Genomic DNA, 113,132 nt, shown 5'->3' on the forward strand with positions numbered 1-113,132 from the left:
CTGGGCGCGGTTGCCGTCCCGCATCTCACAGGGAACAACGGCCGCGGCCGATGCGCGCGCTGTCACCCCGCCGGCCACCCGTGTGCCCCGTCCGGCGCGCGGGGTGGCCGGCCGGATGGCAGCGTGGCGGCACCGGGCGGTGCGGGCGGCAGGCAGGGAGCGGACGGCGATGGCGCGGGCGATCTGGACGGGCGTGATCACCTTCGGACTGGTCTCGGTGCCCGTCGGCCTGTTCACGGCCACCCAGGACCACACGGTCCACTTCCACCAGCTGCAGCGCGGCACCTCGGACCGCATTCGCAACCGGCGGGTCAACGAGCGCACCGGCAAGGAGGTCGGCCCCGACGACATCGTCAAGGGCTACGAGGTGAGCGAGGGCGAGTACGTCGTCGTGGAACCCGAGGAACTCGACGAGATCGCGCCGGGACGCTCCCGCACCCTCGACATCACCGACTTCGTGGACCTGGACCGGATCGAGCCGGCCTACTTCGGCCGCACCTACTACCTCGCCCCGCGCGGCAAGGAGTACCTCAAGGTCTACGAACTGCTGCGCACCGCCCTCGCCCAGTCCGGCAAGGTGGGGGTCGCCACCTTCGTCATGGGCAACCGGCAGTACCTGACCGCCCTGCGCGCCGAGGAAAGGGTCCTGCTGCTCCAGACGCTGCACTGGGCCGACGAGGTCCGCGACCCCGTCGAGGAGCTGCCGGAACTGCCGTCGGACCGGGTGGGGCGCGGCAAGGAGCTGGACATGGCGCTGCGGCTCGTCGACGCCCTCAGCGGCGACTGGGAGCCCGCCCGCTATCGCGACACCTACCAGGAGAAGGTCCGCGAGCTGGTCCGGGCCAAGGCCGAGGGCGAGGAGGTGGCGGTCGCCGAGGAGGCGCCCGCGGCCACCAACGTCGTCGACCTGATGGAGGTCCTGCGCGGCAGCCTGGAGCAGGCCGACGACACCGGCGGCAAGCGCTCCTCCACCTCGCGGAGGAAGGCCGCCGCGCCCTCCCGCCGGGCCCGGCCGAAGCCGTCGGAGCGGGAAGAGCTGCGGGAACTGAGCAAGGCCGAGCTGTACCAGCGGGCCGGCGAACAGAACATCGCCGGCCGGTCGAAGATGAGCCACCGGCAACTCGTGGACGCGCTCGGCGGCGGCGCCGGCGGCAGCGGCCGCGGCACCGGCGGTCGCCGGAAGAAGAAGACGACCGCCGCCTGAGCCGGGACGGACGGCGCCTCGGGAGGCGCCTGAGCCGTCCGAGCCTCAGGACTCGGTGAGCATGCCCTCCCGCAGGCGGGTCAGCAGCCGCGAGATCAGCCGGGAGACGTGCATCTGGGAGACGCCGAGACGCTCGCCGATGTCCTTCTGGGTCAGCTCCTCGACGAACCGCCAGTGGATGATCTGGCGGTCGCGTTCGTCCAGCTCGGCGATCATCGGAGCCAGCGCGTGGAAGTCGTCGACCAGGGCCAGGGAGGCGTCGTCGGTGCCGATGAAGTCGGCCAGTGCCGACTCGCCGTCCTCGCTGCCGTTGATGGTGGCGTCCAGGGACGCGGAGTTGTAGCCGTTGGCCGCCAGCCGGGCCTCGACGACCTCGTCCTCCGGCAGGCTCATCAGCTCCGACAGCTCCCGCGTGGTGGGATTGCGGCCGAGCCGGCTGCGCAGCTCCTCGGTGGCCCGCGCGAGCTGGACGCGCGCCTCCTGCAGACGCCGGGGCACGTGCACGGCCCACGAGGTGTCCCGGAAGAACCGCTTGATCTCGCCGACGATGTAGGGCACGGCGAAGGAGGTGAACTCCACCTCACGTGTCAGCTCGAACCGGTCGATGGCCTTGATCAGGCCGATCATGCCGACCTGGACGATGTCCTCCATCTCCTCCGGCCCGCGGCTGCGGAAGCGGCCGGCCGCGAAGCGGACCAGGGACATGTTCATCTCGATCAGCGTGTTGCGCGCGTACTGGAACTCCGGCGTGCCTTCTTCCAGCACGGTCAGCTGCTCGAAGAACAGCTTCGACAACTCCCGCGCGTCCCGGGGCGCCACCTTGGACGGGTCCGCGATCTCCGGCATGCCCGTCGTGGCGTGCTCGGTGGCCTCTGCGGTCGTCGTCGTCATGATGTGCCCTCCCAGTGGATCGGTCGTCGTTGTCACCTTGTCGGCCGACGACCGGTCGCCTACCCCGTGTCAGGCCACGCACACCTGGCGGAGTGCCGGCCGGTCGGTCAGGGACCCGGGAAGGTACCCCGGACGCCCGGTCGGAGGTGCCTCAGACGCCCAGGTAGAAGCGGATCGCGGTGCCCCCGTCGGTCGTGTGCGTCCGCACCAGATCGGCGACGTAGTGGACGAGCAGCAGTCCGCGGCCACCGATCTGCCCGCGCTCCGGAGGCCGGCGGCCGGCGAGCGGGTCCGTCAGCCGCCCGGCGTCGCGGACCTCGCACACCACCTGCCCCTCCTCGGCCCAGAGCGCCAGCGTTCCGCTGCCGCCGCCGTGGAGCACGCTGTTGGTGGTCAGCTCGGCCACCGCCAGTTCCGCGTCCTGCAGCCGCTGTCCGGCAAGTCCGAGCGCGGCGGCCCGGTCGACCGCGAAGCGGCGTGCCCCGGGCAGCTCCCCGGCCCCGAAACCGAGGACACAGGCGTCCGGCGGGCAGACCAGCGCCTCGTTGTAACGGGCGACGACCGCGGGCCAGTCGTACGCCTCGCTGACCCGCTCACGTCCCCGGGCGATGACCGTCGGGTGGGTGACCAGGGCGTCGGCCAGGACGTCCGCGGCCAGCCGGGTCTCGTCGTACGGACACAGGATCGTCGCCGGACGGCCGGCGAAGGCCGCGTTGATCAACGCCTCGTGCTGGGCGCACGCCGGGTACTCCGCGGCGCTGCGCCCGGCCCAGACCGGCTCGCCGACGATCCGCACCCGTTCCCGTGCGTGCGCGTCGGCGAAGGCCCTCAGCACGCCCGGGATGATCCGGCCCGGATTGCGTCCGGCCTCGGACATGTCCAGGAAGGTGACGTCCCGCGCGTCCCCGCCCAGCCCGGCCCTGATCAGCTCCAGGTGGGGGCCGGGCACGGCCACCGCCACCGGCTCGCCCGCGGCCAGCCCCTCCCGTACGAACGCCGTCGTCCGGTCGGCGTACTCGTCCCGCGAGCGGTAGAACAGCGCCGGATGGGTGAATGTCCGGCCGGTGGTCACCGTGCTCATCGTGGCGCCACCTCGATGCGGCGCAGGGACGGCCAGAAGAGGTCCAGCAGCCGCGGCAGCTGCGGGGGAGGCCGCTCCACCACCACCCGGCCCGCCGGCAGGTTCATGGCCGTGACGGCCAGCGCCGTCACTCCGGCCACGTCGACGAAGCGCACGCCGGAAAGTTCCACGTAGGACACGTCGGTGTGCCGCCGGGACAGCTCGGTCAGGGCGTTCTCCCAGGACAGCCGGGTGCTCACGCCGATCTCACCGCTGGCGCGGATACCGGGGCGGCCGGACAGGGGGCCCACGTCCAGCACCGCACCGGTCCGCACACGGGCCGGTCCGCCTGCGCCGTCCACACTCGGGTCCCCCTCCGGAATCCCACCGGGCACCCGTCCGCCGGCCGGGCGCTCCTTCCGGCCAGGCAGCCTATCCCGGACCGGGCTCCGTACGCCGGTGAGGGGACAAACGGGCGACAGCGGGGCGAAGTGGGGAACTAGACAGTGAGCGCGTTCTCGGAAGGGAAGACTGGGCATGTTTGAAGCCGAAAACATTCGTGACTGGCGCGGCCTCGACGTCGTGGACTACGACGGCCGCAAGATCGGGACCCTGGAGTCCATCTACTTCGACACCCTCACCGACCGGCCCGCGTTCGCCACGGTCACGATCGGCCTGCCGACCCGTCGGCGGCTCGTCTTCGTGCCGGTGGACAAGGCCACCGTGGGGCCGTCGTACCTGAAGGTGACCTACGACAAGTCGCTGGTCAAGGACGCCCCCGGAATCGACCCGGACGGTGAGCTCGCCGCCGAGGACGAGGGCGCGGTCTTCACCCACTACCACCTGCCCCACGAACCGGGCAGCCGCGGCGAACGCCGCCTCGGCCGGCGCTGAACGGTCCCGGGGCCCGTGTTCCGGCCGCGCGGCGAGAACACGGGCCCCGGGAACCCGGGACGACCCTCTACGAGACGTCCGCCCCGCGTGCCGCCCCCTCCGTCTCGGACGTCGCACTGCCCGTCGCGAGGGTGCCGCCCGCGCTCTCGAGGTGCGCCCGCACGAACCACTGGAACTGCTCCAGGTCCCTGAGCTGGCCGATCAGGAGGTCCTCTGTGGCGGTGTCGATCTTGCCGGCCTCCTCGACCGCCGCCCGCATGTCCTCGACCACGCCGGTGTACACGATGTCGAGCGCGCCGAGGTGGGCGATGGCGTCGGCCCGTCCGATGGAGTAGTCGTCCCACTTGCGCTCGGCCACCAGCGCCCCGGGCGTGCCCTGGGCCACCCCGCCGAGCGCGGCGATGCGCTCCGCGACGTCGTCGGCCATGTCGCGCACCTGGTCGACCTGGGGATCGATCATCTCGTGCACGGCGATGAAGTGCGGACCCACGACGTTCCAGTGCACGTGCTTGAGGGTCAGGTGCAGGTCGTTGAGGGCGTGCAGGCGCAGCCGCAGCACACCGATCAGCCGTCCGGCGGCCTCGCGCTCGATGCCGGGGACCGTGTACTTCGGGGTCAGGTCGTGCGTCATGGCGGACCTCAGCTCCTCATGCGTTTCGTACGTCGTTGCTCGTGCACGACTGCCCCGTATCGGCCCCGGCAGACATGCCGGACGGCGCCGCGGTCAGGACGGGGGAGCCGGCAGCGGCATCGCACCGAGCGCGCGCGCCGCGTGCACGAGGTTGGACGCCATGGCCCGGCCGGTGGACACCGACCAGTCGTGGCCGCGCTCGTCGTCGAGGAAGTCCGGACCGGGGCCGGGGCCGAGATGCCAGTAGGTCCAGGCCTGTCCGGGGATGGTGTAGCCGATGTCCGCGAGCCCGCCGCTGATCTCGCTGATGACGTGGTGGGCGCCGTCCTCGTTCCCGGTGACCAGGACGCCGGCGACCCGGTTGTACGCGACCGGGCGGTCCTCGTCGTCGGTCTCACCGAGCATGGCGTCCATGCGTTCCAGGACCCGCTGGGCGACGGAGGAGGGGCGGCCGAGCCAGGTCGGCGACGCGATGACGAGGATCTGCGAGGCCAGCAGCTTCTCGTGCACGTCCGGCCAGTCGTCCCCCTCGCCCATGTCGGTCTCGACCCCCGGTTTCAGGTTCAGGTCGACGGCCCGCACGACGTCCACCTCCGCCCCGTGGCCTTTGAGCGCCGCGATGACCGTGGCGGCGAGCGCCTCCGTGTTCGACGGCTGGGGGGAGGGCTTGAGGGTGCAGTTGATGACGAGTGCGCGCATGCCTACCCTGTTCCCCGGCGGGGTCGGCGCTGTCGTCGGCCGTATGGCTGACGAGTGCTTCCGGCATCCGCGGCTCGCCGCGCTCCACGACGTGCTCGACACCGACCGCGGCGACCTCGGCCCGTACCTGCGCATGGCCGGCGAGTTCGGCACCCGGAGCGTGCTGGACATCGGCTGCGGAACCGGGGTGTTCGCCCTGCTGCCGGCCTGCCGGGGCCTGGAGGTCGTCGGCGTCGACCCCGCCGGGGCCGGTCTCGACGTGGCCCGGGGCAAGGCGGGCGCCGCCCGGGTGCGCCGGATCGAGGGCGACGCCATCTCGCTGCCCGCACTGCGCGTCGATCTGGCGACCACGACGGAGAACGCCGCGCAGGAGATCACCGGCCGGGCCCCGCGGCGGGGGACGCTGCGCGGCGCGTACGAGGCCCTGCGTCCCGGCGGGCACCTGGTGTTCGAGACGAGGGACCCGGCCCGGCGCGCCTGGGAGGAGTGGACCCGCGAGCACACCCACCGGGTGACGGAGGTCCCCGGCACGGGCACCGTCGAGAACTGGTGCCGACTCCTGGACGTCAGCGGGCCGCTGGTCGCCTTCCGGTGGACCTGCGTCTTCGGCGCCGACGGCGCGGTGCCGACCTCCGACTCGACGCTGGGCTTCCGAGAGCGGGACGAGGTGGCGGCCGACCTCACCGAGCAGGGGTAGGTGGTGCGGGAAGTGCGCGACGCCCCGGACCGCGCGGGCCGGGAGTTCGTGTTCGTCGCCCGGCGCCCGGAGGCGACAGCCGGGGGCTGACGCCGCCCACGGCTCGGCGGCGTCCGGGAACCGGCAGCCAACGCCGTCCCCTCGCTGCCCGGCCGCCCTCGTGACGCGCAGCCGCGCCGGCGTCCATCCTCGCCGCATGGCCCGTTTCCAGCACACCGTGACCCTCGCCCCGTACCGCGCCGCTGGTTCGAGTCGTGCCCGGCCGCGCTGCACGACCTCGCGGAGGGCACGGACGTCGGGGGAGCGCGCCTGCGGCTGCCCGACGGCCCGGCTGGTGCCCGGCCCGGTGCCGGCCCGGGGGCGGCACCTGCGGGACGGCGCGCGGAGGGCGCACACGAGAAGTGAGTGAGCCCTGTACGCGCCCCCTGCGCGGTACGGACAATCCCAGTGGCCGTGATCGCCCGGCGGGAGACGCGGTGCCGTCCGACCACCGACTCCCGGGAAGCAGGTCGATCGCCATGCTGCTGCGTCAGCCCACCTCCGTGTCCGAAGCACAGGAGTGCCTGGCGCAGGGGGCGGTGCCCATAGGCGGGGCCACGCTCGTGTGGGCCACCTGGCAGCGCGACGGCTTCCCGGACCTGGCCATGTCGCTGCGCCGGCTGCCCGAGGCGGCCACCGTCCAACCCGAGTCGCTGGGCGCTGCCGTGGTGCTGCACCGCATAGACGACCGGGTGCCGGAGGTACTGCGCCGGGCGGCGGGCTCGGTGGGCACCGGAGCGGTACGCCGGACGGCCACCGTCGGCGGCAACCTCGTCGGCAGCAGCCTGCGCTGCCTGCTGCCCGCGGCCCTCGTGCTGGACGCCCGCGCCAGGGTGCTCGGACCCGACCGTCCCTACGAGACCGATCTGGCCGAGGTGATGGCGAAGCGTCACCTGCTGCTCGGACTGCGCTGGCGCACACCGCTGGCCAGCGGCTACCGCAAGCAGCCCGCCGAAGCCGGCGGCCCGCCACCCCTGGTGGTCGCCACCGCCGTGCACGCCGACGGCGAGGGCCGGCACCGGCTGCGCGTCGCCGTGCGCGACGGCTACGACGTGCTCAGCGAGGCCACCGCGTGCGACGCGGGGGCCGACGGAGTCCTGGACGCCCTGGAGCGGACGGACATCGGCTCCCTGCCCGCCGGCGCCCGGGACGTGGTGCGCGAGCAGGTGGCCGACATCCTGAAGAGCCTCGCCGGCCGCTGAACCGGCGGCCGGCGCTCCACCGGTCCGCGTCAGCCGTTGGCCAGGGCCTTGACGCGGTCCAGCGCCCCGTTGAACTTGTCGTGGTCCCCGACGGTGGGCCCGGACGAGGTGTACTGCCACATCGTGTGGAAGTCCCAGCCGGCCGGGAGCGTCCCCACGGTCGAGGCGTACCGGGCGATCCACAACGGATTGCTCGCGCCGAAGCCGCTGTAGTTCCCGGTGCACTGCGTCCACCAGTTGGTGGAGGTGTAGACGGCGGCGTGGCGGCCGGTGCGTTCCTTGTAACGGTCCAGGAAGGCCTTGATCCAGCTCACCATCTGACTGTGCGTCCGTCCGTAACAGGTGGCCCCGTACGGGTTGTACTCGATGTCGAGGACGCCCGGCAGCGTCTTTCCGTCCTTGGACCAGGCCCCGCCGTGGTCGACGAAGTAGTCGGCCTGCGCGGCGCCGCCGGCGGTGTCCGGGGTCGCGAAGTGGTACGCGCCGCGGATCATGCCGGCGTCGTACGAACCGCCGTACTGCTGGGCGAAGTACGGGTTCCGGTAGGAGGTGCCCTCGGTGGCCTTCACATAGGCCCACTTCACGCCGCTGTTCCAGAGGGTCGACCAGGCGACGTTGCCCTGGTGGCTGGAGACGTCCACCCCCTCGGTCTGGGCGACGCGGGTGCCGACGGGACGGCCCTGGACCCCTTCGTGGGCGAGGACGCCCGTGCCCATGTGGGCGGTGCCGCGAGCGGGCGTCCGGGTGTCGTCGGCCGAGGCCGGGGCCGGGACCACGGAGACGGTCAGGAGGAGCGACTGGGCGGCGAGGATGACGCCTGAGGTGAGCAGGCGTGAGTGGCGTTTCGCCACGGCTATGGGTCTGCGCATGGCACCCATCCGAACCGGAGTCGGGCCCCGCCGCATCCCGCACTCGTCCAGACGGAGCTGCCGGAGGTCCCGAGGCGGAACATCCGCCTCGGGAAGAACGCCAGTACCACATCGCTGCGTTCGATTGACGGGATGTCGGGAAAGTTCGCTCCTCGGTGGGGTCTGTCGCCGGTCCGGCATGTGCGGCCAACGCGGTGACTAGCATGAACCGCAAGCCCGCCGGAGTGATCACCACTCGCCCGGTGGCACGGCTCCGGCCCGCGACCGCCCCAGGTCGACCGGCCGTTTCCCCGCTCTCAAGGACCCGAGGGACCGCGGAATGTCAGTGTCTGCACCCCCCACCCCGCCCCGGACGCAGAAGGCCCGCCGCTCCACCCCGGCCGTCCCGCTGCTCGTGCTGCCGGCCGCCGCCGCGGCCGCGGGCGCCGCCTGGGCCGCCGCTCCCGGCGCCGCCCGGAGCTGGACCGCGACCCTCGCCGTCACGTCCTGGCTGTGCCTCGCCGTGTCCGTCTGCCTCGGCTCCTGTCTGGTCGGCCGGGCACGCCGGACGGCGGCGGCCCGGCGGACGGAGATCAGCGCCCTCAAGGCCCAGCTCGCACAGGAGAACGCCGGACTCGTACACCTGGTCAACGTCGCGCTGCCGGGCATCGCACAGCAAGTGCGCGACGGCACGGGCGCGGACGAGGCCGTCGCCGGCACCGCCCCCGCCTCCGGCCCTCACCTGCGTCAGGTCGCACAGAGCTTCGCCGTGCTGGTGGAGGACGCCGTACGGCACGCCGCGGACGCCGAGTCCCGGTGGCAGCAGACGCTGCGGGAGGCGCGCAGGGGCACCGCCGAGCTGGAACGGCTGACCGACAGCACCCTGCCCGCCGCCGTGGAGAAGCTGCGGGACGGCACCTCGGCCGAGATCGTCCTCGCCGAGCTGGAATGGCCGCGCGGAGCCGGGGCGCGAGCCTGCGCCGAGCTGTTCGTCCGGGAGCTGGCCCACAGCGAACGGCGCACCGCCGCCGCGCAGGCCGCCTCCGCCAAGTCGCTGAGCCGCGTCCAGGCCAAGGCCGTCAGCATGCTCGCCGACCTGAGGGACATGCAGGATCGTCACGGCGAGGAGGTTCTCGGCGACCTGCTGCGCCTGGACCACAGCACCTCGCAGCTCGGCCTCATCACCGACCGCCTGGCCCTCCTGATGGGCGGGCGCTCCAGCCGGGCCTGGAACAGGCCCATCGTGATGGAGAGCATCCTGCGCGGTGCCGTCGGCCGGATCGCCGCCTACCAGCGAGTCCGCATGCACTGCTCCACCAACGCCGCGATCTCGGGCCACGCGGCCGAGGGCGTCATGCACCTCCTGGCCGAACTCATGGACAACGCCGCCAACTTCTCGCCGCCCATCGACGAGGTCCACGTCTACGTGGAGGAACGTACCGCCGGAATCGTCGTCACCATCGAGGACAGCGGGCTGAAGATGGCCGACGCCGCCATGCGCCACGCCGAACAGGCGGTGTCGGGACGGATGAACGACCTGGCCTCGCTCCAGGGCACGCGCCTCGGCCTCGCCGTGGTGGGCCGGCTCGCCGCCAAGTACGGCGTCGGCGTGAGCTACCGGCCGTCCTCGCGCGGCGGCACGGGCGTCGTCGTCCTGGTACCGCCCCAACTGCTCGCACAGCAACGGGAACCGGGGCCCGCCCTGACGGGGCGCACCTTCGGGGGCGGTGGCGTCTCCACCGTCCCCGGTCCCGCCCCCGCAGCGGAAGCCCCGGCACCGACCCGGCGGGTTCCGGACGTCCGGCCGGTGGAGCGGGCCGCCCTGCCCGAACAGGCGGCGCGATCCGCTCCCGCGGCCGCCACGCCGGGCGGTCTGCCGATGCGTGCCCCCGGCCGCACGATGGCCGAGGCGGAGGCCGAGCGGGAACGCCGCGACCAGCACCGGCCGCCCGCCGACCCGGCGGTGGCGTCCTCCCGCGACGCCGGAGCCAGCTTCGGCGCCTTCCACCGCGGGCGCCGGTCCGGTGCGACCGGCGGCACGTCGGATTCCGAACCGTCGGCTCCGGGATAGGCGCACCGGACCGCGTCCCCTCGCACCTCATCCGCGGCGCGCCGCCCGGCGCGCACCGGTGCCCCCTCGCTCCCACCGCTCGTGTCGCTCGTGAGATTGGAGGAACGGGCCGGTGACCCCAGCACCAGCAACCACCGTCCCCGCACCCATCATGCAGACCACCGACAACAGCCTCACCTGGCTCCTGCAGAACCTCCTGGACCGCACCCCCGGCACCCGCCACGCCCTCGTCCTGTCCCGCGACGGCCTCAGGCTCTGCTGGACCGAACACCTCACCCTGGACCGGGCCGACCAGCTCGCCGCGATCTGCTCGGGCATCCAGGCCCTCGCCCAGGGCGCCTCCGTCGAGTTCGGCAACGGAACCGGCGGCGTCCGCCACTCCATGACCGAGTTCCACGGCGGCCTGCTGTTCATCGTGGAGGCGGGCGAAGGCGCACACCTGGCCGTCGTCGCGGTGGAGGACGCCGATCCCGGCGTGGTCGGCCACCAGATGACCGAGATGGTCGACCAGATCGGCGACCACCTGAGGGCCGAGCCGCGCCACGCCGTCCCCGGGGGCAGCTCGTCGTGACGCGCAGGCCCGTCGACACCGGCGCACCCGACCGGCTCTACACGGTCACGGGCGGGCGCAGCCGTGCCGACGACTCGTTCGACCTCGTCACCCTGGTGGTCGCCGAGTGCGGGCCGTCGGCCGGCATGCAGTCGGAACACGTCCGCATCCTCGACCTGTGCCGGCACCCCACGGCCGTGGTCGAGATCGCCGCCGAACTGACCCTGCCCATCACGGTGGTCCGCATCCTGCTCGGCGACCTGCTCGCCATCGGAACCATCACGGCCCGCCACCCGCGCCTGGGGCAGACCGTCGCGTCGCACCCCGATACCGCCCTGCTCCAGGAGGTGCTCCATGGGCTCCGCAACCTCTAGTGGCCGCAAGCCCCTCACCGACGCCGCGGAGACCGGACTCAAGATCGTCGTCGTGGGCGGCTTCGGAGTCGGCAAGACGACCCTCGTCCGGTCCGTCAGCGAGATCCGGCCGCTCAACACCGAAGAGGTCATGACCCAGGCCGGAGTCGGCGTCGACGAGACCGGCGGCGTCACGTCCAAGACCACCACGACCGTGGCCTTCGACTTCGGCCGGATCAGCCTCAACGACCGCATGGTGCTGTACCTGTTCGGCGCCCCCGGCCAGGAACGCTTCTGGTTCCTGTGGGACCGGTTGTTCTCCGGCACGCTCGGCGCGGTCGTCCTCGTCGACACCCGCCGGATGGACGACTCCTGGTACGCGATAGACCGGCTGGAACACCACCGCACCCCGTTCGTGGTGGCCGTGAACCGCTTCGACGACGACACCGCCCGGCACTCGCTGGACGAGATCCGGCTGGCCCTCGCGCTGCCCGACCACGTGCCACTCATCGACTGCGACGCGCGGGTGCGGACGTCGGGCAAGAACGTACTGGTCACCCTTGTGGACCACCTCTACCAACTGGCCCTGGCCCAGGAGAGCGCCTCGTGACCGACCTCGACCCCGCACCCCGCCCCGTCGCCGCACCGGGCTGCCCCGCGCACCCGGACGCCGTACCGCTGGCCGGGCTCGAGTACCAGCAGACACCGTCGGAGCTGTACCGCGGACTGCGCGGCGAACACGGTGCCGTCGCGCCCGTGCTCCTCGACGGCGGCATCCCCGCCTGGCTGGTCCTCGGCTACCCGGAGGTCAGCTATGTGACCAGCCACGACGACCTCTTCGCCCGGGACTCGCGCCGCTGGAACCAGTGGGGCAGCATCCCGCCCGACTGGCCCCTGCTGCCCTACGTCGGGCATCAGCCGTCCGTCCTGTTCACCGAGGGCGAGGAACACCGGCGGCGGGCCGGCGTCATCACCCAGGCCCTGGCCGGCATCGACCAGTTCGAGCTGGCCCGGGACTGCCGGCAACTCGCCGGCCGGCTCATCGCCGCCTTCGCAGGCAGCGGCCGGGCCGAGCTGATGAGCGGCTACGCGCACCCCCTGCCCATGCTCGCCGCCGTGCGCATGTGCGGGATGCCGCACAACGGCGCCGAGACCCAGCAGCTCGTCGAGGACCTGCGCATCTCCCTCGACGCGGCCGAGGGCGACGACCCGGTCGCCGCGTACATGCGCGTGGGGGAGCGCATCCACCGCCTGGTCCGCCACAAGCGCGAGCGCCCCGGACCCGACGTCACCTCCCGGATGCTGACCCACCCGGCCGGGCTGACCGACGAAGAGACGGTCCAGGACCTGATCTCCGTCATCGCCGCCGCCCAGCAGCCCACCGCCAACTGGATCGGCAACACGCTCCGGCTGCTGCTCACCGACGAGCGCTTCGCCCTCAACGTCTCCGGCGGCCGCCTCAGCGTGGGGGAGGCCCTCAACGAGGTGCTGTGGCTGGACACCCCCACGCAGAACTTCATCGGCCGCTGGGCGGTGGGCGACACCCAGTTGGGCGGCCGGCACATCCGGGCCGGCGACTGCCTCGTCCTCGGCCTCGCCGCGGCCAACACCGACCCGCAGCTGTGGCCCGAGGCCCACGTCGGTGCCGAGAACTCCGCGCACCTGTCCTTCAGCAACGGCGAGCACCGGTGCCCCTACCCGGCGCCCCTGCTCGCCGACGTCATCGCCCGCACCGCGGTCGAGACCCTGCTGGAACGCCTTCCCGACCTCGTACTCGCGGTCGAACCGGAGGAGTTGACCTGGCGCCCGTCCATCTGGATGCGCGGTCTGACGGCGCTGCCCGCCGTCTTCACACCCGTCGTGGCCTGACGGGTGCGGTCCGTCGGCCCACGGGGGTGAAGCGCACCGGAAGCGACTGCGGGCCACGGGTGAACACGCCCCGCTCCACCACCTCGAACCCGTCCTCCGTCCGCAGGTCGGGCAGGGCGTCCAGGAGCTGCCCGACCCCGGTCTCGACCTCGGCCTTCGCCAGCAGCGCCCCGACGCAGAAGTGCCGGCCGAGCGCGAAGGCGAGGTGGTCGGCGGCGGCCGAGAAGGCGGTCGTCGTGGTCAGGTCGTCGCGCATGATGTCGAAGCGGTCCGGGTCGCGGTAGCGGCTCTCGTCCCGGTTGGCCGCGCCTATCAGACAGGTGACGGTGGCGCCGGCGGGTATCGTGCCGCCGCTGAGCGTGACGTCCGTCGCCGTCTGACGCATGATCATGTGGACCGGCGGGGTGTAGCGCAGCGTCTCGGCGAAGGCCCGCGGAATCAGGCTCCGGTCCTCGCGCACGGCCGCCAACTGCTCCGGGTGGGCGAGCAGGTTGGCGAAGATGCCGGCGATCGCCTTGTCGGTGGTCTCGCCGCCCGCCGCGAGCAGCAGACTGCAGAACGCCTTGATGTCCTCGTCGCTCATCCGCACCCCGTCCACCTCCGCCGCGCACAGCGTGGACAGCAGGTCGTCGCCCGGCCTCTCGCGGCGCTCCCGGATGATCGGGAACATGTACTCGGCGAACTCCACCCGGGTGCGCGCACCGGCGGCGGCGACCTCCTGGTCCCCCGAGAGGTTGCCCAGGAACGCGATGACCGACGTGTACCAGCCGTGGAACCGGTCGTGGTCGGCCTTGTCGAGGCCCAGCATGTCCGCGATGACGTTGACGGGGAACCGGGTCGCGTAGTCGGCCACCAGATCGGCGCGGCCGGTGTGCCGGAAGCCGTCGATCAGCTCACGGGAGTTGCGCTCGATCACCGGCAGGAACCGCTGCTGGAGGTCGGCCCCGCGGAAGGCCGGGGCGACCAGCGCACGCCGGACCGCGTGCTCCCGGCCGCTCAGCTGGAGGATCGTCCTGCCGTGCACGGGCTCGATCTGCCAGTCGTAGTTCTCCGTCGTGAACTGACCGGCGCGGTCCTTGAAGACACGCTCCACGTCCTCGTAGCGCGAGACGATCCAGCTCTGGGTGGCCTCGTGCCGGATGAGGGGAGCGCTGTCCCGCATGGTCCGGTAGACCGGATACGGGTTCGCCGCGAACTCGGGGGAGAGGATGTCGGGTACCTGCTGCGCGGTGGACATGGGACTCCTCGGTCGACAACGGCCTTACCGCACCAGGCTATTGACGACGCGGTGACTTCGACAGACCGCGCGGCGGGGCGGTTCGGACCGGGTCAGGCCTCACCGTCCACCGAGGCGCGCAACCGTGCGCTCGCCATCCGCATGTGCTCGGCCATGGCGCGGTCCGCGGCCTCGGGATCGCGGGCACGGATGGCCTGGAGCACCGCGTCGTGCTCGCACAGCGTGCCGCTGACCGTCCCCTCGATGTCGCTGACCCGCTCCATCCAGACCTGGAGCAGCGCCCGGATGCTGTGCAGGATGTCGCTGAGCACGGTGTTGCGGGCGATGCGGGCCGTCTCCAGGTGGAAGGCGATGTCGGCGTCGATGAACGCCGTGACGTCCCCGCCCGCGTCGCGCATGTGCCGCAGGTGCTCCTCCAGCCGGGCCACGTCCTCGTCGCTCGCACGTTCCGCCGCCAGCCGGGCCGAGACCCCCTCCATGTAGGTGCGCACCTCGACCAGGTCCTGGGTGCGCCGCTGGCCCAGCATCAGGCCCCAGTTGATCGCGCGCGGCAGGAACTCCGAGGTGCCCTCGCGCACGTAGGACCCGGAGCCGGGGCGGATCTCGATGATCCCGAGGACGTCCAGGGCGGAGAGGGCGCCGCGCACACTGGAGCGGGCGACCCCCAGGGCCTCGGCCAGCTGCCGCTCGGCGGGCAGCCGGGTGCCGGGCCGGATGTCGCCGGCCGAGAGGTGGTCGAGGAGCCGCTTGGCGACCTCGCTGACGGACGACTCGCGCACCACGGGACGCAGCAGCTGCGCGAGGTCGGGCGCGGCGGCGGAGCTGTGCTGATCAGGCTGACTGGTCACGGTCACCAGTCAACCAGATGCCGCGCGTACACGGCTGACCAGGCAGTTCATCACGTTTTCGGGTGTGGTTTGTCAAGGGTTGGGTCATGGGAAGATCTATGACCCTCGCCACACTGGTAAATTGGTGACCAATTTGGTCCCGGAGGCTTAGCGTGAACACGAACCGGTCGGCCGCCCCCGTGGCGGACCACCCGGAGTGACCCACCCCGGACGGAGTTGTCCGGGCGAGCCGAGGAGTCGCCCATGGGTGCCCAAGCGCCATCCGCGGCAGTCGAGAGAACTGCCATCAAGAAGGTCTCAGTCCGCCTCGTGCCGTTCGTGGCGCTGATGTTCTTCGTGAACTACCTGGACCGCACGGCCGTCTCGTTCGCCGAACCGAACGGCATGGGCCAGGACCTCGCCCTGACCGCCGCCCAGTTCGGCTTCGCGTCCGGGATCTTCTTCCTCGGCTACATCGTGCTGGAGGTCCCCAGCAACATGGCCCTGCACCGATTCGGAGCCCGCCGCTGGCTGGCCCGGATCATGGTGACCTGGGGCATCGTCTCCCTGCTCTTCACCTGGGTCGACAGCAGCGGCCAGCTCTACACGCTGCGCTTCCTGCTCGGCGTCGCCGAGGCCGGGTTCTTCCCCGGCGCCATCCTCTTCCTCAGCCAGTGGGTCCCCTCCCGCCACCGCACCAAGATCCTCGGCCTGTTCTACCTCGCCCAGCCGCTGACCACGGTCTTCGGCGCCCCGCTGGCGGGCTGGCTGATCGGCCGGCACGGACTGTTCGGCCTCGAGGGCTGGCGGGTGATGTTCCTGTTCGTCTCGCTGCCCGCGATCGTCCTGGGCGTCGTCGCCTGGTTCTACCTGATCGACAGGCCCGCCGACGCCAAGTGGCTCACCCCCGCCGAGCGCGACTGGCTGACCACCGAACTCGCCGCCGAGAACGCCCACAAGACCGGCCACGAGAGCAAGCACGCCAAGGGTGACCTCAAGAAGGCCTTCGGCAGCGGACGCGTGTGGGTCCTCGCCGCCGTCTACTTCGGCTTCGTCTACGGCCTGTACGCCCTCGCCTTCTTCCTGCCGACGATCATCAACGGCTTCCAGGACCAGTACGACACCACGTTCAGCGTCATGGACAAGGCCTGGATCACCGCCATCCCGTACCTGCCCGCGGCCGTCGTCCTGTTCTTCTGGACCCGGCACGCCACCCGCCACGGCACCCGCACCTGGCACGTGGCCGGACCGGCCGTCGTCGGCGGCGTGTCCATCCCGCTCGCCCTCTACATGGGCTCCCCGACCGCCACGGTCGCCGTCATCACCGTGACCGCGTGCGCCGTCTTCGCCGCGCTCCCGGTGTTCTGGTCGGTGCCCTCCCGCTTCCTGACCGGAGCCGCCGCCGCGGCCGGCATCGCCCTGATCAACACCGCGGGCAACATCGCCGGGTTCGCCTCCAGCTACATCACCGGCTGGCTCAAGGACTGGACCGGCGCCTACTACGTACCGCTCTACCTCGTCGGCTTCTTCATGCTGCTCTCGGCCGCACTGATGATCCTGCTCGCCGCCCGCAACGGCACCGGCGAACCGGCCGCCGCCGAGCACAAGGCCAAGGAGGCCATAGGATGACCCGCCTGTTCAACGACCCCGCGGCCTTCGCCGACGAGGCGCTCGAAGGGTTCGCCGCCGCGCACCGGCGCTGGGTGCGGCCGGTCCCCGGCGGAGTCGTGCGGGCCGCGGCCACCCCGGCCGGCCAGGTCGCCGTGGTCATCGGCGGCGGCTCCGGCCACTACCCCGCCTTCTCCGGCCTGGTCGGCCGCGGACTCGCCCACGGCGCGGCCGTCGGCAACGTCTTCGCCTCGCCCTCCGCCCGGCAGATCCACTCGGTGGCCGAGGCCGCGCACGGCGGCGCCGGAGTCCTGCTGATGTACGGCAACTACGCCGGTGACGTCCTGCACTTCGGACAGGCCGCCGAGCGACTGGCCGCCGACGGCGTCGAGACCCGGACGTTCGCCGTCGCCGACGACATCTCCAGCGCGGCCCCCGACGAGTCCGCCAAGCGGCGCGGCATAGCCGGCGACCTGCCCGTCTTCAAGGCAGCCGCCGCAGCGGCCGAACAGGGACTGCCCCTTGAGCAGGTACTGCGCGTCGCCGAACGGGCCGGCGCCCGCACCCGCTCCTTCGGCATCGCCTTCTCCGGCTGCACCCTGCCCGGCGCCGACCGCCCCCTGTTCACCGTCCCCGAGGCCCGCATGGCCGTCGGCCTCGGCATCCACGGCGAGCCGGGCATCGGCGAGGAGGCCCTGCCCACCGCCGACGAGGCGGCCGGGCTGCTGGTCGGGACCCTGCTGAAGGAACTCCCCGAGGACGTCACGGGCCCGGAGGGACAGCGCGCCGCCGTGATCCTCAACGGCCTCGGCTCGGTCAAGTACGAGGAACTGTTCGTCGTCTACCGCAGGGTCGCGGCGCTCCTCGGCGAGGCCGGAGTGGAGATCGTCGACCCCGAGGTCGGCGAACTGGTCACCAGCTTCGACATGGCCGGCGTCTCGCTCACCCTGACCTGGCTGGACGACCGGCTGGAGGAGCTGTGGCGGGCCCCGGCCGACACACCCGCCTACCGCAAGGGCGCCCTCGGCGTCCCGCGGCCGGACCAGGACCGGGACCCGGCCCCCGTAACGGCCGCCGTCCAGGACGACGCCGTACCCCCCGCCTCCGACGCCTCCCGCGAGGCCGCCGCCACCGTCCTGGCCGCGCTGGACGCGGTGGCCCGCGTCGTCGACACCCACGCCGGCGAACTCGGCCGCATCGACGCGGTGGCCGGCGACGGCGACCACGGCATCGGCATGCGGCGCGGCTCCACCGCCGCCCGGCGGGCCGCCACCGACGCCCACGGGCTCGGCGCGGGCGCCGGCACCGTCCTCACCCGGGCCGCCGACGCCTGGGCCGACAAGGCGGGCGGCACCTCCGGCGCCCTGTGGGGCACGATCCTGCGCTCGCTCGGCACGGCCCTCGGCGACCGGGACGCCCCGGACGCCCGACGGATCGCCGAGGGCGTCGCGGAGGCCTCCGCCGCCGTACGCAGGCTGGGCGGGGCCGAGGTCGGCGACAAGACCATGGTCGACGTCCTGGTCCCCTTCGCCGACGCGCTCAGGGCCGCCACGGCCGACGGCCTGCCGCTGACCGACGCCTGGGACCGCGCCGCGGCCACCGCCACCGGGGCCGCCGCCGCGACCGCGGAGCTGCTGCCCCGCCGCGGCCGGGCCCGACCGCACGCCGAGAAGTCCCTCGGCACCCCCGACGCGGGCGCCCACTCACTCGCCCTGATCACCCGCGCCGTCCACGGCGCACTGCTCAACCACTGAGGAAAGCCGCCATGACCGACAAGCTCCGCATCGTCGTCGGCTCCGACGACGCCGGCCACCAGTACAAGGAAGCCCTCAAGCAGGACCTGCGCGCCAGCGCCCTGGTCGCCGAGGTCACCGACGTCGGCGTCGACGCCGACGGCCACACCGCCTACCCCAAGGTGGCCATCGCCGCCGCCGAGATGGTCGCCCGGGGCGAGGCCGACCGCGCCCTGCTGGTGTGCGGCACCGGCCTGGGCGTCGCCATCGCCGCCAACAAGGTCAAGGGCATCAGGGCCGTCACCGCCCACGACTCCTTCTCCGTCGAGCGGGCGGTCCTCTCCAACAACGCGCAGGTCCTCACCTTCGGCCAGCGCGTCGTCGGCCTGGAACTCGCCCGCCGCCTGGCCGGCGAGTGGCTCACCTACCGCTTCGACGAGAGCTCGGCGTCGGCCGCCAAGGTCCAGCTGATGAGCGACTACGAGACCGCCGACGACGGGCGCGCCCACGAGGAGGACGCCGCCGGCGAGAGCGCGGCCGGCGACGGGGCGGCCGCCTGATGCCCGCCGCCGCACCGTCACCCGTGCTGCTGGGGGTGAGCCTCAAGATGTACTTCGGCCACCACCAGACGCTCAACTGGTCCCGCAGGATCGCGGCCCTCGCCGAACGCCACCCCGCCGTCACCACCGGCGCCGCCCGCCTCTTCGTCCTGCCCGCCTTCCCCGCCCTCGTCCCCGCCACCGGCATCCTCGCCCCCTACGGCGTCGCCCTCGGCGCCCAGGACATCGCCACCGAGGACAGCGGCCCCTACACCGGCGAGGTCGGCGGCCCCCTCCTCAAGGAGATCGGCTGCCGCTACGCCGAGGTCGGCCACGCCGAACGCCGCCGCCTGTACGGCGAGGGCGACACCGTCGTCGCCGCCAAGACCGCCGCGGCCCTGCGCAACGGCCTCACCCCCGTCCTGTGCGTGGGCGAACGCGACGAGGCCGACCCGGCCGACGCCGCGGCCCGCACGGTCGCCGAGGCGGAGCGGCTGCTCGCCGGCCTGGAGGGCGCGGTCGTCCTCGCCTACGAGCCGCAGTGGGCCATCGGTGCCCCCGGGCCCGCCTCCGCCGCCCACATCGCGACCGTCTGCACCGCACTGCGCGGCTGGCTCGACTCCCGGCCCCGGCACGCCGGTTCCACCGTCATCTACGGCGGCAGCGCGGGCCCCGGCCTGCTCACCCGCCTGGGCGGCACCGCCGGGGGCCTCTTCCTCGGCCGCTTCGCCCACGACCCGGCGAACGTCGAGGAGATCCTCGACGAGATCCGCTCCCCGGCCACGACCCCGGCGGCGGTGGCGTGATGGCGTACGGCATCAGCACCTACGCGTACTTCTGGCGCCTCTCCTCCCGCGCACCCGAGCCGATGTCCCTGCCCGACATGCTCCGCGACACGGCGGAGCTGGGCGGCGAGGTCTTCCAGATCTGCGACTACGCGCCGATCGAGTCCTACGACCGCGCACGCCTCGCCGACCTCCGCGCCACCGCCGACGGCCTCGGCCTGACCCTGGAACTCGGCACCCGCGGCGTCCGCCCCGAGCACCTGCTGAAGTACCTCGGCATCGCGGGCGAACTCGGCGTGAGCCTGGTCCGCTCCATGCTCAACACGGGCGACCACCGGCCGGACCCTGCCGAGGCGGTGACCCTCCTGAAGGAGGCCGTGCCCCGCTGCGCCGACGCGGGCGTCACCCTCGGTCTGGAGACCTACGAACAGGTCGCCACCGACGACCTCGTGAACGTCGTACGCGCCGTCGACGACCCGCACCTCGGCATCGTCCTCGACCCCGGCAACAGCGTCGCCCGGCTCGAACGGCCCGCCGACGTCGTGGCCGCCACCGCGCCCCACGTGGTCAACATCCACGTCAAGGACTTCGCCTTCACCCGCCGCGACGGCTGGGTCGGCTTCACCTACGCCGGCTGCCCGCTGGGCGAGGGCCTTCTCGACTACGACGCGATGATCGCCGCCGTACGTCCCGAGGAGCGCGGCGTCAACCAGATCGTGGAGCACTGGCTCCCGTGGCAGGACGAGGGCTACGACGCCACCGCCCGGCTCGAACACCAGTGGACGCGACACAGCATCAACACCCTCCTGAGGAGCGAGTAATGGCCACCGAGATCCAGACCCGGGCCGACGTCAAGACCGTCGCCGTCATCGGGGCCGCCGGCAAGATGGGCCAGCGTGTCTCCGACAACCTGGTCGAGAGCGACTTCCGGGTGCTCTTCAGCGAGGCGTCGCCCAGGGGGCAGGAGCTGATCCGCGGCCTGGGCCGCGAACTGACCGAGTCCGAGGACGCCGCCGCCGAGGCCGACGTCGTGATCCTCGCCGTGCCCGACGTGGTCCTCGGCAGGGTCTCCGAGGAACTGGTGCCGCTCATGAAGCCGGGCACCGTCGTCCTCACCCTCGACCCGGCCGCCGCCTACGCCGGTCTGCTCTTCGCCCGCGACGACATCCACTACGCCTGCGCCCACCCCTGCCACCCCTCGGTGTTCCTGGAGCGCACCACCAAGGAGGAGTGGCAGGACACCTTCGGCGGCATCGCCGCCCCGCAGGAGGTCGTCGCCGCCTACGAGGGCGGGGACGCCGCCAAGCGGGAACTCGCCGACTCCGTCGTCCGCGTCATGTACGCCCCGGTCGTCGACGTCCACTGGGTCACCGTCAAGCAGCTCGCCGTGCTGGAGCCGACCCTCGTGGAGACCATCGCGTGCATGGTCGGCGCCCTGCTGACCGAGGCCCTGCACGAGACCGTCCACACCGTCGGCGTCCCCGAGAAGGCCGCTCGCGCGATGCTGCTCGGCCACACCCAGGTGGCCCTCGCCAACACGCTGAAGGGCTCGAACCCGTTCTCGGACGCCTGCCTGATCGCCATGGACTACGGCCGTGAGTCCATCGTCCGCGAGGACTGGAAGAAGGTCTTCGACGACGAGGAGCTGGACAAGGTCATCACGCGCATGCTGAAGATCAAGGAGATCAAGCGCTGAACCACCCCACGGGCGACGCCGGAGACCGCACGGGCCTCCGGCGTCGTCGCGTGCGCTCAGGCGCGGGTGTCGAACTCGCCCCGCACACCGAGCAGTTCGGACAGGTCCGAGCCGACCGCCAGCTCGCGCGGCGCCGCGCCCCGCCGGAACAGCCGCGCGTCGCGCTCACCGCCGAGCACGGCCCGTACGCCCTCGACCCGCAGCCAGGAACCCTCCCGCAGCCCCAGCACGGGCACGTCGTTCTCCTCCAGGAACTCCCCGAGCCGCTCCTCGCGGGTCTCGCCCTTGTGCGTCGAGCCGGGGTCCGGGTCGAGGTAGTGCGGATTGATCTGGAACGGGACAAGACCCAGCGTCTCGAAGGACGGCGGCTCGACGATCGGCATGTCGTTGGTGGTGCGCAGCGAGGGCGCCGCCATGTTGGTCCCGGCGCTGGCACCCATGTACGGCAGCCCCCCGGTCACGGCCTTGACCAGCGCCTCCCGCAGCCCCGTGCGGTACAGCGCGGCAAGCAGCCGGAAGGAGTTGCCGCCGCCGACGAACACCGCGTCCGCCTCGCCGAGCCGCGCGAGCGGGTCACCGCCCTCGTGCACGCCCCGCACCTCGATCCCGGCGCCGGTGAGCGCGCCCCGGACCCGGGCGGTGTAGGCGTCGTGGTCGGCGAGCGCGTACGGCACGAAGGCGAGCCGGGCCCCGGCGGGCAGGAAGCCGGTCACGGTGTCGAGCGCGTGTTCCAGGTAGCCGCGGCCGTGCTGGGTGGAGTTGGACAGGAGCAGGAGATTCACGGGGGCGGTCCTCGCAGACGGTGGATCGTGGATCAGTGGGTCAGGCGGTGGGCGACGTGCGCGGCGAACGCGGCCGCCGGTGGTGCTGGGGCGGATGCGTCAGGCGCTGCTCCAGCAGCCGGACGGCGCGGCGCAGCACATCGAGGCGGTCCTCGGGCCCCTCGGGGAAGCGCTCCTTGGCGGCGCCGAGACTGAGGCTGCCGTAGGGCTCCGCGCCGAGGAACACCGGCATCGCGACCGTGCCGATGCCGGCGTCGTACTCGCCGACCGTCCAGGCGTGGCCCTGCGCGCGGACGGTGCGGAACTCGCGCTCCAGCTGGTCGGGGTCGGTGACCGTGCGCTCGGTGAAGCGCGCCATCGGGCGGCCACGGAAGAGCCGGTGGCGCTGCTCGTCGGGCAGGAAGGCGTAGAACGACTTGCTGGTGGCGCCCGCGTGCGCCGGGTACAGCTCGCCGACCAGCGGGTAGTAGCGCAGCGGCCCCTCCTCGCCCTCGACGGCCGCGACACAGCGCATGTGGAAGCTGTCGGGCAGGCAGAAGAGCACCGTGTCGCCGGTCGCGGCCCGCAGCTCCTGCAGCACCGGTTCCGCGAGCAGCTCCAGCGAGCCCGACCGCTCCCACAGGCGGCCCAGGCGCAGCGCGGCGGGGCCGATCCGGTAGCGGCGGGTCGCGGGGTCGGAGACCAGGAAGCCGCGGCCCGCGAGGGTGGACAGCAGGCGCTGGGCGACCGAGGTGTCCCAGTCGAACTCTGCGGCGATCTCGGTGACGCCCCAGTCCGGCCGGGTGCGCTCGAACGCCAGCAGCACCAGCAGGGCGCGGTCGACGGTCTGCAGCGCCCCGGCCGGCGTCCTGCGGTCCACGGGCTCAGCGGGGCGACCGGCCATGACGGCTCCTCTCACTCACGCGCATCTCACCATTCAGACCCGTATTGCAGATAACGGGAAACAGTTGCGGACAACGCTAGCCGATCCCGAACCTGCTGTGAGCACCGCCCCCGGTGCGGATCAGGAGAACTGCCCATGTTGAAGTACGTCCTGGACCTCGTGGATCTGCTCGACGATCCCGACGTCGACGGCAAGCGCGTCGCCGCCCACCTGGACTCCGTGGCGGGCCCCGAGGGCTCCGGCGCCGAGGTCACCACCGTCACCGGCGAGCGCGGCTCGACGGACTTCGTGCTCGTGCGGATACCGGGCCGGGCGGGCCGTACCAGCGGTGGCTCCGCGCGGACGCTCGGCGTGGTGGGGCGGCTCGGCGGCGTCGGGGCGCGCCCGGAGGCCGTCGGCCTGGTCTCCGACGCGGACGGCGCGGTCGCGGCGCTCGCCACCGCCGCCAAGCTGCTCGACATGCGCCGCCGGGGCGACGTGCTCGACGGCGACGTGATCGTGGCCACGCACATCTGCCCGAACGCCCCGACCGCGCCGCACGACCCGGTGCCGTTCATGGACTCGCCCGTCGACATCGCGACCATGAACCGGCACGAGGTCACCGGCGAGATGGAGGCCGTGCTCTCCGTCGACACCACCAAGGGCAACCGGATCATCAACCACAAGGGCCTCGCCCTGTCACCCACCGTCAAGGAGGGCTGGGTGCTCAAGGTGAGCGAGCGGCTCGGCGAGCTGCTGGCAGTGGTCACCGGTGAGCCCTTGGTCACGTACCCGGTGACCACCCAGGACATCACCCCGTACGGTAACGGTGTACACCACATCAATTCGATCCTGCAGCCGGCCACGGCGACGGCCGCACCGGTGGTCGGACTCGCGATCACCTCCGCGGCGGCGGTGCCCGGCTGTCAGACGGGTGCGAGCCACGAGACCGACATCGCGGCCGCCGCCCGGTTCGCCGTCGAGACCGCGAAGGCCTACGGCGGCGGACTGCTCGACTTCCACGACGACCAGGAGTTCGACGCCCTCGTGTCCCGCTACGGCTCGCTGACCCGGCTGCAGACCCTCGGCCGCGAACCCGGAGGGTCGTGATCATGACCACGCACAAGAACCCCGCCGGAGAGGCCGCCACCCGGGAAGCGGCCACCGGAGCCGTGGGCAGCGACGACTACGCGCTCTCCCGCGTCCCGCGCGACAAGCGGCTCGGCTTCTGGACCATGCTGCTGCAGTGGCTCGCGCAGTCCGGCTCCATCTCGCAGTTCACCCTCGGCGCCACCATCGGCGTCGGCATGACCTTCGGCGACGCGTTCCTCGCGTTCACCCTCGGCGCGGTGATCCTGGAGGTCGTGATCTTCGCGATCGGCCTCGCCGGCATGCGCGAGGGCCTGGCCACCCCGCTGCTCACCCGCTGGGCGGGCTTCGGGCGCAACGGCTCGGCGCTGGTCAGCCTGGTCATCTCGGTCAGCCTCGTCGGCTGGTTCGGGGTGCAGAACACCATCTTCGGCGACAGCGTGTCCGCGCTCGTCGGCGGTCCGTCCTGGCTGTGGTGCACGGCCGCCGGTGTCGGCATCACCGTGCTGGTCATCTTCGGCTTCAAGTACATGGCCGTCTTCGCGAAGATCGTCACGCCGCTGTTCTTCGCCATGGTCGCCTGGTCGGTCACCGACGCGCTGAGCGACCACTCCTTCTCCGAGCTGATCCACTCCCCGGCACCCGGCGAGACCATCCCGCTCGCCGTCGCCGCGACCGCCATCGCGGGCGGCTTCATGACCGGCGCGATCGTCTCCCCGGAGATGACCCGCTACAACCGCAGGGGCAGCCACGTCTTCCTGCAGAGCGCCTCGTCGATGATCCTCTCCGAGTACATCGTCGGCCTGACCGGCGTCCTGCTCGGCCACATGGTCGGCAGCGGCCAGGTCTCCCAGATCGTCCTCTCCACCTCCGGCGTCTTCGGTGTGCTCGTCGTCCTGATGTCCACCGCGAAGATCAACGACTGGAACCTGTACGGCTCCTCGCTCGGCGTCGTCAACTTCTTCCAGGTCGTCTTCGGCAAGCGCGTGCACCGCGGCGCGGTCACCATCGTCCTCGGCATCGCGGGCACCCTGCTCTCCGCGATCGGCATGATGACCCACTTCACCGACTTCCTGTCCGTGCTGGGCGTCGCCATCCCGCCGGTGGGCGGCATCATCGTCGCCGAGTACTGGGTGGTGCGCCGCATGCGGGCGCCGCTCGACGCCACCCGCGACGCGGAGACCCTGCCGGCCACCTCGCCGACCTGGGTGCCGATGTCCCTGGTCATCTGGGCGGTCGCCTTCTGCGTCGGCAAGTTCTACGACGGCGGCATCCCCGCCCTGAACTCCCTGCTGACCGCCTTCGTCCTCTACTGCGCCCTCGGCCTCGCCGGCTGGATCAGGACGTACGGCACCACCGCCCTGGACGACACCACCGAACCCACCCCGGCCGCCTCCGGCACGGCCACCGTAGGAGCACCGTGAGCACCACCGTCCCCGCCCTCGTCCCGGCCTCCGAACAGGCACAGCGGGAGGTCGGCGACCTCTGCGCGGAGCTGATCCGCTTCGACACCTCCAACCCCACCAGCGACGAGCGCGCCTGCGCCGACTGGGTCGTGGCCCGCCTCGCCGAGGCCGGCATCGCCTCCGAACTGGTGGAGAGCGCCCCGGGCCGTGCCAACGTCGTCGCGCGCATCCCGGGCGCCGATCCGGCCCGCGGCGCCCTGCTGGTCCACGGCCACCTGGACGTCGTACCGGCCGACGCCGCCGAGTGGCGGGTGCCGCCGTTCTCCGGGGAGATCCACGACGGCTACCTGTGGGGCCGCGGCGCCATCGACATGAAGGACACGGTGGCCGTGATGCTCGCCACCGCCCGGCACTTCGCCCGCACCGGCACCCGGCCCGCCCGCGAGATCGTCCTCGCCTTCCTCGCCGACGAGGAGGCCGGCGGCAAGTTCGGCGCCCACTGGCTGGTCGAGCACCGGCCCGACCTGTTCGCCGGCGTCACCGAGGCGATCGGCGAGGGCGGCGGCTTCAGCTACGCCCTCGACGACACCCGGCGCCTCTACCCGATCGAGAACGCCCAGCGCGGCATGGCCTGGATGGAACTGACGGCCGCCGGACGCGCCGGGCACGGCTCCTCCCCGAACGACGAGAACGCCGTCACCGACCTCGCCGAGTCCCTCACCCGCATCGGACGCCACACCTTCCCCGTCCGGCTGATCGAACCGGTGCGCGCCCTGCTCGCCGAGGCCGCCCGCCTCCAGGGCGTCGACCTCGACCTCGACGCCGAGGACCTGGACGCGGAGCTGGCCAAGCTGGGCCATGTGGCCGACTTCATGCAGGTCGTGCTGCGCAACTCGGCCAACCCCACCATGTTCACGGCCGGCTACCAGACCAACGTCATCCCCGGCCGGGCCACCGCCCGCGTCGACGGCCGCTTCCTGCCGGGCCACGAGCAGGAGCTGATCGACACCGTCGACGCCCTGCTGCTGCCCTCGGTGTCCCGGGAGTGGGTCAACCACGACATCGCGATGGAGACCTCCTTCGACGGCCCGCTCGTCGACGCCATGTGCGCCGCCGTGCGCGCCGAGGACCCCGACGGCCACCCGGTGCCGTACTGCAACCCGGGCGGCACCGACGCCAAGGCCTTCACCAAGCTGGACATCCGCTGCTTCGGCTTCAAGGGGCTGAAGCTGCCCCACGACCTGGACTACGGCCGGCTCTTCCACGGCGTCGACGAGCGGGTGCCGCTGGAGGGCCTGCGCTTCGGCGTACGGGTGATGACCCGGCTGTGGCAGGAGTGCTGACCGGCACGGCCGCGGGAATGCCCCGGCCGCCGTCCGTGTTGTGCGGCGTGACTGACATGCGCGGGACAGAACGGCAGCCCGCGCCGCGGTCGGAAGGAGCACCATGGCACGCAGCACCGCACGCCCGGTCGTCAGGCTGAAGTCGACCGCCGGGACCGGCGTCACCTACGTCACCCGCAAGAACCGCCTCAACGATCCCGACCGGCTCGTCCTGCGCAAGTACGACCCGGTGGCGGGGGAGCACGTGCCGTTCCGCGAGGAACGCTGAACGGCGCCGAGGAGCAGGAGGAGGCAGTCGTGAAGGTCCGCAACTCACTGCGCGCCCTCAAGGCCAGGCCCGGCGCCCAGGTGGTGCGCCGCCGGGGCGTGACCTACGTGATCAACAAGAAGGACCCGCGCTTCAAGGCCCGTCAGGGCTGAGGGGGTGCGCGCTTCCCGGCCCGGCCCCTGCCCGACAGGGGGGCCGGGCCGAGGCGTGTCCGTGCGCGTACGCAGGCGGGCCGGGATCAGTCCGTCACGTCGACGCCGTACCCCCGGGCGAGGGCGCCGAGGTCGTGGTCGTAGCCCTGGCCGACGGCGCGCAGCCGCCAGCTCTCCCCGCGCCGGTAGAGCTCCGCCAGGAGCATCGTGCGCTCGGTGGTGGCGGCGTCCAGGGTGGCCTGGGCGAGGGCGGCCGCGCTGGTGCCGGGCCCCGAGACGATGTGCAGGGCGCCCACGTCGCCGAAGGCCGGGGAGCCGTCGATCGCGGCGGCGACGACGACCTTGCGGGCCGAGGGCGGCAGCGAGGCGAGGTCCACGCTGACGGTCTGCTCGGTCGGGCCGTCGCTCAGCAGCCGCACCGTGCCGCCCGGGTTCTCCGGGGCGCCGTAGAAGACGAAGTCCTCGTCGAAGGAGACCTGCTCGTCCTCGTCCAGCACGAACGCCACCACGTCGATCTCGCACGCCGTCTGCTGGGCCCAGGAGGCGGTGACGGTCCAGCGATCCGCCGGGCCCCGCCCCTTCGGCAGGGGGAGGTCGACGACGCCGCCGCGCGGCAGCACATGGGCGGCCGCGCGGTTGCCGCCCGCCCCGGACGCCTCCGTGACCACCGGTGCGGCCAGCCACGGGGCGTCGTGGACGGGCAGGAGCAGCGCGGTGATCCGGGCCAGCCGGCGGTCGGCGTGGCCGCCGTCGAGGACGACCACGTCGGTGACGCCCGCGGACAGGTTGACGGCGGCGGCCCCGCCGAGTGCGACGACGCGGGTGCGGGCGGCGACCGCCTCGGGGTGGGTGCCGCCGAGCACCAGGACCCGGCGCCCGGAGAGCGGCCCGCGCGGCTTGGCGGCACGCTTCCCGCCGGGATGCGGACCGGCGGCGGCCGCGCCCGGCACCGGTGTGCGCGGCGTCGGTACGGCCGGCAGCGCGGGGGAGGGCGCGGACCCCGGGACCGGCCCGCGACCGGGGGCCGGGGTCCCTACGGGGTCCGGGGTCCGTACGGGGTCCGGTGCCGGACCGGCCTCCGGCACCGGTACGGAATGCGGGACCTGCGCGGGTCCGGGGGCCGCCGTCCCCTCGTGCGAGGTGCCGGGGCGGACATCGTCCAGCAGCCGCAGGAAGGCCGGCTCGTCGATCACCGGGACGCCCTCGGCGCGTGCCCGGCGCGCCTTGGCCGAGTCCGCGGCGGAGTCGTTGGTCACCAGGGCGCTGGTGTGTCTGCTGACCGAGCCCACCATGTTGAGCCCCGCCGCGGCACCCCGCAGCACCAGGTCCGTCCGTTCGGTCCGGGTCTCCCCGGTGACGGCGACCTTCATGCCCTGCACCAGCGGACCGCCCGGGGCGAGCCGCCCCGGGTTGCGGAAGGCGCACGGTGTCTTGGGCGGCTTCGGCGCGAACTGCGGGTCCTGCCGCGGCGGGCAGGCCACCAGGGGCAGCGGCAGGTCCAGTCGCGCCGCCTGACGCAGCGAGGCGCGCAGCACCCCCGCCAGGACCCGCGTGTCGTCCAGCGCGTCGTGCGCCTTGAGCTGCGGCACACCGTAGTGAGCGGCGAGCGTGCCGAGCCTCAGGTCGTCCGTCGGCGGGTCGACGCGCCGGTTCAGGGCCAGGGTGCACAGCCGCCTGGCCACCGGCAGCCGCAGCCGGGCCCGCGCGAACTCGTGGGCGAGGAAGTCGTAGTCGAACTGGGCGTTGTGGGCGACCAGCACTCGGCCGTCCAGCAGAGCGCCGATCCGCCCGGCCACCTGGCCGAAGGCCGGTGCCCCGCGCAGCCGTTCGGCCGTCAGACCGTGCACATGCACCGGCCCCGGGTCGCAGCCCGGGTCCAGCAGGGTCGAGAACTCCCCGGTCTGCTCGCCGTCCGGGCCCAGTGTCACCACGGCAACGGACAGCACCCGGTCGCGGCGCGGTACGAGACCGGAGGTCTCCACGTCGACCAGCGCCCATTCGAAGGCGTAGTCACGCAGGTCGGACGGATCGGAGGGGGCGGGCGCGAGAGACATGGAGGAAGGATGGAGGTATATCCACATCTCCTTCAACTCGAACGACCATTGATCCCGTTTTGCGGCGTCCCCGACCCGCGTCGCTCGACGCTCCGGGCCTCCTGACACACTGCTGGGCGAGCCACCCGCCCAGGCACCAGGAGGAGTTCGTCGTGACCGAGCAGCCGCTGGACCGCGTCGCCCGGATCGAGCGCCGGTTCAACACGCTCTTCGCGGAGTACTTCGACACGCTGGGCCGGACCCTGGACGCCCCGTCCTTCAGCCGCTTCACCCCGGAGTGCGTCGGGTTGCTGCGCGACCTGTCGCTGCGCGGCGGCAAGCGGATGCGGGTGGTGCTGCTGCACGAGGCCGCGCGCCTGGTGACCGCCGACCCGGTCGAGGGGCTGGACGCCGCGGCGCTGAGCGTCGAACTCCTGCAGACCCACGGCCTGGTGCACGACGACCTCATCGACGACAGCGCCACCCGCCGGGGCGGCCCCACCACGTACTACGCCTACCGGGAGCGCTTCCCCGAGCACCCGCGGGCGGCGCTCGGCCTCACCGTGCTCGCGGGCGACCTCGCGCTCGCCCTGAGCCTGCGGGTGCTGCTGGACGCCGGACTGCCGGCCGGGATGCGGCAGGCGATGGTCGAGGTCCAGACGCGGGCGGCGGCCGACACCTTCGTGGGCCAGATCGTCGACCTGGAACGGGACTTCGCCGGCACGGTGCCGGACGCGGACGTGCTGCACGACGTCGCCGACCACAAGACGGCCCGTTACTCGGTGCTGGCGCCGATGCGTCTGGGCCTCCTGGCGGCAGGCGTCGAACCGGGTGCCCACGAGGACGAGCTGCGCCGGTACGCGAGGCTGGTCGGCATCTGCGGGCAGATGCGCGACGACTGGCTGGACCTGTTCGGCGACGAGGAGACCCTGGGCAAGCCGACGGGCGGCGACGTCCGCGAGGGAAGGCGCAGTTACGCCGTGGCCCGGCTGCTGACCACGGCCACGGGCCCGGAGCGGGCCACGCTGGAGGCCGTCCTCGGGGACCCCGCCTGCACCCCGGAGGCCGTCGCAGAGATCCGGAGGATCGGCGAACGCAACGGTGTGGCGGACCTGTTGCAGGCCGACATGCGGCGGCACGCGGACCGGGCCCGCCTGGTGGCCGAGGGCTGGCGCGGCCGGTGGCGGGCGGAGGCCGTCGACTTCTTCGCCCGGGTGCCGGTGTGGAGCGTCGAACGGTCCCGCTGAACCGGCGTGTCAAGGGCGCGGCACCGGGCCGGCCCGCCCGCCCCGCCCGTTGTCAGTGGCTGCCCCTACGGTTTCAGGCAGTGGGACCCGCGGACACGCCGCGGGACCGACCGGGGAGAGGTCTGCCATGTCGAGGACGTACCTGGAGCTGTCGCAGGACGACGGGAGCGCGCACAAGTTCTACGAAGTCACCGTCCAGGGACAGACCGTGTCGGTGCGCTACGGCCGGATCGGCGCCGCCGGGCAGACCCAGACGTCGGCCTTCCCCACCGTCCAGAAGGCCGAGGCCGCCGCGGCCAGGAAGATAGGCGAGAAGATCCGCAAGGGCTACGAACCCGCCGTGCAGGGACAGCGCGCGCCCCGCGCCGTCACCCGCCGGCAGGTGGCCTCGGCACCCTCCACGGCCCGCGCGGTCGCACCGGTCCTGTGGCGGTTCCGCACCGGCTCCGCGGCGTTCGGCATCCACATCGACGAGGACCAGTGCTGGGTGGGCAACCAGGCGGGCGACGTCTACACCCTCGCCCACGGCGGCGAGGTCCTCGCCCGCTACCAGCTGCCGGACGGCGTCAAGTGCCTGGTCGCCGACGACTTCTGGATCTACGCGGGCTGCGACGACGGCCGGGTCTACGACCTGTCGTCCAAACTGCCCTTCGCCGCCTACGACATCGCCGCCGACGTGGACATCTTCTGGCTCGACATCCACGAGGGAGTGCTCAACGTCGCGGACCGCGCCGGGCGGCTGACCGTCATCGACCACGAGGACGAGCACCAGTGGTCGCGCGGCGGGCGCGGTGAGCACGCCTGGATGGTGCGCGCCGACGACCGCGCGGTCTACCACGGCCACACCCGCGGTGTGACGGCCCACGCCCCCGACGGCGGCACCGAGTTGTGGCACACGCCCACCCAGGGGGCCGTGCTCTTCGGCTGGCAGGAGGACGACGCGGTCTACGCGGGGACCTCGCGCCACACCGTTCAGCGGATGTCCAAGGCGACCGGTGCCGCCGAGGCGACGTACCACTGCGACAGCCCGGTCTACTCGTGCGCCACCTCGCCCGGCGGCCGGTTCGTCTTCGCCGGGGACTCGGCGTCCTCGGTGTACTGCTTCGACCGGGACGGCACCCGCCTGTGGAAGCTCGGCACGGGCGGCGGCTCCGCACTGTCCATGCAGTACCGCGACGAGCGGCTCTTCCTCGTCACCACGGACGGTTCCCTGGTGTGCGTGGACGCGAGCGAGACGGCGGTCGCCGCGGCCCAGCAGGGCTCGGTGCCCGTCGCCCGCGACGTCAAGCTCGCGGCCACCCTGCCGACGTACGCGCCGGCCACCGCGGCCGCCGCCGTCGCGACCGTGACTGCGGCGCCCGCGGGCTCGGTGGTGGTCGAGTGCGTCCAGGAGCACGGCCGCACCCGGATCCACGTGGTGTCGCAGGGGTACGACCACTCGTGGAACGTCCAGTTCCCGAGGGCGATCAGGGAGCCCGGCGCGCGGTACGTGGTCGACTCGCTGCACGCCGCGTCGGGCGGCTTCTACCGGGTGCGCGGGGACATCAGGCGCCTGCGGTGAACGCCGCCGGCGGTGTCAGGCGATGGAGGCCGCGACGACGGCGGACACCGCGAGGTTGCAGGACGCCGTCACCCACACGGCCGGGTGCGGCTCCGGCTCGACCAGCGTCGCGCCCAGCCGCCCCGGCGTGATCAGGTCGACCACCAGGAAGGCCACGGCCATCATCACGAGACCCAGCAGCCCGAACACGGCCGTGGACACCAGGCCCTTGCCGAAGTCCTCGTACGTCGTCCATATGGAGGTGAAGACGATGCCGCCGATGCCGAGCAGCGCGGAACTGAGCACCAGGGCGGCGTTGCGGTTGCGCTGCTCCCAGATCTGCCGGCCGAGCTTCCCGGGCGTCAGCACGTCCACGAGGACGATGCCGAGGACCAGGAGGACCAGACCCAGGCCGCCGTAGGCGGCGGCCCGGCCGAGTCCGTTGACGATGTCGCTCATGGCGTTGCCGGCTCCGTAGCGTGAGAGATCACGAGCGTGGGGAGCGCGAGTGATCGTGGTCAAGGCGCTGCAAAATGTAGCGCACCCGCCGGCTCGCTCAAGAGGCGGTCCGCAGCGCGCGGTTGCGGCGCACGGACGACCAGAACGAGGCACCGATCAGGACCACGCCGACGAGGCCGGTGATGATCTCGTTGATCTGGTACTGGATGGTGACCAGCAGGATGACGGACAGGGCGCCGATGGCGTAGTGGGCGCCGTGCTCCAGGTAGACGTAGTCGTCGAGGGTGCCCTGGCGGACCAGGTAGACCGTGAGGGACCGGACGTACATGGCGCCGATGCCGAGGCCCAGCGCCATCAGGACGATGTCGTTCGTGATGGCGAAGGCGCCGATGACCCCGTCGAAGGAGAAGGAGGCGTCCAGGACCTCCAGGTAGAGGAACATGAAGAACGCGGCCTTGCCCGCCAGCTTGACCGGTGTGTCCCGTCGCCCCGACCGCTGTGCCGCCTCCTGCGCCTCGTGCTCGCGTTCCTCCTCGTTCTCCAGCCGCTGCTCGAAGAAGCCGGAGAGACCGCCGACCACCATGTAGGTGATCAGACCGGCGATGCCCGCGAGCAGTACGGTCTCCGCCTTGTCGGCGTGCGTGCCGCCGTGCTGATGGGCGTGGGCGCCGAAGGTGGTCGCGGAGACCAGCAGCACGACCAGGGCGATGCAGACCGACAGCATGTCGACGCTGCCCAGCTTGGCCAGCGGACGCTCCAGCCACCCCAGCCACTTGATGTCCCGGTCCTCGAAGACGAAGTCGAGGAAGATCATCAGAAGGAACATGCCACCGAAGGCCGCGATCGACGGATGCGCGTCCGTCACCAGCTCCTGATAGCGGTCCTTGTCGGTGAGCGCCAGGTGCACCGCGTTCCACGGACCCAGCCGGGCACTGATCGCCACGATCAGCACCGGGAAGACCAGCCGCATCCCGAACACCGCGATCACGATGCCGACGGTGAGGAAGATCCCCTGCCAGAAGGCGTTCATCTTCTTCAGGATCCCGGCGTTGATCACCGCGTTGTCGAAGGACAGCGAGATCTCCAGGACGGAGAGGATGGCCACGATGCCGAGGGCGGTCCAGCCGTCGTAGAGCACGCCCGCGGCCAGACCGAGGGCGGTGACGACAAAGGCCCAGCGGAACGTCTTCAAGAGCACCGGCAACTCATTCCTGTCGTCGCACTGTACGGGGTGGCATCCCATGCCAGTGCCCGCCACACACGTTGTCTACCACGTTCGTCCCGAGGCACCCGGACGGGCGTTCCGGACGACGCCGGGAGCGGGAACCCTCCCGAGTGGAGTGGCTCGTTTCCTTGAGTCGTTCGTGTTCCAGGGAGTAGGTTCCCCGCCATGACGGCATCCCGGAACTCCCGGAATCCGGCCACCGCCGACGAGCTGCGCCGGGCGGGACTGCGGGTGACCGCCGCCCGCCTCGCGCTGCTCGAGACCGTCCGGGAGGGCGGCCATCTGGACGCCGGGGCCCTGGCCTCCACAGTCCGCCGACGCGTGGGGCACGTCTCCCTCCAGGCCGTGTACGACGCCCTGCACGCCCTCACCGCGGCCCGGCTCGTGCGCCGTGTCGAACCGCCCGGCGGCCCTGCGCGGTTCGAGGGCCGGGTCGGTGACAACCACCACCACGTCCTGTGCCGGTCCTGCGGCGCCCTCGCCGACGTCGACTGCGCCGTCGGCGACGCGCCCTGCCTGACCGCCTGTGACGACCACGGCTTCGTGATAGACGAGGCCGAGGTCATCTACCGGGGCCTGTGCCCCGGCTGCTCCATCCCCGGCAGTTCCCCAGCACCGTGATCCGCCCCGTTCGGAAGGATTCCCATGTCCGAGAACCACGATGCCATCGTGACCGACGCGAAGGCCGAGGAGACGGGTGGTTGCCCGGTCGCCCACGGACGCGCCCCGCACCCCACGCAGGGCGGCGGAAACCGTCAGTGGTGGCCGGAGCGGCTCAACCTGAAGATCCTCGCCAAGAACCCCGCCGTCGCCAACCCGCTGGGTGAGGAGTTCGACTACGCGGAGGCCTTCAACGCCCTCGACCTGGCGGCCGTGAAACGGGACATCGCCGAGGTGCTGACCACCTCGCAGGACTGGTGGCCCGCCGACTTCGGCAACTACGGCCCGCTGATGATCCGCATGGCCTGGCACAGCGCCGGTACCTACCGCATCAGCGACGGCCGCGGCGGCGCCGGCGCCGGCCAGCAGCGCTTCGCCCCGCTCAACAGCTGGCCCGACAACGGCAACCTCGACAAGGCCCGCCGCCTGCTGTGGCCGGTCAAGAAGAAGTACGGCCAGAACCTCTCCTGGGCCGACCTGCTCGTCCTCACCGGGAACGTGGCGCTGGAGACGATGGGCTTGGAGACCTTCGGCTTCGCCGGCGGCCGCGCCGACGTGTGGGAGGCCGAGGAGGACGTCTACTGGGGCCCCGAGACCACCTGGCTCGACGACCGGCGCTACACCGGCGACCGCGAGCTGGAGAACCCGCTCGGCGCCGTCCAGATGGGCCTGATCTACGTCAACCCGGAGGGCCCGAACGGCAATCCGGACCCGATCGCCGCCGCCCGCGACATCCGCGAGACCTTCCGCCGCATGGCGATGAACGACGAGGAGACCGTCGCGCTGATCGCCGGCGGACACACCTTCGGCAAGACCCACGGCGCCGGTCCGGCCGACGCGGTCGGCGACGACCCCGAGGCAGCCGGCATGGAGCAGCAGGGCCTCGGCTGGAAGAGCAGCCACGGCACGGGCAAGGGCGGCGACGCCATCACCTCCGGCCTGGAGGTCACCTGGACCAGCACGCCGACCCAGTGGGGCAACGGCTTCTTCAAGAACCTCTTCGAGTACGAGTACGAGCTGGAGCAGAGCCCGGCCGGCGCCAACCAGTGGGTGGCCAAGGACGCCCCCGAGATCATCCCCGACGCGCACGACCCGGCGAAGAAGCACCGCCCCAGGATGCTCACCACCGACCTGTCGCTGCGCCTCGACCCGATCTACGGGCCGATCTCCCGCCGGTTCTACGAGAACCCGGAGGAATTCGCGGACGCCTTCGCACGCGCCTGGTTCAAGCTGACCCACCGCGACATGGGCCCCAAGTCCCTGTACCTCGGCCCGGAGGTCCCCGAGGAGACCCTCATCTGGCAGGACCCGCTGCCCGAGCCCGAGGGCGAGGCCATCGACGCCGAGGACATCGCGACCCTCAAGACCAAGCTCCTCGAGTCCGGCCTGTCGGTGTCACAGCTGGTCACCACCGCGTGGGCCTCGGCGTCCACCTTCCGCGGCAGCGACAAGCGCGGCGGCGCCAACGGCGCCCGCATCCGCCTGGAGCCCCAGCGCGGCTGGGAGGTCAACGAGCCCGACGAACTGGCCCAGGTGCTGCGCGTGCTGGAAGGCGTCCAGCGGGAGTTCAACTCCGGCTCCGGCGCCAGGAAGGTCTCCCTGGCCGACCTGATCGTCCTCGGCGGCTCGGCCGCGGTCGAGAAGGCCGCCAAGGAAGCCGGCTTCCCGGTGGAGGTCCCCTTCGCCGCGGGCCGTGTGGACGCGACCGAGGAGCACACCGACGCCGAGTCCTTCGAGGCCCTCGAGCCGACCGCCGACGGCTTCCGCAACTACCTCGGCAAGGGCAACCGGCTGCCGGCCGAGTTCCTCCTCCTCGACCGGGCCAACCTGCTCACCCTGAGCGCGCCCGAGATGACCGTCCTGGTCGGTGGCCTGCGCGTGCTGGGCGCGGGCCACCGGCAGTCCCAGCTCGGCTTGTTCACCCGGACGCCCGGCTCGCTGACCAACGACTTCTTCGTCAACCTGCTCGACCTCGGCACCACGTGGAAGGCGACGTCCGAGGACCAGACCACGTTCGAGGGCCGCGACGCCGCCACGGGCGAGGTCAAGTGGGCCGGCAGCCGTGCCGACCTGGTCTTCGGCTCGAACGCCGAACTGCGGGCGCTCGCCGAGGTCTACGCGAGCGACGACGCCAAGGAGAAGTTCGTGCACGACTTCGTCGCCGCCTGGGTCAAGGTCATGAACCTCGACCTCTTCGACCTGGCCTGATCCGCCTCGTCCGTCCCACGGCCGCAGGGCCGGCCGGAACCGGCACCAGCCGCCGGTTCCGGCCGGCCCCGCGGCGGGTGCGGGGCGAATTCGGGTGGCCCCGGGCGGCACACGGTGCTGGGATGGCCCGATGCTCAGTGATGCGCCGACGGCCGTCGACCGCGGGCGGTACCAGGACACCGTCACCCCCTGGGAGGAACCGGCCTGGCGCGCCGGGGCACTCGACTGGGTGCGGGCCGGGCTCACCTCCCACGGCCTGCGGCCCACGGGAAGGTGGCGGGTGCGGCTGCGCCCCTGGTCCGTGCTGCTGCGGCTGGACGTGGAAGGACGGGAAGCGGTCTGGTTCAAGGCGAACCCGCCGGCCAGTGCCTTCGAGGGCGCGTTGACTGCGGCCCTGGCCCGCTGGGTCCCCGGGCACGTGCTGCGGCCGTTGGCGGTGGACACCGACCGGGGCTGGTCGCTGCTGCCCGACGGGGGACCGCTCTTCCGGGACGTCCTCGCACGGGAGACGGCCGCTCTGGGCGTCTGGGAGGAACTCGTGCGCCAGTACGGGGCCGTGCAGCACGCCCTGACCCCGCACGCGAGCGACGTCGAAGGCCTGGGCGTGCCCGCCGTGCCCGTGGGCGCGCTGCCCGGCCTCCTCGACCGGCTCGACGACACGCCGCTGCCGCCGCACGACCGGAACGCGCTGCGGGAACTGCGCCCCCGCCTGCTCGACTGGTGCGCGGAACTCGCCGCCCTGGGCGTCCCCGACTCCCTCGACCACGCGGACCTGCACGACGGCCAGGTGTTCCACCCCGCGCCCGGCAGATTCACCTTCTTCGACTGGGGCGACGCCGTCGTGGCCCATCCCTTCGCCGGCCTCGTCGTCCCCGCCCGCCGGGCCGTCGAGCACCACGGACCGCAGGTGCTGCCGCGCCTGCGCGACGCCTACCTCGAGCCCTGGACGGGCGCCGGCCGTTCGACGGCCCAACTGCGGCGCGCGGTGAGCCTCGCCTGGCGGCTCAGCGCCCTGAACCGCGCCGCCGCCTACCGCAGGCTCTTCCCCACCGCGTCCGGCGCCGCCGGTGCCGAGACGGCCGCGGCGGGCGCCCGCTGCCTCCTCGAACTGCTGGAGGAACCGCCGTTCTGACCGAGGCCCCGCTCCTCGGCGCGCGGACCGTTGTCAGTGGCGGATGCGAGGCTTCACCTCATGGATGAGGTGGAGTTCATGCGCGGCAGGGTCTACGGCGCCGACCACGACAACCCCGGCCCGCGCGCCGGACGCGTCTACGCGCATCTGGTGGGCGGCCCCCTGGACGGCCTGCTGCTGGACGTCACGGACCTCACGGAACGCGAGCGCGGGCGCGGGGTGGCACTGGCGACCGAGATAGGCCGCTACGGCCCGGGCGGCCGGGCCTCCTACACCCCGAGGCCGGGCGACGCGCGCCGCTTCGACTGGCGGGGCGACGTGCCCTGATCCGGCACCACTCCCGGCCCGGCGCCCGGCCGTGCGCGTACCCGGTACCGCGTCCCGTCGCCGCCGGTCACCAATCCGGGGTGCCCCGCGGCCCCGGATTACCGGCGTGAGCGACGAAGACAAGACCCCACGCAAAGCGTCGGCCGGGACCTGGATCCGCCTCGGGCTGGGAGCGTTGAGCGGTCTCCTGGCAGGGGGCGCCGCGCTGACCGTCGCCGAGCTCGCGGCGGCGGCCGTACGCCCGCAGGCCGGCCCGGTCGTCGCAGTCGGCGGAGCCGCGATCGACCGTACGCCGACCGCCGTGAAGGACTGGGCGATCCGCACCTTCGGCGCCGACGACAAGCTGGTGCTCCAGCTCGGCATCCTCGCCGTACTGACCCTGTTCGCCCTGGCCCTGGGCGCGTTCGCCGTCCACCGCCGGCGCACCGGCGCCGCGGGAGTCCTCGTCTTCGGAGCCGTCGGCGCCGCGGCGGCTCTCGGCAGGCCCGACTCCGTCGGCGTCACGGACGCCCTGCCCTCCGTCCTGGGGGCCGTCGCCGGGGCGGTGCTCCTGTACTTCCTCGTCGGTCTCCTGCCGCCACCGCCCCGCGGGGCACCGGAGGAGCGGGGCGAGGGCTGGGACCGGCGCCGCTTCGTGATCGCGGCGACCGCCGCGGCCGCCGCCTCGGCCGGGGCCGGCGTCCTGGGCCGGGCGCTCAGCGGCGCGGGCGGCCGGGAAGCGGTCGCCTCCCGCCAGAACGTCACCCTCCCGCCGCCCGGCTCACCGGCCCCGCCGGTGCCGCGGGGCGCACGGGTCAGGGTGGCCGGGATCAGCCCCTTCACCACCCCGAACAGCGACTTCTACCGGGTCGACACCGCCCTGGTGGTCCCCAAGGTGGACGCCACGGCCTGGCGGCTGCGGATCCACGGCGAGGGGGTGGCCCGGGAGAGGACGCTGACCTTCGACGACCTCCTGCGGCGGGAGCTGATCGAGCGGGACATCACCCTCACCTGTGTGTCGAACGAAGTCGGCGGCCCGTACGTCGGCAACGCCCGCTGGATCGGCGTCCGCCTCGCCGACCTGCTGGAGGAGTGCGGCGTGCGGCGGCCGTCGAAAGGCGGCCCGGCGGATCAGCTCGTGGCCCGCTCCGTGGACGGCATGACCATCGGCAGCCCCGTGGAGGACGTCATGGACGGCCGCGACGCGATGCTGGCCGTCGGCATGAACGGCGAGCCCCTGCCCTTCGACCACGGATTTCCCGTCCGCATGCTGGTGCCCGGCCTCTACGGCTATGTCTCGGCCTGCAAATGGATCGAGGAGATCGAGCTGACCACGTTCGACGCCTACGACTCGTACTGGGTCGAGCGCGACTGGGCCCGGCAGGCACCGATCAAGACCCAGTCCCGGATCGACACCCCGAAGCCGTTCGCCCGGCCGAAGGCGGGCACGGTGATGGTCGCCGGGGTCGCCTGGGCCCAGCACCGCGGCATCGACAAGGTCGAGATCCGCGTCGACGACGGTCCCTGGCAGGAGGCCACCCTGGCGGCCGAGGACTCGCGGGACACCTGGCGGCAGTGGTCGTACGCCTGGCGGGCCACCAAGGGCGGCCACAACCTCACCGTGCGGGCGACCGACCGGACCGGCGAGGTGCAGACCGAGAAGCGCACCCGCACCGTCCCCGACGGCGCGAGTGGATGGCACTCGGTGGTGGTCACGGTGGACTGACGGCACGGGCCCGGCCCGGACGGCCGGGCCCGCGGTCCCGTCAGCCGAACTGGCCGGGCTGGTAGCTGCCGGCGGGCTGCTGGTTGATCACGTTGATGCGGTTGTAGGCGTTGATGATGGCGATGAGCGAGAGGAGGGCGATCAGCTGGTCCTCGTCGTAGTACTTGGCCGCGTTCGCCCAGGCCTCGTCCGTGACACCGCCCGCCGCGTCCGCGATGCGGGTGCCCTGTTCGGACAGCTCCAGCGCGGCACGCTCGGCGTCGGTGAAGACCGTGGCCTCCCGCCACGCGGCGACCAGGTTGAGCCGCTGCTGGGTCTCACCGGCGGCGGTGGCGTCCTTGGTGTGCATGTCGGTGCAGAAGCCGCAGCCGTTGATCTGGCTGGCGCGGATCTTCACGAGCTCCTGGGTCGCCGTGGGCACCCCCGACTCGGAGGCGACCTTGGCCGCCGAGTTGATGTGCTTGAGCACCTTGCCCGCGAAGGGGTTGCCGAAGAAGTTGAGACGCGGTTCCATCAGGTTCTCCCGGTCGAGTGGTCGTTACGCCCTACTGACAGCGCAGCCCGGGGATGTGTGACAACGGCCTTCCCCGCCTGCCGGGTCGCGGGGTCGGCGGAGGACCTGCCACCGGGGGTCCGGGCCCGTTCCACCGCTCGCTCACCTTCACACCCGAGGACGGGCGCGGGAGGCCACCGGCCGGGCAGCGTCTGCCGGGCCGGCCGCACCGGCCGGCCCCCGGCAAGCGTTTTCTGTCCGACGCCTTGACGTGTACGCGGCGTAGTGAGTTTCATGGGGCCCGATGTGGGAGCGCTCCCACGCGCCTTTCCGTGCCGTCGCCCGTGTCCGCACTACCCCTCCTGGAGTCGCCGTGCGCACAGCAAGACGCGATACACCAGCACCGAAGACCCTCTCCGCCCGCCTGCTGACCGGCCTGGCCGCGCTGATCGGGCTGGTCGTCGTCGGCGCCCTCTTCCCGGGGGCGGCCGCGGCACAGTCGTCCGGCGCCCAGGCGGCCGGCCTGCACATCGACGGGGGCCGGCTGCTGGAGGCCAACGGCGACGACTTCGTCATGCGCGGGGTCAACCACGCCCACACCTGGTACCCCGGCGAGACGCAGTCGCTGGCGGACGTCAAGGCGCTGGGCGCCAACAGCGTCCGGGTCGTCCTCTCCGACGGGTACCGCTGGAGCGAGAACGGCCCCGAGGACGTCGCCGCCGTCATCGAGCAGTGCAAGGCCAACCGGCTGATCTGCGTCCTGGAGGTGCACGACACCACCGGATACGGCGAGGACGCCGCGGCCGGCACCCTCGACCACGCCGCCGACTACTGGATCGGCCTCAAGGACGTGCTGGCCGGCCAGGAGGACTACGTCGTCGTCAACATCGGCAACGAGCCCTGGGGCAACACCGACCCCGCCGGCTGGACCGAGCCGACCGTGGCGGCCGTCAAGAAGCTGCGCGACGCCGGACTCCGGCACACGATCATGGTGGACGCGCCCAACTGGGGCCAGGACTGGCAGGGCGTCATGCGCGCCAACGCGCAGACCGTCCACGACGCCGACCCGACCGGCAACCTGATCTTCTCCATCCACATGTACAGCGTCTTCGACACGGCCCAGGAGATCACCGACTACCTGAACGCCTTCGTCGACGCCGGACTGCCCCTGCTCATCGGTGAGTTCGGCGGACCGGCGGACCAGTACGGCGACCCCGACGAGGACACCATGATGGCCACCGCCGAGCAGCTCGGGCTCGGCTACCTGGCCTGGTCGTGGAGCGGCAACACCGACCCGGTCCTCGACCTGGCGACCGACTTCGACCCGAGCAGGCTGAGCGACTGGGGCGAACGCATCTTCCGCGGCGCCAACGGCATCGCCCAGACCTCGAAGGAGGCCACCGTCTACACCGACGGCGCCCCGGACGACACGCAGGCCCCGACGGCTCCCGGCACCCCCCGAGCCACCTCGGTCACGGACACCTCCGTCACGCTCGGCTGGCCCGCGGCCACCGACGACACCGCGGTCACCGGCTACGACGTGGTCCGGGTCGGCGACGGCACCGAGACCCGGGTCGCCGCATCGACGACCACCACGGCCACCGTGACCGGCCTCACCGCCGGCACCCCGTACACCTTCGCCGTCTACGCCCGTGACGCGGCGGGCAACCGGTCCGTCCGCTCCGCCACCGTGGAGGTCACCACCGACGAGGGCGGCGGCACCCCGGGCGGCGCCTGCTCCGTCGGATACCGCGTCGTGGGCGAGTGGCCGGGCGGCTTCCAGGGCGAGATCGCCGTCCGCAACACCGGGAGCGCCGCCATCGGTCCGTGGACGCTGGCCTTCACCTTCGCCGACGGCCAGACCGTCACCAACATGTGGGGAGGCACCGCCACCCAGAACGCCGGAGCGGTGAGCGTCGCCCCGGCCTCCTACACGGCCACCATCCCGGCCGGCGGCACGGTCACCCTCGGCTTCACCGGCCAGAAGGGCGGCACCAACGCCGCCCCGACCGAGTTCAGCCTGAACGGATCGGCCTGCGCCACCACGTGACCGCACGTCCCGGCCGGCCGGCGGTGGGCAGGCCCCGACGCGGCCGACCGGCGACGGGAGGGGACGAAAGTGAGAGACGTCACCACGACACCTCGCGGACATCGGCCCGGCTCTGCGGCTGTGTCGTCGCGGTGATCTCCGAACGGTGCCGGCTCGCCGCGAACGTCACCTTCAGCGTCTGCGGCGCGCTCTGCTCCGTACTCACCGTGAAACCCTGGTTCGGCACCGCCGAGACCAGGCACACCCCGCTGCCGCCGAACCGTACGGTCGCCTTGCCGCCCTCGGACGGCACCGTGTACACGCCGGCTCCGCCCTCCTCGCACCCCGGGTCGCCCCCGCCCGCGGGAGGCCGCGCAGGAGTGGTGCGGGGGCTCGGCGTCGGCGTGGGCGTGACGGTCGGCTCCGGCGGCGCCTCGCTGGTGCGCGACGGCGTCGGGCGGGGCTTCCGGCTGGTCGGCGACGGAGTCGGAGAGGGCTTCACGCTCTTGGAGACGGTCGGCCGGGGCGTGGCCGGGAGCTCCTTCGGCGCCGTCTGTGCGACCGGCGCCGTCGGCCGGGTCGAGCCCACCACGAAGTGGATCGTGATGATGACAGCCGTGACACTGGCCGCCGTGCAGGACAGCCAGATGATCAGGTAGCGCAGGAGGCGGGACACGACACCATAGTGACGGACCGGCTAACGTGCCTGCCCATGGCCTCCGTACTTGTCGTCGAGGACGACCCTGTGATCCGGGCCGCGCTGATCGAGGTCCTCACCGGACACGGCTACGCGGTGAAGACCGCACACCAGGGTTTCGAGGCGCTGCGCGACATCACCCAGAGCCCGCCGGACATCGTGGTGCTCGACCTCGGGCTGCCCGACCTCGACGGCCTCGACGTACTGCGGATGATCCGGGGCATATCCCGCGTCCCGGTGCTGGTCGCCACCGCCCGGGACGAGGAGTCCGAGATCATCCGGCTGCTCAACGCCGGTGCCGACGACTACATGGTCAAGCCGTTCTCCGGCGGCCAGCTCGCGGCGCGGCTCGCCGCGGTGCTGCGCCGCTCGGCGCCCGACGACCTCCGGGCCGTACGCCGGCCCGTCCTCCAGGTCGCCGACCTGCGCATTGACCCGACCGCGCGCACCGCCCACCTCGCCGGGCGGGCACTCGCCCTCACCCGGCGCGAGTTCGACCTGCTCGCCTACCTGGCCGCCAACGCCGACCAGGTCATCTCGCGACAGCGGATACTCGCCGAGGTGTGGCAGCAGCCGTACGTGGAGGACCAGACGGTGGACGTCCACCTCTCCGCGCTCCGCCGCAAGATGGGGGAGAAGGCGCGAAAGCCCCGCTACCTCCACACGGTGCGCGGCATCGGAATCAAGCTGGTCAGCGCGCCATGAGACGTGCGCTCGCCGGGATCGCCCTGGCGGTCACCTCGATGGTGGCCCTCTCGTTCCTCATCCCGCTCGCCCTCCTCGTCCGCGAACAGGCCCGCGACCGCGTCACCACCGCCGCCGAGCAGCGTGCCGCGGCCCTCTCGCCGGTGCTCGCCCTGACCACCCGGCGCGCCGACGTGCAGCAGGCCGTCGCGGAACTCGGCTCCTCGGACCAGCTGGTCGTGCGGCTGCCCGACGGCGGTTTCGTCGGGACCCCGCACGCCCCCGAGGAGGCGCTGGACCGGGCCGTACGGGGGCGCGAGACCCTCGCCGTCGACACCCCGGACGGCTGGGCGTACCTCCAGCCCGTCGTCCTGAGGGGCGACAGGGTCGCGGTCGTCGAGGCCCATGTGCCGGCCGCGGACCTCACCCGGGGCGTGACGGCCTCCTGGGGCGTGATGGCGCTGCTCGCCCTCGGCCTGGTGGGCGGCTCGGTACTGGTGGCGGACCGGCTCGGCGCCCGCGTGGTCCGCTCCTCCCGGGGCCTCAAGCGGGCCTCGCTGGCCCTCGGCTCCGGCGACCTCGGCGTACGGGTGCGACCGGACGGCCCGCCCGAACTCCAGGAGGCGGGGGCGGCGTTCAACACCATGGCCGACCGGGTCGTCGACCTGCTCGCCGTCGAACGCGAACTGGTCGCCGACCTCTCGCACCGGCTGCGCACCCCGCTGACCGCTCTCTACCTGGAGGCCGACCGGATGGGCGCGACGCCGAGCGCGCGGCGGGTCACGGACGCGGCGGGGCAGCTGGAGCGCGAGCTGGACTCGATCATCGCGGCGGCGCGCACCCCGCTGGCGTCGGCGCAGCTCGCCGGGGCCGGGGCGGGTGCGGCGAAACCGTGCGACGTCGCCGAGGTGGTCGCCATGCGCCTGGACTTCTGGTCGGTCCTCGCCACCCAGCAGGAGCGGCCGTTCGAGCGCTCCCTCACCCCGCGGCCGACGCCCGTGGCCTTTCCCGAGGACGACCTCGCCGCCGTCGTCGACGCCCTGATCGGCAACGTCTTCCGGCACACCCCGCAGGGCACCCGCTTCCTCGTGCGCGTGGAACGGCACGACCGCCACGTGCACCTCACGGTCGACGACGCCGGACCGGGCGTGGCGGATCCCGGGGCGGCACTCACCCGGGGCGTCAGCGTCGGCGGTTCCACCGGGCTCGGCCTGGACATCGTGGCCCGGGCGGCCCGTACGGCGGACGGCGAACTCACGATCACCCGCGCGCCGCTCGGGGGCGCGCGGGTGCGGGTGTCGTTCGCGCTGGCGGACGCGGCCGCGGGCGGCAGCGGGGCAGGCTGAGGGTGCCGGTGGGGAGGCGGCGGGGCGGGGGCCTCGGCGGGCTGTGGTGAGCGGCGTCAGCGGCCGGTGCCGAAGTCCTGGGTCCACCAGGGGCCGCCGTCGCCGAAGTGGACGCCGACGCCGAGCTCCTTGAAGGAGCAGTTGAGTATGTTCGCGCGGTGGCCGGAGCTGTTCATCCAGGAGTCCATCACCGAGGCGGCGTCCGCCTGGCCCCGGGCTATGTTCTCGCCCAGCGTCGACCACTGGTAGCCGGCGGCCTCGACCCTGCTCGTCATGGTGGAGCCGTCGGGGCCCGTGTGCGACATCACACCGCTGCTCGCCATGACGTCGCTGTAGTCGTCGGCAGCCCGGGTCAGCCGGTCGTTCGCCGTGACCGGCGAGCAGCCCGCCGCGGCCCGCTCCTCGTTCACCAGCGCGAGGACCTGGGCCTCGGCTCCACCGGTCGCGCCGGAGCCGGAACCCGAGCCGGACCCGGAGCCAGAGGCGCCGCCCGTCCCCGAGCCGCTGCCACCTCCGGACGACGCGTTGCCGCCGGATCCGGCGCCGCCGCTCTCCGTGGTGGCCTTGAGAGGAGTCCTGGAAACGGGTGCGGGAGCCTCGGCGGCGCCGGTCGTCGGGCTCGCCGTCTTCTTCGGCTTCTTCTTCGGCTCGGCGCTCTCGCTCGGGGGAGCGCTCGCCGTTGCGCTCGGGCTCGCCGACGCGGACGCGGACGCGAGCGGTGCGGCGCCGCCCGCCGGGTCCTCGGCGTTGGACGCCTGGTCGGCGGCGCTCGTGGTGACCCGGTCCGAGGCCCCGCCGTCGTCGCCGTCGGTGACGGCCAGCGTGATCCCGACGCCCGCCGTGAGGGTGACGGCGCCGAGCGCCAGCGCGGTACCGCGGGTCCTGAGCCCGCCCCGAGGACGGGCGTGGGAACGGGACGGGCGAGCGGCTCGGCGGGAACCCATACGAAGGACACCTCGGCTTGTCGGTCGGCTGACGGAGCCCCCGTACCCGGTGGACGCGACCGCGCCCACCGGGACTGTGGGGGGTGTTCGAGAGCCTAGGACCCGACCGGCGTGGAAATGGCCGTTCGAAGGTCATCTTCAGAAAGCCTTAAAAGAGCCGCCAAAGTCCGCTGAGGAACTGACGGCGTCGGAAGTGGCCCGGCTCACATGGCGTACCGGGGGCGGCGCCGACACCATGGTCTGGTCACCCGGCAGGCTGAAGGGATCAAGAATGTTCCGCAAGGTGCTGGTCGCCAACCGCGGTGAGATCGCGATCCGTGCGTTTCGGGCGGGCTACGAGCTCGGCGCGCGCACCGTCGCCGTCTTCCCGCACGAGGACCGCAACTCGCTGCACCGGCTCAAGGCCGACGAGGCCTACGAGATCGGGGAGCAGGGGCATCCGGTGCGCGCGTACCTCTCCGTGGAGGAGATCGTCCGCGCCGCCCGCCGGGCGGGGGCCGACGCCGTCTACCCGGGCTACGGGTTCCTGTCCGAGAACCCCGAACTCGCCCGCGCCTGCGAGGAGGCCGGGATCACCTTCGTCGGACCCGGCGCGCAGATCCTCGAACTGACCGGCAACAAAGCCCGCGCCGTGGCCGCCGCCCGCGAGGCCGGCGTACCGGTGCTCGGCTCCAGCGCACCCTCGAACGACGTGGACGAACTCGTGGGCGCCGCCGACCGGGTCGGCTTCCCCGTGTTCGTCAAGGCGGTCGCGGGCGGCGGCGGGCGCGGCATGCGCCGCGTCGAGGAACCCGCCCAGCTGCGCGAGGCCATCGAGGCCGCCTCCCGCGAGGCCGCCTCCGCCTTCGGCGACCCCACCGTCTTCCTGGAGAAGGCGGTCGTCGAACCCCGCCACATCGAGGTGCAGATCCTCGCCGACGGCGAGGGGAACGTCATCCACCTCTTCGAGCGGGACTGCTCGGTGCAGCGCCGCCACCAGAAGGTCATCGAGCTGGCGCCCGCGCCGAACCTCGCCCCGGAACTGCGGGAGCGGATCTGCGCCGACGCCGTGAACTTCGCCCGGCAGATCGGCTACCGCAACGCCGGCACCGTCGAGTTCCTCGTCGACCGGGACGGCAACCACGTCTTCATCGAGATGAACCCGCGCATCCAGGTCGAGCACACGGTCACCGAGGAGGTCACCGACGTCGACCTGGTCCAGGCCCAGCTGCGCATCGCCGCCGGCGAGACGCTGGCCGACCTCGGCCTCGCCCAGGAGAACATCACCCTGCGCGGTGCCGCCCTCCAGTGCCGGATCACCACCGAGGACCCGGCCAACGGCTTCCGCCCGGACACCGGGCAGATCAGCGCCTACCGCTCGCCCGGCGGCTCCGGCATCCGCCTCGACGGCGGCACCACCCACGCCGGTACGGAGATCAGCGCCCACTTCGACTCGATGCTGGTCAAGCTCTCCTGCCGGGGACGGGACTTCACCACCGCCGTGAACCGGGCCCGGCGCGCGGTCGCCGAGTTCCGCATCCGCGGCGTCGCCACCAACATCCCCTTCCTCCAGGCGGTCCTGGACGACCCCGACTTCCAGGCCGGCCGGGTCACCACCTCGTTCATCGAGCAGCGCCCGCACCTGCTCACCGCCCGGCACTCCGCCGACCGCGGCACCAAGCTGCTGACCTACCTCGCCGACGTCACCGTGAACAAGCCGCACGGCGAGCGCCCCGAGCTGATCGACCCGCTGACCAAGCTGCCCGCCGTGCCCGCCGGTGAACCTCCGGCCGGTTCCCGCCAGTTGCTGGCCGAGCTGGGCCCCGAGGGCTTCGCCCGCCGGCTGCGGGAGTCGTCCACCATCGGCGTCACCGACACCACCTTCCGCGACGCCCACCAGTCGCTGCTCGCCACCCGGGTGCGCACCAAGGACATGCTCGCCGTGGCACCGGTCGTCGCCCACACCCTGCCCCAGCTGCTGTCCCTGGAGTGCTGGGGCGGCGCCACCTACGACGTGGCCCTGCGCTTCCTCGCCGAGGACCCGTGGGAGCGGCTGGCGGCGCTGCGCGAGGCGGTGCCCAACATCTGTCTCCAGATGCTGCTGCGCGGCCGCAACACCGTGGGCTACACCCCCTACCCGACCGAGGTGACCGACGCCTTCGTGCAGGAGGCCGCCGCCACCGGCATCGACGTCTTCCGCATCTTCGACGCCCTCAACGACGTCGAGCAGATGCGGCCCGCCATCGAGGCCGTACGCCAGACCGGCACCGCCGTCGCCGAGGTCGCGCTGTGCTACACGGCCGACCTGTCCGACCCCTCCGAGCGGCTCTACACCCTCGACTACTATCTGCGGCTCGCCGAGCAGATCGTGAACGCCGGCGCCCATGTGCTGGCGGTCAAGGACATGGCCGGTCTGCTGCGCGCCCCGGCCGCCGCGACCCTGGTCTCCGCGCTGCGCCGGGAGTTCGACCTGCCGGTGCACCTGCACACCCACGACACCACCGGCGGTCAGCTCGCCACCTACCTGGCCGCGGTCCAGGCCGGTGCGGACGCCGTCGACGGGGCCGTGGCGTCCATGGCGGGCACCACCTCGCAGCCCTCGTTGTCGGCGATCGTGGCCGCCACCGACCACACCGAGCGCCCCACCGGCCTCGACCTCCAGGCCGTCGGCGACCTGGAGCCGTACTGGGAGGGCGTCCGCAAGGTCTACGCCCCCTTCGAGGCGGGCCTCGCCTCCCCGACCGGCCGCGTCTACCACCACGAGATCCCCGGCGGCCAGCTCTCCAACCTGCGCACCCAGGCCATCGCGCTCGGCCTCGGCGACCGCTTCGAGGACATCGAGGCCATGTACGCCGCCGCCGACCGGATGCTGGGCCGCCTGGTGAAGGTGACCCCGTCCTCGAAGGTGGTCGGCGACCTCGCCCTGCACCTGGTCGGTGCCGGTGTCTCCCCGGCCGACTTCGAGCAGGACCCCGACCGGTTCGACATCCCCGACTCGGTCGTCGGCTTCCTGCGCGGCGAGCTGGGCACCCCGCCCGGCGGCTGGCCCGAGCCGTTCCGGACCAAGGCGCTGCGGGGCCGTGCCGGAGCCGGGCCGCTCGCCGAGCTGTCCGGGGACGACCGCGGCGGGCTGGAGAAGGACCGCCGGGCGACGCTCAACCGGCTGCTGTTCCCCGGCCCGGCCCGGGAGTTCGACGCCCACCGCGCGTCGTTCGGCGACACCAGCGTCCTCGACAGCAAGGACTTCTTCTACGGACTGCGCCCGGGCAAGGAGTACACGGTCGACCTCGACCCCGGTGTCCGGCTGCTCATCGAACTGCAGGCGGTCGGCGACGCCGACGAGCGCGGCATGCGCACCGTGATGTCCTCCCTGAACGGACAGCTCCGCCCGATCCAGGTCCGCGACCGGTCGGCCGCCACCGACGTCCCGGTGACGGAGAAGGCCGACCGGGCCAACCCCGGCCATGTGGCGGCGCCGTTCGCCGGTGTGGTGACCCTCGCCGTCGCCGAGGGAGACGAGGTGGAGGCCGGAGCCACCGTGGCCACCATCGAGGCGATGAAGATGGAGGCGTCCATCACCGCGCCGAAGTCCGGCAAGGTGACCAGGCTCGCCATCAACCGCATCCAGCAGGTCGAGGGCGGCGACCTCCTCGTCCAACTCGCCTGAGGGACGAGGACTTCCGGCCCGGACGGGTGACGCGCCCCGCACCACTGCGGGGCGCGTCGTCCCTCACGGGAACTGGACGACCTTGGACGGCACGGTGTCCGTCCCCGACGTGGCCGCGCCGGTGTCGTTGACGACATGGCGGTACTGGCCCATGCCGCCCAGCGAGATCACCTGGAGGTTGCGCATCCTGACGCCCGGCTTGACCGGCACCTGGAACCCGTGGTGCTGGACGATGCCCGGGTCGGACGTGAAGTTGCAGTAACTGCCGAGCGCCACCGCGTCGTGCACGTTCACCGAGTCGGCGACCTTGTAGGCCGCGTAGCCGACGATGCCGTCGTGGGTGATGGCGGCCTCGTTCGGGGCGTCGTAGGCCTTCTCGTTCTGGAAGAAGACGGTCCGGCCGCGCTCGCCGCTCCAGTAGACGTCGTACTTGTTGAAGTGCTCGACGAACAGCCCCGTCGCGAGGACGTCGTCGCCGTTGACGCGCAGGCCGTAGTCGGCGCGGTTGGTCTCCCAGCCGACGCCCTCGCCGTGGTCGGCCCGCCAGATCCAGGTGTGGTCGACGACCACGTCGTCGCTCTCGATCACGACCGAGTCGGTGGCCTTGCCCGGTCCCGCGCCGCCGACGCGGATGAACACGTCCTGCATGGTGGTGGGGTTGGCGGAGTGGTCGGCGTTGCCGCCCGGCGTCCCGATCCGCAGCAGCGTGTCGGAGTTCACCGGGCCCGCGTCGATGAGGAAGCCCGCGAGGCGCACGCCGTCGACGTCCGCCACGTGCATGGCGTCGACCCCGCCGTCGGGAATGATGGTGGCCAGCCCGAGCCCCAGCACGACCGTGTTCGCCCGGTCGACCTCGATGGTCTGGTCGATGTGGTAAACGCCCGGCGTGAACAGCAGGTGGAGGCCCTGGTCGAGCGCGGCGTTGATGGTCGCCGCCGTCGCGCCCGGCTTGACCACGTAGAACTGGCTCAGCGGCAGGGAGGTGCCGCCTGCGTTGGCGGGCCAGGAGACGCCGCGCGCGTTGGTGCGCTTGGCGGGCACGCGCACCTTGTACTCGTTGCCGTCCAGGTAGAGGAAGGGCTTCTCGCGGGAGACCGGCGTGGTGTCGAGCGTGGTGTACGGGCCGGTCTCGAAGTTGCTCGCCGGCGCGCCCTCGACGCCCGTGAACGTCATGTTCCAGACACCGTTGGTCCAGCCGCCGACCGAGCTGTCGCGGGTGTACCACTGCTGCTGGGAGTAGGGGCCGACGGTGCCGTCGATCTTCGAGTCGGCGATGTAGCCGCCGGAGGCCCAGCCGTAGCCGTTGGGGGCGAGATTGAGGCCGCCCTTGACGTGGATCCGGCGGAACGGGGCCGCCTGGGCGACGGCCCAGCGGTCGGTGCCGTTGGACGGCGTGATGGCGAGGTTCTCGGCCGAACGCCAGAAGTTCTGCGTCGCGTTGCCGTTGAACCAGCCCGCGTCCACGGTGATGTCACCGTTGATCTGCGTGTCGTCCGGGTTGAGGCCCAGACCGGAGACGGAGGTGTAGAAGCCGATCTGCGCGTTGATCCCGTTGTACGTGCCCGGCTTCATCAGGAACTGGTAGCGCCCGCTGCCGAACTGGTTGGACTCCTGCTGGGCGAAGACCTGGTCGAACTTCTGCTGGAGGTTCGGCGTGGAGGGGTCCACGACGATGACGTTCGGCCCGAGGTCGCCGCCGCCCTCGACCGGGGGAGTGCCGGTGGTGCCGGTGTGCACGGCGACCTCCCACAGCGAGTAGCCGTAGCCGGTGGCGCGCGCCGTACCGTGGACGCGGACGTAGCGGCCCGAACCGCTGACGTCGTAGGAGGACTTGCCCCCGGTGGCGCCCGTGACGCTCTTCAGCGTCTGCCAGTTCTGCCCGTCCGTGGAGGCCTCGATCCGGAAGTCCTTGGCGTAGGCCGCCTCCCAGTTCAGGTCCACCTTGCACAGGTCGCGCACGGAGCCGAGGTCGACCCGCACCCACTGCGGGTCGGCGGCCTGGCTGGACCAGCGGGTGCCGGTGTCGCCGTCGAAGGCCGCGGCGGCCGGTGTACCGGCGTTCTCGACGGACGAGGCGGAGGCGGGCCTGCCCTGCGCGGCGTTGGCGGTGTCGCACGAGCCGCCCGGCGCGGTGCCGCCGGTGGTGCCGAAGACCTGGAACTCCCACAGGGAGTAGCCCCAGGGGGTGGCCCGGTGCACGCCCTGCATGCGGACGTAGCGGGCCTGGCCCGAGACGTCGAGCGTGTCGGTGCCGCCGTCGCCGTCCGTGACCGTCTTCGCGTCGCTCCAGGTGCTCCCGTCCTGGGAGAGCTGGATCTTGTAGTCCTTGCCGTAGGCAGCCTCCCAGTCGAGCACGACCCGGGTGACGGAGGCGGTGGCGCCGAGGTCGACCTGGAGCCACTGGTCGTCGCTCGCGGCGGACGACCACCGGGTGCCGGTGTCGCCGTCGACGGCGTACCGGGACGGTGTTCCGGCGTTCTCGGCCGACGACGACGTGGCCGTCCGGCCCTGGGAGAGCGGGGTGTCGGCCGCGGTGGCCGCCATCGGGGCGGGGAGGGTGACGAGCGCCGCCGTGGCGACGAGCGCGACACCCAAGGATCTGAGTCTCATGCGAGAGCCTTCCGGGGATGCGGACAGGACCGGCCAACCGCTCGACGCGGAGGCTTAGTTCAAGGTGTGATTTAAGTGGTGAGTCATCGATCCGGCAAGACTCCGGACAGGAGTTGTCAGTGCCGTGCTGAAGAATGCGGCCCATCGAGATCAACTCCGGCCGGACCGGGTAGGTGTTCTCGAGTCACTGACCTGGAAAGGCCACAGCCGATGCCGCTCACCGCCGCCCGACCGCAGACCGCCGACCTCCGTGGGGCCCGGCGCCCCGACCGGCTCGGTGCCGCCGAGGCCGAGGTCCTGCGCATCGTCAGCGACGCGCGCACCCCCGTCTTCGTCACCGTGAGGGCGGACGGGCGGCGCAGATACAGCTACTGGCGTCCCCTGGACTCCGCCACCGGCCGGGGCGGCTGCTACGTCGCGCTGCCGACCGCCGAGTGCGACGCACTGCACGCCGCGGGCCGGATAGCACTCGGCGAGCCGCTCGCCGACCCGAACCGGATCATCCACCGGGTCAGCGCCGCCCGCACCCCGGCGGTGCCGCTGCGCGCGCTGCCCGAGCGCGTACGCGCGGCGTGAGGGCGGACCACCGCGTCGAGTTCCTCCGGCCCGGTCGCGGTGACCGAGGCGACGGGGCCGGCGCCGGTGAGGTCGGGCAGCCCGGCGACGCCGCCCGGGGGGCGGCTCGTACTTCCGCTCTGTCTCGCGCTTCGACTGGGTCGTGCTGAGTCCATCGACACGAAACGCCGGATCAAACCCCGTCCGGCACGACCCAGGGGCGCGGATCGGTGTAGTACCCGTCGAGGACGACCTCGAAATGCAGGTGGGGGCCGGTGGACAGGCCGGTGGAGCCGACCCGTCCGATCGGCGCCCCGGCCTCCACGGTCTGTCCGACCGCCGTCCCCAGCGAGGAGAGGTGACTGTAGGTCGTCTCCACCCGCTTGCCCTGGATGGTCCCGTGGTCGATCACGACGCGGTTGCCGTACGCACTGGTGAGCGCGGCGAACACGACGCGGCCCCGCCGTGCCGCCACGACCTGCGCGCCCTGCGGCGCGGCGAAGTCCACGCCGGTGTGCAGCTTGGTCACCCCGGTCAGCGGGTGCTCCCGGGACCCGAAGGGCGAGGTGACGGTGAGCGGGCTCACCGGAGCCGTCAGCAGGGCGCCGGCCGCTCCGCCCGCGCTGCCGGACTCCTCCCGGTCGAGTGCCTCGTAGCGGGGGAGCAGGGCCGTGACCTCGCCGAGGTACGTCTTGGCCGCCGACGGCACGCGTCCCGCCTCGGTCACGGCGTCCGGCCCCACGGCGTAAGCGGCGAGGGTCAGCTCCACCAGGTCGCCGTTGATCCGTCCCTCGGTGCGCAGTTCGGTCACCTTCGAGGCCAGCGAGCAGTCCCGCCGGCCCAGCGCCATGATGGCGTCCGCCGGATCGCGGGGCGAGGACCGGCCGTTGCCGTCGTCGTCCTTGCCCCAGGTCCGCCACTCGTCGTCGGTGAAGGCGGCGATGCCCTTCTGGCCGGACAGTTCGTCCGAGTCGTCGCTCCAGCCCGAGAGCTGGTCGATCTGCGCGGCGAGCACGGACGGTTCGAGGACGGTGCAGGCCGAGGCCGCCTTGCGCAGCCAGGGGATGTACGAGGGGTCGATGTCCACCGCGGCGGACGGATCGGCGGCGGAGTCGTCGTCGGGCCACGGACTGGGCAGTCCGCCCAGCGCGAGGAACGCGGCCACGCCGGTGACGGTCAAGAGAGCCGGCAGCAGCAACAGGGTGACCGGGCCCGGCCCGCGGCGCTTGCGTTCGCGGCGCCGCTCCAAGGGCTCCGGCTGTGTCAGCTGGTCCGGCTGGTCCGGTTCGGGCCGGGGGCCGTTCGTGTCGTCGACCGTCCGCGCCACGGTCGGCCGCTCGTCGTTCATCTGGCCGCTCGCCGGGACGTGATGCTCACGCGGGGACGCTATCGCCGCCCCCGCGCCGGTGTCAGGAGCCGCCGAGGCAGAAGGAGCTGCCCGAACGGGCAGGGCCGACGGTGTCCGGCGCCCCGATCGCCACTCCTCGGACGGAGCGTCACTGTCCGGGCGGCCCGTGCCGCCCGGACGAGAGCGGCACGGGGCGGACGGCGAGGACCGCGATGTCGTCCTCGCCGTCCGCCCCCAGGCCGATCAGCAGCTCGTCGCAGAACGTGTCCAGGGGCTCGTGGGCCAGGTCGGCGGCGTGCCGGCGCAACCGTTCCAGGGCGTCGTCGAGGGGCTCGTCGCGGCGCTCGACGAGGCCGTCGGTGTACAGCAGGAGCGTCGAGTGGGCCGGCAGCGCGTCACCGGCCGTGCTCCGGGATGCCTCGGGGTCCATGCCGAGCAGCAGGCCGGCGCCGCCGTCGAGGTAGCGGGAGCGGCCGTCCCGGGTGGTGAGCAGGGGCGGCAGATGCCCGGCGGAGGAGTGGGCCAGCTCCCAGGGGCCGTGCGCCGGCCCTTTGATCAGCCCGTAGACACAGGTGGCGGTCGCCACCCGGTGCAGACTGTGGTTGGCCAGGTCGAGCCGGCGCAGCACCTCGGCGGGCGGCTCCTGACGGTCCATGGCGATGCCCCGCAGCATGCTGCGCAACTGGCTCATCTCGATGGCCGCCTCCAGGTCGTGCCCCGTCACGTCCCCGATGACGACCGCGGTGTCGCCGCCCGGCAGGACGAAGCTGTCGTACCAGTCGCCGCCGACCTGCGCGGTGGTCGAGGAGGCGGCGTAGCGGGCGGCCATCCGCAGGCCCGCCACGTCCGGCAGCACCGGCAGCAGGGAGCGCTGGAGCCGCTCGGCGATGGAGCGGGTGTCCTGGTACAGACGGGCGTTGTCCACCCCCAGGGTGAGACTGTGGACCAGGTCGTCGACCAGGTCCAGGTCCTCTTCCGCGAAGGGACGCCCGCCCGGCGCGCGGGCCAGGGTCAGGGCCCCGAAGATCCTGCGGCGGGCCCGCAGCGGAGCGACGACGGCGCTGCCGGCCCCCAGCTCCCGGAACAGCGCCACGTACGCCCGGTCCAGCGCACTCTCGGTCTGCCCCGGCTGCGGGGCGTCCGTGAGCAGGAGCGGCCCGGCGCCGCGCAGCACCCGGGCCAGCGGGCCGCGAGACTCCTCGGAGAGTGCCGGGAGCCTTCCCTCGTAGGCCCCAGGGCGCAGGGCACGGGGGTCCCGGTGGACGACGCAGGCCCGCTCCACCCGTGCGTCGTCGGTGAACAGGTCCACCGCGCACCAGTCGGCCAGCCGCCGCGTCAGCAGCCGGCCGGCGCGCTGCAGCCCCTCGTCCAGGTCGAGCGTGTTGTTGAGCTGCGCCGCCAACTCGGCCAGGAGGCCGAGCCGGTCCAGTGCCGACAAGCCCCGTCGGGCATCGGCCGTCCGGGGGCCGGTCTCCGGGACGCCCGGTGATCCGCCACCGTCGGGCTCCCCGGTGGCCGCCTCCTTGATCCGGCCGGGAGTCCTCGGCACGTCGAGGAACGTGGTCGCCCGCGGGACGAGCTGGGCGACGAAGACGGTGCGGCCGTCGGCCGTCTCCTGGGTCTGGACGAACAGCCGGACCGGCACCAGTCGGCCGTCGCGATGCAGTGCGGGCAGCGGCACGGACCGTCCCACGATGCGGGTGCGACCGGTGAGCAGCATGGAGGAGAACGCGGAGGTGTGCCGTTCGCGCAGGTGCTCGGGGACGAGCGTGGTCAGGCGGCGTCCCACGAGGTCGTCCGGGCCCCAGCCCAGCAGGTCCGCCGCCGCCCCGTTGGCCGCGACGATGCGATTGCCCTCGTCGGCGGCGACGGTCGGCATCCTGCTGGCCCGTACCTGGCCGACGTCCCACGGCACGAGTTCGGTGGAGCTGATCTCCGGATCGCGCGGGACCACGGTCCAGGCGGTGGGCGGGTCCCCGGTCAGCTGTCCGGCCATCTCGTCGAAGAGCCACTCCTGGAAGGCGCGGCCCCGGGGCAGGGTCGGCAGAGTGAGCAGCCGCTCCTGGCGCGCACGCTCCTCGGCCAGGTCGAGCACGCGGCGCAGCACCCTCAGCGCCGGCACGGCGCCGGCCGGCAGCGGCAGCCGCAGGGTGTTCAGACCGGACTCCGCGACCGCCCCCTCCAGAGCGGCTGTCACACCGGCACTGATCAGGTTGTTGGCGTCGTTGGCCACCACGAGGTCCTCGGGAGACACCCCGAGAGGGTCTCCCGCCGCCGCGGCCAGCGTCAGCTCGCGCAGCACGACGTGCCGGTGCTGGCGGCCCGCCCGTTCCAGGGCGGCCGGCACGTCGACGAGCGTCACCGTCCGCTCGTCGGGCCGCGGCGGCCCGGCCGCCTCCCACCCGGACGACGGCGGCGGCGGACCGTCGTGCCACAGCTCGAACCACACCGTCTTGCCCGCCCCGCCGCTCTCGGTCCCGTACCGCGAGGCCAGCTGCTCCACCAGCGCCAGGCCCTGGCCGGTGCCGGCGTACGGCGAGCAGTGCTGCGGTACGGGTCCACGGCCGGGCCGCCGGTCGCCGACCCGTACGCGCACCCGCCCGTCGAGCCGTGCCACGTCAACCTCGACCTCGGTGCGGGCGTGCAGCACCGCGTTGGTGACCAGCTCGCCGGCCAGGAGCCGTGCCGTGTCCACCAGGTCCCGGGCGGCGCCGTCCAGTGCGCTGCGCACGAACCCACGGGCCGCCGCCACGCTCTGCGGCCCGTAGGGAAAGCGCCGTGACACCGCCGCCGGCGGATCGGGACAACCCATGACCTCAGTGTGTGCCCCACCCGGCCCGCTCCGCAGCGCGCGCCGCCCGGGCACTCCGCGTTCCGGGGGCGTTCCCGTCCGCCGGCCGGGTGACGCACCGGGTGAAACGCGGGGTGGGAGCACGGCGGTGGGGCGGGGGTGAAAGGTGCGCGCCGGTCGCCGCGCACCGGGTCTGGCAGGCGGCCGGTTACTCCGATAGCTTGCTGGTGCGGCCCCGCGTTCTCCCCCGTACGCGGGGCCGCACCAGCGCGGCCCGGCTCCGGCCGCGCCGGCCGGCTCAGAAGGCGAGTGCGCCCCGCAGCCCCGGCTGCAGCCGGTCCCGGTGGGCGCGGACCATGTCGTCGCACAGCCGCCAGATCTCCTCGACCCCGAGGGTCGCCGCCGTCGCCGGATCGGCCATCGCCGCGTGCCTGATGTGCCGCGGGTCGTCCTCGGTGGCCGCCCGCACCACCAGGTCGGTGGTGCTCAGGTAGGCCCGGTTGAGGGCCGCGAGCTGCGGGGGCAGCTCGCCGACCCGGGTGGGCTGGATGCCCGCGGAGTCGACCAGGCACGGCACCTCGACGGCACCCCGGGCGGGCAGGTTCTCGATCAGACCGTGGTTCGGCACGTTGCCGTAGACCGTGCGGGGCGTGCCGGTCACGATGCTGTGGATGATCTGCGGCGCGTACTCCATGGTGCCCTCGACGGTGAGCGGCGCCCCGCACGCCAGCGCGTCGCGGGTGCGCTCGTACTCGGCCACGTTCTCGTCCACGATGCCCAGGTAGGCGCCGACGGGCAGCCGCAGCCGGTCGATCTCGCTGTCGTGGTGCAGGTACCAGGGCACGTACTCGGACGAGTGCTCGCTGGTCTCCGTCGGGTAGTGGCCCAGGCGCCGGTACATGTCCATGCGGACCCGGCGGCGCAGCTGGGGGTCCTCGGCGATCAGGGCGTCCAGGCGCGGGTGGAGATCCTCGCCCCCGTGCTCCAGGCGCAGCACCCAGGCCTGGTGGTTGACGCCCGCGGCCCGGTAGGTGACCTCCTCGTACGGCACCTTCAGCAGCTCGCACAGGCCCTGGACCGTCCAGTAGACGGAGTGGCACAGCCCCACCACCCGCGTCAGGCCGGTCGCCTCGGCGAGGTACTGGACGTTCATCGCCATCGGGTTGGTGTAGTTGAGCAGCCAGGCGTCCGGACAGACCTCGGCGATGTCCTGCCCGAGCGCCCTGAGCAGAGGGAAGGTGCGCAGCGCGCGGAAGATGCCGCCGACGCCGAGGGTGTCGCCGATGGTCTGGCGCAGCCCGTACCGGGCCGGCACCTCGAAGTCGGTACGGGTCGCCTCGCCCATGCCGACCTGCACGATGTTGATGACGAAGTCGGCACCGTCCAGGGCCTCGCGGCGGTCGGCGTGCGCGGTGACGCGGGGCCGGGCGCCGCGTTCGGCGGCGATGTACTCGGCGGCCGCCCGGGCGGTGGCCAGGCGCTCCGCGTCGATGTCGTGCAGCGCGATGTGCGCGGACTTCAGCTCGTCGAACGCGAAGAGGTCGGCGAGCAGACCCTGGGTGAAGACGACGCTGCCGGCTCCGACGAAGGTGATCTTGGGCGCGGTCGGGTGGGCGGTGCTCATGCGGGGTTCTTTCCGTTGCGGGTGACCTGGGCGAACGCTTCGTCCCAGGTGGGCTGGGCGGTGGTGCCGCCGTGCGCGCGGGTGGACAGCGCGCCGCAGACGGCGGCGAGTTCCAGGGCCTCGGGCAGGGCGAGCCCGGCGAGCAGCGCGGCGACGAATCCGGCGTCGAAGCTGTCGCCGGCGCCCACCGTGTCGACCGGCCGGGCCGGGATGCCGGGCGTGGTGAGCAGAGTGTGCCCGTCGTGGCACAGGGCTCCCTCGGCGCCGTTCTTGACGACGACCGTGGGCCCCCGGCCGGCGAGCGCGGCGGCGCACTTCCCGAGGTCCGGACCGTCGAACCCGGCGAGCCGCCGGGCCTCGGCCGCGTTGGGCAGCAGATAGTCGGTGTGCGGGAGTACGGCGTCCGGCCCGGCCGGGTCCCAGCGGCCGGAGGGGTCGTCGTTGGTGTCGAGGGACGTCGTGGCGCCGTGCGAGCGTGCCGTGCGCAGCAGTTCGGGCAGACCGGTGGCGAGAGCGGGCAGCAGGAAGTACGACGCGGCGTGCACGTGCCGGGCGGAGGCGAGCAGCGCGGCCGGGACGTCCGCGGCCGTCGTGGCCGGCAGCGTGCCCGGGGCGGTGACGATGGCTCGGTCGTCGCCACGGGTGAGCACGACGGTGAGCGGGGTCGGCAGCCGGGGATCGACGAGCAGGGCACCGGTGTCGACCCCGTGCGCGTCGAGGGTGTCGCGGACGTAGCGTCCCGCGTCGTCGTCGCCCACCCGGCCGGCGAACGCCACCCGCAGGCCGAGGCGGGCCGCTCCGCACGCCATGATCGCGGCGGAGCCGCCGAGCGTGAGGGCGCCGTCCGGGACGAGTTGTTCGCGCTGTCCGAAGGCGAGGGGCGCGTCCAGCGGCCCCACGACGACGTCCGGATTGGCGTCGCCGACGACGAGCAGGTCGAAGCTGTGCGGCATGGGTCTTCCCTGGAGTGACGGCGGACGGAGGGCGGGCGGTCAGCCCTTGAGCCCGCTGGAGGTGATCGACTGGATGAAGGTCTTCTGCGCGCCGAGGAAGGCGAGCAGGACCGGCAGCACGGTGATGACGTTGCCCGCCATCACGGCCGCCCACTGGGTGTGGTGCTGCCCCTGGAACGTGGTCAGGCCCAACTGCAGCGTGTACTGCGTGTCGTGGTTGATGGCGATCAGCGGCCAGGTCAGGTCGTTCCACGTGGTCAGGAAGGTGAGCACGGCCACCGTGGCCAGCGCCGGACGGGACAGCGGCAGCACGATCCGCCACAGCACCCGCAGCCGTGAACAGCCGTCGATCCAGGCGGCCTCCTCCAGCTCCCTGGGCAGCGAGAGGAAGAACTGCCGCAGCAGGAACACCGCGAACGGCGTGACCAGCGACGGCACGATCAGCGCGCCCAGGGTGTCGATGAGGCCGAGCTTCTTCATCACCAGGAACGTCGGGATCATCGTCAGCTGGAACGGCACCGCCATGGTGGCCAGCATCAGCCCCAGCAGCACCCGGGAGCCGGCGAACCGCATCCGGGCGAACGCGTACCCGGCGAGCGAGCCGAAGACCAGGTTCGCGGCGACCGTGACGGCGGAGACGACCAGGGAGTTGACGAACCAGCGCGGGAACATCGCGTTGCCCAGCACGTACCGGTAGCCGCCGAGGTCGATGCCGGACGGCCACAGAGCCGGTGGGAACCGGTTGATCTCCGCGTTGCTCATCACCGAGCTGAGCACCAGCCACACCAGGGGCACGGCGAAGACCAGGGCGAGCGGTGCGAGCAGCAGGTGCCAGGGGCTGAACGGGAGCCGCGGGCGGCGCCGTGCGGTGGTGGCGGGCGGCGTCGCCAGGGCGTTCGCGGTGTCCGGCCGGGTGGAGGTCGCCGTCATGACCGGGCCCCTTCGAGACGGTGGCGTCCCCGACGCCGGACGAGACGGACGGCACCCGCGACCAGCGCGAGGGCGACGGCCAGGACGTACGCGGCCGACGCCCCGTACCCGGCGGTGGCGTTCTTGAAGGCCTGCTCCCAGATGAAGTAGACGATCACCGTGGTCGAGCCGAGCGGGCCGCCCTTGGTGGTGACGTAGACGAGGTCGAAGACCTGGAGGGACTGGATGGCCTGCCACAGCACCAGGAAGACGGTGACCGGGGTGAGCGTGGGCAGGGTGACGTGGCGCAGCAGGTGCCGGCGTCCGGCGCCGTCGAGGCGGGCGGCCTCGATCAGGGACTGCGGCACGTCCTGGAGGGCGGCGAGGTAGACGACGACACAGAACCCGGTGCCGCTCCACAGGGTGATCGCCACCAGCACGAGCAGCGCCTGCGAGGGATCGGACAGGAAGCCCTGCGACGAGACGCCGAGGCGGTGCAGCACCGAGTTGGCCGCGCCGAACTCCGGGTCCAGGATGAACGAGAACAGCACGCCCTGCGCGGTCGCCGACAGTACGAACGGGACGAAGATCAGGGTGCGGTAGAGGCCGACCAGGCGGATGCGCCGGTTCAGGACCAGGGCGAGGGCCAGGCCGAACAGCAGGCTCAGCGGTACGTACAGGACCGTGTAGAGCAGGGTGTTGCGGACCGCTTGGCTGAAGTTCGGGTCCTGGGCGAGGGCACGGTAGTTGTCCAGGCCGACCCAGCGGCTTGGCGTCACCAGGTCGCTGGCCTGGAAGGACAGCAGCAGCGACCAGACGACCGGGACAATGCTCAGGCCGAGGACGATCAGGACCGCCGGCGAGACGAACGCCCAGGCGGCGGTGGTCTCGCGGCGGCGCTTGCGGCGCAACGGGCGGGGGTCCGGCGGCGGGCCCTCGACGGTGATGGGGCGGGGGAGGCGCGGCATGGCGGTGTGGCTCCTCAACGCGGTATGAGCAGGGCGGCGTTGGCGTCGTCGGCGCAGGCCCGCAGCGCCTTCTCGGGCGTGCTGCGCCCCAGGAGCACGGCGACGACCGCCTGCCCCAGCGCCTGCGAGACCTCCGGGTACGCCGGGTGGACGGGACGCACCCGCGCCGTCTCCAGTGCTTTGGTGAACACGTCCAGGCCCTCGGTGCGGGCGACCTTGTCCCGCCACTGGGGCAGGGCCTCGGTGCGGCGGCTGAGCGGGAGACTGCCCGCCCGGATGTCCCAGCGCACGTCCTGCTCCGGCCGGGCCAGCCAGCTCAGGAAGGTACGGGCGGCCCCGGAGCGTGCCTCGCCGTTGTCGAACATCGTCCAGGTGTCGGGCCCCGAGATGGTGACCGGGCGCCCGCTGAAGGAGGGCAGGGGAACGACGTGGTAGTCGATCCGGGCGGTCTCGATGTCGGGCAGCTGCCAGGGGCCGGTGACCACCATGCCCATGCGGCCGGACTGGAACACCTGGTACATCTGTTCGCTGCCGGGCTTGGGATCGATGTACACGCTCTTGTCCCGCGCCAGGTCGGCCACCACCTCCAGCGCCCGGGCGCCGGTGCCGGCGAAGCCGATGCCCTTGCCGCCCTCGTCGACGACGTCGCCGCCCAGGTCCCAGATCAGCGGCCACAGACGCCACACGGTGTCCTCGTCGCCGGTGCCCGGCCAGCCCGTGCCGAACCGGCCCCGGCCCGACTCGGTGAGCGTGCGGGCGCAGGAGACGAAGTCCCGCCAGGTCCAGCCGGCCTTCGGCAGCGGCAGACCGGCCTCGCGGAACAGCTTCCTGTTGCAGACCACGGCGAGCGAGTCGAGCACCGCGGGGGCGGCCCTGACCCTGCCGTTGAGCGTGACGGCGTCCCTGGAGGCCGCCCAGTAGTTCTTCCACGGCACGGGCCCGGACCCGACCATGTCGGTGAGGTCCACGACCTGCGGGCCGCGGGCCACCCGGGCCAGGTCCGACCCGAAGATGTACGCGATGTCCGGGTAGGAACCGGCGGCGAGGGCGGCCGTCACCTTCTGCAGCATCACGTCCGACAGCACGCCGCCGCCCAGCTTCACCCTGATCTTCGGGTGCGACCGTTCGAAGTCGGCGACGAGGCCTTCCAGGACCTTCTTCGCCGTGTCCGCCTGGCCGTGCCACATCTCGACGGTGACCGTGCCGTCGGCCGCGACGCCGTCGTCCGTACCGGCCCCGCAGCCGGTCACCGCGGTGCCCGCGACCGCCGCGAGCGCGGCACCACCGCCGGCCCGCAGCACACCCCTGCGTGAGGGGCGCGCGGCACGTCGGACCGCATCCATCTGTACCTCCAAGGACTGGACTGGCCGTCGGGCGGTGTCAGCAGGTCTCACGGACGTAGCCGCTGCTGCCCTTCGGTGACACGTCCAGGTCGCGCCGGACGACGCTCAGTTCGTCGCCGAAACCCGCGCACGCCTTCGACAGGCCCTTGGCGGTGTACTCGACGACGATCACCCGGTCGCCGAACTCGGCCGTGTAGTCGCCGCACTCGTCCCACTCGCCGCACTCCTCGGCGACCGCGAAGTCCAGCCCGTTCTCCTCGCGGTTCGGGGCCAGTTCGACGGTGTTCTTCTGCCCGATGGCAAGTCCGTCGGAGTGCGCGCGCTGCGCGAGGAGCCTGATCAGCCCCTGCGCGTCGGCGGCGTCCAGCAGGTCGTCCGCGCGGGTGTAGCTGTCGTAGTTGTCCGGCTCGACGGCCTGGAAGCCCTTGTCCGCGCAGCCGTCGATCCAGGTGCCGACCTTCTCGGCGATGCGCTCGCGCTTGCCGGCGGTGCGGATGTCGAGGAAGGCCTCGCCCCAGTCGGTGTCGTAGACGACCTCGCCGTTCGCGTCGCGCAGCAGCAGGTCGTCGTCCCAGTCGCCCTCGGCGCCGGGCTGGGCCTGGAAGGCGTTGACGTAGCAGATGTTGTACAGGCCCGCCGCGGGGGAGGCCGAGTGGTCGCGGCTGACCACCTCCACGCCGGCCGGCGGGGTGTAGGCGCCGCCGATCTGGTAGTCGAAGCCCGCGTGCGCGGGGGGCGGGGTGTAGGCGGCCGCCTCGGCCCGGGCACCGCCCGGGACGAGGGCGGCGGCGGTGACGAGGACGGCGGTGGCGCCGAGGCCGGCCAGCACCGGCTTCCTTCGGGTGTGCGCCTGCGTACGGCTCATGGTTCGAGCTCCGGAGGATGGTGGGCACGTCCCCGCCTCGGAGGCGCGTGGCCGTCCTGGCGACTCAGTCCGGGCTCCTGGCGCGAAGCCAGCTACCGGCTGGGCGTACCTCTGCCGCCGATCACACGGCATCGGCGTTGACCGGGAGTAAATCGACCGGATCCAGGCCCTGTCAAGAGTCCGAAGCGAGAGAGCGGGTGCGTGAATGTGATCGGAAAGCGCTCGGTTGTTGCAGAATCGATCACAATGTATCGGCCCGCGGTTGTCCGGGAACGATGCACGCGTACCAGGTGGGAGCCGTGATCGCACCGCCCCCACGGGGCTGGTAGCGTCGCGTGGTCGCGGCGGGCGGCGCGAGAGAGGTGTCGGTGCGTGGGAGAGCGGCAGGACCGTGAGTGGGTGGCGATGACGCCCGGCGACTTCGACCGGGACGCCCCACTGGTCCTCAACGTGAACACCGGGCCCGCCACCGTCCCGGCCGAGCCCGACGAGTACGGCACCGCCCCCCTGTTCGGGGAGACGGCACCGACACCCGGTACCCGGCCGCGCACCCGGCGGGGACGGCCCGCGGCCGGTCAGGAACGCTTGTTCTGACCGCCCCCGCTCGGGGTCACGAGGCGGGCACCTCGTCCACGAACCCGGTCCCGGCGGCGCGGTACCCGGCGACCCTCGCGGCGACCTCGGCCGGGGTGAGCACCCGGTCCTTGACGTGCAGGACGTAGTCGACCTGCTGGTCGTAGGCGCGCGGCGCCGCCGACGTCTGGCCGTCCAGGTCGATCAGCCACTGGTTGAAGTTGATCGACATCGGCCGCTCCGGCAGGTACTGCGCGTCGTGCGTGCCGAACAACTGCCCGTCCACGTAGTACGTGATGGCGCTGTCGTCGATCGTCACCACCAGATCGTGCCAGCCGGCGTAGCTGCCGCGCCGCTCGGAGTGCTGGTTGACGGCCTGCCAGGGATCCGGGTTGTAGGTCTCCCAGGAGGTCGTGTACAGGATGTCCGACGGTTCGCCCCACCCTCCGTTCGGCAGGTACTCGAAGTCGTACTCGGCGTAGTCGTCGGCCATCGGCGCCTTGAGGTCGTTGATGGTGAAGAAGGTCTGCACCAGGTGGTCCCCGTCGGGCCCGGACTTCGGTGTGTCGGCGAACTTGACCCGCGCCGCGTAGGTGCCGTCCTTGAACTTCATGGACTTGGTCAGCACCTCGGTCTGCGTGGTGGACGCGCCGGTGCCGGCCGTGGACGTCTCCAGGTTCATCACCGAGTTGCCGCCGGCGGAGACGAACGTGACCTTCGACGGGTCCCAGGTCGCGCCGGGGACGCCGGGCCCGCCGGAGTTGGAGCGCACGCTCCAGCCGTGCGCCGGGAGCGCCGGATCGGTGTGGGAGGCGTAGTCGAAGTCGTCGAACAGGGTCTGACCTCCACCGGGCGGGTCGGTCGGGTCCGTCGGGTCGGTGGGATCGGTCGGGTCCGTGGGGTCGTTGCCCTCCGGGGCCGCGCCCCAGAGGGTGGCGCCGGCCAGCTGGGCGGTGACCTTGTCCCAGTTCCCGTACGAGGTCTGGGCGCCGTTGAACGAGTAGTCGTCGGACTGCCGCAGCGTCTGCCAGTTGCTCTGGTAGAAGCGCAGCTGCAGGTCACCGGTGTCCGCCCCGGGCGCCAGGGTGCCGGCCGCCGAGGTGAAGCCGATCTCCAGGTAGCGGTCGGCCGTCGCCGTCGGGTTGCCCAGGGTGCCGAACGTGCCGGTGACGGCCGCGCAGCCGCGCACCGCCCAGGAGCAGGCGAAGCGGTAGGAGGCGTTCGGGGAGTCCGCCTTGAAGTAGTAGCGGATCTTCACCTGGCTCAGCTGCACCGTGGACGAGCCGGTGTTGCGGACCTTGAACCAGGGTTCCGACTGGTCGGCGGTGGCCCCGCTCGCGCTGGTGCGGTACTGGACGGCGAGCCCGTCGGCGGCGGGAGCGGCCTGGGCGGGAAGGGCGGTCAGGGCACCGCCGCCCAGGAGCACGGACAGGGCCAGCGCCAGGCGGGCACGGCCCGCGGTGGGTCGGTTCCTCATGCGGGATCCTTTCGGCACGGCTCCCGCCTGCGCGGGAGCGTCGATGGGTGGTGCGTGGCGTGGGGGAACGACTTGGGGAGGCCGGGCGGCGCGGCGGCGTGCGGGACGCCGAGGGCGTCCAGGCGGGCCCGGTGCCCGGCCAGCCGGGCGCTGAAGCCCGGCCAGTCCGGCGTGCCGCCCCAGACCCGGTCGGCGAGCGCGCACAGCCGCGGGTAGGTCAGGTACTCGATGTGCTCGGCAGTCCGTACGAACTCCGTCCACAACTGCCCCTGGGCGCCCAGCACCAGGGACGCTGCCTCCGGCGTCGGCGGCGCGAGGTCCACGTCGTGGACGGCGCGCAGGTCCACGATCCCGCCGGGCTGGGCGGGCGGTTCGCCCGGACCGGGGCCGCGCGCGTAGTCGAAGTAGGCCGCGCGGTGGTCGGCGTGGACGACCTGGTGCCCGCGCAGTGCCGCGGCCCGGGCGTGCGCGGGTTCCCGCCAGCTCATCACCGTGCAGTCCACGGGCAGGGTGACGCCGCTCTCGGCCCAGACGACCGGCCTGCGCCCCGCCCGCACCAGGTGCTCGGCGAAACGCGCGATGAACCAGGGATGCAGCGCGCGCGGCCCCGCCAGCCCCTCACGGGCGGCACGGGCCCGGGCCCGCGGGCTCCGCTCCCACTCCGTGGTGGGAACCTCGTCCCCGCCGATGTGGACGTACGGCGAGGGGAAGACGTCCATCACCTCGTCCAGCACGCTGCGGAAGAAGTCCAGGACGTGGTCGCCGGTGCCGAGGACGTTCTCGCACACGCCCCAGCGCGTCCACACGTCCAGCCGGCGTGCGGGGTCGGTGCCCAGCTCGGGGTAGGCGGCCAGGGCGGCGCGGACGTGTCCCGGCACACCGGTCTCCGGCAGTACGCTCACGCCGCGTTCGGCCGCGTAGCCGACCAGGTCCCGCAGCTCCGCCCGGGTGTAGGAGCCCCCGTGCGGCACGCCGTCGAAGCGTGCGCTGCCCGCGGGGCCCACCATCGACTCCGCGCGCCGGCCGCCGACCTCGGTGAGCCGGGGGTACGCGGCCACCGGCATCCGCCAGCCCTGGTCGTCGGTGAGGTGCAGGTGGAAGACGTTCAGCTTGTGCAGCGCCAGCAGGTCGACGTAGCGCCGCAGGAACGACACCGGCTGGAAGTGCCGGGCCACGTCGAGCATGGAGCCGCGCCAGGCGTGGCCCGGCACGTCGGTGATCTCCACGGCCGGCAGCTCCCACGGCACCCCGCGCACCGGCCGCGCGGACAGGGCGTCGTAGGGCAGGAGTTGCCGCACCGTCTGCACCCCGTGCAGGAGACCTGCCGGGCGGGCGGCCCGCAGCAGGACGCCCTTGGGGCTCACGGTCAGGCCGTACCCCTCGTCGCCGAGGCCGGTCAGGGCGGGGTCGAGGGCGAGGACGAATGCACCGTCGGCCGCGGAGTCCAGGCGCAGTCCGGTGGCCGGGGCGAGGAGGGTGCGCAGCAGGGTCGCGGCCGGACCTGCCCCCGGCGTGACCCGCAGCCGGGTCGTGCCGTCGAGACGGAAGCGGCCGGAGCGGGTGGACAGGCGGGTCGGGCGGGGCAGGAGGGCCAGTTCGGGGCGTGGCAGGTCCACGGGACGGCTCCGGTGTTCGGCGGTGCACGACGGTGGGGGAGAAGGACGCGGGGCGAAGGCGGGGACGGCGGACGCGGTCAGCCCTTGACGCCCCCCGAGGCGAGCCCGGCCGTCACATGCCGTTGCAGGGCGAGGAAGATGACCAGCGCGGGGAGGGCGAAGAGCGTGGCGGCCGCCATGGTGGCCCCCCAGTCGGTGCCGAAGGTCGACTGGAACGAGGAGAGCCACACGGGGAGCGTGCGGCTGTCCTGCTGCTTGATGATGAGGAAGTTGGCGTAAGTGAACTCGTTCCAGGCGGTGATGAAGCCGAACAGCGAGGTGGCCATGAGACCGGGAGCGAGCAGCGGGAACGCCACCCGGCGGAAGGCGCCGGCCCGGGTACAGCCGTCGACCTGCGCGGCCTCCTCCAGCTCCGGCGGGATGCCGGCGATGAATCCCCGCAGCACCACCACCGTGAACGGCAGCGTGATCATGAAGTAGATCAGCGTCAGCGTCGGCAGCCGGTCGAGCATCCCGGTGTCGCGGGAGATGATGTAGATCGGGATGATCAGCGACTCCCAGGGCGCCATCTGCGCGACGAACACCGCCAGCATGAACTGCCGGCGCCCGCGCCAGCGCATGCGGGCCACGGCGTAGGCGGCACCCAGGGCGACCAGCAGGGCGAGCAGGACGGCGCTGAGGGTGACCAGGACGCTGTTGCGCCAGAAGAGCGCGAAGCCGTCGGCACCCACCGCGTCGTGGAAGTGGTCCAGAGTCCAGGCGCGGGGCACCAGCCGGGGATCGTAGGACTGGATGTCCGTGGAGGGCTTGAAGGCCGTCGTGACCATCCAGTACACGGGGAACAGGCAGATGACGACGGTGAGCGCGGCGGCGGCGTTGAGCGGGAGGCGGCGCAGCACGCGGCGCAGCGGGGGACGCGGGGTGCTCACAGCTGCTCGCCCTCCTGACGGAACAGTTGACGGAAGTAGAGGACCAGGACGCCGCTCATCAGCAGGACCGTGAGCATCGAGGCGGCGGAGCCCAGGTCGTAGCGCTGGCCCGCCAGCGCGGTCTGCACGGCGTACACCGGCAGGATGGTGGTGGCCTCGCCCGGCCCGCCGCGGGTCATCACCCAGATCTGCACGAACGCCTTGAACGTCCAGATCACTTCGAGCGACAGGACCAGCATGAAGATCGGCCGGATCAGCGGGAACGTGACCGAACGGAAGACGCGCGCCGCCCCCGCCCCGTCCATCCGCGCCGACTCGTACAGCTCGGCCGGCACCGTGACCAGCGCCGAGTAAAGCGTGATCGCGGCGAACGGGACCGACTGCCAGACGATCAGCCCCACCACGATGCCGAAGGCGGCCCCGCCGTGCGCGAACCAGGGGTAGCCCTCGTACGAGTGGAACCCGAGGCCGGTGAGGGTCTCGTTGACGATGCCGAACTCGGAGTGGAACAGCCACTGGAAGACGGTGGTGGCCGCGACCACCGGCACCGCCCAGACCAGCACCAGGGAGCTGAGGACCACGGTCCTGGCCGCCCGGCCCAGCCGCTCGGTCATCAGCGCCACCAGGGTGGACAGCACCATGACGGCCACGACACCGACCGCCATGAAGACGAAGGTGCGGCGCACCACCTCCCAGAACTCCGGATCGCCGAGCAGGGTGCGGTAGTTGCGCAGCCCGACGAAGTCGGCGTCGCCCAGGATGAGCTGGCGCAGCCGGAAGTCCTGGAAGGAGATGAGGACGGCGCGGGCCAGCGGATAGAGCAGCAGGTACAGCATGCCCAGCACCGCGGGGGCGATCAGAAGGTACGGCCAGAGGGCGCCCCGTCCGGTCCCGCCGCGTGTGCCGGTGTGCCCGGCTGCTGCGGGCGGGCGCCGGCCGGCATCACGCGGCACGCTCCGCTCACGGACACTCGACACGTCGCCTCCTGGTTCTCGTGCTCGTCGTGGTGTGGGGGCGGCCGCGGTTCAGGAGTCGCCGCCCAGCGTCTCGGTGATGGTCCGGGACGCCCTCGCCGCCTCCGACTCGGCGTCCTTGCCGGTGAGTACGGCCGTCATGTACTCCTTGACCGGGTTCTTGGCCTCGACCGCCGCCCACTGGGGCGTGTTGGGCGTGGCGTGTCCGTTCGCGGCGCCGGCCGCCATGGCGGCGGTGCCCGGGTCGTCGGCGACGGCACCCGCCAGGGTGGTCTTGTTCGGCACGTAGCTCATGGCGACGGCGAGCTTCTTCTGCCACGCGTCACCCGTCAGTTCGCGGATGAGGGTGAACGCCTGGTCCTGGTGGGCGGCGACGGCCGGGACGACCAGGTCGGACCCGCCGGTGAAGACGGCTCCCGGACGGTCGGCGGTCTTGCCGGGGACGGGGAAGAAGCCCAGCTTTCCCTTGAGTTCCGGGTTCTTCTCCTCGATGACCCTGGCCCCGCCCGGTACCGCGATGATCTGGGCGACCTGCCCCTTCGCCATCACCTCCGCCTGCGGCGGCTGGGCCTCGTCCGAGTCCTTCGGGCCCTTTCCGAGGGCCTGGAGGCGCCGGTAGAAGTCCATCGCCCTCAGTGCCCCGGGGCTGTCGAGGCCGCCCTTCCACTCGCCGCCGGCCTTCACGGCCAGGTCGCCGCCCTCGTCCCAGACGAAGCCGGACAGGACGTACCAGTTCTGGCCCGGCAGGTAGATCCCCTGCGTGCCGTCCCTGTCGAGTCGGCGGGTGGCGGCGATCCACTGGTCCCGGGTCCTGATCCGCGAGGCGTCGACGCCGGCCTTCTCGAACAGGTCGGTTCGGTGGATGACGACCCGGTTGGCCGCGTAGTACGGGATGCCGTACTGCTTGCCGTCGTACGACCCGGGCTCCGCGAGCCCCTTCAGCCAGGCACCGCCGACCAATTCCCCGACGCGGTCCGAGAAGTCGGTGAGGCCGCCGCTCTGGGCGTACTGGGCGACCTGGGTGTTGCCGACCTCGATGACGTCGGGGGCGTCGTTGCTGGCCAGTGCGGCGGTCACCTTCTCGCCGATGCCCTCCCACTCCTGGATCTGGATTCTCAGGTCGATGTCGGGGTGGGCCTTCTCGAAGCCCGTCTCGAACTCCTTCTGGAACTCGGCCGAGACACTGTCGCGCATGAGCCACACGTCGAGAGCGGTCCTGCCGCCGTCGCCGTCCGAGGCGGCGTCGCCGGACGAGGAACAGGCGGTGAGCCCGGCGCCGAGCACCAGCGCGGAGAGCAGGGCGAGCGAACGGTACTTCACGGTTCACCTCTGGGAGAGCTGGAAGGGACGATGCACCCACACTTGACCAGTAAGGGGCACATGATTTACCAGTCGGCGTTGCACGAAGGTGGCATGGACCAATGAGGGCGTCAACCCCTCACGTACGCACGGGTTTTCGGCCCGTCGGACGACGGGAGTGGCTGGATCGTGACCGATCTGGACAGGTAAGCTCGGCTGACCAGTAGACCAGTCAGGGGAGTACTGCATGGAGATCGACGCCGCCGCCTCCGGTGCGGTGCTCAAGCGGGAGCGCGTCCGCGACGCCGTCCTGGAACTCATCGAGGAGAGGCGCCCGGGAGACGCGATCCCCTCGGAGCGCACCCTGTGCGCCGAACTCGGCGTCTCCCGGCCCACGTTGCGTGCCGCGGTCGACGAACTGGTGGTCGCCGGGCTGCTGGTGCGCGAACACGGACGGGGCATGTTCGTCGCCGCCGAGAAGATCACCCAGGAACTGGTCTCCGGCCGGCAGGCGTTCAGCCTCCCGCAGGCCTCCGGCGCCTGGACCAGCAGGCTCCTGGAGGTCAGCACCCTGCCCGCGGGCGCCCGGGTGGGCCGCAAGCTGCGCATGTCACCGGCGGCCCGGATCCACTACGTGGCCCGACTGCGTCTGGTCGACGGCTCGCCCATGGCCATCGAGTACCTGCACGTCCCCGCCGACCTGGTCTCTGACCTGACCAGTGAGGAACTGGAGCAGGGCGACCTGTACCAGCACCTGGGCGAGCGGCACGACGTCCTGGTCAGCGAGGCCGTGCAGTCCATCGAGCCCACCGTGGTCACCCGTGCGGAGGCCGACCTGCTCGACGTGCCCGAACTCTCCCCGGCGCTGCTCTTCGAGCGCCTGACCACCGACACCCGGGGCCGGCCCGTGGAGTACGTGCACTCCCTCTACCGGGGGGACCGCTACCGCATCGTCTCCCGGCTCACCCTGGGCCCGCGCGAGCCGGGACCACCCCTCGGCGAGGGGCACCATCCGGGCATTCCGCCGGGGGACTTCACCACCAAGGACCCCGTCACGCTCTCCACACGCGGGGTGGTGCAGGACGGGATGTAGCGGCGCTCCGGGCCCCCTGGAGCCTCCTTCGATCGGCACCCTCGGTGCGTGGAAGTGCTCGGAACTGCTTTGTATCGAGCATGTATTGACATGTCATGGCGGACCCCGCAGAGTCATGCCCCGACAGTGTTCGACAGCTCGACAGCTCGCCGTTGCCCGACACCGCCCCCACCGTGATGCGAACCGCCACGAGGAGTGTTGCCGTCATGTCCGAAACGCCCGCTGTCTCCCGCCGCCTGCTCCTGGGCTCCGCCGCCGCCACCGGCGCACTGGCGGCCGGAATCGGGGCCGCCGCCCCCTCCGCCTCGGCGGCCGGACAGGCGCCCCGCCGCAGGCCCGGCCAGAAGTCGATGATCGGCGTGCCCTTCGCCGCCCACCGAACCGTCCGCGTCGGGATCATCGGCCTCGGCAACCGGGGCGGGGGCATGATCACCGGCTGGGCGGCCGTGCCCGGCTGCACCGTGACCGCCGTCTGCGACATCCGCGCCGACCGGGCGAAGAGCGCCGCCGACCGCCTTGAGAGCAAGGGCAACCCGCGCCCCGCCGAGTACGGCGGCTCCGCCGACTCCTACGCCCGGATGCTCCGCCGCGACGACATCGACCTCGTGTACGTCGCCACGCCCTGGGAGTTCCACTACGAGCACGGCCGGGCCGCGCTGCTCAGCGGCAGGCACGCCGTCGTGGAACTTCCCGTCGCGACGGAACTGCGCCAGCTGTGGGACCTCGTGGACACCTCGGAACGCACCCGGAGGCATCTGCTCCTGTCCGAGAACTGCAGCTACGGCCGCAACGAGCTGGCCATGCTGAGGGCGGCGCACGACGGCCTGTTCGGAGACATCACCAACGGCCACGGCGGCTACCTGCACGACCTGCGCGAACTCCTGTTCTCCGACACCTACTACACCGACTCCTGGCGGCGCCTGTGGCACACCCGCAGCACCGCCTCCTTCTACCCCATGCACGGCCTGGCCCCGATCGCCGCCGCCATGGACGTCAACCGCGGCGACCGCATGACCACCCTGCGCGCCACCACGACGGCCCCGAGGGGACTGGCCGACTACCGGGCCCGCTTCGTCCCTCGCGACCATCCCTCCTGGAAGGAGACCTACATCAACGGTGACCTGGTCACCTGCATGATCGAAACGGCGAAGGGCAGGACGATCCGGGCGGAGCACGACGTGAGTTCGCCCCGGCCCTACAGCCGGATCAACACCCTCGCCGGCAGCCGCGGCATCGTCGAGGACTACGCGGGCCCCGCCCCGACCGGCGCCCGCATCTACATCGAACCGGACCACAGCGGAGACACCTGGCGCGACTTCGAGACCTACCGCAAGGAGTACGACCACTGGCTGTGGCGGCGGGTCGGCGACGACGCCGCGAACAACGGCGGCCACGGCGGCATGGACTACGTCCTGCAGTGGCGCACCGTCCAGCTGATGCGCGCGGGTCTGGTGCCGGACATCGACATCTACGACTCGGCCGCCTGGTGCTCTGCCGTACCCCTCAGCGTCACCTCGCTGGCCAGGGGCGGCCGCCCCGTCGAGATCCCCGACTTCACCCGGGGCGCCTGGCGGGAGCACAGGGCCGGCCTCGACTCCGCTCCCACCGACATGCCGCCCGTCGGCTGAGCGCGGCACACCGGCCATCGCGCCCGCAGGGCGCGCTACCGCGCCAGGACCTCCTCCGGGCCCATGACGACGACCGGTTGCTTGTCCGGGTCCAGGGCGGTCAGCAACGCGCGCATGTGCTCCTCGCTCAGGGACACGCAGGCGTTGGTCGGCCCGTCGTGGTCCACATGGATCCACACCCCGCCGCCCTTGTCCTCGCCCATGGGGCGGGTCTTGTCCAGCGGGGTGGTGCCGGGCACCCGGTTGTAGTCGATGGCGACCACGTAGTCGAACGACCCCTCCAGGGGCTCGCCCAGATAGCCGGTGCCCGACACGGAGAAGTCCGGATCCTCGTCGTAGGGGAGCAGGGTGCCCGGGTCGGGCAGCCGGCCCCCCGCGTCGCTGAGGCCGAAGACACCGATGGGCGTGTGCAGGTCGCCCGCCTCGTGGTCGTCGGTCCAGCCGCGCAGGCCGTTGTGGGCGGGCCACGGACCGGCGACCGCACGCCAGCCCTCGGCCGGATACTGCTCGTAGAGCACCACCCGGGCCTGCGACGAACTCCCGGTCTCGCCGGTGACTACGAGGGCCTGCCGGGTCCCGGCCGGGAGACGCTCCCGCATGACCGCCCCGACCCCGGGCAGCGGACGGGGGAAGGAGCGCGGGGGTGCGGGGCGCGGGGCCGGGGGCGGCGAGGCGGAACTCCCGGGTGCGTGCGCGTCCTGCGAGGAGGCGCCCGCGTGCTCCCGGGCGCAGCCGGTGGCCAGCACGCCGGTGCACATGACAGCGCCGATCACCAGGGCCAGCGCTTTCCTGACGGTCATATCGATCTCCGACTCCGTGAGTGGACTCTTCATAGCTAGACCACTTGTGGAACCGGGTTGTGCGGCCGCCTCGCCGTCTCCCCCGTATGGCGCAGCGGGGACCCGCACGGCGGTCGCCGAGGGCCCTGTTCGGCAACATGGTTCCCGCTCACCCCTCTTACTCACTGGTGAGGCTCGGACATGCCGTGTAGCGTCAGCAGCAGATGTCGTGGTTCGCCCAGACCGCCCGCGCCGGAGTGCGGGCGGTTTGCTGTGCAATGCCGGAGGACCAGGACGACCACCTCCGGGTTCGCGCGGTGCGGATCCGATAACGGCTGAAAGGCAAAAAGGCATGGCCAGCGGAACTGTCAAGTGGTTCAACTCTGAAAAGGGCTTCGGCTTCATCGCGCAGGACGGCGGCGGCCCCGACGTCTTCGCGCACTACTCCAACATCAACGCCCAGGGCTACCGCGAGCTGCAGGAAGGCCAGGCCGTGACCTTCGACATCACCCAGGGCCAGAAGGGCCCGCAGGCGGAGAACATCACCCCCGCCTGACCGGGAGACCGTCCAGCGGGGCGGGCCCCCGGGAAACGCTGGTTTCCCGGGGGCCCGCCCTGTGGCACACCGCCGCCCCGCGGGACGCGCTCGGGCGCGTCAGGGAACGCGGCCGAAGAAGTCGAGCAGAGCGGCCGTCAGCTCGGCGGGAGCGTCCTCCTGCACCAGATGGCCCGCTCGGGCGATCGGCTCCCATCGGGCACCGGGGACGAGACCGGCGAGTTCGCGTCCCTTGGCCACGGGGATCCAGGCATCGTCCTCACCCCAGCAGACCAGCGTCGGGACCTCGATACCGGCGTACCGGTCCTGTACCTCGTCGGTGTACCGCTGGTCCGCCTGGGCGATCTGCCGATAGAAGGCCGGCCGACCCGTTTCGCCCAGCCAGGGCTCGACCAGCCGGTCCAGGACCGCCGGGTGCAGCCCCGGACCGCCGGTGGAACCCACGTACTCGCGCACCAGCGCCCGGTGCAGCGCCTCGGGCAGCTGCCCGAAGACCTCGGCGTTCTCGCGGACCAGCCGGAAGAACGGCGACCCCCAGGGCGCGAGCGCGACCGGGTCGACCAGGGCGAGCGCCGCGTAGCGGGCGTCGTGCAGCAGATGCGCCCGCAGCGCGACGGCACCGCCGAAGTCGTGGGCGGCCACGAGCGGCCGCTCCAGCCCCCAGTGGTCCAGCAGCTCGGCGAAGACCCGGCCCTGCGCGGCCAGGGACACGTCCTGTCCGGCGGCCTTCTCCGACAGCCCGTAGCCGGGCATGTCCCAGACGAACACCTGGTGGCCGCGCGCCAGCGAGCGGGCCACCGCGCGCCAGACGTACGAGGAGAAGGGCGTGCCGTGCAGCAGAACCAGCGGACGCCCGCCGGGGTCGCCCAGCCGGTTCCAGCGGACGGTGCCCGAACGGCCGGCGAACGACTCGGGCAGCGGCCATGCGGACATGGTGCGGTTTCCTCTCGGTACGGCGCCGGTCGGACCGACGTCACGGCTTGCGGGCGAGTCCGCCGTGTTCACCGATGGGCCTCGGGGCCTCGGCGCCCGCCTCGGGACGCCACTGGGTCACCGGGACCACACCGGGCTCCACCAGCTCCAGACCGTCGAAGAACGCCGTGATCCGGTCGACGGTGCGCAGGATGTACGGTGCGGCACCGCTCTCGTTGTAGCCGTCCTGGGCCCGCTCGAACTCCGGGTCGATCCCCCGCGAACCGTCGTTGATCGAGAGGTAGCTGCCGGACGGCAGGGCGCCGACGAGCCGGGTGACGACGGAGCGCGCCCGGTCGTAGTCGGGGATGTGGCCCAGGATGTTGCTGAGGATCAGGGCGACGGGCTCGTCGAAGTCCAGCGTCTCGGCGGCGGCCGCCAGGACGGCGTCGGGGTCGAGCACGTCGGAGTCGATGTACGAGGTCGCGCCCTCCGGGGTCGAGTAGAGCAGCGCACGGGCGTGGGCGAGGACCATCGGGTCGTTGTCGACGTAGACGATGCGCGTCTCGGGAGCGATGCGCTGGGCGACCTCGTGGGTGTTGTCGGCGGTCGGCAGTCCGGTCCCGATGTCGAGGAACTGCCGGATCCCCGCCTCGGCGACCAGGTGGGTGATGTTGCGGCGCAGGAAGGCGCGGCTGCTGCGGGCGATGGTGACGATGCCGGGGAAGACGGCGGTGTAGGCGTCGCCGGCCTGCTCGTCGACCGGGTAGTTGTCCTTCCCGCCCAGCCAGTAGTTCCAGATCCGGGCCGAGTGCGGCACGGACGTGTCGATCTTCTGCTGCGTGGCGTTGCCGGGGGTCGTCGAGGGGTCGCTCATGGGTGCGGTCCGTCTTTCAGCCGAGGCGTGGGTGCTTGACCACAACCTACGTCGCAACGGCCCCTTTCTGTACGCCTGTTCACACTCCACGTCGGCACAGCAGCCCAGGCGCCACCGGGCCTCGCGCGGCGCCCGGTCCGCACGGCTAACCGGCGCCCACCGCACCCCGCGCGGCTGCCGTGCGGAGCACGTCGAAGCACTCGGTGAGCAGGGGCCGCAGCGGTCGCCGCCGGCCCTCGTCGATCCAGCGGCGGAAAGCGACCTTGAGCACGGCGATCGCCGCCTCGGCGGTCAGCTCCGCGCCCAGTTCGTCCACACCGCGCTCGCGCAGCGCCTCGGCGAGCGCGCCGGAGAGGGAAGCGAGCTTGATCAGTTCCCTCTCCCGCAGTTCCGCGTTCGCGTCGATGACGCTCTGCCGCAGGCCGACCAGATCGCCGCGCTCCTCGAAGACGCCCGCCGCGGCGTCGAGGGCGGCGGCCACCGCCTCCATCGGAGCCGCCGTCGCGGGCGCCGCCGCGACGGCGCCCACGCACAGCTCCTCCAGGCTGCCGGAGCCGGCGAAGAGGACCTCCCGCTTGTCGGCGAAGTGCCGGAAGAAGGTCCGCTCCGTCAGCCCCGCGCGCTTGGTGATCTCGGCCACCGGGGTCTGCTCGTAGCCACGCTCCACGTACAGCTCCAGCGCAGCCTGCTCCAGGCGGCCGCGCGCGTTCGGCTCCCATCGACCCATGCCGCGGAGTCTACGCGAGGACAGGGACTGTCATCCGGGCCGCGACGCCACCGCACGGGCCTACAGCCTGCTCTTCGACCGGGCCCGCGGCACCGGTTCCGGGGTGCCGCGCCGCCGGTAGACCAGATAGGGCCGGACCAGGTAACCGACCGGCGCGCTCCAGACGTGCACCAGCCGGGTGAACGGCCAGGCGGCGAAGAGCAGGCAGGCGCTCAGCGCGTGCAGCCTGAAGAGCAGCGGGGCACCGGCGATCGCCTCCGGCCGTGGTCCGAGGACGAACAGGCCGCGGAACCAGACCGAGACCGTGCCCCGGTAGTCGTACCCGGCGCCGAGGACGTTGTGCGCGGCGGTGGCGGAGATGCCCAGCAGCACGGTGAGGGCCAGCAGCGGGAACAGCACCTTGTCGCTGCGGTCGGTGCCCAGCCGGATCCGCCTGGACAGCAGCCGCCGGGCGCACAGCATGCCCAGCCCCGCGACCATCGCCACGCCCGCCACCGAACCGGCCCACACCGCCCCCGCGTGGTACAGGTGCTCGTCGACGCCCACGGCCTCGGTCCAGGAAGCGGGCACGGCCAGCCCCACCACGTGCCCGGCGATCACCATGAACGCGCCCAGGTGGAACAGCGGGCTGCCCCAGCGCAGCCACCGGTGCTCGAGGAGCTGACTGGTGCGCGACGTCCAGCCGAACTGGTCCTGCCGGTAGCGCCACACGTGCCCGGTCACGAACACGGCGAGACAGATGTAGGGGACGGCGACCCACAGGACGAGATCGGCGCCGTTCGCCGACGCGGCGACGAGGGACGGGGAGGTGGTGCTCATGAGCGGCCTTCGGTGCGGGGGCCGTCCGCCGTGCGCGGGGCCCGGGTCGGCGGAGCGGCCGTCGGCGGTACGAAGGCGGACGGCGGGGCGAACTCGCCCTGCCCGTAGGCCGGGTGGCCGAGACCGTCTCCGTAGGGGCCTCCGTGCGGGCCTGCGTAGGGATCTCTGTGGGGATCCCCGTAGGGATCGAGGCCCACCTCCTCCTCGGGCGGGCCCTCGGCGGCGAGCTTCGCCACGGCCGCCCGGTCCGCGTCGGTCGTCGGCGGCAGCAGACCGAGCAGCGCCGACAGCACGTGCCGGTACGGGGAGCCGGACTCGGTCAGCGCGTGCCGGATCAGCTCCAGCCCACGCCGGTGCATCCGCAGCGGCGCCTCGCCCGTGCCTGGCCCGGCGAGCGCGGCGAACTCCAGTACGACCGGCAGGTGGTCCGGCAGTTCCCCGCCGTCGGTGTCCCACCCGGCGGCCCGGTAGCGCCGGGCCAGGGTGAGCAGGGCCATGCCCCGGCGCCGGGTGTCGCCGTGCAGGTAGTACGTGAGGTACAGGCTGCTCCGGCGGCGCAGGTCGAAGGTCTCGACGTAGTGCCGGGCGAGCGCGTCGGGCTCCTCGGCGGCGAACCAGTCCATGAAGGCGCTCAGTTCCGAGGCGGCCGGCGACGCCGGCAGAGCCGCGACGGCGGACGCCAACCGCGGTCGCTGCGAGGCCAGTTCCTCGTCCGGGTACTGCGACAGCAGCGAGAGCAGACGTAGCAGCAGCGCACGGCCCTCCGCCTCCCGGGGGGACATCGGCGCCCGGCGCCGGACGGCCGCGCGGACCCGGGTGCGGACGATGGCGGGGACGGTGGTGGGCAGCGGGCTCATGCGGGGCCTTCCGACGAGGTACGGCGCAGGGTGGGCATGCCGAGGGAGACCGTGCCGCCGGACGGGGGACCGGCGGACTCCACGGGGCAGCCGCTCTCCATGGCACTCAGCGCGGCCGCGTCCTCCTTGTGCGCGGCCGGAACGACGTAGCGGTCGGCGTACTTCGCCACCGCCAGCAGCCGGTGCAGGTCACGGGCCTCGCCGGCGTCCAGCCCGACCGCTTTGAGGGCCGCCTCGTCCCCCTCCTCGCCGAGGGACACGGCGCGCATGTACGAGCGCAGGGCGGTCAGTTTCATCAGCACCCCGCCCACGACGTCCGTGTCCCCGGCCGTGAACAGGCTCGCCAGGTACTCCAGCGGGATCCGCAGCCGGGTGACCGCCGCGAACACGTGGTCCGGGTCGTCCTGGTCGCCGCCCGCCACCGTGACCGCGTCCAGGACGGGGGATAGCGGCGGCACGTACCAGACCATCGGCAGGGTGCGGTACTCCGGATGCAGGGGCAGCGCCACCTTGTACCGGGCGACCAGGTCGTACACCGGCGAGCGGCGGGCCGCCTCCAGCCAGTCCTCCGGGATGCCCGACTCCCGCGCCGCCGCGATCACCTCGGGATCGCGCGGGTCCAGGAAGACACCGCGCTGGGCGTCGAGCAGGTCCTGCTCGTCCGGGGTCGCCGCCGCCTCGCCCACCCGGTCGGCGTCGTACAGCAGCAGGCCCAGGTAGCGCAGCCGGCCGACGCAGGTCTCCGAGCAGACGGTGGGCTGTCCCGCCTCGATGCGCGGGAAGCAGAACGTGCACTTCTCGGCCTTGCCGGTGGCGTGGTTGACGTACACCTTCTTGTACGGGCACGCCGTCACGCACATCCGCCAGCCCCGGCAGCGGTCCTGGTCGACCAGGACGATGCCGTCCTCCACCCGCTTGTACATCGCGCCGGACGGGCAGGCCGACACGCAGGCCGGGTTGAGGCAGTGCTCGCACAGCCTCGGGAGGTGGAAGAGGAAGGTCTGCTCGAACTCGAAGCGGACCTTCTCGGCCCACTCCCCGCTCAGGTTGGGATCGCCGCCCGCGTGTTCGGGCGCACCGCCCAGACCGTCCTCCCAGTTGGCGCCCCAGGTGATGTCGGCGGGCCGGCCGGTCAGCACCGAGCGCGTACGGGCGACCGGCATGTCGGGACCGGCGGGGGCGCTCACCAGGTTGTCGTAGTCGTAGGTCACCGGCTCGTAGTAGTCCTCGATGACCGGCAGGTCCGGGTTGGAGAACAGGGACAGCAGCCGCCTGACCCGGCCGCCCGAGCGCAGCACCAGCCGCCCCCTGCGGTCCAGGGTCCAGCCGCCCTTCCACTTCTCCTGGTCCTCGTAGCGGCGCGGATAGCCGATGCCCGGCTTGGTCTCCACGTTGTTGAACCAGGCGTACTCGACGCCGGTCCGGTTGGTCCAGGTCTGCTTGCAGGTCACCGAACAGGTGTGGCACCCGATGCACTTGTCGAGGTTCATCACCATGGCGATCTGGGCCATCACCCGTCCGACAGTGGCTTCGCCACGGGGCATGTCAGTACTCCACTCGCTGGCTGCGACGGCGGATCACGGTGACCTCGTCGCGCTGGTTGCCGGTCGGCCCGTAGTAGTTGAAGGCGTAGGTGAGTTGGGCGTAGCCGCCCGCCAGATGCGTGGGTTTGACCAGCAGCCGGGTGAGCGAGTTGTGCATGCCGCCGCGCCTGCCGCTGATCTCGGTCTTCGGCACGTTCACGTTCCGGTCCTGTGCGTGGTACATGTACACCGTGCCCTCGGGCATCCGGTGGGTGACCACCGCACGGGCCGCCACCACGCCGTTGCGGTTGTAGGCCTCGACCCACTCGTTGTCCCGGACGCCGATCTTCTCCGCGTCGGCCGTGGACATCCAGATCGCCGGGCCGCCCCGGGACAGGTCGAGCATGTACTTGTTGTCCTGGTAGTTCGAGTGGATGGACCACTTCGAGTGCGGGGTCAGGTAGCGGACCGTGACCTCCGCCCGGCCGTCCTCGTGCAGGTGCTCGTCGCCGTAGTGCCCGATCGCGTTCAGCGGAGGCCGGTAGACGGGCAGTTGCTCACCCAGCTCGGCCATCCAGTCGTGCTGGACGAAGAAGTGCTGGCGGCCGGTGAGGGTGTGCCAGGGCTTCTTGTGCTCGACGTTGATGACGAACGGCGAGTAGCGGCGCCCGCCCGTCTCCGAGCCGGACCACTCGTACGACGTGATCACCGAGCGGGGCTGGGTGCGGGTGTCGGCGAAGGTGATCCGCTCGGCCTCGCGCTCGGCGGACAGCTCCACCAGGCCCTCGCTGCCGGTCTGCCGCTCCAGCTCCCGGAACCCCTCGGTCGCCAGGCGCCCGTTGGTGGTGCCGGACAGCGCGAGGATCGCCTCGCACATGTCGGTCGCCGTGGCCAGCGAGGGGCGGCCGGCGCCCACCCCCTCGCGCACCGTGCCGCAGCGGTGCCGCAACTCCTCCACCTCGCGGTCCGGATGGACGGTGACGCCCTTCGTGGTCGTGCCGAGGGTGTCCAGGAGCGGGCCGACGGCGCGGATCTTCTGCGCGACGGCCGCGTAGTCCCGCTCGACCACGACCAGCTTCGGCATCGTCCGCCCCGGCACCGGCTCGCACTCACCGGCGCGCCAGTCCCGCACCGCCCCGCCCGGCTGGGCGAGTTCGTCCGGCGTGTCGTGCTGCAACGGCACCGCGAGCACGTCGGTGCGGGTGCCCAGGTGCTCGGCCGCCAGCTCGCTGAACCGGTCGGCCATGCCGAGGAAGGTGTCGTAGTCGGTGCGCGACTGCCAGGGCGGTGCGATGGCCGGGGTGAAGGCGTGCACGAAAGGGTGCATGTCGGTACTGGACAGGTCGTCCTTCTCGTACCAGGTGGCCGCCGGCAGCACCACGTCGGACAGCAGTCCCGTCGAGGTCATCCGGAAGTCCATGGTGACCAGCAGGTCGAGCTTCCCCTCCGGCGCCTGCTCGTGCCACACCACCTCCTCGGGCCGCTGCTCCGGCGGGGTCTCGGCCGAACGGACGGCCGCGTCGGTGCCCAGGAGGTGCCGCAGGAAGTACTCGTTCCCCTTGCCCGACGAACCCAGCAGGTTCGCCCGCCACACGGTCAGCACCCGCGGGAAGTTGGCCGGATCGTCCGGGTCCTCGACCGCGAACCGCAGCCGCCCGGCCTTCAGCTCGTCCACCACGTGATCGGCGACCGTTCGCCCCGCGGCGGCCGCCTCGTCGGCCAGGTCGAGCGGATTGCGGTCGAAGCCCGGGTGACCCGGCGACCAGCCCAGGCGCACCGCCTGTGCCAGGCAGTCCGCGAACGCCTTGCCCCGGAACCGGCCCTCCCCGAGCGGGGACGCCAACTCCTCGGGTCCGAACGCCTCGTAGCGCCACTGGTCGGTGTTGAGGTACCAGTACGAGGTACCCGCCATGTGCCGGGCCGGCCGCTGCCAGTCGAAGGCGAACGCCAGGTGCTGGAAACCGGTCAGCGGGCGGACCTTCTCCTGGCCGACGTAGTGGGCCCAGCCGCCGCCGTTCACGCCCTGGCAGCCGGTCATGGTGGTCAGGGCCAGGAACGCACGGTAGATGGTGTCGGAGTGGAACCAGTGGTTGGTACCCGCGCCCATGGCGATCATCGAACGTCCGTTGGTGCGCTCGGCGTTGCGCGCGAACTCGCGGGCGATGCGGGCCGCCTGGGCGGCCGGCACGGAGGTGATCGTCTCCTGCCAGGCGGGCGTGTACGGCTGGTCCGCGTCGTCGTACGAGGTGGGCCAGCTGCCCGGCAGGCCGGGACGGGCCACCCCGTACTGGGCCAGCATCAGGTCGAAGACCGTGGTGACCTTCCGGCCGCCGATCCGCCGCGCCGGCACCCCGCGCACCATGACCGAGCCGCCCTCGGTGGCGCCCTCGTCGAACCGGGGCAGCGCCACCTCGGCCATCTCCTCGGCCGTCTCCAGCAGGCTCAGCTCCGGCTCGACGCCTTCGAGGTCGAGGTTCCAGCGGCCCCGCCCGGCCTCCCCCCACCGGAAGCCGAGCGAGCCGCCCGGGACCACCGTCTCGCCGGTGGCCCCGTCGAGCAGCACCGTCTTGAACCGCGCGTGCTCCTCCTCGCTGCCGAGGTCGGCCGCGGTGAGGAAGCCGTCCGGGACCAGCCCGTGACCGCTCTCGCGCAGGGTCACCAGGAACGGTGCGTCCGTGTAGGTGCTCAGGTGGTCCCAGAAGTACGGCACCTCGCGGTCGACGAGGAACTCCCGCAGGATCACGTGCCCCATGGCCATCGCCAGCGCCCCGTCCGTGCCCGGGTGCGGAGCCAGCCACTCGTCCGCGAACTTCACGTTGTCCGCGTAGTCGGGGGAGACCGCGACGACCTTGGTGCCGTTGTAACGGGTCTCGGTGAGGAAGTGCGCGTCCGGGGTGCGGGTCACCGGGATGTTGGAGCCCCACATCACCAGATAGCCCGCGTTCCACCAGTCCGCCGCCTCCGGCACGTCCGTCTGGTCGCCGAAGACCTGCGGCGAGGCGACCGGCAGGTCCGCGTACCAGTCGTAGAACGACAGCAGCGTGCCGCCGATCAGCGACATGAACCGGGACCCGGCCGCGAAGGACGCCATCGACATCGCGGGGATGGGTGAGAAGCCCGCCACCCGGTCGGGACCGTACGCCTTGACGGTGTGCACGTGCGCGGCGGCCACCAGCTCGTTGACCTCGTCCCAGTCCGCGCGGACCAGACCGCCCCTTCCGCGGGCCCGCTTGTACGCGCGCGCCTTCGCCGGGTCGCCGGTGATCTCCGCCCAGGCCGCCACCGGGTCGCCCAGGCGCCGCCGTGCCTCGCGCCACAGCTTCAGCAGCGCGCCCCGGACATACGGGTAACGGACCCGGCTGGGGGAGTAGGTGTACCAGGAGAACGACGCCCCGCGCGGGCAGCCGCGCGGCTCGTACTCGGGGCAGTCGGCGCCGATGGAGGGGTAGTCCGTGGCCTGGTGCTCCCAGGTGATGATGCCGTCCTTGACGTACACCATCCACGAGCAGGACCCGGTGCAGTTGACGCCGTGGGTGGAGCGCACCACCTTGTCGTGCGACCAGCGGTCGCGGTAGAAGCCCTCCCAGTGTTCGTCGCCCTCGCCGAACACGGCGCGGCCGTCGGCCGACACCTCCCGGCGGGTCAGCAGCCTGCGGGCGGCCAGCGGCCAGTTCTCCGCGACGCCCGACTGCCGGCGCCGCCCCTCGCGATCGTTCTCCATGGTCCGGAACGCTAGGCCGCGCCCGCCGGGCACACCCGGGGTCGCGCGGCCCCCGCCCGCCGGGCGACCGGCCCCCTTCCCCAGCCCGGGGCAGGGACCAACGGCCCTGCGAACAGGGCCGGTCGGCGCAGGGCCCGGCGCGCCCCGGGGTGCATGCTGACGGTGATCGATCGGGCGGCGCCCATCGGTCCGACGCACCCGCAGGCCGCCGGCCGCTGAAATCCCCCGTCCCCGGCCGACGGCACCCGGGACGCGTCGGGGCGCCCGCCCGGGCGGTCACCGCGTCCGGCCGTCCACCACGGCCGGACGCGATCAGCACGACGGGGCTCACCACTCAGGAGGGGCGCGCGATGAGCACCGCCCGTGCGATCCGCCACCAACGGCACGATGCGGCACAGCGGCCGTTCATCGTCATCTGGGAGTCCACCCGGGCCTGCCCGCTGGCCTGCCTGCACTGCCGTGCCGAGGCCGTCCCGGACCGCGACCCGCGGGAGCTCGACACCGCGGCCGCGCGGGAACTGCTCGGCCAGGTCGCCGACTTCGGCCGGCCCGCGCCGTTGTTCGTCATCACCGGCGGAGACCCGTTCCAGCGCCCCGACCTGACGGAACTCATCGCCCACGGCCGCAGCGTCGGCGTCCGGGTCGCCGTCTCGCCGTCCGGCACCCCCACCCTCACCGACGAGCGGCTGCGGGCCGTGCACGCCGCCGGCGCGGTCGGCATCTCGCTCAGCCTGGACGGCTCCACACCCGGACTCCACGACACCTTCCGCGGAGTGCCCGGCGTGTACGACTGGACCCTCGACGCCTGGGACACGGCGCGGGCCCTCGGCATGAAGGTCCAGATCAACACCACCGTCACCCGGCACAACCTGCACGACCTGCCCGACACGGTCCGCCTGGTCGCCGACCACGGCGCGATGCTGTGGAGCGCCTTCTTCCTCGTCCCCACCGGCCGCGGACGCGCCCTCGGGGCGCTGACCGCCGACGAGGTGGAGGACGTTCTCAACTTCGTGTACGACATGGGCAGCACCGTCCCCGCCAAAACCACGGAGGCCCACCACTTCCGCCGGGTCGCCGTGCAGCGCCGGATCCTCGCGCGCACCGGCGACGATCACGTGGCCGTGCTCGGACTCGGTCCCCTGTACCGGGAGTTGAGCGGGCGGGCCGCGGAACTGGGGCTGGTGCGGGGCGAGCGGCGGGTGCGCCGTCCGCCGCTGGACGTCAACGCCGGCCGGGGCTTCGTCTTCGTCTCCCACACCGGCACCGTGCACCCCAGCGGCTTCCTCCCGCTGGGCGCGGGCAACGTCCGCCGGACACCGCTGACCGAGATCTACCGCGCCTCGGAACTCTTCACCGCACTGCGCGACCCCGACCGGCTGGGCGGCCGCTGCGGGCGGTGCGAGTTCCGCCGGGTCTGCGGCGGATCGCGCTCCCGCGCCTACGGCACGACCGGCGACCCGTACGCCGAGGAACCGTGGTGCGGCTACGTTCCCGGCTCCTTCCCCCACCAGCGGGAACTGGCCCAGCTGCCGGCCGGAGCCGGAGAGGACGCGAGCGGCGAGGAGCGACGTGCCGAACACGCATGACATCCCGGTCGGCAGGCCCGGGACGTCCCGCCCACGCGGTCGCCACCTGGCCGCCCACACCCTGGTCGCGGCATGGCTGCTGCTGGCCGCGGCGGCGGCCGGGGCCCAGCAGAACCTGCCAGTGGCGCGCTGGCTGGCGATCCACCTCTTCCTCCTGGGGGCGGCCACCACCGCCGTCATCGTGTGGAGCGAGCACTTCGCCGTGGCCCTGCTGCACGCCCGTCCCCCCGGACGCCGGGGCAGCGACGCCCGCCTGGCCGGCGTCAACGTCGCCGTCGTCGGGATCCTGACCGGGGTGTGGGCGGACCTGCCCGCCCTCACCGGCGCCGCGTGCGTCCTGCTCGTCACCGCGACCGGCGCACACCTGGTGACGCTGGTCGCGCTGGGGCGGGGCGCGCTCGGCGGACGGCTCGCCCCCGTCGTCGGCTACTACCGCGCGGCCGCCGGGGCGCTGATCGCGGGCGCGGCACTGGGCTGGCTGCTGGCCACCGGCGGCGCCGGGCCCCAGTGGTACACCGGGCTCCGGCTGGCCCACGTGCACGTGACCCTGCTCGGCTGGATCGGACTGCCCGTGCTGGGCACGCTGTTCATGCTCTGGCCCACCGTCCTGGGCGTCCGCATGGGCGAGCGCACCACCCCGGACGCCAAACGAGTGCTGGTGCTGACCGGGTCCGGCCTGCTCGTCGCGGTCACGGCGCTGGCGGGCGGGTGGCGTCCGGCCGCCGTCGTCGGTGTCGCGGGGTACGCCGCCGGTACGGCGCTCGCCGTCGTGCTGTTCGCCCGGACGGTACGCGCACGGCGCCCGGTCTCCCCGACCGCCGCGTGGATGCTCGCCGCCGCCGTGGGGTGGCTGTGCGCCGCCGTACTGACCGACCTGGTTCTCCTCGCCGTCCGGCCCCTGGACCGGGTGGGCGACGAGGTGGCGGCGCTGGTGCCGGTGCTGCTCGTCGGGTTCGTGGCCCAGGTCCTCGTGGGCGCCCTGACGTACCTGCTGCCGGTCGTGCTGGCCACGGGCCCCGGTGAGCGCACCGCGCTGCGGACCTTCCTGGAGCGTGGCGGGCCGTGGCGGACGGCGGCCCTGAACGCGGGCGTCGCGGCCCGGGCGCTGCCACTGCCCGCCTCCGTGCGTACGGCGGGTCTGGTGGCGGCCGTCGCGGCGGGCGCCGCCTTCCTGGCCCTCGTCCTGCCGGTCCTCGTCCGCGCGGGCCGTACCAGGCTGTCCGAACGCCGTGCGCAGGATCCGCGGGACCGGGAACGGGCGTCCGCGCGGCGGCCGGTCCTGTGGGGCACCGCCGCGGGCACGGCCCTCGTCCTGCTGGGCGTCCTCCTGGCCAACAGCGGCGGCAGCCCCGGCCCACCCGCGGCAGGCACCGGCACCGGGGCCGGCCGGGCGGACTCCGCCGCCACCCGCACGGTCGCCGTGACCCTCGGGGACCTGCGGGTCCGCCCGAGCCGTATCGAGGTCGCCGCCGACACCACCCTGCGGCTGAAGGTCACCAACACCGACACCCGGCGCCACGACCTCAAGGTGGACGGCGGTCCGGCCACCCCCATGCTCGCCACCGGCGAGAGCCACACCCTCGACCTCGGCACGGTCACCGGCCACCGCACGGCGTACTGCACACTGCCGGGGCACCGGGCCGCCGGAATGACCCTGGACATCGACGTGGGCGCGGCCACCGGCGCGCAGGACGAAACGGTGGAGGCCACCGGACACGACGGGCACACGGCGGCCCCGTCCGGCGGCGGCCTCGACCCGTCCACCGACTTCTCCGCCGGCTGGAGCCCCCGCTCCGCCGCCCTCGCCCCGGCACCCGGCGGCACGGTCCACCGGATCGAACTGCGCGCCGGCCGCACCCGGGTGGAGGTGGCGCCCGGGGTCACCCAGGAGATGTGGACCTTCGGCGGCAGCGCACCGGGCCCCACCCTGCGCGGGAGGGTCGGCGACGTCTTCGAGATCACCCTGGTCGACGACGACACCATGGGCCACGGCATCGACTTCCACGCCGGCTCGCTCGCACCCGACCGCGCCATGCGCACCCTCGAGCCCGGCGAACGCCTGCGGTACCGCTTCCGCGCCGAGCGGGCCGGGGCGTGGCTCTACCACTGCAGCACCGCGCCGATGCTCCAGCACATCGCCAACGGCATGTACGGCGCGGTCGTCGTGGACCCGCCCGGCCTCGCGGAGGTGGACCACGAGTACGTCCTGGTCTCCTCGGAGCTGTACCTCGGTACGCCCGGCAGCGCGGCGCAGGTCGCCAAGCTGCGCCGTCACGAACCGGACGCCTGGGTGTTCAACGGCGTCGCCGGCCAGTACGCGGAGCGGCCCCTGCGGGTGCGGGCCGGCGACCGGGCCCGGTTCTGGGTGGTCGCCGCGGGGCCCGGTGACGGAATCGCCTTCCACGTCGTCGGCACCGTCTTCGACACGGTCTACAAGGAGGGCACGCACCTGCTGGAACCCGAGGACCCGGGCGGCGCCCAGGTGCTCGACCTGGCCCCGGCGCAGGGCGGTTACGTCGAGACGGTGTTCCCGGAGGCGGGGCACTACTCCTTCGTCGACCACGACATGCGCCACGCCGAGTCCGGTGCCCTGGGCACCGTGGAGGTGAGCCGGTAGTGGACCCCGTCGGCTGGTGGTCCGTGGTGCGGTTCGTGCACGTCGCCGGGGCCGCCCTGTGGGTCGGCGGCCAACTGTCCCTGACGCTCGTGGTCCTGCCGCTGGCCCGCCGCCTGCTCCCGCCCGAAGCCAAGGACCGCTTCGGCGCCCGGGTCGGCCGCAGCTTCGGACTGCTCACCGGAGCGGTGTTCCTGCCCGCCCAGGTGAGTACCGGCTGGGCCCTCGCCTGGCACAAGGGCGTCACCTGGGCCTCCCTGGCCGAACCCGGGTACGGGCGCACCCTGGCGGCCAAGCTGTGCCTGTTCGCCCTGGTGATGCTGGCCGCGGCGGGCCACGGCGTCGCCCACGCCAAGGGCCGTGCCGCCCCGGCCCGGGCGCTGGCCGTCGTCTCCCTCGTCGCCTCGCTCGGCGTCGTCCTGCTCGCCACCGCGCTGCCCGCGACCTGACCCGCGCCGCGCCGCCCCGAGCCCCGGCCGGTGGGGCCACCCGGCCCGCCGGCGGAGGCCGTTCAACCCTCCCTCCGGACGCGGCGCCGGCGCAGGGTGGGTGCGAACGGGCAGAGCTTTCGCGAAGGAGCCGCCATGCAGACCCGGGAAGTCGACGCCACCGCCGTCCAGACCTGCTCGCCGCGGCCGTGGCGGCACCGTCCGTGCACAACACGCAGCCCTGGCGGTTCGGCCTCGACGCGGACAGCCGGACCGTCGAGGTACGCGCCGACCACGCGCGGTGGCTCACGACCGCCGACCCCCAACGGCGGGCCCAGCACCTGTCCGTGGGCGCGGCCGTCCTCAACCTCCGCGTGGCCGCCGACCACCTGGGCTGGGACCCGGTCGTCGAGCTGCTGCCCCCGGCCGGTGACCCGAGCCTGCTGGCGACCGTACGGCTGGCCGAGCGAGCGCCGAACGGCGCGGAGCGGTGGCCGGGCGGGTCACGGTGGCCGGGCGAGCTGTACGAAGCCGTCGAGCGCCGGCACACCAGCCGGATGCCCTTCACCGGCCGCCCGGTGCCCGACCCCGTCGTCGCCGAGATGCTCGCCGCCGCCCGCGCCGAGGGGGCGCACCTGGACGTCCCCGACATCGTCGCGACCCGCCGCCTGCTGCGGCTGACCGCGGCCGCCGAGGCCCGCAACGCCGCCGACGCCGAGCGCGTCGCCGAGACCCGCGCCTGGCTCACCGCGCCGGGAGCGGCCACCCCGTACGGCATCCCCGCGACCGCCCTGGGACCCCGCGACGGATCGGGGCATGTGCCGATGCGGGACTTCGCCGCCCCGCTGCCCGCCCTCGGCCGCCCGGCCGCGCGCTTCGAACGCCACGTCCAGGTGGCCCTGTTGTGGACCTCGCACGACCGGCGCCAGGACTGGCTGCGTGCCGGACAGGCCCTGCAGCGCGTGCTGCTCACCGCGACCGCGCACGGGGTGCGCACCTCGATGCTGCACCAGGCCATGGAATGGCCCGACCTCCGGGAGGCGATGAGCGGCTCACGGCGACGCCACCACCCGCACCTGCTGATCCGCTTCGGCTACGGGCCGGAGGGCGGCCGCACCCCGCGCGCCACCGGGACCCCCGGCCCTCCCGCCGGGGACCCTCCGACCGCCGGCCGGGACCCCCGGCCCATGCCGCCGGACCGCCGAACGCCGCGAGAGTGATCAAGAACGATCTCCGCGACGGAAGACGGAAACGAGGACGGACGCCATGGTCCAGCAGGTGAGCGAGCAGAGGGACACGTCACCACCGGAACGCACGAGCGAGCCGGGTCATGTTCCCGGCCGGGCCTGGCAGATGCTGGCCCTGGCCACCGCCGGGTTCGCGGTGAACTTCTGGGCCTGGGCACTGCTGAGCCCGCTCGGCCCCCGCTTCAAGGAGAGCCTCGGGCTCACCTCGTTCGAGCAGTCGCTGCTGGTGGCGGTGCCCGTCGTGGTCGGCTCGCTCGGCCGGATCCCGGTCGGCGCGCTGACGGACCGGTTCGGCGGGCGCGTCATGTTCCCGCTCGTGTCGGCGGCCACCGTCGTACCGGTGCTGTACGTGGGCCTGGCCGGCCACTCGTCGTTGGCCGCGCTGCTGGTCGGCGGCTTCCTCCTCGGGATCGGCGGCACCTCCTTCGCCGTCGGCGTGCCCTTCGTCAACGCCTGGTTCCCGCCCGAGCGGCGCGGCCTGGCCATCGGCGTCTTCGGCATGGGCATGGGCGGCACCGCGATCAGCGCCCTGTCGACGGTGAAGCTCGTGGACGCGTACGGCACGCCCGCCCCGTTCCTGATCACCGCGGCGGTGCTGGCGCTCTACGCGGTCGCGGCGGCCCTGCTCCTGAGGGACGCGCCCGGACGCGCCGTCCCCACCGCGCCGCTCGCCCGCAGGCTGGCCGCGACCCTGCGCCTGGGCACCACGTGGCAGGCGTCCGCGCTGTACGCGGTGGCCTTCGGCGGCTACGTCGCCTTCTCCGTCTACCTCCCCACCTACCTGAAGACCGGGTACGGGCTCACCCAGGCCGACGCGGCGAACCGCATGGCAGGGTTCGTGCTGCTCGCCGTGGCGATGCGCCCGGTCGGCGGCTGGCTGTCCGACCGGATCGGACCGGTGCGGGTGGTGACCGGCACGCTGGTGGTGGTGCTGGCCGCGGCGCTCGTCCAGTCCGCGACGCCCGCACTGACGCCGGTCGGCACCGCCGCGTTCCTTTCCCTGGCCGCCGCACTCGGCGCGGGCAGCGGCGCGGTGTTCGCCCTGGTGGCGCTGCTGGCCCCGGCCAACAGGCTCGGGTCGGTCACCGGCGTCGTGGGCGCCGCCGGCGGCCTAGGCGGCTTCGTGCCGCCCCTGGTGATGGGCTCCCTCTACGGCACCTACGGCTCGTACGCCCTCGGCCTGCTCCTGCTCGGGGCCGTCGCGGCGGCGGCACTCACGTACACCGCCACCCGCCTGCGCCGCACGGCCACGGACCAGCCGTCCGTCGTCCCCGCCGACTGAGCCGCCGGGCCCTCGGGCCCGGCGTCCCTCCCGCTCCCACCCTCTGCGAGACAACCAGGAGGCTCCGATGTGCGAGTACTGCGGCTGCCAGTCGCTGGCCTCGATCGACGAACTCACCCGCGAACACGACGAGGTGGTGGCCCTGATCAGCCGGGTGCGCACGGCCCGCGGCGCGGGCGACACCGTCGCCGCCGCCGATCTCGCCCGGCGCATCGCGGCCGTCCTGACGCCCCACACCCGGGTGGAGGAGCACGGGCTGTTCCCCGCCATGGCCGCCGAGTTCCCCGGCCGGATCGCCGCCCTGGAGGCCGAGCACCGCCGGATCGAGGCCGTGCTGGCCGAGGCCGCCGACGGGGTCCCGGCCGACCCGGCCTGGCCCGACCGGCTGCTGGACGTCCTCGGCCTGCTGCGCGAGCACATCCTCAAGGAGCAGGACGGCGTCTTCCCCGCCGCGCTGGCGACCCTCACCACCGAGCAGTGGGAGGACGTCGAGGCCGTGCGGGCGCGGGCGGGCAGCGCCCTGCCCCCTCCGGCCGAGTGACTGGGGGAGCAGGGCGCCGTCGTCAGGCCTGCCCCTCCGCCGTGTCCGCGGTGTCCGCCAGCCACAGGTCGGGGCCGAACACCTCGTAGCGGATACGGCGGGCCGGGACACCCGCGGCCAGCAGCCGGGCCCGCACCCCGCGCATGAAAGGCAGCGAGCCGCACATGAACACCGCTGCCCCCTCCGGCAGTTCCAGGTCGGACAGATCCATCAGGCCGACGCGCGCCTCGGGTTCCTCCGGGCCGGGGCGCTCGTACCAGAACACGGCACGGGCGTCCGGCAGCCGCTCGACCAGCTCCCGCGTCTCGGCGCGCAGGGCGTGCTCGGCGGGAGAGCGGTCGGCGTGCAGGACCAGCACCGGACGGGTGGATCCCAGCGCCGCGAGGTGGGACAGCATCCCGTTCAGGGGAGTGCAGCCGATTCCCGCCGAGACCAGCACGACGGGAGCGGTGTCCTCGGCGTCGTCGAGGACGATGTCGCCGGACGGCGTCGGCAGGGTCAGTTCGTCACCGCGGCACACGTCGCCGAAGAGCAGGTTGGAGACCTCGCCGGCCGGCGCCCCGTCCGTGCCGGCGACCCGTTTGACGGTGATCCGGCGCAGTTCGCCGCCGGGCTCCGAGGACAGGCTGTACTGGCGCAACTGCTGCACCCCGTCGGGCATCGGCACCCGCACACTGACGTACTGGCCCGCCCGGGCACGCGGGGCGGGCTCGCCGTCGGCCGGGCGGATCACGAAGGACACCACGTCCGGAGTCTCCTCGCGGCGCTCGACCACCGTCCACCGGCGCCAGACGTGGCCGGGCCGCAGCCCCGCCTCGTGGTAGAGACGCGCCTCCATGGCGATCAGCGCACCGGCCATCAGCCAGTACACCTCGTCCCAGGCGGCCGCCACCTCCGCGGTGACCGCGTCGCCCAGGACGTCGGCTATCGCGGCGAACAGGTACTTGTGCACGATCGTGTACTGGTCGTCGGTGATGCCGACGGAGACGTGCTTGTGCGCGATGCGCTCCAGCAGCGCGTCCGGACGGGTGTCCGGGTGTTCGAGCAGCGCGCCCGCGAACGCGGCGATCGAACCGGCCAGCGCCCTGCGCTGGGCGCCGCTCGCCTGGTTGCCCCGGTTGAACAGCCCGTCGAGCAGTTCCGGCCGGTCGTGGAACATGGTGCCGTAGAAGCGCGACGCGATCTCGTCGAGCGCTCCGGTCACGGCGGGCAGTGTGGCCCGGACCACGGACGCGGACTCTGCGGACAGCATGGAACCTCCCGTAAGGTGATGGGGGGGGAGACGGTGACCGCGGCACTGGGTGCGGCGGCGAGTCCCTGTGTATCAGCGGGCGGCCCCCATTTCGGCTCCGTTCCGCCCCCGACGGCGCACACGGGACCAACGGAGGCCGCAACAGGGCCGTTGGTCCCCATGTCGCCTCGCCGCGCCGGGGCTCAAGGTCCCTGGGACGGACCTCCCTGCGGCCCTGCCTTCGCGGCGCGGACCGTGTCACACCTTCGTGGACGGCTGTGCTTCGGCGAGCCGGACACCGGTGACGAGGTCGGGCACGATCCGGATCGCGTAGTCCATCGTCCGGTCCACCCAGGGACGCAACAGGGCCCGATAGCGGGACAGTTCCCCGGGGTCGGTCACGGGCCGGGCATAGCCGGTCACCACGACGCTCCACCCCAGGTGAGTGTCCGGGTCGATCGAGTCGGCCTCGTAGGCGACCACGACCCCCGGATCACCGGCCTGCTGCGTACGGGAGGTCAGGGCCGCCCCCTCGTGGGTGCGGATGACGATGTCGCCGTGGTCCAGGACGTGGTTGACCGGCCGGATCGTCGGCAGCGCCTGCCGCGTGAAGACGACGCGCCCCAGGGAAACGCTGCCCAGCAGAGCGAGGGCCTCCTCGGCGCCCAGCTCGATGCTGCGACGCGGCGCCACCGGGGTCGGGGGGACGTGCTCGCAGGTCATGGCATGCTTTCGTCGGGGTCACAGGTACGGTCGCTTCATTGGAGCTCCGTCGGCGAGCCGTGTGCTAGGGCCGTTCGGCCCCCAGAAACGTCTCCGCCCGGCCCGTCGGGGGTCCCGCGTGCGAGACGGGGCCGACCGGCCCTGGCCCTTCGGACCCGGGCGCTGGAGGATCTCCGCAACAGGAGCCGCCGTCCCCACGGCCGGCGGCTCGCCACGAGAGCGCAGACGAGGAGCATGTCGATGGCGGACACCGAGCGGCCCGGCCCCGCGGACCCGGTCCGGGTCTTCCTGCTGGACGACCACGAGGTCGTACGGCGCGGAGTGCGCGACCTGCTCGACGACGAGCCGGACATCACCGTCGTGGGGGAGGCGGGCACCGTGGAGCAGGCACTCGTCCGGGTCCCCGCGCTCCGCCCCGACGTGGCGGTGCTCGACGTCCGGCTGCCCGACGGGGACGGGGTGGGCGTGTGCCGGGAGCTGCGGTCCCGCATGCCGGAGCTGGCCTGTCTGATGCTGACCTCCTTCGACGACGAGGAGGCCCTGCTCGACTCGATCATGGCGGGTGCCGCCGGGTACGTGCTCAAGCAGATCCAGGGCTCGGACCTCGTCACCGCCGTGCGCACCGTCGCCGCGGGCCAGTCCCTGCTCGACCCGAGCGCCGCGACCAGGCTGATGGCGCGGCTGCGCGGCGAACAGGCCAAGGAGGAGGAGCCGGACGCCCTGCCGGGCCTGACCGACCGCGAACGGGAGATCCTCGCCCTGATCGGCGAGGGCCTGACCAACCGTCAGATCGGACAGCGCCTCTACCTCGCCGAGAAGACGGTGAAGAACCACATCTCCCGGCTGCTGGCCAAGCTGGGCGTCGAGCGCCGCATCCAGGCCGCGGTGATCGCCACTCAGGCGCAGGACCGGCTCCGCCAGGAAGGACACTGATCCGCAGCGGAAGGCACCGGCCGGGACGGGGCGGGCGCCCGGGCACCCGGTGACGCCCCTCCCGCGCGCTGCCCGGGCGGGGCCCGATACCGTGGGACGTGACCGGGGCGGCCGGCTGCCGGCGCGTCGGAACGACCTGGAGGATCACCCGTGGACAGCCCTGACCAGGCGGAAGCCCGGGTACGCCTGCCGCAGCTGCGGCTCGACGAACTGCTGGAGGAACTCCAGGCCCGGCTCGACGCCGCGAGGGGCACGCGCGACCGGGTGCACAGCCTGCTCGAAGCGGTGCTCTCGGTGGGCCGGGAGCTGGATCTCGAGCACGTCCTGCACAGCATCGTGGAGGCCGCGGCCGCCCTCGTCGACGCGCGGTACGCCGCCCTCGGCGTGATCGGCCCGGACGGGAAGCGGCTCTCGGCCTTCCACACCGTCGGCGTCAGCGAGGAGCAGATCGCCCGGATCGGCCCCTACCCCGAGGGCCACGGCATCCTGGGCGAACTCATCCGCCACCCCGAGCCCCTGCGGCTGCCCGACCTCTCCGAGCACGCATCCTCGTACGGCTTCCCGGCGCACCACCCGCCGATGAACACCTTCCTCGGCGTCCCCATCCGGGTCCGCGACCAGATCTTCGGCAACCTCTACCTGACCGAGAAGCGGGGCGGGGCGCAGTTCGACGAGGAGGACGAGTCGGTCCTGTCGACGCTGGCCGTGGCGGCGGGCGTCGCCATCGACAACGCCCGCCTGTACGAGCAGTCGCGGCTGCGGGAGCGCTGGCTGCGGGCGAACGCGGAGATCACCCACAGCCTGATGTCGGGCAGCGAGCGCGGCGCGGCACTCGGCCTGATCGCCGAGCGGGCCAGGGAGATCACCGGCGCCGCGCTGGCCGTGCTCACGATGCCCATGCCGGACACGCACTCCCTGGTGGTGGAGCTGGCCACCGGACAGGGCGCCGAGGAGCACCGCGGTCTGGTGCTGTCCATCGACGACAGTCTCACCGGCCTGGCCTTCTCCACCGCCGAGCCCGTCCGCAGCCCGGACATCACCCGCGACGAGCGGGTGTCCGCCGCGGCCCCCCGGTTCACCGGGCTCGGACCCGCGGTGGCCGTGCCCTTCGGCGCCGCGGAAGAAGGCGTGCGGGGTGTGGTGCTGCTGGTGCGGGAGGCGGGCAAGGCGGTGTTCTCCGCGAAGGAGACCGAACCGCTGCAGGGCTTCGCCGCGCAGGCCGCCCTCGCGATGGAGCTGGCGGAGCGGCGCCGGGACGCCGAGCAGATCGCCGTGCTCCAGGACCGGGACCGGATCGCCCGGGACCTGCACGACCTGGCGATCCAGCGCCTGTTCGCCACCGGGATGACCCTCCAGAGCGCCGGCCGCCTGATCGACAACGGCGCCGCCTCGGAGCGGGTGCTGCGGGCCGTGGACGACCTGGACGAGACCATCAAGATCATCAGGTCGACGATCTTCGGGCTCCGGGCGCGCGGCGGCACCGCCGCGGCCGGACTGCGGGGCCGCACGGTGCGGGTCGCCGGCGAGGCGGCCCCGGTCCTGGGCTTCGCCCCCAGCCTCCGCATGGAGGGACTGCTGGACACGGATGTGCCCGGCCCGATCGCCGAGCACGTGGTGGCGGTGCTCTCCGAGGCGCTGACCAACGTGGCCAGGCACGCACGGGCCGACCGGGTCGCCGTGGCCCTGGAGACCGACGGCCGCGAGGTGCGGCTGACGGTCACGGACAACGGCGTGGGCATACCGGCCGCCGGCCGCCGCAGCGGGCTGCGCAACATGGCGGAACGCGCCGCCCAGCTGGGCGGCGAGCTACGGCTCACCAGCCCCGCGGACGGCGGCACCACCCTGGAGTGGTGGGCACCCGTGCCGGACGGGGGCTGACCGGGAGGGGCCGCCGGTCAGAGCAGTCCGCCGCTGCCGTACGGCGCGTACAGGTCGAGCAGCCGGATCCGGGCCGCCTGCAGCCGGTGGGCGACGACCTTGCCGACCCAGACGGCGACCGTGCGGCCGAACTCGGCGTCGCGGGCGCACATCTCCCGCATGGCGTCCGCGTCGAACTCCCAGGCCCGCACCGGGGTCGTGGCCTCGCCGCCCAGCTGCCACAGGTACGGCGGGAAGTGCCAGGACCAGCCGACGAGTTCGCCGTGACCCAGGGTCTCGATGACGGGGGCGCGGCGGCCGGGGACGTGCAGGTCGAGGCTGACGGTGCCGGTCCGCACGATCCAGAACCGGTCGGCGCGCCGGCCTTCCTCGAAGAGACGGGTGCCCTGCGCGAGGGAGACCTCCCGCGCGATGCGCATGAGTCGCTCGCGGTGGTCGACGGGGAGGGCCGCGGTCAGGGTGGTGGCAGAGGTCATCGCTCCGGCTCCTTTCGTGCGGTCACCGCGGACGGACGGCGAGGGAACCGCTCGGCGGGGCGACCGGCCCGACGGTCCGGGACCGCCGTTCGTCCGGCCGCCGCTCGCCGTTTTCTTCGGGTGCACGCCGGGGGCTGTCCACTCGAGCGTCCCGCCGGCCGGCACGGGACACCAGGGGCCGCTCGGTCCCCGGCCTGGGCCGTTCGGCCCCGGTCCTGCCCCGGCCCCTCAGGCGCCGTCCGGACGGCATCGGCGTCGCCGCGGCGAACGGCCTGCGACAGGGCGAGGTCGGCGGGGGTGGGTGGCTCCGCGGTGTCGAAGACGGATGCCTTCAGCTTGGACCCGCGGGGTTTCGGCCGAGGTCGTCGTTCCGGCTCGTGCGCGCCTGCCGGACGGACGACGGCCCTGCCGTCCGATCGGACGACCCGCCGAACTCCCCGCTGGCCCACCGGAGCGCAGGCCCGCCGCCTGACGGCCCACCCCGGACCGCCGCCGAACGGGACCACCGGACCGCCGGCACCCGGGTCCACCGGGCCTCGGCGCGTCCGACGCGTGCCGGTCAGCCGACCGGGAAGGGGAGCCGCGCCGCCAGCGCGCCCAGCGCCGCAGCCTCCGTCGCGGTCGGCGCCCGCCGTCCGGTGCCGACCAGCAGGGCGTCCCGGTCGGTGAACGACGCGGGGAACGCCGCACCGACGACCCCTTCGAGCAGCTCCCGCGAGCGCCCGAGGCCCTCCGCGGTCGGTGGTGCCGCCTCGGGGAGGTGCGCGACGAGGTCGAGGTGGTGCAGGGTCCACTCCAGTACGTACGCGCAGAGGTAGTCGCCCGCCGTGAGCACCTGGCCCTGGGTGCCGACCCGGCCCGCGGGATCGGCCAGCGCGGCGGCGCGCCCGGCGGCGGAGCCGACGTCGTCCAGGTGGAACTTGAGCAGCTCAGGCTGCTCGTAGGCGGCGGCCAGGCGGACGATCAGCGCGTCGAGCGGGTCGTCCCCGGTCGGCGGCTCGACGACCTGCCAGTAGGTCACCGCGTCCCGGGTCGGCTCCTCGGCGGACGGGGTGGCCAGGGTGATCAGGACGTCCTGGGCGTCGATGACCAGGTGACACACCAGGTCACGGACGAGCCAGCCGGCGCAGCCGGACGGCCGGGCGAAGTCGTCGTCGGAGAGGCCGGCGACCGCGGCGAGCAGGTCCGACCAGGAGCGGGAGAACAGATCCACGCCCCACAGCCAACACCACCGCCCGTCCGGCCGCGACCGAATTCGCGCGAGGAGGCTCCGTCCTTCACGTGCCGGGGACTCGTCCGCCGCCTCAGCCGTCGGAGATCGCGGCGACGCCCCTACGATGGACCCACCAGTCCGATCACAGTCGAGGTGTGCGGCGTGCGCGGTGAGTTGACGGCCAAGGGCAGGGCGACGCGGCGCCGCATCGTCGAGGGTGCCGCGGCGGTGTTGCGGGAGACGGGCGTCGCGTCGACGACCCTGGACGACGTCATGGCGCGGACCGCCACCAGCAAGAGCCAGCTGTTCCACTACTTCCCCGGGGGCAAGGACGAACTGCTCGTCGAAGTGGCCCGGTTCGAGGCGGACCAGGTGCTGGAGGACCAGCAGCCCCAGCTCGGCCGCCTCGACTCGTGGGAGGCCTGGCAGCAGTGGCGGGACGTCGTGGTCGAGCGCTACGAGTCCCAGGGCGACCAGTGCCCGCTCGGGTCGCTGTTCCTGCAGATCGGCCGCTCCACTCCGGGCACGCGCGCGATCGTGGTCGAGCTGCTGCGCCAGTGGCAGGAGAGTCTCGCGGCGGGCATCAGGTCGCTCCAGGCGTCCGGCAGGCTCCCCGCCGACCTCGATGTGGAGACCAGGGCGGCCGCGTTGCTGACGGCCATTCAGGGCGGGGTGTCGATCCTGCTCTCGACGGGGCGGTCGACCCACCTGCGGGCCGCCCTCGACCAGGGGATCGCGGACCTCCGGCGCGCGGGCGCCGCCGGGCGGTGACGCGGCACCGGCCGGGCCGGACGCGCCCCGGTCCGGCCGGTGCCGCGGGTCAGGCGGCGATGACGGCGGCCGCGGTGCGCCCGCCGTCGACGTCGAGCACGGTGCCGTGCACGAACGAGGACTCGTCGCCGGCCAGGTACACGGCCGCGCTCGCGATGGCCTCGGGCGTTCCCATCCGTCCCGCCGGCGTGCCCTTCATCATGACCTCGGCGGGGTGGACCTCGCCGGGCGGCGGCGTCAGCACCACACCCGGCGAGATGGCGTTCACCCGTACCCCTCGCGGCCCGAACTCCGCCGCCCACGCCCGCGTCAGGGTCTCCACGGCGCCCTTGGTGGAGCTGTAGAGGGCGCCGACCGGGACGCCCAGGCGCGCGATCCAGGAGCCCAGGTTGACGACCGCCCCGCCCCCGGCCTCCGCCATGGCGGGTGCGAGGGCCGCGGTGAGGAAGAACGGGGCCTTGACGTTCACGGCGTAGACGCGGTCGAAGGTCTCCTCGTCGGTGTCGGTCGTGGTGCCGGGCGGATAGATGCCGGCGTTGTTGACCAGCACGTCCACGTGCCCGCCGAGAACGCGCGTCGCCTCGCGGGCCAGCGCCCGGGAGGCGGCCGCGCTGCCGTCCAGGTCGGCGTGGACGAAGTCGGCCCGGCCGCCCCCTCGGCCGCGAAGGCCTCCGCGATGGCCCGTCCGATGTTGCTGGTCGCCCCGGTCACCAGCGCGGTCCTGTCCGCAAGCCGCATCGACATGTCCCACTCCTTGCCTGCCGTATCACCCGTGTGCTGCTCCGTCGCCCCCGGACCGGCCGGCCGGCGGCCGGGCGCGGATGCCACTGTGCGGCGAATAAAATGGACTGGCAAGTCCAGAAAACGAGGTGTCCGGTCAGGCTGCCCGGTGCCGGTTGCGGTACGTGCGGGGGGAGGCGCCGGTGACCCGCTTGAAGGCGGAGCTGAGCGCGCTCTCCGAGCCGTAGCCGACGGCGCCTGCGATCGTCGCGAGCGTGTCGGTCCCCCTGCGCAGACGCTCGGAGGCCAGTTCGATGCGCCAGTGGGTGAGGTAGTCCAGCGGCCCCTGGCCGACGGTGTCCTTGAACCGCGCCGCGAGGGTCGAGCGGGAGACGGCGCAGACCTGTGCCAGCTCGGCCACCGTCCAGGGGTGTTCGGGCGCGGTGTGCATCGAGGTCAGGGCGGTGGCCACGACGGGGTCGGCGAGGCCGGCCGCCCACCCCGACCCGGCGCGCGGCTCGCGGGCGAAGTGCAGGCGCAGTACGTGGACCAGCATGACGACCGCGAGGTGCCGCGCCACCAGCGACGACCCCATGGGGCGCTGCCGCAGCTCCTGGTCGATCTGGCCGAGCGCCCAGTGCAGGGTGTCGGCCTCCCCGGAGCCCGCCGGTACGTGGACGATTGGGGGCAGGGAGTCCAGCAGCAACGCGCGGGCCCGGTCGCCGAACGAGAAGCGCCCTCCGACGAGGAGGACCTCGTCACCCACTCCGGTGCGCGCCACCCCGTTCTCGGCGCCCGCGTAGACCGTGGCGGCCTCCACCGGAACGGCGTCGGCGTCGCTGGACAGCGTGAACTCCAGCGGCCGGGTGAGCAGGTAGCAGTCGCCCTCGGCCAACCGGATCGGCTCGCCGCCTCCCGCGACGGCGAGCCGGCAGCCGCCGCGCCGGACGGCGTTGAACTTCACGCCGTCCGGTGCCTCGAAGCGCACCGCCCAGCTGCCCCCGGCGACGAGGGCCGAGGACAGATGGCTCCTCGTGTCGAGCAGGGCGAGCACGTCCTCCAGCGGGTCCATTGTGATCCCTCCCCCGAGTTGATTTGGAGTGTGAAGCAAGTTTGCTGGACGTGTCAGTATAGCCAGTCCGAAATCCTCTTCGTACCTTGGTGAAGTGAGCACAGTACGCAACGGAAGAGACCGATCGTGAACGACACCCACCGCCTCACCACCCCCTTCCACTCGCACGCCACCACCACCGAAGTCCTCGACGGCGTGGACCTCACCGGCCGGCGCGTGATCGTCACCGGCGGCGCGTCCGGCATCGGGACCGAGACCACGCGTGCGCTGGCCGCGGCCGGAGCGGAGGTCACCGTCGCCGTCCGGAACCCGGCCACGGCCGAGCCGCTCGTCCGTGACCTCGCCGCCGCGCCCGGCCCGGGATCGGTACGGGCGGCGGCGATCGACCTCGCCGACCTCTCCTCGGTGGCCTCCTTCGTACGGGGGTGGCAGGGGCCGCTCGACGTCCTGGTGGCCAACGCCGGCGTGATGGCGCTGCCGGAGCGCCGGGTCACCGCCGAGGGCTGGGAACTCCAGCTGGCCACCAACCACCTGGGCCACTTCGCCCTCGCCCTCGGGCTCCACGACCACCTGCGCGCGGCCGGCTCCGCCCGCATCGTCGTCGTCAGCTCGGGCGCGCACCGCAACGCGGCCTTCGACTTCGACGACCCGCACTTCGCCCGCCGCCCCTACGACCGCTGGGCCGCCTACGCGCAGTCCAAGACCGCCGACGTCCTGTTCGCCGTGGGCGCCCGCCGCTGGAGCGCCGACGGCATCACCGCCAACGCGCTCAACCCGGGCTGGATCAGCACCAACCTCCAGCGCCACGTCGACGACGCGACGATGCGTGCCATGGGAGCGATGGACGACGACGGGAACATCATCGAGCAGCCCTACTACAAGACACCCGTCCAGGGCGCCGCGACCTCCGTACTGCTGGCGGCGTCCCCCCTGGTGAACGGCGTCACGGGGCGCTACTTCGAGGACAACCAGGAAGCGCCCACGGTCGCCGACGGGGACGAGGAACAGGTCGGCGGCGCGGCCGCCCACGCGCTCGACCCGCACGCCGCGGACCGCCTGTGGGAGTACGCCGCCGAGACCGTCGGCAGGTGACGAGCCCCGGGATCAGCTCTCCGGGACCTTGACCCAGTCCAGCGTGCGTTCCACCGCCATCTTCCAGCCCGCGTACCCCTTCGCGCGCTGCTCCTCGGACCACTGGGGCTCCCAGCGCCTGGACTCGCTCCAGTGGGTGCGCAGTTCGTCGGTGTCCCGCCAGAAGCCCGTGGCGAGCCCCGCCGCGTAGGCCGCGCCGAGGGCGGTGGTCTCCGCGACGACCGGGCGGCTGACGGGGACACCGAGGACGTCCGCCTGGATCTGCATGCACAGGTCGTTGGCGGTCACACCGCCGTCGACCCTGAGCACGTCCAGGTGGACCGAGGAGTCCTGCTCCATGGCCACGACCACGTCGCGGCTCTGGTAGCAGATGGCCTCCAGCGTCGCCCGGGCCAGGTGCGCGTTGTCGTTGTACCGGGCGAGGCCGACGATCGCGCCCCGGGCGTCGGAGCGCCAGTACGGGGCGAACAGGCCGGAGAAGGCGGGGACGAAGTACATGCCGCCGTTGTCGTCGACCGTGCGGGCGAGTTCCTCGCTCTCGGCCGCGGTCTTGATGATCTTCATCTGGTCGCGCAGCCACTGCACCGCGGACCCCGTCACCGCGATGGAGCCCTCCAGGGCGTAGACCGGCGGGTTGTCGCCGAACTGGTAGGCGACGGTGGTCAGCAGGCCGTGCTGGGAGCGGACCAGTTCGGTGCCGGTGTTGAGGACCAGGAAGTTGCCGGTGCCGTAGGTGTTCTTGGCCTCGCCGGGCGAGAAGCAGACCTGTCCGACGGTCGCCGCGTGCTGGTCGCCCAGGACTCCGGTGATGGGAACGGCGGCGCGCAGCGGCCTGGAGGTCCGGGTCGTGCCGTAGGCGTCCGGGTGCGAGGAGGGGTTGATGGCGGGGAGCATGCTCCGGGGGATGCCGAAGAAGCCCAGCAGCTCGTCGTCCCAGTCGAGCGTCTCCAGGTCCATCAGCATGGTGCGGCTCGCGTTGGTCACGTCGGTGGCGTGGATGCCGCCGTCGGGGCCGCCGGTCAGGTTCCACAGGACCCAGCAGTCCGTGTTGCCGAACACCGCGTGTCCCTGCTCCGCGGCCTCGCGGACGCCGTCGACGTTCTCCAGGATCCACTGGATCTTCCCGGCGGAGAAGTACGTCGCGGGCGGCAGTCCGGCCTTGCGGCGGATGACGTCGCCCTTGCCCGACCGCTCCAGGTTCGCCGCGATGGCGTCGGTGCGGGTGTCCTGCCAGACGATGGCGTTGTAGTACGGACGGCCGGTGCGCGGGTCCCAGACCACCGTGGTCTCCCGCTGGTTGGTGATGCCGATGGCCGCCAGGTCGGTCCCCGACAGGCCGCCGTTGCGCAGGGCGTTCTGCATAACCGAGTTGGTGCGCTCCCAGATCTCCACCGGGTCGTGCTCCACCCACCCGGAGCGGGGGAGGATCTGTTCGTGCTCCAGCTGGTGTTTCGCGACCTCGTTGCCCCCGTGGTCGAAGATCATGAACCGGGTGCTGGTGGTCCCCTGGTCCACCGCGCCGATGAAGTCCGCCATGTCCGCTCCGCCTCTCCGGCCGGTGTCCGCCCTGGTTGGGGCACCTCCTCGGACAGACTAAGGCGGGTCATGGCGAACCGCATATAAAGGACATTGCTGGGGTGGTGGTCGCCGGTGGCGGCCGATGCCGGCACCGGCGGGCCGGTCAGGGAGCGATCGGCATCCTGCGCTTGTGGTCGGTCTGCCGGTAGCGGGTGACGATCGTCTCGAAGACCTGCTCCTTCACCGGCCTGCCCTCCAGGAAGTCGTCGATCTCGTCGTACGTGACCCCGAGGGCGTCCTCGTCGGCCTTGCCGGGGTCGAGGGTCTCCAGATCGGCCGTCGGGACCTTCCCCACCAGATCGGCGGGGGTGCCCAGCGCGTCCGCGACCGCGCGCACACGGCGCTTGGTGAGGCCCGTCAGCGGTACGACGTCGGCGGCGCCGTCGCCGAACTTGGTGAAGAAGCCGGAGACCGCCTCGGCGGCGTGGTCGGTGCCGACGACCAGGCCGCCGTGCGCTCCGGCCACGGCGTACTGCGCGATCATGCGCTGCCGGGCCTTGATGTTGCCGTGCACGAAGTCCTGGTGGTGGGCGTCGCGGAAGGCCACGTCGGCGGCGAGCAGGGCGTCGAGCGCCGCGTCGCTCGCGGGCTTGATGTCCACGGTCAGCACCTCGTCGGGCCGGATGAAGGAGAGCGCGCGCTGGGCGTCGTGCTCGTCCGCCTGGACCCCGTGCGGCAGCCGCATCGCGAAGAAGCGGGCCTCGTATCCCTCGGCGCGGGCCCGCTCCACGGCGAGCTGGCACAGCCGGCCCGCGGTGGTCGAGTCGACCCCGCCGCTGATGCCGAGCACGAGGGCGCGCAGACCGGTGGAGGTCAGCCGCTCGGCGAGGAAGGCCACCCTGCGCTCGATCTCCCGTTCTGCGTCGAAGGTCTCCGCGACCTCCAGTTCCCGGGCGATCTCCTTCTGCAGGGCGATGGACGCCGGCTCGCTCAATTCCGCTCCTTGTTCGACGGGCAGGTGTTTCTCGTTTCAGCCTACCCAGCGGCGCCCGCGGCACCGGACCGCGCACCGGCCCCGGGGCGCGGCCGTGCGGGGCGGCGTTCAGGGAGCGCCCCGCACGGTCTCGGGTCAGTCCAGCGCTTCGACCCGGATGTTGCGGAACCCGACCTCGTTGCCGTGGTCCTGCAGCCGGATCGCCCCGGCGGCCGGCGTCTCGGCCCGGCCCGCCGCGGTGGGCCCGTCGAGGGCGACGTCGTCGTGGACCGTCTCGCCGTTCCACACCACCGTCACCCGCGCGTCGGAGGTCTTGGCGCCGCCGTCGTCGAAGCGGGCGGCACGGAAGACGACGTCGTACGTCTGCCAGGTCTCCGGAGCCGTCGCCGCGTTGGTGTCGGGTGCCTTCTTCAGGTAGATCGCCCCGGCCTCGTCGGTGCCGGGAGTGGTGTCACCGTAGGAGTCGAGGATCTGCAGCTCGTAGCGGTCCTGGAGGTAGATGCCGCTGTTGCCGCGGTCCTGGCCGGTCACGTCGTCCGGCAGGAGAGGCACGCGGAACTCCACGTGCAGCCGGAAGTCCTGGTAGGCGTCCTTGGTGCGGATGTCGCCGCAGCACACCTCCATCGACCTCTCCCCGGCCAGCGGCCAGGCCACCTTCCTTCCGTCCGTGTGCTGCCACTGCTGCTGCGAGGCGGCGGTGCCGTCGAAGAGGGCGACCCGGGCGCCGTGCGGGCGCACGGTGATCAGGTCGAGGTTGACGTGGCCGGTGTCGCCGGGGTCGTAGCGGTAGGAGACCGTGTTGTGCCCGGCGCGCAGCCGCACGCTCTCGGTCCGTGTGGACCAGGTGTCCCAGTCGCCGGTGGAGGGGAGCTGTGTCCGGCGCACCTTCTTCCCGTCCGCGTACAGAGAGAGCGACTTGGTGCCCTCGAAGGGGTTCGGGCCGTTGGAGTAGCGCAGGCCCACGTCGTAGGTGCCTGCCTTCGGGACGGTCACGTCGAAGGTCGTGGTCACCCCGCCCTCGGTGGCGTAGCGGTCGACGAAGCCGCTGCCGGAGTAGCCGGCGTGGTCGGTGTTGATGCCCGCCTTCCCCGTCAGGCGCGCCTCCTCGGCCTCGTACAGGGTGGCCGCCGGCGGCTGCTCGCCGGGCATCTCGTTGAGCGTGTACCAGGCCTCGGTGCTCCACAGCGTCTCGCCGGAGGCCGAGGTGAACGGGCGCGGGGAACGCACGTGCACGACGCGGTCCGGCTTCAGACCGTCCAGTCGCAGCCGGACGGTGCGGCCGTCCTCCGAGAGGGTCGCGGACCGCACGGCCAGCTCCTCCTCGGCGATCTTCGGGCCGCCGTAGTCGGAGGTCGGCGTGTAGCGCCACTGCTCGGCCTCGTAACCGGCCGCGAGGCCGGCGGCCGTCTCCTCGGACACGGGCTGGGTGTACGTCAGGTCGAAGCCGCCCGGCACGGCCCGCATCCTGTGGACGTCGAAGGTGTTGCCGCCGTTCGGCGTCAGCTTCTGCAGGCCGAACTTCAGCTTGCCCTCCTGCCCCCAGTTGCCGTCGGCGCCCAGGCCGCCGGTGTAGATCGCGCCGTCGGGGCCGATGGAGACGCGGTTGACGCCCGCCTCCAGGCCCTGCGTGTAGCGGAAGACGGCGCCCTGGTACTGGCCCTTCACCTTCTCCAGATAGGCGCGCTGCAGGCCGCCGTAGGTGACGTCGCCGATCAGCATCTGGCCCGCGAACCTGCCCTTGGTCAGGTACAGCGGCGTCGAGGGCGAGTTGCCGATCTCGTTCTGCGGCAGCCACAGCACCGGCTCCGTGACGGGGGAGTCCTCGAAGGGTCCGGCGGGCTCGGTGTAGTGGTTGAAGAAGCGGTCCTGCTTGATCTGGACCAGCTTCGAGGCGGGCAGCCAGCCGCCCTGGTTGTCGGTGGCGAACAGGTCGCCGCCCGGCCCCCAGCCGATGCCGTTGGGCGTGCGCAGCCCGCCCGCGATCGGGGTGATCTTCCCGGTCTCCTTGCTGATCCGGTACGTCGTCCCGCGGTTCGGCGCGGGCTGCGGGTCGGTGGTCGCGCCGCCGAGGTCGATGGCGACGGAGAGGTTCACGTAGAAGTAGCCGTCGCGGTAGAGCAGGCCGAAGGCGAACTCGTGGAAGTTGCCGCCGTAGGGCCAGGTGGCGACCGTGCGGTACTCGTCGGTCACGTCGTCGCCGTCGTTGTCGACCAGCCGGGTCAGCTCGTGCTTCTGCGAGACGTAGAGCGAACCGTCCACGTACTTGACGCCCATGGGCTCGCGCAGTCCGCTCGCCACCTTCTCGACGGTCACCCGGTCGCGACTGGTCTCACCGGTGACGTGGTCCAGGAGGTACACCTCTCCGGCAACGTTGTCGGTGCCGCCCCAGGTGCTGATCGCCAGGCGTCCGTCGGGCAGCCAGTCCATGCCGGTGACCCGCGGTTCGAAGCCGTCGGGGCGCAGGTCGGTGAGGTCGAGGTCGGGGCGCACGGAGGTGAGTGGCAGACCGTCGCCGGGGGTGTCGCGCCCGGCCTCGCACTCCTTGCGGCCCGGCGCCGTCACCCGGACGACCCCGGCGTCGGTGCTCAGCGCCTCGGTGGGTACGACGCTGAACCCGCTCTCGCCCGGCGGCATCCAGGACAGCTGGAGCCGCTGGCCGCCGCCGCGGTCGAAGTGCTCGACGCGCAGCGGGTGCGCTCCGGCGGTGAGGTCGACCGTGCCGTCCTTGGGCTCCGCGCCGTGCAGTCCGTCGTGGTCGATCACCGTGGCGTCGTCGAGGGTCAGCCGGGAGCCGTCGTCGCTGACGAGCCGGAACACATAGGTGCCGTCACGCGGGACCTGGAGGTAACCGGACGCCTGGGAGACGAAGTTGTCCGCGATGCCGCCGAAGTCCTCGGTGGTGGACCAGTCGACCGTGGGCATCAGCTTGTCGTGGTTGGGGGTCTGGCCCGGTTTGAGCGTGCACAGTTCGTTCAGCGGCGTCCGGACGTCGAACACGCGCAGCGTGACCCCGGGTTCCTGCGGCGGGATGCCGGCGGCGGCCGCCGGGGAGGCCGAGGACGCCGGAGCGGCCCAGGCGCCACCGGCCGAAACGGCCGACGCCAGCAGGAGGACGAGGTTTCTTCGGGCACGCGATAACAGCCGTTGGCGCATTGGTCCTCCGGAAGGTGGGGACCGGACCGTGCCGGATGTCGCTCCGGTCTTGTGCGGTACGACGGGCGTTCCGTCGCCAAGGTAGGAGACTTCCGCTTGACATGTCCATACTTTGTCATCGGTGTGTTCAAAGTTCCCGGCGCGCCGGGGCCGGGGCGGACGTCCGCGGTCAGCGGCCCCTGCGCACCCGGGCCGCCGCGCGGGCCTCCGCGGCCTTGCGCGCCTCGGCGGCCTTGCGGGACCCCTTCGCGGCACGGCCCGGGCGGGTGCCCATCCCGCGGAAGGGCGCGTTGCCGCTCTCCTTGCCCGGTCCGGCCGGCGGGCGCTTCGCGCCGGTGAGGTCCGTCAGCGCCTGTTCGCCCGAGCGCACCGGGGTCACCGTCGGCCGGATCCCGGCCTCCGACATCATCCGGTTCACGTCACGCCGCTGGTCGGGAGTGACGAGCGTGACCACGCTCCCCGCCCGCCCGGCACGCGCGGTGCGCCCGCCGCGGTGCAGGTAGTCCTTGGCGTCGGCCGGCGGATCGACGTTGACGACGAGGTCGAGGTCGTCGACGTGGATGCCCCGCGCCGCGACGTTGGTGGCCACCAGCACGGCGACCCCGCCCTCCACGAACCGGGCGAGGGTGTGGGTGCGCTGCGGCTGCGACTTTCCGCTGTGCAGGGCGGCCGCGGCGACCCCGGCGGCCCGCAGGTGCCGGGTGAACCGGTCGACGCCGGCCTTCGTGTCGAGGAACATCAGCACCCGGCCGTCGCGGGCGGCGATCTCGGTCGCGGTCGCGTACTTGTCGGCGGGGTGAACGGTCAGTACGTGGTGCTCCATCGTGGTCACCGACGCCGACGCCGGGTCGACCGAGGCGAGTACCGGGTCGTGGAGGTGGTCCCGCACCAGCTGGTCGACGTCGCGGTCGAGGGTGGCCGAGAACAGCAGCCGCTGCCCGTCGGAGGGCACCTGGTCCAGGATGCCGGAGACCTGGGGGAGGAACCCCATGTCGCACATCTGGTCCGCCTCGTCCAGCACGGTGATCCGCACGTGGTTCAGATGGCAGTCGCGGCGGGAGACCAGGTCGGCCAGGCGGCCCGGCGTGGCCACGACCACGTCGGCCCCGTCGCGCAGCGCCTGCGTCTGCCGGTTGACCGACAGCCCGCCGACGACCGTCGTCAGACGCACGTCCAGGGCCCGCGCGTACGGCGTCAGCGCCTCGCTGACCTGCTGGGCCAGTTCCCGGGTGGAGACCAGGACGAGGGCGAGGGGCCGCTTCGGCTCCGCGCGCCGGCCCGCGGTCCTGGCGAGCAGGGCCAGTCCGAAGGCCAGCGTCTTGCCGGAGCCGGTCCGTGCCCGGCCGAGGACGTCCCGTCCGGCCAGGGCGTCGGGCAGGGTCGCCGCCTGGATCGGGAACGGCTCCGTCACCCCCAGGCCGGTCATCGTCTCCACCAGCACCGGCGGCAGCCCGAGGGTGTCGAAGGACGTGGTCGGCTTCGCGTTCATGGGGGACCTTCCTGTTCAGGCGCCCGGAACGCGCCCGGGTCCGTACCCCTCGGTACGGACCCGGGCGCCTCAAAGCGTGGGCCCATTTTACCAGCGGGCCTCCCCGCGCCCCGTGCCCGGCCGTTCGGGGACTACTTGGTCTCGATCCTTCCGAGCGGGTTCGCCCCGGCGTCCAGCGCGTCCCGCGCCGCCTGCCAGGCGCAGTCGCCCGGATACAGCTCGGAGCGCAGGTAGGCCCAGGTGAGCCGCTGCACCGCGGCCACCCGTACGGGGTCCTCGTCGGTGGTCTCCGCCACGTCGTACCCGGCGACCCCGCCGAGGCCGTGCCCCGCGCCGAACAGGGTGAGCAGGGCCTTGGGACCGGGGGAGAGGGCGTACGGGTCGGCATGCCAGTCGGGGCCGCGCACCGTCAGGTGGGCCGAGTCGTCCGCGTCGCCGACGACGACGAGCGCGGGCGTCCTCATCCCGGAGAAGTCCGTGGTGAGGAAGAAGGGCATGCTCTCGGCCGCGGACGCGCTGAGGGCGTCGCCGCCCCGGCCGGGTGCGGCGAGCAGGACACCCGCCCGGATGCGGGGCTCGGTCAGGTCCACCTCCGAGCCGTCGTCCGGATCGGTGAGCCGGGCGCCCAGGAGCAGGCTCGCCGTGTGTCCGCCCATCGAGTGCCCGGCGACGGCGACCCTGTCCCGGTCCAGCCGGCCGGCGAGCTGCGGGACGGCCCGCTCCAGGTCGTCGAGCCGATCGAGGACGCGCGTCATGTCCTCGGCACGCGACCGCCAGAACAGCGGTGCCCCCGGGGTCCCGGGATCGAGCGCCAGCGACCTCGAACTCAGGTGGGTCGGCTGGATCACGACGAAGCCGTGCGCCGCCCAGTGGTCGGCGAGGGGCGCGTAACCGTTCAGGGAGGAGAGGTGGTTCGAGTAGCCCTGACCGTGCGAGAGCAGGACGACCGGCAGGCCGGTACCGGTCACGGGCGCCGAGACCCGCACCTGGAGCTCCACGGGCCGTCCCGGAGCGGGCAGCACGACCGGGGCGACGGAGAGGACGGGCACGGGCGGGGAGACGAAGCCGGTGGTGGCAATCGGTGCACTCATGAGGCGTGGGTCCGTTCGGTGGCTCGGGGCACGAGGACTCGACGGCCGCCGCGGGCCGGTCGTGCGGACGGCGGCGGGCGAGGCCGTTCCGGGAACGCGCGCGATGGCACGGTAAAGCGGAACACTGTCCCGGTTGAATATACGGAACGCCGTCCCGTTTGGTCAACGGGTCCGTTCCGCAGTGGGCGCCGAGCCGCGGCGCTCCGCCTGGACGCGACGGTGGCTCCACACGAGCAGGGCGAACAGCACCACGCCGGAGATGATCAGACTCGACCCGGTGGCCCACCCGGAGTACGGCAGGTCGGGAACCAGGCCCCACACCAGGCCCGCCGCGAGGAGGAACAGCCCCACCGACACCGAGCCCGCGATGCGCCAGCGGGAAGAGACGCTCTCCTCGGCCGCGCGCATCGCCCGGACGCGGACGGGGGCGACGAACCGGTCGAGCGCCGGGACGGCGCGCGCCAGCAGCACCACGCCGGCGAAAACGAGCAGCAGGCCCGGCCCGGGCAGCACCAGCAGCGCTACGCCGATCAGCAGCAGGACGGCCCCGAGGGCGCCCAGGGCGGTGCGCCGGATCGACTCGACACCCCGCGCCATGGCGCCCCACTCTCCTGCGGTCGGCAAGGAATCCGATTCCGTCGGCGTGCCCAACCTTAGGCAGGGATCGCGGCGCGGGCGATTTTGGCGGAGCGCGCGGGCGACCGGGCCCGGAGCCGTGGGCACGGGCCGGTCCGTCCCGTCCTGTCCGTCAATGCCCGCCGCGGCCGGGGGAGTTGCCGGGACGCCCCATCGACGTGCGGGGACTTCGCTGCTAGACCTGCACCACCCGCACCACCTGCACCCACCGTCCAAGGAGGAGCATGTGAGACCACGTCGCACGGTCGTCCGGACCGTCTCGGCACTCGTCGCCGCCCTCGCCCTGACCGCCGGTCTCGGCGGCCCGGCCGTCGCGGCCGGGAAGGCGGAGGCGGAGCCGGCCGCCACCGGGACCGGCCCCGTCACGCACGAGGAGAACGACCGCGTCCCGGAGGGCTCGGTCTGGACCCAGCACTACTTCCCGTCCTCCGACCGCTCCGGCGCCCGTCTCCACGCCGACGTACTGCTCCCCGAGGGGTTGAAGCGAAAGGAGAAGGTGCCGGTCATCCTGTCGATCGGCCCCTACTTCGCCCACGCGGGCCAGACCGGTCCAGAGGGCTGGAGCCACACCGGGCCGTCCGCCCGCTTCCAGGACTTCATCGAGGGCACCGACCTGTTCGACCAGGGATACGCCTTCGTCATGGTGGACCTGCGCGGCTTCGGCGGCTCCACCGGCTGCCTGGACTGGGGCGGACCCGGCGAACAGGCCGACGTGAAGGCCGCGATCGACTGGGCCGCCAAGCAGCCGTGGTCCACCGGCGCGGTCGGCATGTACGGCAAGTCGTACGACGCCGTCACCGGCCTGATCGGCAACAACCTGGACCAGCGTGCCCTCAAGGCCGTCGTCGCGCAGGAACCCGTCTGGGACATGTACCAGTACATCTACTCCAACGGGGTGCCCCGCCCGAACGTGACCGGCACCGCCGACGCGTACAACTCCATCGCGTCGATGTCCCCGATGGCGGACGACGACCCGCGGTACCGGGCCGCCGCACGCTACGAGGACAGCCACCCGGAGTGCCTGACGGAGAACTCGGCCGGATACCGCATATCCGACCAGAAGGACGAGCACTGGACCTCCCGCGACCTGGCGCGGATGGCGAAGGGCAGCGACACTCCGCTGTTCGTCACGCAGGGCTTCGTCGAGAACAACACCAAGCCCGAGGAGATGGAGGAGTACCTCGACAACCACCGGGGCCCCGAGCGCGGCTGGCTCGGCCAGTGGGACCACGTGCGCGGCGGCGACCGCGTCGGGGACGGACGCCTGGCCATGGGCCGCGAGGGCTGGTACGACGAGACCCTCTCCTTCTACGACCAGTACCTGAAGGGCGTCAGGCCGGCCGTGCGCTACCCGGCCTACGCCGTCGAGGACTCCACCGGCGCCTGGCGCGCCCAGCGCACCTGGCCCGTCACCGAACGGTCGGTCACCGCCCCGCTCGGCGGCGGCTCCTACGTGGACGACGGCGGAGCCCTGGCCCGCGCGTCGCTGACCGCGTCCGGCACCCCGGCACCGAAGGCGACGCCGCAGCCGACCGGCAAGTGGGACATGGAGAACGCGCCGGCGACCGAGCAGCCGGCCCCGGCCGGGCTGGCCGCGGAACTGGCGAAGCGTCAGCGCGCCGGCGAGGTCTCCTCCAGTTTCTTCGTCTGGTCGAAGCCGCTGAAGAGGGCCGCGCGCGTCACCGGCACCCCGCAGGTGTCCCTGACGGCCCGCGGCGAGGGCAACGTCATGCTCAAGCTGTACGACGTCGCCCCGGACGGCACCGCCGTCATGTTCGACGAGCAGGTCTCCCTGGTGGAGTCCGGCCGGATGAGCGTCGACCTGAAGGCGACCGACTGGACCCTCGCCGCCGGACACGTCCTGGCCGTGGAGATCGGTTCCGTCCAGACCGGTTCCTGGCGCGACACGCCCTCCGGCGAGACCATCCGGGTCACGGGAGCGAAGCTGCGTCTCGCCCTGGACGACCCCGCCGACGACGTCGCCACACCCGGCGACCGGTCGCCGTACCTCGACACGTACCTGCGGCAGTACACGGTGGACCTGCCGGCCGGTCCGGGCACATTTTCGGTGGTTCCGGGCGGCCGGCCGTGACAAGCTGTGCTCCTGTTGTCCGCCCAGGAGGGTCGTCATGACTGAAGAGTCTTCATCGCAGGCAGGTTCGGAACCGGCGGAGGACGAGCGCCCCGCGCTGACGCCCGACGCCAACGGTCAGTACGACCTGAAGGACAAGTTCCGCCAGGCGCTGGAGCGCAAGCGCGGCAAACAGGCGGAGGCCGCGGCCCTCGCCGCGAACGCCGACGTGGCGAAGATCCGGGGCACCCACGGCCCCGCCGCCAGTCAGCGCTCGTTCCGGCGCAAGAGCGGCTGAGGCCGCGCACGACCGCAGAAGGCAGGGCCCGACCGTGTC

Annotated in this window: 96 protein-coding genes and 3 pseudogenes; 49 read left to right on the forward strand and 50 right to left on the reverse strand. The window is 72.8% G+C overall.

The features are described 5' to 3' along the window. Positions 1-169: 169 nt before the first annotated feature. The gene (locus ACIQFU_RS07195) at positions 170-1,204 is read left to right on the forward strand and encodes a Ku protein (RefSeq protein ID WP_402550019.1); all 1,035 of its coding nucleotides are present in this window, start codon (positions 170-172) and stop codon (positions 1,202-1,204) included. A 45-nt stretch (positions 1,205-1,249) separates the two neighbouring features. Here the strand turns inward: ACIQFU_RS07195 and ACIQFU_RS07200 are convergent, their stop codons facing one another. From ACIQFU_RS07200 to ACIQFU_RS07210, 3 genes are all read right to left on the reverse strand, one after another. Continuing rightward, the gene (locus ACIQFU_RS07200) at positions 1,250-2,095 is read right to left on the reverse strand and encodes an RNA polymerase sigma factor SigF (RefSeq protein WP_402549633.1); all 846 of its coding nucleotides are present in this window, start codon (positions 2,093-2,095) and stop codon (positions 1,250-1,252) included. A 151-nt stretch (positions 2,096-2,246) separates the two neighbouring features. Next, a complete protein-coding gene (locus ACIQFU_RS07205; protein WP_402549634.1) occupies positions 2,247-3,176 on the reverse strand; it encodes an anti-sigma factor RsbA family regulatory protein in 930 nt (309 codons plus the stop codon). Further along, positions 3,173-3,517 carry a hypothetical protein gene (locus ACIQFU_RS07210; RefSeq protein WP_402549636.1) on the reverse strand — a complete coding sequence of 115 codons (345 nt, stop codon included), beginning with the start codon at positions 3,515-3,517 and terminating at the stop codon, positions 3,173-3,175. The genes ACIQFU_RS07205 and ACIQFU_RS07210 overlap by 4 nt, the downstream gene beginning before the upstream one ends. A 175-nt stretch (positions 3,518-3,692) precedes the next feature. Between ACIQFU_RS07210 and ACIQFU_RS07215 the strand changes: the two genes are divergently transcribed. After that, complete coding sequence (locus ACIQFU_RS07215; RefSeq protein ID WP_402549638.1) at positions 3,693-4,049, forward strand: PRC-barrel domain-containing protein; 357 nt, start codon at positions 3,693-3,695, stop codon at positions 4,047-4,049. Between the two features lie 67 nt (positions 4,050-4,116). Here ACIQFU_RS07215 and ACIQFU_RS07220 read toward each other — a convergent pair whose 3' ends face one another. Both ACIQFU_RS07220 and ACIQFU_RS07225 read right to left on the reverse strand, forming a co-directional pair. After that, positions 4,117-4,680 carry a Dps family protein gene (locus tag ACIQFU_RS07220; RefSeq protein ID WP_402549639.1) on the reverse strand — a complete coding sequence of 188 codons (564 nt, stop codon included), beginning with the start codon at positions 4,678-4,680 and terminating at the stop codon, positions 4,117-4,119. A gap of 93 nt (positions 4,681-4,773) precedes the next feature. Continuing rightward, a complete protein-coding gene (locus ACIQFU_RS07225; RefSeq protein ID WP_402549641.1) occupies positions 4,774-5,379 on the reverse strand; it encodes a flavodoxin family protein in 606 nt (201 codons plus the stop codon). Between the two features lie 43 nt (positions 5,380-5,422). Between ACIQFU_RS07225 and ACIQFU_RS07230 the strand changes: the two are divergent. Further along, positions 5,423-6,166, forward strand: a pseudogene (locus ACIQFU_RS07230) (class I SAM-dependent methyltransferase). Between the two features lie 428 nt (positions 6,167-6,594). After that, positions 6,595-7,317, forward strand: a complete 723-nt coding sequence (locus ACIQFU_RS07235) for an FAD binding domain-containing protein (protein ID WP_402549643.1) — start codon at positions 6,595-6,597, stop codon at positions 7,315-7,317. A 29-nt stretch (positions 7,318-7,346) separates the two neighbouring features. Here the strand turns inward: ACIQFU_RS07235 and ACIQFU_RS07240 are convergent, their stop codons facing one another. After that, positions 7,347-8,186 (reverse strand): lysozyme, encoded by an 840-nt coding sequence (locus ACIQFU_RS07240; RefSeq protein WP_402549644.1) that lies wholly within the window; start codon positions 8,184-8,186, stop codon positions 7,347-7,349. 319 nt (positions 8,187-8,505) lie between these two features. On the opposite strand from ACIQFU_RS07240, the gene ACIQFU_RS07245 reads away from it, so the two are divergent. From ACIQFU_RS07245 to ACIQFU_RS07265, 5 genes are all read left to right on the forward strand, one after another. Then, the gene (locus ACIQFU_RS07245) at positions 8,506-10,236 is read left to right on the forward strand and encodes an ATP-binding protein (protein ID WP_402549645.1); all 1,731 of its coding nucleotides are present in this window, start codon (positions 8,506-8,508) and stop codon (positions 10,234-10,236) included. Between the two features lie 151 nt (positions 10,237-10,387). Beyond that, a complete protein-coding gene (locus ACIQFU_RS07250; RefSeq protein WP_402550021.1) occupies positions 10,388-10,807 on the forward strand; it encodes a roadblock/LC7 domain-containing protein in 420 nt (139 codons plus the stop codon). Next, positions 10,804-11,160, forward strand: a complete 357-nt coding sequence (locus tag ACIQFU_RS07255) for a DUF742 domain-containing protein (protein WP_402549647.1) — start codon at positions 10,804-10,806, stop codon at positions 11,158-11,160. Before ACIQFU_RS07250 ends, ACIQFU_RS07255 begins: the two co-directional genes overlap by 4 nt. Next, positions 11,141-11,749, forward strand: a complete 609-nt coding sequence (locus ACIQFU_RS07260) for a GTP-binding protein (RefSeq protein WP_402549648.1) — start codon at positions 11,141-11,143, stop codon at positions 11,747-11,749. Before ACIQFU_RS07255 ends, ACIQFU_RS07260 begins: the two co-directional genes overlap by 20 nt. After that, positions 11,746-13,008 carry a cytochrome P450 gene (locus ACIQFU_RS07265; RefSeq protein WP_402549649.1) on the forward strand — a complete coding sequence of 421 codons (1,263 nt, stop codon included), beginning with the start codon at positions 11,746-11,748 and terminating at the stop codon, positions 13,006-13,008. The genes ACIQFU_RS07260 and ACIQFU_RS07265 overlap by 4 nt, the downstream gene beginning before the upstream one ends. Here ACIQFU_RS07265 and ACIQFU_RS07270 read toward each other — a convergent pair. Next, positions 12,989-14,245, reverse strand: a complete 1,257-nt coding sequence (locus ACIQFU_RS07270; RefSeq protein WP_402549651.1) for a cytochrome P450 — start codon at positions 14,243-14,245, stop codon at positions 12,989-12,991. The two genes, ACIQFU_RS07265 and ACIQFU_RS07270, sit on opposite strands and share 20 nt — an antisense overlap. 92 nt (positions 14,246-14,337) lie before the next feature. After that, entirely contained in the window at positions 14,338-15,099 is a 762-nt protein-coding gene (locus tag ACIQFU_RS07275; protein WP_402549652.1) for a FadR/GntR family transcriptional regulator, read from the reverse strand. A gap of 237 nt (positions 15,100-15,336) precedes the next feature. Between ACIQFU_RS07275 and ACIQFU_RS07280 the strand changes: the two genes are divergently transcribed. From ACIQFU_RS07280 to ACIQFU_RS07305, 6 genes are read left to right on the forward strand one after another with little or no spacing between them, the layout of a single operon-like run. Further along, positions 15,337-16,701: an MFS transporter gene (locus tag ACIQFU_RS07280; protein ID WP_402549654.1), complete on the forward strand. Its 1,365-nt coding sequence runs from the start codon at positions 15,337-15,339 to the stop codon at positions 16,699-16,701. Next, positions 16,698-18,434, forward strand: coding sequence for a dihydroxyacetone kinase family protein (locus ACIQFU_RS07285; protein ID WP_402549656.1), 1,737 nt, complete (start codon positions 16,698-16,700; stop codon positions 18,432-18,434). Before ACIQFU_RS07280 ends, ACIQFU_RS07285 begins: the two co-directional genes overlap by 4 nt. Before the next feature lie 11 nt (positions 18,435-18,445). After that, positions 18,446-18,973, forward strand: coding sequence for a ribose-5-phosphate isomerase (locus ACIQFU_RS07290; protein WP_402549658.1), 528 nt, complete (start codon positions 18,446-18,448; stop codon positions 18,971-18,973). Further along, positions 18,973-19,758 carry a triose-phosphate isomerase gene (locus tag ACIQFU_RS07295; protein ID WP_402549660.1) on the forward strand — a complete coding sequence of 262 codons (786 nt, stop codon included), beginning with the start codon at positions 18,973-18,975 and terminating at the stop codon, positions 19,756-19,758. Before ACIQFU_RS07290 ends, ACIQFU_RS07295 begins: the two co-directional genes overlap by 1 nt. Then, positions 19,758-20,558, forward strand: a complete 801-nt coding sequence (locus ACIQFU_RS07300) for a sugar phosphate isomerase/epimerase family protein (protein WP_402549662.1) — start codon at positions 19,758-19,760, stop codon at positions 20,556-20,558. Before ACIQFU_RS07295 ends, ACIQFU_RS07300 begins: the two co-directional genes overlap by 1 nt. Next, positions 20,558-21,433, forward strand: coding sequence for a phosphogluconate dehydrogenase C-terminal domain-containing protein (locus tag ACIQFU_RS07305; protein WP_402549664.1), 876 nt, complete (start codon positions 20,558-20,560; stop codon positions 21,431-21,433). The genes ACIQFU_RS07300 and ACIQFU_RS07305 overlap by 1 nt, the downstream gene beginning before the upstream one ends. A gap of 56 nt (positions 21,434-21,489) precedes the next feature. Here ACIQFU_RS07305 and pepE read toward each other — a convergent pair whose 3' ends face one another. Together pepE and ACIQFU_RS07315 are read right to left on the reverse strand one after the other, a co-directional pair. Beyond that, positions 21,490-22,215 carry a dipeptidase PepE gene (pepE, locus tag ACIQFU_RS07310; RefSeq protein ID WP_402549666.1) on the reverse strand — a complete coding sequence of 242 codons (726 nt, stop codon included), beginning with the start codon at positions 22,213-22,215 and terminating at the stop codon, positions 21,490-21,492. 40 nt (positions 22,216-22,255) lie between these two features. Further along, positions 22,256-23,098 carry an IclR family transcriptional regulator gene (locus ACIQFU_RS07315; RefSeq protein WP_402549667.1) on the reverse strand — a complete coding sequence of 281 codons (843 nt, stop codon included), beginning with the start codon at positions 23,096-23,098 and terminating at the stop codon, positions 22,256-22,258. Positions 23,099-23,233: 135 nt separating this feature from the next. Here ACIQFU_RS07315 and ACIQFU_RS07320 point away from each other — a divergent pair, with 135 nt between their 5' ends. The 5 genes from ACIQFU_RS07320 (at position 23,234) to ykgO (ending at position 27,335) form a co-directional block, all read left to right on the forward strand. Next, positions 23,234-24,187, forward strand: a complete 954-nt coding sequence (locus ACIQFU_RS07320; RefSeq protein WP_402549668.1) for a DUF1177 domain-containing protein — start codon at positions 23,234-23,236, stop codon at positions 24,185-24,187. A gap of 2 nt (positions 24,188-24,189) precedes the next feature. Then, positions 24,190-25,590, forward strand: coding sequence for a cytosine permease (locus ACIQFU_RS07325; RefSeq protein WP_402549670.1), 1,401 nt, complete (start codon positions 24,190-24,192; stop codon positions 25,588-25,590). Then, a complete protein-coding gene (locus ACIQFU_RS07330) occupies positions 25,587-26,915 on the forward strand; it encodes a M20/M25/M40 family metallo-hydrolase (protein WP_402549671.1) in 1,329 nt (442 codons plus the stop codon). The genes ACIQFU_RS07325 and ACIQFU_RS07330 overlap by 4 nt, the downstream gene beginning before the upstream one ends. A 103-nt stretch (positions 26,916-27,018) precedes the next feature. Further along, on the forward strand, positions 27,019-27,183 hold the full coding sequence (gene rpmG / locus ACIQFU_RS07335; RefSeq protein WP_019330754.1) for a 50S ribosomal protein L33: 165 nt from the start codon (positions 27,019-27,021) through the stop codon (positions 27,181-27,183). Between the two features lie 29 nt (positions 27,184-27,212). Beyond that, the gene (gene ykgO / locus ACIQFU_RS07340; RefSeq protein ID WP_003978293.1) at positions 27,213-27,335 is read left to right on the forward strand and encodes a type B 50S ribosomal protein L36; all 123 of its coding nucleotides are present in this window, start codon (positions 27,213-27,215) and stop codon (positions 27,333-27,335) included. A gap of 86 nt (positions 27,336-27,421) precedes the next feature. On the opposite strand, the gene ACIQFU_RS07345 is transcribed toward ykgO, so the two are convergent. Beyond that, complete coding sequence (locus ACIQFU_RS07345; protein ID WP_402549673.1) at positions 27,422-29,389, reverse strand: TerD family protein; 1,968 nt, start codon at positions 29,387-29,389, stop codon at positions 27,422-27,424. A gap of 152 nt (positions 29,390-29,541) precedes the next feature. Between ACIQFU_RS07345 and ACIQFU_RS07350 the strand changes: the two genes are divergently transcribed. Further along, on the forward strand, positions 29,542-30,615 hold the full coding sequence (locus ACIQFU_RS07350; protein WP_402549674.1) for a polyprenyl synthetase family protein: 1,074 nt from the start codon (positions 29,542-29,544) through the stop codon (positions 30,613-30,615). Positions 30,616-30,742: 127 nt separating this feature from the next. Next, complete coding sequence (locus ACIQFU_RS07355) at positions 30,743-32,176, forward strand: WGR domain-containing protein (RefSeq protein WP_402549675.1); 1,434 nt, start codon at positions 30,743-30,745, stop codon at positions 32,174-32,176. 15 nt (positions 32,177-32,191) lie between these two features. Here the strand turns inward: ACIQFU_RS07355 and ACIQFU_RS07360 are convergent, their stop codons facing one another. Together ACIQFU_RS07360 and ACIQFU_RS07365 are read right to left on the reverse strand one after the other, a co-directional pair. After that, positions 32,192-32,614 (reverse strand): DUF350 domain-containing protein, encoded by a 423-nt coding sequence (locus ACIQFU_RS07360; RefSeq protein WP_402549677.1) that lies wholly within the window; start codon positions 32,612-32,614, stop codon positions 32,192-32,194. 97 nt (positions 32,615-32,711) lie between these two features. Beyond that, on the reverse strand, positions 32,712-33,812 hold the full coding sequence (locus ACIQFU_RS07365; RefSeq protein ID WP_402549678.1) for a DUF475 domain-containing protein: 1,101 nt from the start codon (positions 33,810-33,812) through the stop codon (positions 32,712-32,714). Positions 33,813-34,004: 192 nt separating this feature from the next. On the opposite strand from ACIQFU_RS07365, the gene ACIQFU_RS07370 reads away from it, so the two are divergent. From ACIQFU_RS07370 to ACIQFU_RS07390, 5 genes are all read left to right on the forward strand, one after another. Continuing rightward, positions 34,005-34,460: a Fur family transcriptional regulator gene (locus tag ACIQFU_RS07370; protein ID WP_402549680.1), complete on the forward strand. Its 456-nt coding sequence runs from the start codon at positions 34,005-34,007 to the stop codon at positions 34,458-34,460. A 24-nt stretch (positions 34,461-34,484) separates the two neighbouring features. Then, on the forward strand, positions 34,485-36,707 hold the full coding sequence (gene katG, locus ACIQFU_RS07375; protein WP_402549681.1) for a catalase/peroxidase HPI: 2,223 nt from the start codon (positions 34,485-34,487) through the stop codon (positions 36,705-36,707). A 130-nt stretch (positions 36,708-36,837) separates the two neighbouring features. After that, a complete protein-coding gene (locus ACIQFU_RS07380) occupies positions 36,838-37,839 on the forward strand; it encodes an aminoglycoside phosphotransferase family protein (protein ID WP_402549683.1) in 1,002 nt (333 codons plus the stop codon). Between the two features lie 60 nt (positions 37,840-37,899). Then, on the forward strand, positions 37,900-38,166 hold the full coding sequence (locus tag ACIQFU_RS07385; RefSeq protein ID WP_402549685.1) for a hypothetical protein: 267 nt from the start codon (positions 37,900-37,902) through the stop codon (positions 38,164-38,166). 106 nt (positions 38,167-38,272) lie between these two features. Beyond that, entirely contained in the window at positions 38,273-39,871 is a 1,599-nt protein-coding gene (locus tag ACIQFU_RS07390; RefSeq protein WP_402549687.1) for a sulfite oxidase, read from the forward strand. Between the two features lie 40 nt (positions 39,872-39,911). Here the strand turns inward: ACIQFU_RS07390 and ACIQFU_RS07395 are convergent, their stop codons facing one another. Then, positions 39,912-40,385: a carboxymuconolactone decarboxylase family protein gene (locus ACIQFU_RS07395; RefSeq protein WP_402549688.1), complete on the reverse strand. Its 474-nt coding sequence runs from the start codon at positions 40,383-40,385 to the stop codon at positions 39,912-39,914. Between the two features lie 352 nt (positions 40,386-40,737). Between ACIQFU_RS07395 and ACIQFU_RS07400 the strand changes: the two genes are divergently transcribed. Then, positions 40,738-42,414 carry a cellulase family glycosylhydrolase gene (locus ACIQFU_RS07400; RefSeq protein WP_402549690.1) on the forward strand — a complete coding sequence of 559 codons (1,677 nt, stop codon included), beginning with the start codon at positions 40,738-40,740 and terminating at the stop codon, positions 42,412-42,414. 79 nt (positions 42,415-42,493) lie between these two features. On the opposite strand, the gene ACIQFU_RS07405 is transcribed toward ACIQFU_RS07400, so the two are convergent. Next, positions 42,494-42,715: a hypothetical protein gene (locus tag ACIQFU_RS07405; protein ID WP_402549692.1), complete on the reverse strand. Its 222-nt coding sequence runs from the start codon at positions 42,713-42,715 to the stop codon at positions 42,494-42,496. A gap of 61 nt (positions 42,716-42,776) precedes the next feature. On the opposite strand from ACIQFU_RS07405, the gene ACIQFU_RS07410 reads away from it, so the two are divergent. Genes ACIQFU_RS07410 through ACIQFU_RS07420 form a run of 3 tightly spaced genes read left to right on the forward strand, consistent with a single transcriptional unit; the run spans position 42,777 to position 45,120 of the window. Further along, positions 42,777-43,052 carry a hypothetical protein gene (locus tag ACIQFU_RS07410; protein ID WP_402549693.1) on the forward strand — a complete coding sequence of 92 codons (276 nt, stop codon included), beginning with the start codon at positions 42,777-42,779 and terminating at the stop codon, positions 43,050-43,052. A 53-nt stretch (positions 43,053-43,105) separates the two neighbouring features. After that, the gene (locus ACIQFU_RS07415) at positions 43,106-43,795 is read left to right on the forward strand and encodes a response regulator transcription factor (protein ID WP_402549695.1); all 690 of its coding nucleotides are present in this window, start codon (positions 43,106-43,108) and stop codon (positions 43,793-43,795) included. Beyond that, positions 43,792-45,120 carry an ATP-binding protein gene (locus ACIQFU_RS07420; RefSeq protein ID WP_402549696.1) on the forward strand — a complete coding sequence of 443 codons (1,329 nt, stop codon included), beginning with the start codon at positions 43,792-43,794 and terminating at the stop codon, positions 45,118-45,120. Before ACIQFU_RS07415 ends, ACIQFU_RS07420 begins: the two co-directional genes overlap by 4 nt. Positions 45,121-45,176: 56 nt before the next feature. Here the strand turns inward: ACIQFU_RS07420 and ACIQFU_RS07425 are convergent, their stop codons facing one another. Further along, entirely contained in the window at positions 45,177-46,064 is an 888-nt protein-coding gene (locus tag ACIQFU_RS07425) for a CAP domain-containing protein (protein WP_402549697.1), read from the reverse strand. A gap of 271 nt (positions 46,065-46,335) precedes the next feature. On the opposite strand from ACIQFU_RS07425, the gene ACIQFU_RS07430 reads away from it, so the two are divergent. Further along, positions 46,336-49,710 (forward strand): pyruvate carboxylase, encoded by a 3,375-nt coding sequence (locus tag ACIQFU_RS07430; RefSeq protein WP_402549699.1) that lies wholly within the window; start codon positions 46,336-46,338, stop codon positions 49,708-49,710. Between the two features lie 63 nt (positions 49,711-49,773). Here the strand turns inward: ACIQFU_RS07430 and ACIQFU_RS07435 are convergent, their stop codons facing one another. Next, a complete protein-coding gene (locus tag ACIQFU_RS07435) occupies positions 49,774-52,320 on the reverse strand; it encodes a discoidin domain-containing protein (RefSeq protein WP_402549700.1) in 2,547 nt (848 codons plus the stop codon). A 210-nt stretch (positions 52,321-52,530) separates the two neighbouring features. Here ACIQFU_RS07435 and ACIQFU_RS07440 point away from each other — a divergent pair, with 210 nt between their 5' ends. Further along, positions 52,531-52,896 carry a hypothetical protein gene (locus ACIQFU_RS07440; protein WP_402549702.1) on the forward strand — a complete coding sequence of 122 codons (366 nt, stop codon included), beginning with the start codon at positions 52,531-52,533 and terminating at the stop codon, positions 52,894-52,896. A 172-nt stretch (positions 52,897-53,068) separates the two neighbouring features. On the opposite strand, the gene ACIQFU_RS07445 is transcribed toward ACIQFU_RS07440, so the two are convergent. The 8 genes from ACIQFU_RS07445 to ACIQFU_RS07480 all read right to left on the reverse strand — a co-directional run bounded on the left by ACIQFU_RS07445 (position 53,069) and on the right by ACIQFU_RS07480 (position 63,676). Next, positions 53,069-54,223: a M23 family metallopeptidase gene (locus tag ACIQFU_RS07445; RefSeq protein ID WP_402549703.1), complete on the reverse strand. Its 1,155-nt coding sequence runs from the start codon at positions 54,221-54,223 to the stop codon at positions 53,069-53,071. Between the two features lie 148 nt (positions 54,224-54,371). Then, positions 54,372-57,035 (reverse strand): SpoIIE family protein phosphatase, encoded by a 2,664-nt coding sequence (locus tag ACIQFU_RS07450; RefSeq protein WP_402549704.1) that lies wholly within the window; start codon positions 57,033-57,035, stop codon positions 54,372-54,374. 277 nt (positions 57,036-57,312) lie between these two features. Beyond that, positions 57,313-58,638, reverse strand: a complete 1,326-nt coding sequence (locus ACIQFU_RS07455) for an alpha-glucosidase/alpha-galactosidase (RefSeq protein WP_402549706.1) — start codon at positions 58,636-58,638, stop codon at positions 57,313-57,315. Then, on the reverse strand, positions 58,635-59,591 hold the full coding sequence (locus ACIQFU_RS07460; protein WP_402549707.1) for a carbohydrate kinase family protein: 957 nt from the start codon (positions 59,589-59,591) through the stop codon (positions 58,635-58,637). Before ACIQFU_RS07460 ends, ACIQFU_RS07455 begins: the two co-directional genes overlap by 4 nt. A gap of 39 nt (positions 59,592-59,630) precedes the next feature. Further along, on the reverse strand, positions 59,631-60,521 hold the full coding sequence (locus ACIQFU_RS07465) for a carbohydrate ABC transporter permease (protein WP_402549708.1): 891 nt from the start codon (positions 60,519-60,521) through the stop codon (positions 59,631-59,633). Further along, positions 60,518-61,468 (reverse strand): carbohydrate ABC transporter permease, encoded by a 951-nt coding sequence (locus ACIQFU_RS07470; protein ID WP_402549709.1) that lies wholly within the window; start codon positions 61,466-61,468, stop codon positions 60,518-60,520. Before ACIQFU_RS07470 ends, ACIQFU_RS07465 begins: the two co-directional genes overlap by 4 nt. A 14-nt stretch (positions 61,469-61,482) precedes the next feature. Beyond that, the gene (locus ACIQFU_RS07475; RefSeq protein ID WP_402549711.1) at positions 61,483-62,811 is read right to left on the reverse strand and encodes an ABC transporter substrate-binding protein; all 1,329 of its coding nucleotides are present in this window, start codon (positions 62,809-62,811) and stop codon (positions 61,483-61,485) included. 37 nt (positions 62,812-62,848) lie between these two features. Then, the gene (locus ACIQFU_RS07480; protein ID WP_402549713.1) at positions 62,849-63,676 is read right to left on the reverse strand and encodes an endo alpha-1,4 polygalactosaminidase; all 828 of its coding nucleotides are present in this window, start codon (positions 63,674-63,676) and stop codon (positions 62,849-62,851) included. 372 nt (positions 63,677-64,048) lie between these two features. Here ACIQFU_RS07480 and ACIQFU_RS07485 point away from each other — a divergent pair, with 372 nt between their 5' ends. Continuing rightward, positions 64,049-64,270, forward strand: a complete 222-nt coding sequence (locus ACIQFU_RS07485; protein ID WP_402549715.1) for a hypothetical protein — start codon at positions 64,049-64,051, stop codon at positions 64,268-64,270. 16 nt (positions 64,271-64,286) lie between these two features. On the opposite strand, the gene ACIQFU_RS07490 is transcribed toward ACIQFU_RS07485, so the two are convergent. From ACIQFU_RS07490 to ACIQFU_RS07510, 5 genes are all read right to left on the reverse strand, one after another. Continuing rightward, the gene (locus tag ACIQFU_RS07490; protein WP_402549717.1) at positions 64,287-65,726 is read right to left on the reverse strand and encodes a cellulose binding domain-containing protein; all 1,440 of its coding nucleotides are present in this window, start codon (positions 65,724-65,726) and stop codon (positions 64,287-64,289) included. Next, positions 65,723-67,342: a beta-N-acetylhexosaminidase gene (locus ACIQFU_RS07495; protein ID WP_402549719.1), complete on the reverse strand. Its 1,620-nt coding sequence runs from the start codon at positions 67,340-67,342 to the stop codon at positions 65,723-65,725. Before ACIQFU_RS07495 ends, ACIQFU_RS07490 begins: the two co-directional genes overlap by 4 nt. 77 nt (positions 67,343-67,419) lie before the next feature. After that, a complete protein-coding gene (locus tag ACIQFU_RS07500) occupies positions 67,420-68,271 on the reverse strand; it encodes a carbohydrate ABC transporter permease (protein WP_402549720.1) in 852 nt (283 codons plus the stop codon). Continuing rightward, positions 68,268-69,248: a carbohydrate ABC transporter permease gene (locus tag ACIQFU_RS07505; RefSeq protein ID WP_402549721.1), complete on the reverse strand. Its 981-nt coding sequence runs from the start codon at positions 69,246-69,248 to the stop codon at positions 68,268-68,270. The genes ACIQFU_RS07500 and ACIQFU_RS07505 overlap by 4 nt, the downstream gene beginning before the upstream one ends. Before the next feature lie 48 nt (positions 69,249-69,296). Next, positions 69,297-70,565, reverse strand: a complete 1,269-nt coding sequence (locus ACIQFU_RS07510; protein WP_402549723.1) for an extracellular solute-binding protein — start codon at positions 70,563-70,565, stop codon at positions 69,297-69,299. Positions 70,566-70,791: 226 nt separating this feature from the next. Here ACIQFU_RS07510 and ACIQFU_RS07515 point away from each other — a divergent pair, with 226 nt between their 5' ends. Beyond that, complete coding sequence (locus tag ACIQFU_RS07515; RefSeq protein ID WP_402549724.1) at positions 70,792-71,637, forward strand: GntR family transcriptional regulator; 846 nt, start codon at positions 70,792-70,794, stop codon at positions 71,635-71,637. 206 nt (positions 71,638-71,843) lie between these two features. Then, on the forward strand, positions 71,844-73,265 hold the full coding sequence (locus ACIQFU_RS07520; RefSeq protein ID WP_402549725.1) for a Gfo/Idh/MocA family protein: 1,422 nt from the start codon (positions 71,844-71,846) through the stop codon (positions 73,263-73,265). A 35-nt stretch (positions 73,266-73,300) separates the two neighbouring features. Here ACIQFU_RS07520 and ACIQFU_RS07525 read toward each other — a convergent pair whose 3' ends face one another. Then, positions 73,301-74,065 (reverse strand): hypothetical protein, encoded by a 765-nt coding sequence (locus tag ACIQFU_RS07525; RefSeq protein WP_402549727.1) that lies wholly within the window; start codon positions 74,063-74,065, stop codon positions 73,301-73,303. Positions 74,066-74,396: 331 nt separating this feature from the next. Between ACIQFU_RS07525 and ACIQFU_RS07530 the strand changes: the two genes are divergently transcribed. Continuing rightward, positions 74,397-74,600: a cold-shock protein gene (locus ACIQFU_RS07530; RefSeq protein ID WP_003978336.1), complete on the forward strand. Its 204-nt coding sequence runs from the start codon at positions 74,397-74,399 to the stop codon at positions 74,598-74,600. Positions 74,601-74,699: 99 nt separating this feature from the next. On the opposite strand, the gene ACIQFU_RS07535 is transcribed toward ACIQFU_RS07530, so the two are convergent. The 7 genes from ACIQFU_RS07535 to ACIQFU_RS07565 form a co-directional block, all read right to left on the reverse strand. After that, positions 74,700-75,533: an alpha/beta fold hydrolase gene (locus ACIQFU_RS07535; protein ID WP_402549729.1), complete on the reverse strand. Its 834-nt coding sequence runs from the start codon at positions 75,531-75,533 to the stop codon at positions 74,700-74,702. A 40-nt stretch (positions 75,534-75,573) separates the two neighbouring features. Continuing rightward, on the reverse strand, positions 75,574-76,389 hold the full coding sequence (locus ACIQFU_RS07540) for an SAM-dependent methyltransferase (RefSeq protein ID WP_402549730.1): 816 nt from the start codon (positions 76,387-76,389) through the stop codon (positions 75,574-75,576). Positions 76,390-76,534: 145 nt separating this feature from the next. Further along, positions 76,535-77,116 (reverse strand): helix-turn-helix domain-containing protein, encoded by a 582-nt coding sequence (locus tag ACIQFU_RS07545; protein ID WP_402549732.1) that lies wholly within the window; start codon positions 77,114-77,116, stop codon positions 76,535-76,537. 60 nt (positions 77,117-77,176) lie between these two features. Beyond that, positions 77,177-77,935, reverse strand: coding sequence for a respiratory nitrate reductase subunit gamma (gene narI / locus ACIQFU_RS07550; RefSeq protein ID WP_402549734.1), 759 nt, complete (start codon positions 77,933-77,935; stop codon positions 77,177-77,179). Next, a complete protein-coding gene (narJ, locus tag ACIQFU_RS07555) occupies positions 77,932-78,792 on the reverse strand; it encodes a nitrate reductase molybdenum cofactor assembly chaperone (RefSeq protein ID WP_402549735.1) in 861 nt (286 codons plus the stop codon). Before narJ ends, narI begins: the two co-directional genes overlap by 4 nt. Then, positions 78,789-80,336: a nitrate reductase subunit beta gene (narH, locus tag ACIQFU_RS07560; protein ID WP_402549737.1), complete on the reverse strand. Its 1,548-nt coding sequence runs from the start codon at positions 80,334-80,336 to the stop codon at positions 78,789-78,791. The genes narJ and narH overlap by 4 nt, the downstream gene beginning before the upstream one ends. A gap of 1 nt (position 80,337) precedes the next feature. Then, entirely contained in the window at positions 80,338-84,036 is a 3,699-nt protein-coding gene (locus ACIQFU_RS07565) for a nitrate reductase subunit alpha (RefSeq protein WP_402549739.1), read from the reverse strand. 350 nt (positions 84,037-84,386) lie between these two features. Here ACIQFU_RS07565 and ACIQFU_RS07570 point away from each other — a divergent pair, with 350 nt between their 5' ends. The 6 genes and pseudogenes from ACIQFU_RS07570 to ACIQFU_RS07595 all read left to right on the forward strand — a co-directional run bounded on the left by ACIQFU_RS07570 (position 84,387) and on the right by ACIQFU_RS07595 (position 91,734). Then, positions 84,387-85,622, forward strand: a complete 1,236-nt coding sequence (locus ACIQFU_RS07570) for a TIGR04053 family radical SAM/SPASM domain-containing protein (protein WP_402549741.1) — start codon at positions 84,387-84,389, stop codon at positions 85,620-85,622. Next, positions 85,606-88,239, forward strand: coding sequence for a multicopper oxidase domain-containing protein (locus ACIQFU_RS07575; protein ID WP_402549742.1), 2,634 nt, complete (start codon positions 85,606-85,608; stop codon positions 88,237-88,239). The genes ACIQFU_RS07570 and ACIQFU_RS07575 overlap by 17 nt, the downstream gene beginning before the upstream one ends. Then, positions 88,239-88,685, forward strand: a complete 447-nt coding sequence (locus ACIQFU_RS07580; RefSeq protein WP_402549743.1) for a hypothetical protein — start codon at positions 88,239-88,241, stop codon at positions 88,683-88,685. Before ACIQFU_RS07575 ends, ACIQFU_RS07580 begins: the two co-directional genes overlap by 1 nt. Positions 88,686-88,820: 135 nt before the next feature. Continuing rightward, positions 88,821-89,884: pseudogene (locus ACIQFU_RS07585) on the forward strand (Acg family FMN-binding oxidoreductase). A 133-nt stretch (positions 89,885-90,017) separates the two neighbouring features. Then, the gene (locus ACIQFU_RS07590; RefSeq protein WP_402550023.1) at positions 90,018-91,193 is read left to right on the forward strand and encodes an MFS transporter; all 1,176 of its coding nucleotides are present in this window, start codon (positions 90,018-90,020) and stop codon (positions 91,191-91,193) included. Positions 91,194-91,260: 67 nt separating this feature from the next. After that, the gene (locus tag ACIQFU_RS07595; RefSeq protein ID WP_402549744.1) at positions 91,261-91,734 is read left to right on the forward strand and encodes a hemerythrin domain-containing protein; all 474 of its coding nucleotides are present in this window, start codon (positions 91,261-91,263) and stop codon (positions 91,732-91,734) included. 22 nt (positions 91,735-91,756) lie between these two features. Here ACIQFU_RS07595 and ACIQFU_RS07600 read toward each other — a convergent pair whose 3' ends face one another. Continuing rightward, positions 91,757-92,986: a globin domain-containing protein gene (locus ACIQFU_RS07600; RefSeq protein ID WP_402549746.1), complete on the reverse strand. Its 1,230-nt coding sequence runs from the start codon at positions 92,984-92,986 to the stop codon at positions 91,757-91,759. 237 nt (positions 92,987-93,223) lie between these two features. Then, complete coding sequence (locus ACIQFU_RS07605) at positions 93,224-93,688, reverse strand: pyridoxamine 5'-phosphate oxidase family protein (protein WP_402549748.1); 465 nt, start codon at positions 93,686-93,688, stop codon at positions 93,224-93,226. Positions 93,689-93,928: 240 nt separating this feature from the next. Here ACIQFU_RS07605 and ACIQFU_RS07610 point away from each other — a divergent pair, with 240 nt between their 5' ends. Both ACIQFU_RS07610 and ACIQFU_RS07615 read left to right on the forward strand, forming a co-directional pair. Further along, positions 93,929-94,621 (forward strand): response regulator, encoded by a 693-nt coding sequence (locus ACIQFU_RS07610; RefSeq protein ID WP_402549749.1) that lies wholly within the window; start codon positions 93,929-93,931, stop codon positions 94,619-94,621. A 150-nt stretch (positions 94,622-94,771) separates the two neighbouring features. Continuing rightward, positions 94,772-96,499, forward strand: a complete 1,728-nt coding sequence (locus tag ACIQFU_RS07615) for a GAF domain-containing protein (RefSeq protein ID WP_402549752.1) — start codon at positions 94,772-94,774, stop codon at positions 96,497-96,499. 17 nt (positions 96,500-96,516) lie between these two features. On the opposite strand, the gene ACIQFU_RS07620 is transcribed toward ACIQFU_RS07615, so the two are convergent. Continuing rightward, positions 96,517-96,975, reverse strand: coding sequence for a Crp/Fnr family transcriptional regulator (locus tag ACIQFU_RS07620; protein WP_402549754.1), 459 nt, complete (start codon positions 96,973-96,975; stop codon positions 96,517-96,519). Positions 96,976-97,534: 559 nt separating this feature from the next. Beyond that, positions 97,535-98,188, reverse strand: a complete 654-nt coding sequence (locus ACIQFU_RS07625; RefSeq protein WP_402549755.1) for a maleylpyruvate isomerase N-terminal domain-containing protein — start codon at positions 98,186-98,188, stop codon at positions 97,535-97,537. A gap of 162 nt (positions 98,189-98,350) precedes the next feature. Here ACIQFU_RS07625 and ACIQFU_RS07630 point away from each other — a divergent pair, with 162 nt between their 5' ends. Continuing rightward, the gene (locus tag ACIQFU_RS07630; protein WP_402549757.1) at positions 98,351-98,959 is read left to right on the forward strand and encodes a TetR/AcrR family transcriptional regulator; all 609 of its coding nucleotides are present in this window, start codon (positions 98,351-98,353) and stop codon (positions 98,957-98,959) included. 49 nt (positions 98,960-99,008) lie between these two features. Here the strand turns inward: ACIQFU_RS07630 and ACIQFU_RS07635 are convergent. Both ACIQFU_RS07635 and ACIQFU_RS07640 read right to left on the reverse strand, forming a co-directional pair. After that, a pseudogene (locus tag ACIQFU_RS07635) lies at positions 99,009-99,703 on the reverse strand (SDR family NAD(P)-dependent oxidoreductase). A 133-nt stretch (positions 99,704-99,836) separates the two neighbouring features. Next, on the reverse strand, positions 99,837-100,751 hold the full coding sequence (locus ACIQFU_RS07640) for a cupin domain-containing protein (protein ID WP_402549759.1): 915 nt from the start codon (positions 100,749-100,751) through the stop codon (positions 99,837-99,839). Positions 100,752-100,877: 126 nt separating this feature from the next. On the opposite strand from ACIQFU_RS07640, the gene ACIQFU_RS07645 reads away from it, so the two are divergent. After that, positions 100,878-101,843, forward strand: a complete 966-nt coding sequence (locus ACIQFU_RS07645; RefSeq protein ID WP_402549761.1) for an SDR family NAD(P)-dependent oxidoreductase — start codon at positions 100,878-100,880, stop codon at positions 101,841-101,843. 12 nt (positions 101,844-101,855) lie between these two features. On the opposite strand, the gene glpK is transcribed toward ACIQFU_RS07645, so the two are convergent. From glpK to ACIQFU_RS07675, 6 genes are all read right to left on the reverse strand, one after another. Continuing rightward, positions 101,856-103,379: a glycerol kinase GlpK gene (gene glpK, locus ACIQFU_RS07650; RefSeq protein WP_402549763.1), complete on the reverse strand. Its 1,524-nt coding sequence runs from the start codon at positions 103,377-103,379 to the stop codon at positions 101,856-101,858. Positions 103,380-103,524: 145 nt separating this feature from the next. Continuing rightward, a complete protein-coding gene (gene nadE, locus ACIQFU_RS07655; protein WP_402549765.1) occupies positions 103,525-104,355 on the reverse strand; it encodes an ammonia-dependent NAD(+) synthetase in 831 nt (276 codons plus the stop codon). Between the two features lie 135 nt (positions 104,356-104,490). Further along, on the reverse strand, positions 104,491-107,508 hold the full coding sequence (locus tag ACIQFU_RS07660; protein WP_402549767.1) for a family 16 glycoside hydrolase: 3,018 nt from the start codon (positions 107,506-107,508) through the stop codon (positions 104,491-104,493). A 169-nt stretch (positions 107,509-107,677) separates the two neighbouring features. Then, positions 107,678-108,997 carry a DEAD/DEAH box helicase gene (locus ACIQFU_RS07665; protein ID WP_402549769.1) on the reverse strand — a complete coding sequence of 440 codons (1,320 nt, stop codon included), beginning with the start codon at positions 108,995-108,997 and terminating at the stop codon, positions 107,678-107,680. 131 nt (positions 108,998-109,128) lie between these two features. Then, entirely contained in the window at positions 109,129-110,088 is a 960-nt protein-coding gene (locus ACIQFU_RS07670; protein WP_402549771.1) for an alpha/beta hydrolase family protein, read from the reverse strand. A 162-nt stretch (positions 110,089-110,250) separates the two neighbouring features. Next, positions 110,251-110,685 (reverse strand): PGPGW domain-containing protein, encoded by a 435-nt coding sequence (locus ACIQFU_RS07675; protein ID WP_402550025.1) that lies wholly within the window; start codon positions 110,683-110,685, stop codon positions 110,251-110,253. A gap of 265 nt (positions 110,686-110,950) precedes the next feature. On the opposite strand from ACIQFU_RS07675, the gene ACIQFU_RS07680 reads away from it, so the two are divergent. After that, positions 110,951-112,816, forward strand: a complete 1,866-nt coding sequence (locus ACIQFU_RS07680) for a CocE/NonD family hydrolase (RefSeq protein WP_402549773.1) — start codon at positions 110,951-110,953, stop codon at positions 112,814-112,816. Between the two features lie 37 nt (positions 112,817-112,853). Further along, a complete protein-coding gene (locus tag ACIQFU_RS07685) occupies positions 112,854-113,093 on the forward strand; it encodes a DUF5302 domain-containing protein (RefSeq protein WP_402549775.1) in 240 nt (79 codons plus the stop codon). The last annotated feature ends 39 nt before the right edge of the window (positions 113,094-113,132 follow it).

This window comes from Streptomyces sp. NPDC093065 (assembly GCF_044754585.1).
Taxonomy (GTDB): Bacteria; Actinomycetota; Actinomycetes; order Streptomycetales; family Streptomycetaceae; genus Streptomyces.

What these genes read in the sequence shown, in the direction of transcription:
- ACIQFU_RS07660 (WP_402549767.1), bottom strand. Translation starts at nt 107,508, where the DNA reads ATGCGCCAACGGCTGTTATCGCGTGCCCGAAGAAACCTCGTCCTCCTG.
- ACIQFU_RS07515 (WP_402549724.1), top strand. Translation starts at nt 70,792, where the DNA reads ATGGAGATCGACGCCGCCGCCTCCGGTGCGGTGCTCAAGCGGGAGCGC.
- ACIQFU_RS07225 (WP_402549641.1), bottom strand. Translation starts at nt 5,379, where the DNA reads ATGCGCGCACTCGTCATCAACTGCACCCTCAAGCCCTCCCCCCAGCCG.
- ACIQFU_RS07200 (WP_402549633.1), bottom strand. Translation starts at nt 2,095, where the DNA reads ATGACGACGACGACCGCAGAGGCCACCGAGCACGCCACGACGGGCATG.
- ACIQFU_RS07465 (WP_402549708.1), bottom strand. Translation starts at nt 60,521, where the DNA reads ATGACGGCGACCTCCACCCGGCCGGACACCGCGAACGCCCTGGCGACG.
- ACIQFU_RS07420 (WP_402549696.1), top strand. Translation starts at nt 43,792, where the DNA reads ATGAGACGTGCGCTCGCCGGGATCGCCCTGGCGGTCACCTCGATGGTG.
- ACIQFU_RS07205 (WP_402549634.1), bottom strand. Translation starts at nt 3,176, where the DNA reads ATGAGCACGGTGACCACCGGCCGGACATTCACCCATCCGGCGCTGTTC.
- rpmG (WP_019330754.1), top strand. Translation starts at nt 27,019, where the DNA reads ATGGCACGCAGCACCGCACGCCCGGTCGTCAGGCTGAAGTCGACCGCC.
- ACIQFU_RS07565 (WP_402549739.1), bottom strand. Translation starts at nt 84,036, where the DNA reads ATGGAGAACGATCGCGAGGGGCGGCGCCGGCAGTCGGGCGTCGCGGAG.
- narJ (WP_402549735.1), bottom strand. Translation starts at nt 78,792, where the DNA reads ATGAGCCCGCTGCCCACCACCGTCCCCGCCATCGTCCGCACCCGGGTC.
- ACIQFU_RS07685 (WP_402549775.1), top strand. Translation starts at nt 112,854, where the DNA reads ATGACTGAAGAGTCTTCATCGCAGGCAGGTTCGGAACCGGCGGAGGAC.
- ACIQFU_RS07360 (WP_402549677.1), bottom strand. Translation starts at nt 32,614, where the DNA reads ATGAGCGACATCGTCAACGGACTCGGCCGGGCCGCCGCCTACGGCGGC.
- ACIQFU_RS07325 (WP_402549670.1), top strand. Translation starts at nt 24,190, where the DNA reads ATGACCACGCACAAGAACCCCGCCGGAGAGGCCGCCACCCGGGAAGCG.
- ACIQFU_RS07595 (WP_402549744.1), top strand. Translation starts at nt 91,261, where the DNA reads ATGTGCGAGTACTGCGGCTGCCAGTCGCTGGCCTCGATCGACGAACTC.
- ACIQFU_RS07380 (WP_402549683.1), top strand. Translation starts at nt 36,838, where the DNA reads ATGCTCAGTGATGCGCCGACGGCCGTCGACCGCGGGCGGTACCAGGAC.
- ACIQFU_RS07245 (WP_402549645.1), top strand. Translation starts at nt 8,506, where the DNA reads ATGTCAGTGTCTGCACCCCCCACCCCGCCCCGGACGCAGAAGGCCCGC.
- narI (WP_402549734.1), bottom strand. Translation starts at nt 77,935, where the DNA reads ATGAGCACCACCTCCCCGTCCCTCGTCGCCGCGTCGGCGAACGGCGCC.
- ACIQFU_RS07355 (WP_402549675.1), top strand. Translation starts at nt 30,743, where the DNA reads ATGTCGAGGACGTACCTGGAGCTGTCGCAGGACGACGGGAGCGCGCAC.
- ACIQFU_RS07430 (WP_402549699.1), top strand. Translation starts at nt 46,336, where the DNA reads ATGTTCCGCAAGGTGCTGGTCGCCAACCGCGGTGAGATCGCGATCCGT.
- glpK (WP_402549763.1), bottom strand. Translation starts at nt 103,379, where the DNA reads ATGGCGGACTTCATCGGCGCGGTGGACCAGGGGACCACCAGCACCCGG.
- ACIQFU_RS07320 (WP_402549668.1), top strand. Translation starts at nt 23,234, where the DNA reads ATGTTGAAGTACGTCCTGGACCTCGTGGATCTGCTCGACGATCCCGAC.
- ACIQFU_RS07315 (WP_402549667.1), bottom strand. Translation starts at nt 23,098, where the DNA reads ATGGCCGGTCGCCCCGCTGAGCCCGTGGACCGCAGGACGCCGGCCGGG.
- ACIQFU_RS07440 (WP_402549702.1), top strand. Translation starts at nt 52,531, where the DNA reads ATGCCGCTCACCGCCGCCCGACCGCAGACCGCCGACCTCCGTGGGGCC.
- ACIQFU_RS07345 (WP_402549673.1), bottom strand. Translation starts at nt 29,389, where the DNA reads ATGTCTCTCGCGCCCGCCCCCTCCGATCCGTCCGACCTGCGTGACTAC.
- ACIQFU_RS07675 (WP_402550025.1), bottom strand. Translation starts at nt 110,685, where the DNA reads ATGGCGCGGGGTGTCGAGTCGATCCGGCGCACCGCCCTGGGCGCCCTC.
- ACIQFU_RS07235 (WP_402549643.1), top strand. Translation starts at nt 6,595, where the DNA reads ATGCTGCTGCGTCAGCCCACCTCCGTGTCCGAAGCACAGGAGTGCCTG.
- ACIQFU_RS07545 (WP_402549732.1), bottom strand. Translation starts at nt 77,116, where the DNA reads ATGGGTCGATGGGAGCCGAACGCGCGCGGCCGCCTGGAGCAGGCTGCG.
- ACIQFU_RS07425 (WP_402549697.1), bottom strand. Translation starts at nt 46,064, where the DNA reads ATGGGTTCCCGCCGAGCCGCTCGCCCGTCCCGTTCCCACGCCCGTCCT.
- ACIQFU_RS07395 (WP_402549688.1), bottom strand. Translation starts at nt 40,385, where the DNA reads ATGGAACCGCGTCTCAACTTCTTCGGCAACCCCTTCGCGGGCAAGGTG.
- ACIQFU_RS07665 (WP_402549769.1), bottom strand. Translation starts at nt 108,997, where the DNA reads ATGAACGCGAAGCCGACCACGTCCTTCGACACCCTCGGGCTGCCGCCG.
- ACIQFU_RS07620 (WP_402549754.1), bottom strand. Translation starts at nt 96,975, where the DNA reads ATGACCTCTGCCACCACCCTGACCGCGGCCCTCCCCGTCGACCACCGC.
- ACIQFU_RS07525 (WP_402549727.1), bottom strand. Translation starts at nt 74,065, where the DNA reads ATGACCGTCAGGAAAGCGCTGGCCCTGGTGATCGGCGCTGTCATGTGC.
- katG (WP_402549681.1), top strand. Translation starts at nt 34,485, where the DNA reads ATGTCCGAGAACCACGATGCCATCGTGACCGACGCGAAGGCCGAGGAG.
- ACIQFU_RS07605 (WP_402549748.1), bottom strand. Translation starts at nt 93,688, where the DNA reads ATGACCTGCGAGCACGTCCCCCCGACCCCGGTGGCGCCGCGTCGCAGC.
- ACIQFU_RS07640 (WP_402549759.1), bottom strand. Translation starts at nt 100,751, where the DNA reads ATGGACCCGCTGGAGGACGTGCTCGCCCTGCTCGACACGAGGAGCCAT.
- ACIQFU_RS07250 (WP_402550021.1), top strand. Translation starts at nt 10,388, where the DNA reads ATGCAGACCACCGACAACAGCCTCACCTGGCTCCTGCAGAACCTCCTG.
- ACIQFU_RS07290 (WP_402549658.1), top strand. Translation starts at nt 18,446, where the DNA reads ATGACCGACAAGCTCCGCATCGTCGTCGGCTCCGACGACGCCGGCCAC.
- ACIQFU_RS07260 (WP_402549648.1), top strand. Translation starts at nt 11,141, where the DNA reads ATGGGCTCCGCAACCTCTAGTGGCCGCAAGCCCCTCACCGACGCCGCG.
- ACIQFU_RS07460 (WP_402549707.1), bottom strand. Translation starts at nt 59,591, where the DNA reads ATGCCGCACAGCTTCGACCTGCTCGTCGTCGGCGACGCCAATCCGGAC.
- ACIQFU_RS07295 (WP_402549660.1), top strand. Translation starts at nt 18,973, where the DNA reads ATGCCCGCCGCCGCACCGTCACCCGTGCTGCTGGGGGTGAGCCTCAAG.
- ACIQFU_RS07470 (WP_402549709.1), bottom strand. Translation starts at nt 61,468, where the DNA reads ATGCCGCGCCTCCCCCGCCCCATCACCGTCGAGGGCCCGCCGCCGGAC.
- ACIQFU_RS07220 (WP_402549639.1), bottom strand. Translation starts at nt 4,680, where the DNA reads ATGACGCACGACCTGACCCCGAAGTACACGGTCCCCGGCATCGAGCGC.
- ACIQFU_RS07600 (WP_402549746.1), bottom strand. Translation starts at nt 92,986, where the DNA reads ATGCTGTCCGCAGAGTCCGCGTCCGTGGTCCGGGCCACACTGCCCGCC.
- ACIQFU_RS07535 (WP_402549729.1), bottom strand. Translation starts at nt 75,533, where the DNA reads ATGTCCGCATGGCCGCTGCCCGAGTCGTTCGCCGGCCGTTCGGGCACC.
- ACIQFU_RS07520 (WP_402549725.1), top strand. Translation starts at nt 71,844, where the DNA reads ATGTCCGAAACGCCCGCTGTCTCCCGCCGCCTGCTCCTGGGCTCCGCC.
- ACIQFU_RS07415 (WP_402549695.1), top strand. Translation starts at nt 43,106, where the DNA reads ATGGCCTCCGTACTTGTCGTCGAGGACGACCCTGTGATCCGGGCCGCG.
- ACIQFU_RS07450 (WP_402549704.1), bottom strand. Translation starts at nt 57,035, where the DNA reads ATGGGTTGTCCCGATCCGCCGGCGGCGGTGTCACGGCGCTTTCCCTAC.
- ACIQFU_RS07435 (WP_402549700.1), bottom strand. Translation starts at nt 52,320, where the DNA reads ATGAGACTCAGATCCTTGGGTGTCGCGCTCGTCGCCACGGCGGCGCTC.
- ACIQFU_RS07475 (WP_402549711.1), bottom strand. Translation starts at nt 62,811, where the DNA reads ATGGATGCGGTCCGACGTGCCGCGCGCCCCTCACGCAGGGGTGTGCTG.
- ACIQFU_RS07530 (WP_003978336.1), top strand. Translation starts at nt 74,397, where the DNA reads ATGGCCAGCGGAACTGTCAAGTGGTTCAACTCTGAAAAGGGCTTCGGC.
- narH (WP_402549737.1), bottom strand. Translation starts at nt 80,336, where the DNA reads ATGCCCCGTGGCGAAGCCACTGTCGGACGGGTGATGGCCCAGATCGCC.
- ACIQFU_RS07305 (WP_402549664.1), top strand. Translation starts at nt 20,558, where the DNA reads ATGGCCACCGAGATCCAGACCCGGGCCGACGTCAAGACCGTCGCCGTC.
- ACIQFU_RS07280 (WP_402549654.1), top strand. Translation starts at nt 15,337, where the DNA reads ATGGGTGCCCAAGCGCCATCCGCGGCAGTCGAGAGAACTGCCATCAAG.
- ACIQFU_RS07540 (WP_402549730.1), bottom strand. Translation starts at nt 76,389, where the DNA reads ATGAGCGACCCCTCGACGACCCCCGGCAACGCCACGCAGCAGAAGATC.
- ACIQFU_RS07300 (WP_402549662.1), top strand. Translation starts at nt 19,758, where the DNA reads ATGGCGTACGGCATCAGCACCTACGCGTACTTCTGGCGCCTCTCCTCC.
- ACIQFU_RS07285 (WP_402549656.1), top strand. Translation starts at nt 16,698, where the DNA reads ATGACCCGCCTGTTCAACGACCCCGCGGCCTTCGCCGACGAGGCGCTC.
- ACIQFU_RS07445 (WP_402549703.1), bottom strand. Translation starts at nt 54,223, where the DNA reads ATGAACGACGAGCGGCCGACCGTGGCGCGGACGGTCGACGACACGAAC.
- ACIQFU_RS07670 (WP_402549771.1), bottom strand. Translation starts at nt 110,088, where the DNA reads ATGAGTGCACCGATTGCCACCACCGGCTTCGTCTCCCCGCCCGTGCCC.
- ACIQFU_RS07215 (WP_402549638.1), top strand. Translation starts at nt 3,693, where the DNA reads ATGTTTGAAGCCGAAAACATTCGTGACTGGCGCGGCCTCGACGTCGTG.
- ACIQFU_RS07610 (WP_402549749.1), top strand. Translation starts at nt 93,929, where the DNA reads ATGGCGGACACCGAGCGGCCCGGCCCCGCGGACCCGGTCCGGGTCTTC.
- ACIQFU_RS07455 (WP_402549706.1), bottom strand. Translation starts at nt 58,638, where the DNA reads ATGAGCACCGCCCACCCGACCGCGCCCAAGATCACCTTCGTCGGAGCC.
- ACIQFU_RS07480 (WP_402549713.1), bottom strand. Translation starts at nt 63,676, where the DNA reads ATGAGCCGTACGCAGGCGCACACCCGAAGGAAGCCGGTGCTGGCCGGC.
- ACIQFU_RS07590 (WP_402550023.1), top strand. Translation starts at nt 90,018, where the DNA reads ATGCTGGCCCTGGCCACCGCCGGGTTCGCGGTGAACTTCTGGGCCTGG.
- ACIQFU_RS07195 (WP_402550019.1), top strand. Translation starts at nt 170, where the DNA reads ATGGCGCGGGCGATCTGGACGGGCGTGATCACCTTCGGACTGGTCTCG.
- ACIQFU_RS07270 (WP_402549651.1), bottom strand. Translation starts at nt 14,245, where the DNA reads ATGTCCACCGCGCAGCAGGTACCCGACATCCTCTCCCCCGAGTTCGCG.
- ACIQFU_RS07240 (WP_402549644.1), bottom strand. Translation starts at nt 8,186, where the DNA reads ATGCGCAGACCCATAGCCGTGGCGAAACGCCACTCACGCCTGCTCACC.
- ACIQFU_RS07490 (WP_402549717.1), bottom strand. Translation starts at nt 65,726, where the DNA reads ATGAGGAACCGACCCACCGCGGGCCGTGCCCGCCTGGCGCTGGCCCTG.
- ACIQFU_RS07370 (WP_402549680.1), top strand. Translation starts at nt 34,005, where the DNA reads ATGACGGCATCCCGGAACTCCCGGAATCCGGCCACCGCCGACGAGCTG.
- ACIQFU_RS07385 (WP_402549685.1), top strand. Translation starts at nt 37,900, where the DNA reads ATGGATGAGGTGGAGTTCATGCGCGGCAGGGTCTACGGCGCCGACCAC.
- ACIQFU_RS07570 (WP_402549741.1), top strand. Translation starts at nt 84,387, where the DNA reads ATGAGCACCGCCCGTGCGATCCGCCACCAACGGCACGATGCGGCACAG.